This window comes from Streptomyces avicenniae, from assembly GCF_000719135.1.
Classification (GTDB): Bacteria; Actinomycetota; Actinomycetes; order Streptomycetales; family Streptomycetaceae; genus Streptomyces; species Streptomyces avicenniae.
Map to the genome: position 1 here is coordinate 55,253 of NZ_JOEK01000018.1, position 85,389 is coordinate 140,641.

General features: G+C 74.2%; 74 protein-coding genes, 2 tRNA genes and 1 riboswitch (1 of these 77 running past the window's edge). Of the genes, 37 read left to right on the forward strand and 39 right to left on the reverse strand.

All coding sequences use genetic code 11. The annotated features are described in order from the left end of the window. From IF27_RS26920 to IF27_RS26930, 3 genes are all read right to left on the reverse strand, one after another. Nucleotides 1–1,002 carry the 5' portion of an allantoate amidohydrolase gene (locus IF27_RS26920; RefSeq protein ID WP_110946290.1) on the reverse strand. The gene continues 189 nt to the left of window position 1, outside the view, so the window shows 1,002 of its 1,191 coding nt (coding positions 1–1,002); its start codon is at nucleotides 1,000–1,002; its stop codon lies beyond the left edge, outside the window. Nucleotides 1,003–1,043: 41 nt separating this feature from the next. Further along, nucleotides 1,044–2,705 carry a urocanate hydratase gene (hutU, locus tag IF27_RS26925; RefSeq protein ID WP_052852518.1) on the reverse strand — a complete coding sequence of 554 codons (1,662 nt, stop codon included), beginning with the start codon at nucleotides 2,703–2,705 and terminating at the stop codon, nucleotides 1,044–1,046. Nucleotides 2,706–2,858: 153 nt separating this feature from the next. Then, nucleotides 2,859–3,647 (reverse strand): alpha/beta fold hydrolase, encoded by a 789-nt coding sequence (locus tag IF27_RS26930; RefSeq protein WP_052852449.1) that lies wholly within the window; start codon nucleotides 3,645–3,647, stop codon nucleotides 2,859–2,861. A gap of 295 nt (nucleotides 3,648–3,942) precedes the next feature. On the opposite strand from IF27_RS26930, the gene IF27_RS26935 reads away from it, so the two are divergent. Both IF27_RS26935 and IF27_RS26940 read left to right on the forward strand, forming a co-directional pair. Further along, the gene (locus tag IF27_RS26935) at nucleotides 3,943–4,134 is read left to right on the forward strand and encodes a hypothetical protein (RefSeq protein WP_052852450.1); all 192 of its coding nucleotides are present in this window, start codon (nucleotides 3,943–3,945) and stop codon (nucleotides 4,132–4,134) included. Between the two features lie 107 nt (nucleotides 4,135–4,241). Next, nucleotides 4,242–4,661: a hypothetical protein gene (locus tag IF27_RS26940; RefSeq protein ID WP_420822058.1), complete on the forward strand. Its 420-nt coding sequence runs from the start codon at nucleotides 4,242–4,244 to the stop codon at nucleotides 4,659–4,661. 298 nt (nucleotides 4,662–4,959) lie between these two features. Here the strand turns inward: IF27_RS26940 and IF27_RS26945 are convergent, their stop codons facing one another. Continuing rightward, nucleotides 4,960–6,342, reverse strand: coding sequence for a cystathionine beta-synthase (locus IF27_RS26945; RefSeq protein ID WP_052852451.1), 1,383 nt, complete (start codon nucleotides 6,340–6,342; stop codon nucleotides 4,960–4,962). A 141-nt stretch (nucleotides 6,343–6,483) separates the two neighbouring features. Here IF27_RS26945 and IF27_RS26950 point away from each other — a divergent pair, with 141 nt between their 5' ends. The 4 genes from IF27_RS26950 (at nucleotide 6,484) to IF27_RS26965 (ending at nucleotide 10,343) form a co-directional block, all read left to right on the forward strand. Further along, a complete protein-coding gene (locus IF27_RS26950) occupies nucleotides 6,484–7,524 on the forward strand; it encodes an SGNH/GDSL hydrolase family protein (RefSeq protein WP_110946283.1) in 1,041 nt (346 codons plus the stop codon). Between the two features lie 79 nt (nucleotides 7,525–7,603). Beyond that, nucleotides 7,604–8,824, forward strand: coding sequence for an acetyl-CoA C-acetyltransferase (locus IF27_RS26955; RefSeq protein WP_052852453.1), 1,221 nt, complete (start codon nucleotides 7,604–7,606; stop codon nucleotides 8,822–8,824). Between the two features lie 265 nt (nucleotides 8,825–9,089). Beyond that, nucleotides 9,090–9,995, forward strand: a complete 906-nt coding sequence (locus IF27_RS26960; protein ID WP_052852454.1) for a hypothetical protein — start codon at nucleotides 9,090–9,092, stop codon at nucleotides 9,993–9,995. 15 nt (nucleotides 9,996–10,010) lie between these two features. Continuing rightward, nucleotides 10,011–10,343 (forward strand): hypothetical protein, encoded by a 333-nt coding sequence (locus tag IF27_RS26965; RefSeq protein WP_052852455.1) that lies wholly within the window; start codon nucleotides 10,011–10,013, stop codon nucleotides 10,341–10,343. A 92-nt stretch (nucleotides 10,344–10,435) separates the two neighbouring features. Here the strand turns inward: IF27_RS26965 and IF27_RS26970 are convergent, their stop codons facing one another. Together IF27_RS26970 and IF27_RS26975 are read right to left on the reverse strand one after the other, a co-directional pair. Next, nucleotides 10,436–11,320 (reverse strand): Bax inhibitor-1/YccA family protein, encoded by an 885-nt coding sequence (locus IF27_RS26970; protein WP_052852456.1) that lies wholly within the window; start codon nucleotides 11,318–11,320, stop codon nucleotides 10,436–10,438. 283 nt (nucleotides 11,321–11,603) lie between these two features. Next, nucleotides 11,604–12,851, reverse strand: coding sequence for an epoxide hydrolase family protein (locus IF27_RS26975; RefSeq protein ID WP_052852457.1), 1,248 nt, complete (start codon nucleotides 12,849–12,851; stop codon nucleotides 11,604–11,606). Nucleotides 12,852–12,913: 62 nt separating this feature from the next. Here IF27_RS26975 and IF27_RS26980 point away from each other — a divergent pair, with 62 nt between their 5' ends. Next, nucleotides 12,914–13,876 carry a helix-turn-helix transcriptional regulator gene (locus tag IF27_RS26980; protein ID WP_052852458.1) on the forward strand — a complete coding sequence of 321 codons (963 nt, stop codon included), beginning with the start codon at nucleotides 12,914–12,916 and terminating at the stop codon, nucleotides 13,874–13,876. Nucleotides 13,877–14,026: 150 nt separating this feature from the next. On the opposite strand, the gene IF27_RS26985 is transcribed toward IF27_RS26980, so the two are convergent. Continuing rightward, a tRNA-Leu gene (locus tag IF27_RS26985) sits at nucleotides 14,027–14,108 on the reverse strand. Nucleotides 14,109–14,488: 380 nt separating this feature from the next. Between IF27_RS26985 and IF27_RS26990 the strand changes: the two genes are divergently transcribed. Both IF27_RS26990 and IF27_RS26995 read left to right on the forward strand, forming a co-directional pair. Then, complete coding sequence (locus IF27_RS26990) at nucleotides 14,489–15,268, forward strand: ABC transporter ATP-binding protein (RefSeq protein WP_223291232.1); 780 nt, start codon at nucleotides 14,489–14,491, stop codon at nucleotides 15,266–15,268. 80 nt (nucleotides 15,269–15,348) lie between these two features. Next, entirely contained in the window at nucleotides 15,349–17,895 is a 2,547-nt protein-coding gene (locus IF27_RS26995; RefSeq protein WP_052852460.1) for an ABC transporter permease, read from the forward strand. Nucleotides 17,896–17,963: 68 nt separating this feature from the next. Here IF27_RS26995 and IF27_RS27000 read toward each other — a convergent pair whose 3' ends face one another. Both IF27_RS27000 and IF27_RS27005 read right to left on the reverse strand, forming a co-directional pair. Continuing rightward, nucleotides 17,964–19,253, reverse strand: a complete 1,290-nt coding sequence (locus tag IF27_RS27000; RefSeq protein ID WP_052852461.1) for an SAM-dependent methyltransferase — start codon at nucleotides 19,251–19,253, stop codon at nucleotides 17,964–17,966. A gap of 274 nt (nucleotides 19,254–19,527) precedes the next feature. Beyond that, on the reverse strand, nucleotides 19,528–20,940 hold the full coding sequence (locus tag IF27_RS27005; RefSeq protein ID WP_110946284.1) for an NAD(P)/FAD-dependent oxidoreductase: 1,413 nt from the start codon (nucleotides 20,938–20,940) through the stop codon (nucleotides 19,528–19,530). A 356-nt stretch (nucleotides 20,941–21,296) separates the two neighbouring features. Here IF27_RS27005 and IF27_RS27010 point away from each other — a divergent pair, with 356 nt between their 5' ends. Further along, the gene (locus tag IF27_RS27010) at nucleotides 21,297–21,557 is read left to right on the forward strand and encodes a hypothetical protein (protein ID WP_052852463.1); all 261 of its coding nucleotides are present in this window, start codon (nucleotides 21,297–21,299) and stop codon (nucleotides 21,555–21,557) included. 141 nt (nucleotides 21,558–21,698) lie between these two features. Here the strand turns inward: IF27_RS27010 and IF27_RS27015 are convergent, their stop codons facing one another. The 8 genes from IF27_RS27015 to IF27_RS27050 all read right to left on the reverse strand — a co-directional run bounded on the left by IF27_RS27015 (nucleotide 21,699) and on the right by IF27_RS27050 (nucleotide 29,725). Next, nucleotides 21,699–22,652: a Ppx/GppA phosphatase family protein gene (locus IF27_RS27015; protein WP_052852464.1), complete on the reverse strand. Its 954-nt coding sequence runs from the start codon at nucleotides 22,650–22,652 to the stop codon at nucleotides 21,699–21,701. Continuing rightward, the gene (locus IF27_RS27020) at nucleotides 22,649–23,233 is read right to left on the reverse strand and encodes a DUF501 domain-containing protein (RefSeq protein WP_052852465.1); all 585 of its coding nucleotides are present in this window, start codon (nucleotides 23,231–23,233) and stop codon (nucleotides 22,649–22,651) included. Before IF27_RS27020 ends, IF27_RS27015 begins: the two co-directional genes overlap by 4 nt. A 46-nt stretch (nucleotides 23,234–23,279) precedes the next feature. Continuing rightward, the gene (locus IF27_RS27025) at nucleotides 23,280–23,798 is read right to left on the reverse strand and encodes an FtsB family cell division protein (protein WP_052852466.1); all 519 of its coding nucleotides are present in this window, start codon (nucleotides 23,796–23,798) and stop codon (nucleotides 23,280–23,282) included. 139 nt (nucleotides 23,799–23,937) lie between these two features. Then, complete coding sequence (gene eno, locus IF27_RS27030) at nucleotides 23,938–25,218, reverse strand: phosphopyruvate hydratase (RefSeq protein WP_052852467.1); 1,281 nt, start codon at nucleotides 25,216–25,218, stop codon at nucleotides 23,938–23,940. Between the two features lie 262 nt (nucleotides 25,219–25,480). Then, nucleotides 25,481–26,185 (reverse strand): transglycosylase family protein, encoded by a 705-nt coding sequence (locus tag IF27_RS27035; RefSeq protein ID WP_052852468.1) that lies wholly within the window; start codon nucleotides 26,183–26,185, stop codon nucleotides 25,481–25,483. 3 nt (nucleotides 26,186–26,188) lie between these two features. Continuing rightward, a riboswitch (cyclic di-AMP (ydaO/yuaA leader) is annotated at nucleotides 26,189–26,322 on the reverse strand. Between the two features lie 354 nt (nucleotides 26,323–26,676). Next, entirely contained in the window at nucleotides 26,677–26,952 is a 276-nt protein-coding gene (locus IF27_RS27040; protein ID WP_052852469.1) for a hypothetical protein, read from the reverse strand. Nucleotides 26,953–27,126: 174 nt separating this feature from the next. After that, nucleotides 27,127–28,407 (reverse strand): cytochrome P450 family protein, encoded by a 1,281-nt coding sequence (locus tag IF27_RS27045; RefSeq protein ID WP_052852470.1) that lies wholly within the window; start codon nucleotides 28,405–28,407, stop codon nucleotides 27,127–27,129. Continuing rightward, complete coding sequence (locus tag IF27_RS27050) at nucleotides 28,400–29,725, reverse strand: sensor histidine kinase (protein ID WP_052852471.1); 1,326 nt, start codon at nucleotides 29,723–29,725, stop codon at nucleotides 28,400–28,402. Before IF27_RS27050 ends, IF27_RS27045 begins: the two co-directional genes overlap by 8 nt. Before the next feature lie 157 nt (nucleotides 29,726–29,882). Between IF27_RS27050 and IF27_RS27055 the strand changes: the two genes are divergently transcribed. Next, nucleotides 29,883–29,954: transfer RNA gene (locus IF27_RS27055), tRNA-Gln, on the forward strand. A gap of 2 nt (nucleotides 29,955–29,956) precedes the next feature. On the opposite strand, the gene IF27_RS27060 is transcribed toward IF27_RS27055, so the two are convergent. The 3 genes from IF27_RS27060 to IF27_RS27070 all read right to left on the reverse strand — a co-directional run bounded on the left by IF27_RS27060 (nucleotide 29,957) and on the right by IF27_RS27070 (nucleotide 33,704). Then, nucleotides 29,957–31,213: a serine/threonine-protein kinase gene (locus tag IF27_RS27060; RefSeq protein ID WP_052852472.1), complete on the reverse strand. Its 1,257-nt coding sequence runs from the start codon at nucleotides 31,211–31,213 to the stop codon at nucleotides 29,957–29,959. Beyond that, nucleotides 31,210–31,758 (reverse strand): hypothetical protein, encoded by a 549-nt coding sequence (locus IF27_RS27065; protein WP_052852473.1) that lies wholly within the window; start codon nucleotides 31,756–31,758, stop codon nucleotides 31,210–31,212. Before IF27_RS27065 ends, IF27_RS27060 begins: the two co-directional genes overlap by 4 nt. 83 nt (nucleotides 31,759–31,841) lie before the next feature. Continuing rightward, entirely contained in the window at nucleotides 31,842–33,704 is a 1,863-nt protein-coding gene (locus IF27_RS27070) for an N-6 DNA methylase (RefSeq protein ID WP_052852474.1), read from the reverse strand. Nucleotides 33,705–33,900: 196 nt separating this feature from the next. On the opposite strand from IF27_RS27070, the gene IF27_RS27075 reads away from it, so the two are divergent. Further along, entirely contained in the window at nucleotides 33,901–34,530 is a 630-nt protein-coding gene (locus IF27_RS27075) for a DUF4352 domain-containing protein (protein WP_052852475.1), read from the forward strand. Nucleotides 34,531–34,642: 112 nt separating this feature from the next. On the opposite strand, the gene IF27_RS27080 is transcribed toward IF27_RS27075, so the two are convergent. Genes IF27_RS27080 through IF27_RS27090 form a run of 3 tightly spaced genes read right to left on the reverse strand, consistent with a single transcriptional unit; the run spans nucleotide 34,643 to nucleotide 37,896 of the window. Continuing rightward, nucleotides 34,643–35,068: a hypothetical protein gene (locus IF27_RS27080; RefSeq protein WP_052852476.1), complete on the reverse strand. Its 426-nt coding sequence runs from the start codon at nucleotides 35,066–35,068 to the stop codon at nucleotides 34,643–34,645. After that, entirely contained in the window at nucleotides 35,061–36,452 is a 1,392-nt protein-coding gene (locus IF27_RS27085; RefSeq protein ID WP_052852477.1) for a carboxyl transferase domain-containing protein, read from the reverse strand. Before IF27_RS27085 ends, IF27_RS27080 begins: the two co-directional genes overlap by 8 nt. Continuing rightward, nucleotides 36,445–37,896, reverse strand: a complete 1,452-nt coding sequence (locus IF27_RS27090; protein ID WP_052852478.1) for an AMP-binding protein — start codon at nucleotides 37,894–37,896, stop codon at nucleotides 36,445–36,447. Before IF27_RS27090 ends, IF27_RS27085 begins: the two co-directional genes overlap by 8 nt. Before the next feature lie 152 nt (nucleotides 37,897–38,048). Between IF27_RS27090 and IF27_RS27095 the strand changes: the two genes are divergently transcribed. From IF27_RS27095 to IF27_RS27105, 3 genes are all read left to right on the forward strand, one after another. Continuing rightward, nucleotides 38,049–38,453: a YrdB family protein gene (locus IF27_RS27095; RefSeq protein ID WP_052852479.1), complete on the forward strand. Its 405-nt coding sequence runs from the start codon at nucleotides 38,049–38,051 to the stop codon at nucleotides 38,451–38,453. A 25-nt stretch (nucleotides 38,454–38,478) separates the two neighbouring features. Next, complete coding sequence (locus IF27_RS27100; RefSeq protein WP_052852480.1) at nucleotides 38,479–39,150, forward strand: phosphotransferase; 672 nt, start codon at nucleotides 38,479–38,481, stop codon at nucleotides 39,148–39,150. A gap of 74 nt (nucleotides 39,151–39,224) precedes the next feature. Further along, nucleotides 39,225–39,596 (forward strand): DUF4259 domain-containing protein, encoded by a 372-nt coding sequence (locus tag IF27_RS27105; protein ID WP_052852481.1) that lies wholly within the window; start codon nucleotides 39,225–39,227, stop codon nucleotides 39,594–39,596. Between the two features lie 480 nt (nucleotides 39,597–40,076). Here IF27_RS27105 and IF27_RS27110 read toward each other — a convergent pair whose 3' ends face one another. The 3 genes from IF27_RS27110 to IF27_RS27120 form a co-directional block, all read right to left on the reverse strand. Beyond that, a complete protein-coding gene (locus tag IF27_RS27110) occupies nucleotides 40,077–40,721 on the reverse strand; it encodes a LysE family translocator (protein ID WP_052852482.1) in 645 nt (214 codons plus the stop codon). Between the two features lie 73 nt (nucleotides 40,722–40,794). Continuing rightward, complete coding sequence (gene mfd / locus IF27_RS27115; protein ID WP_052852483.1) at nucleotides 40,795–44,400, reverse strand: transcription-repair coupling factor; 3,606 nt, start codon at nucleotides 44,398–44,400, stop codon at nucleotides 40,795–40,797. A gap of 134 nt (nucleotides 44,401–44,534) precedes the next feature. Next, on the reverse strand, nucleotides 44,535–45,164 hold the full coding sequence (locus IF27_RS27120; protein ID WP_052852484.1) for a TetR/AcrR family transcriptional regulator: 630 nt from the start codon (nucleotides 45,162–45,164) through the stop codon (nucleotides 44,535–44,537). Between the two features lie 90 nt (nucleotides 45,165–45,254). Here IF27_RS27120 and IF27_RS27125 point away from each other — a divergent pair, with 90 nt between their 5' ends. Both IF27_RS27125 and IF27_RS27130 read left to right on the forward strand, forming a co-directional pair. Then, complete coding sequence (locus tag IF27_RS27125; protein ID WP_052852485.1) at nucleotides 45,255–45,866, forward strand: peroxiredoxin-like family protein; 612 nt, start codon at nucleotides 45,255–45,257, stop codon at nucleotides 45,864–45,866. Next, nucleotides 45,863–46,666, forward strand: a complete 804-nt coding sequence (locus IF27_RS27130) for a class I SAM-dependent methyltransferase (RefSeq protein WP_052852486.1) — start codon at nucleotides 45,863–45,865, stop codon at nucleotides 46,664–46,666. The genes IF27_RS27125 and IF27_RS27130 overlap by 4 nt, the downstream gene beginning before the upstream one ends. On the opposite strand, the gene IF27_RS27135 is transcribed toward IF27_RS27130, so the two are convergent. Beyond that, a complete protein-coding gene (locus IF27_RS27135) occupies nucleotides 46,617–47,099 on the reverse strand; it encodes an OsmC family protein (protein WP_052852487.1) in 483 nt (160 codons plus the stop codon). The genes IF27_RS27130 and IF27_RS27135 overlap by 50 nt on opposite strands. Nucleotides 47,100–47,303: 204 nt before the next feature. Here IF27_RS27135 and IF27_RS27140 point away from each other — a divergent pair, with 204 nt between their 5' ends. After that, nucleotides 47,304–47,915: an HNH endonuclease family protein gene (locus tag IF27_RS27140; RefSeq protein WP_052852488.1), complete on the forward strand. Its 612-nt coding sequence runs from the start codon at nucleotides 47,304–47,306 to the stop codon at nucleotides 47,913–47,915. A gap of 150 nt (nucleotides 47,916–48,065) precedes the next feature. Here IF27_RS27140 and IF27_RS27145 read toward each other — a convergent pair whose 3' ends face one another. Together IF27_RS27145 and IF27_RS27150 are read right to left on the reverse strand one after the other, a co-directional pair. Further along, the gene (locus IF27_RS27145) at nucleotides 48,066–50,270 is read right to left on the reverse strand and encodes a glycosyl hydrolase family 28-related protein (protein ID WP_110946286.1); all 2,205 of its coding nucleotides are present in this window, start codon (nucleotides 50,268–50,270) and stop codon (nucleotides 48,066–48,068) included. Nucleotides 50,271–50,562: 292 nt separating this feature from the next. Beyond that, the gene (locus tag IF27_RS27150; protein ID WP_052852489.1) at nucleotides 50,563–51,306 is read right to left on the reverse strand and encodes an SDR family oxidoreductase; all 744 of its coding nucleotides are present in this window, start codon (nucleotides 51,304–51,306) and stop codon (nucleotides 50,563–50,565) included. An 83-nt stretch (nucleotides 51,307–51,389) separates the two neighbouring features. On the opposite strand from IF27_RS27150, the gene IF27_RS27155 reads away from it, so the two are divergent. Both IF27_RS27155 and IF27_RS27160 read left to right on the forward strand, forming a co-directional pair. Then, on the forward strand, nucleotides 51,390–51,869 hold the full coding sequence (locus IF27_RS27155; RefSeq protein ID WP_052852490.1) for an RrF2 family transcriptional regulator: 480 nt from the start codon (nucleotides 51,390–51,392) through the stop codon (nucleotides 51,867–51,869). Nucleotides 51,870–51,932: 63 nt separating this feature from the next. Beyond that, the gene (locus IF27_RS27160) at nucleotides 51,933–52,331 is read left to right on the forward strand and encodes a cupin domain-containing protein (protein ID WP_190233115.1); all 399 of its coding nucleotides are present in this window, start codon (nucleotides 51,933–51,935) and stop codon (nucleotides 52,329–52,331) included. Nucleotides 52,332–52,349: 18 nt separating this feature from the next. Here IF27_RS27160 and IF27_RS27165 read toward each other — a convergent pair whose 3' ends face one another. Beyond that, a complete protein-coding gene (locus IF27_RS27165) occupies nucleotides 52,350–53,318 on the reverse strand; it encodes a helix-turn-helix transcriptional regulator (RefSeq protein WP_052852492.1) in 969 nt (322 codons plus the stop codon). A gap of 60 nt (nucleotides 53,319–53,378) precedes the next feature. Between IF27_RS27165 and IF27_RS27170 the strand changes: the two genes are divergently transcribed. After that, on the forward strand, nucleotides 53,379–53,834 hold the full coding sequence (locus IF27_RS27170) for a VOC family protein (protein ID WP_190233116.1): 456 nt from the start codon (nucleotides 53,379–53,381) through the stop codon (nucleotides 53,832–53,834). 72 nt (nucleotides 53,835–53,906) lie between these two features. On the opposite strand, the gene IF27_RS27175 is transcribed toward IF27_RS27170, so the two are convergent. Continuing rightward, nucleotides 53,907–55,853 (reverse strand): glycoside hydrolase 5 family protein, encoded by a 1,947-nt coding sequence (locus IF27_RS27175; RefSeq protein WP_052852493.1) that lies wholly within the window; start codon nucleotides 55,851–55,853, stop codon nucleotides 53,907–53,909. Nucleotides 55,854–56,073: 220 nt separating this feature from the next. On the opposite strand from IF27_RS27175, the gene IF27_RS27180 reads away from it, so the two are divergent. Further along, nucleotides 56,074–57,150: a LacI family DNA-binding transcriptional regulator gene (locus IF27_RS27180; protein ID WP_052852494.1), complete on the forward strand. Its 1,077-nt coding sequence runs from the start codon at nucleotides 56,074–56,076 to the stop codon at nucleotides 57,148–57,150. 8 nt (nucleotides 57,151–57,158) lie between these two features. Next, nucleotides 57,159–57,815: a class I SAM-dependent methyltransferase gene (locus IF27_RS27185; protein ID WP_052852495.1), complete on the forward strand. Its 657-nt coding sequence runs from the start codon at nucleotides 57,159–57,161 to the stop codon at nucleotides 57,813–57,815. Between the two features lie 7 nt (nucleotides 57,816–57,822). Here IF27_RS27185 and IF27_RS27190 read toward each other — a convergent pair whose 3' ends face one another. After that, nucleotides 57,823–58,599, reverse strand: coding sequence for an SAM-dependent methyltransferase (locus IF27_RS27190; RefSeq protein ID WP_052852496.1), 777 nt, complete (start codon nucleotides 58,597–58,599; stop codon nucleotides 57,823–57,825). 318 nt (nucleotides 58,600–58,917) lie between these two features. Here IF27_RS27190 and IF27_RS31685 point away from each other — a divergent pair, with 318 nt between their 5' ends. The 3 genes from IF27_RS31685 (at nucleotide 58,918) to IF27_RS27205 (ending at nucleotide 61,262) form a co-directional block, all read left to right on the forward strand. After that, on the forward strand, nucleotides 58,918–60,201 hold the full coding sequence (locus IF27_RS31685) for a HEAT repeat domain-containing protein (RefSeq protein ID WP_052852497.1): 1,284 nt from the start codon (nucleotides 58,918–58,920) through the stop codon (nucleotides 60,199–60,201). Between the two features lie 192 nt (nucleotides 60,202–60,393). Further along, nucleotides 60,394–60,903, forward strand: a complete 510-nt coding sequence (gene crcB / locus IF27_RS27200; protein WP_052852498.1) for a fluoride efflux transporter CrcB — start codon at nucleotides 60,394–60,396, stop codon at nucleotides 60,901–60,903. After that, nucleotides 60,900–61,262 carry a fluoride efflux transporter FluC gene (locus tag IF27_RS27205; protein ID WP_052852499.1) on the forward strand — a complete coding sequence of 121 codons (363 nt, stop codon included), beginning with the start codon at nucleotides 60,900–60,902 and terminating at the stop codon, nucleotides 61,260–61,262. The genes crcB and IF27_RS27205 overlap by 4 nt, the downstream gene beginning before the upstream one ends. A 22-nt stretch (nucleotides 61,263–61,284) precedes the next feature. Here the strand turns inward: IF27_RS27205 and IF27_RS27210 are convergent, their stop codons facing one another. From IF27_RS27210 to IF27_RS27225, 5 genes are all read right to left on the reverse strand, one after another. Continuing rightward, nucleotides 61,285–62,289 (reverse strand): ParA family protein, encoded by a 1,005-nt coding sequence (locus IF27_RS27210; protein WP_052852500.1) that lies wholly within the window; start codon nucleotides 62,287–62,289, stop codon nucleotides 61,285–61,287. Further along, the gene (locus IF27_RS31690) at nucleotides 62,286–62,927 is read right to left on the reverse strand and encodes an ATP-binding protein (RefSeq protein WP_223291233.1); all 642 of its coding nucleotides are present in this window, start codon (nucleotides 62,925–62,927) and stop codon (nucleotides 62,286–62,288) included. The genes IF27_RS27210 and IF27_RS31690 overlap by 4 nt, the downstream gene beginning before the upstream one ends. Beyond that, entirely contained in the window at nucleotides 62,924–63,475 is a 552-nt protein-coding gene (locus IF27_RS31695) for an AlbA family DNA-binding domain-containing protein (protein WP_223291234.1), read from the reverse strand. Before IF27_RS31695 ends, IF27_RS31690 begins: the two co-directional genes overlap by 4 nt. A 120-nt stretch (nucleotides 63,476–63,595) precedes the next feature. Beyond that, nucleotides 63,596–66,022: an ABC transporter permease gene (locus IF27_RS27220; protein ID WP_052852501.1), complete on the reverse strand. Its 2,427-nt coding sequence runs from the start codon at nucleotides 66,020–66,022 to the stop codon at nucleotides 63,596–63,598. Beyond that, nucleotides 66,019–66,807, reverse strand: a complete 789-nt coding sequence (locus IF27_RS27225; RefSeq protein WP_052852502.1) for an ABC transporter ATP-binding protein — start codon at nucleotides 66,805–66,807, stop codon at nucleotides 66,019–66,021. The genes IF27_RS27220 and IF27_RS27225 overlap by 4 nt, the downstream gene beginning before the upstream one ends. A 449-nt stretch (nucleotides 66,808–67,256) precedes the next feature. Here IF27_RS27225 and IF27_RS27230 point away from each other — a divergent pair, with 449 nt between their 5' ends. From IF27_RS27230 to IF27_RS27245, 4 genes are all read left to right on the forward strand, one after another. Continuing rightward, nucleotides 67,257–68,387, forward strand: a complete 1,131-nt coding sequence (locus IF27_RS27230) for an acyltransferase family protein (RefSeq protein ID WP_052852503.1) — start codon at nucleotides 67,257–67,259, stop codon at nucleotides 68,385–68,387. Between the two features lie 70 nt (nucleotides 68,388–68,457). Then, a complete protein-coding gene (locus IF27_RS27235; RefSeq protein ID WP_052852504.1) occupies nucleotides 68,458–71,109 on the forward strand; it encodes a glycosyltransferase family 4 protein in 2,652 nt (883 codons plus the stop codon). Nucleotides 71,110–71,210: 101 nt separating this feature from the next. Further along, entirely contained in the window at nucleotides 71,211–71,888 is a 678-nt protein-coding gene (locus IF27_RS27240) for a SurA N-terminal domain-containing protein (RefSeq protein WP_052852505.1), read from the forward strand. A gap of 22 nt (nucleotides 71,889–71,910) precedes the next feature. Beyond that, nucleotides 71,911–72,888, forward strand: coding sequence for a nucleoside triphosphate pyrophosphohydrolase (locus IF27_RS27245; RefSeq protein WP_052852506.1), 978 nt, complete (start codon nucleotides 71,911–71,913; stop codon nucleotides 72,886–72,888). On the opposite strand, the gene IF27_RS27250 is transcribed toward IF27_RS27245, so the two are convergent. Both IF27_RS27250 and IF27_RS31295 read right to left on the reverse strand, forming a co-directional pair. Continuing rightward, nucleotides 72,885–74,861, reverse strand: coding sequence for a polysaccharide pyruvyl transferase family protein (locus IF27_RS27250; protein ID WP_052852507.1), 1,977 nt, complete (start codon nucleotides 74,859–74,861; stop codon nucleotides 72,885–72,887). The genes IF27_RS27245 and IF27_RS27250 overlap by 4 nt on opposite strands. Nucleotides 74,862–74,974: 113 nt before the next feature. Then, complete coding sequence (locus tag IF27_RS31295; protein WP_190233117.1) at nucleotides 74,975–75,931, reverse strand: SUKH-3 domain-containing protein; 957 nt, start codon at nucleotides 75,929–75,931, stop codon at nucleotides 74,975–74,977. 81 nt (nucleotides 75,932–76,012) lie between these two features. On the opposite strand from IF27_RS31295, the gene IF27_RS27260 reads away from it, so the two are divergent. The 7 genes from IF27_RS27260 to IF27_RS27290 form a co-directional block, all read left to right on the forward strand. Continuing rightward, nucleotides 76,013–76,987, forward strand: coding sequence for an HNH endonuclease (locus IF27_RS27260; RefSeq protein ID WP_052852508.1), 975 nt, complete (start codon nucleotides 76,013–76,015; stop codon nucleotides 76,985–76,987). Further along, a complete protein-coding gene (locus IF27_RS27265; RefSeq protein ID WP_110946287.1) occupies nucleotides 76,984–79,392 on the forward strand; it encodes an SUKH-4 family immunity protein in 2,409 nt (802 codons plus the stop codon). Before IF27_RS27260 ends, IF27_RS27265 begins: the two co-directional genes overlap by 4 nt. A gap of 16 nt (nucleotides 79,393–79,408) precedes the next feature. Then, nucleotides 79,409–80,299: a hypothetical protein gene (locus tag IF27_RS27270; protein WP_052852510.1), complete on the forward strand. Its 891-nt coding sequence runs from the start codon at nucleotides 79,409–79,411 to the stop codon at nucleotides 80,297–80,299. Nucleotides 80,300–80,408: 109 nt separating this feature from the next. Next, a complete protein-coding gene (gene glmU, locus IF27_RS27275; protein WP_052852511.1) occupies nucleotides 80,409–81,872 on the forward strand; it encodes a bifunctional UDP-N-acetylglucosamine diphosphorylase/glucosamine-1-phosphate N-acetyltransferase GlmU in 1,464 nt (487 codons plus the stop codon). Nucleotides 81,873–81,938: 66 nt separating this feature from the next. Beyond that, nucleotides 81,939–82,916, forward strand: coding sequence for a ribose-phosphate diphosphokinase (locus tag IF27_RS27280; RefSeq protein ID WP_052852512.1), 978 nt, complete (start codon nucleotides 81,939–81,941; stop codon nucleotides 82,914–82,916). A 185-nt stretch (nucleotides 82,917–83,101) separates the two neighbouring features. Further along, the gene (locus tag IF27_RS27285; RefSeq protein WP_052852513.1) at nucleotides 83,102–84,322 is read left to right on the forward strand and encodes a PP2C family protein-serine/threonine phosphatase; all 1,221 of its coding nucleotides are present in this window, start codon (nucleotides 83,102–83,104) and stop codon (nucleotides 84,320–84,322) included. A 143-nt stretch (nucleotides 84,323–84,465) separates the two neighbouring features. Then, on the forward strand, nucleotides 84,466–85,389 hold a 924-nt coding region (locus IF27_RS27290), incomplete at its 3' end, for a WXG100 family type VII secretion target (protein WP_223291235.1).

An 85,389-nucleotide genomic window follows, 5' to 3' on the forward strand; every position in this document is an offset into this window, starting at 1 on the left:
ATCGCCGCCGACGCGCGCGGCGACGAGGTCGCGGAGCGCGGCGTCGAAGTGGACGGCACCGGTGACGGATTCGCGGGTCACGTCCACCGTCACGCCGTCCCGCTCGCCGCGCTGGACGGCGCTGTCGGCGATCCCCGCGACAAGGCCGTCCAGGGTGTCCTGGTCGGGGGCGCGGCAGTCCAGCCAGCCGCGCACGCGGGACGGCACCGCGTTCACGCCACCCGGCTCGGCGTGGACCTTGCCGAAGGTGGCCAGGGCGTGCGCGAGCCGGGCCCGTTTGCGGGCGGCCAGGACGGTGTGGGCGTACGTGAGCATCGGGTCGCGGCGGTCCTCGACCCGGGTGGTGCCCGCGTGGTTCGCCTCGCCGCCGAAGTCGAGCCGCCAGCGGCCGTGCGGCCAGATACCGGAGCCGACGGCGACCGCGTGCGGCGTGTCGGCCAGGGCGCGGCCCTGCTCGATGTGCAGTTCGACGAAGGCGCCGATACGGGCGAGCCGTTCCGGGTCGGGCCCCAGCCCCTCCGGGTCGAGCCCCGCACCGGCCAGGGCGCGGTACAGCGGGACGCCGTCCGCGTCGCGCAGGGCGCGGGCCCGGCGGGGGTCCAGCTGTCCGGTGGCGAGCCGCGATCCGACGCAGGCCACGCCGAAGCGGGCGCCCTCCTCGTCGGCGAAGGCCACGACGCCGAGGGGGCGGCGGACCGGCCGTCCCCGGGCGCGCAGCCCGTCCAGCGCGGCGAACGCCGAGACGACGCCGAGCGGCCCGTCGAAGGCGCCGCCGTCCGGCACCGAGTCGAGGTGGGAGCCGGTGACGACGGCGTCCCCTGCGGCCGGGTCGCCCGCCCAGGCCCACTGGTTGCCGTTGCGGTCGGTCTCGTAGCGCAGGCCGCGCGTGTCCGCCTCGGTGCGGAACCAGGCACGCAGCTCGATGTCGGCGGCCGTCCAGGCGTGGCGCCGGTAGCCGCCGGTGGCCGGGGCGCGTCCGATGGGCAGCAGCCGTTCCCACATCGCGCGGAAGGAGGCGGCGGCGGCCGGATGCGGCGCGGTGGTCACGCGTCGGCCTCCCGCGCGGGGATGCGGACGCCGCGCTCGGCGGCGACGGCCTCGGCGCGCTCGTAGCCCGCGTCCACGTGCCGGATCACGCCGGTGCCCGGGTCGTTGGTGAGGACACGGCGGATCTTCTCGCCCGCGAGCGGGGTGCCGTCGGCGACCGTGACCTGCCCCGCGTGCAGGGAGCGGCCCATGCCGACCCCGCCGCCGTGATGGATCGAGACCCAGGAGGCGCCCGAGGCGACGTTCACCATCGCGTTCAGCAGCGGCCAGTCGGCGATGGCGTCCGAGCCGTCGCGCATGGCCTCGGTCTCCCGGTAGGGGGAGGCCACCGACCCGCAGTCCAGGTGGTCGCGTCCGATGACGAGGGGCGCGGCCAGGTCACCGGAGGCCACCATGTCGTTGAACCGCTCGCCCGCGCGGTCGCGTTCGCCGTAGCCGAGCCAGCAGATGCGGGCCGGGAGCCCCTGGAAGCGCACCCGCTCCCCCGCCAGCCGCAGCCAGCGGGCCAGCGACTCGTTCTCGGGGAAGAGGTCGAGCACGGCGCGGTCGGTGGCGGCGATGTCCTTCGGGTCCCCGCTGAGCGCCGCCCACCGGAACGGGCCCTTGCCCTCGCAGAACAGCGGCCGGATGTAGGCCGGGACGAAACCGGGGTAGTCGAAGGCGCGTCCGTAACCGGCGAGCCGTGCCTCGCCCCGCAGCGAGTTGCCGTAGTCGAACACCTCGGCGCCCGCGTCCTGGAAGCCGACCATGGCCGCGACGTGCAGGGCCATCGACTCGCGGGCCCTGCGGACGAAGTCCTCGGGGTGGTCGGCGGCGTAGGCGGCCATGTCGGCGTGCTCCACGCCGAGGGGCAGGTAGGCGAGCGGGTCGTGGGCGCTGGTCTGGTCGGTGACGACGTCGATGGGCGCGCCGCGCGCGAGGAGGGCGGGCACGACGTCGGCGGCGTTGCCCAGGACTCCGATGGACAGGGCCCGGCGGTCGCTGCGGGCGCGTTCTGCCAGGCGCAGGGCGTCGTCGAGGGAGTCCGCGGCCGTGTCGAGGTAGCCGTGCTCGACTCGGCGGGCGAGGGCGCGCGGGTCGCAGTCCACGCACAGGGCGACGCCGCCGTTCATCGTGACGGCGAGGGGCTGCGCGCCGCCCATGCCGCCGAGCCCGGCGGTGAGGGTGACGGTCCCCGCGAGCGTGCCCCCGAAGCGTTTGGCGGCGACGGCCGCGAAGGTCTCGTAGGTGCCCTGGAGGATGCCCTGCGTGCCGATGTAGATCCATGACCCGGCCGTCATCTGCCCGTACATGGTGAGGCCGAGGTGTTCGAGGCGCCGGAACTCGTCCCAGTTCGCCCAGTCGCCGACGAGGTTGGAGTTCGCGATGAGGACGCGGGGCGCCCACTCGTGGGTCGTCATGACGCCGACGGGACGGCCGGACTGGACGAGCATCGTCTCGTCGGGACCGAGGGTGCGCAGGGTGCGGACCATGGCGTCGAAGGAGTTCCAGTCGCGCGCCGCCTTGCCGCTGCCGCCGTAGACGACGAGCCGGTCGGGGTGCTCGGCGACGTCCGGGTCGAGGTTGTTCTGGAGCATCCGCAGCGCGGCCTCCTGGGGCCAGCCCCGGGCCGTCAGCGCGTCACCGCGCGGTGCCCGGACGGTCCGAGGTCCTGCCATGCGTGCCTCCCCGGTGAGGACGACGGTGCCCTGCGCGCGCACCGGCCTCTCCGACTGTAGGGGCTGAGCAAGGCGAGTCAACCACCCCGCTCCGCCCGCCACCTGGGCGGCCCGGCCGCCGCCGGAACCGGTTCCGGCGGGCATCGCCGCCGGTCAGGCGGTGGCCGGGGCGTCGAGGAAATCGAGCACCAGGGGGCTGGCGACCTCGCGGAACTCCTCGAAGTACGCGTGTCGCGCGCCTGGCAGGAGGTGGAGCCTGGCGCCGGGTATGCGCCCGGCGAGCAGCGGCGCGTTGGCGGCCGGGTTGAACGTGTCGTCGCTGCCGTGCACGACGAGGGTGGGCGCGCCGATGCCGGGCAGCGCGTCCCACGCGTCGTGCTGCTCGCTGGCGGCGAAGTGACGCCGCCGGGCGTACAGCGGCATGTCCGGGTCGCCGAGCGTCGTCCACAGCCCGTGGCGCCCCTCCAGCCAGGCGGGCGTGTACATCTGGCCGAGCAGGATGCGGGCGGCCTCGCGCGGCGTGGCGCCCGCAAGGGAACGCCCTATGGCCTCGTCGCGCGGGACGCTGTGCGGTCCGCCGGGTGTGGTGCAGCCGAGCACCAGGCGCCGCACACGGCCGGGGTGCAGGACCGCGACCCATTGGGCGACGCGTCCGCCCATGGAGGTGCCGTAGACGTCGGCCCGCTCCAGCCCGAGGTCGTCGAGGACGGCCACGACGTCGTCCGCGAACTGCCGGGTGCTGTACGCCTCGCGCGGCTTGTCGCTGTCGCCTGTGCCCCGGTAGTCGAGCGTGACGGTGCTGCGTGCGGGGTGGAAGTCGGCGCGGACGGGGTCCCACCAGTGGTGGGTGTTCGCCTGCCCGGACAGGAGGACGAGGGGAGCCCCCGTCCCCTCGACCTGGTAGGCGATGCGGGTGCCGTCCCCGGCGGTCGCGTGCGGCATGGTGGCGGGCCCCCTGCGGTGTGCGGTTCGCGGTTCGGCGGCGGGGCGTCCGGTCCCGCCGCCGAGGATGGTGGCACACGCCCCGGCCGCCCCCGGCGGGCGGGGCGGGCGACCGAAGGTGATCGCCGACGCCCTCTTCTCGGCTTACCGCTGCCCCTTTCCGACCACTAAGCGATCCGCTCGGACAGCAATCCGATCAGGACGTTCCCCATGACACGGCACGGGCCGCCAGCAGCGGGGTGGGCGGCCCGTTCGTCCTGAGGGATTGTCAGTGGGGCCCCCTACAGTCGGGCGCATGGACGAGACGCAGCAGATCGCCTGCCGACAGCAGGTTCAGGCGCCCAAGGGTGCGGAGGGGTGTGGCGCGGGCCACCGGACGGAGCGGCGGACCGGGATGCCGGTCGTCATGTCCCTGGCCGAGGCGTTCGGCCGACCCGGGACGGTCCGGCACCGGCCGATACCGGAGCGTGCCACTCCGGGGCACTGACCTCGGGCGGGGGCGGGACGGCGTCCCGGGCCGGGGTGGGGCGGTCGCAGGAAAAGGGGGGCTAGCCCTAATGCCGTGGCCCTGCGGCCCCCCGTAGCGTGGTGCGCATGATGAGTGGCAGTGACCGCGACCACGAGCGTGACGCGGAACTCCGGGCGGACCTGGACGCGGCGTTGCAGACGCGCAAGGAGCTCGGCCCGGCGTACGAGGCGGAGCTGGTCGATGGCTTCCTGGAGAAGGTCGAACGGCGCGTGGACACGGCGGTGGACAAGCGGGTGCGGCGGCAGCTCGCCGAGCAGCAGATGGTCGTCGCGCGGGGCGGCAGGGCCAGGGCGCCCGGGGAGGTCAGGGGCCCGGGAACCGAGTTCATCCTGGCGTCGATGTCGCTGGTGCTCGCCATCCCGCTGTCCGCGATCGCGGCGAACCTGGCGGACCTCGAAGGTCTGCTCGCCTGCTGGGCCGGGATCGTCGCCGTGAACGCCTGCTACGTGCTGCGGCGCGGCATCCCCCGCGGCGAGGGCGACTGAGCGCGCGTATCGGTGCCCCGGTGGAGCACCGGGGCACCGATACGCGGGAGGTCGGTTGGCGGGGACCGCCGCACCCCGGTGACGGATCACCAGGGGCGGGACGACGGCGGTCCCCGCGGGGACGCCGGCCGGGTCGGGGCCTGGCGTCCGGGCGACCAGGGAGGTCCGGGAGCCGCTCCGGAGGTCCTTGGTGCCGACAACCGCTACTCTGCCGGGCCGGTGTTAACGACGCGTTGCCCAGCCGTGACACTTCGGGATCTCTTGTCCGGCACGCCCGCGACGCTCCGCGGTCACGGGGTCAGCGTTCGCCCGCGAGATAGGCCAGCAGGTCCTGCCTGCTGACCACGCCCGTCGGCCTGCCGTCCACCAGGACGACCGCCGCGTCCGCGCCGCGCAGCACCTGCATGAGGTCCGCGACGGGCTCCCCCGAGCCGACGTGCGGCAGCGGCGGGCTGAGGTGGGGCTCCAGCCGGTCGGTGAGCGCGGCACGCTGCGCGTACAGCGCGTCGAGCAGGTCACGCTCCACGACGGAACCGATGATCTCGGCGGCCATCACGTCCGGGTGACCGGCGCCCGGCTTGACGACGGGCATCTGCGAGACGCCGTACTCGCGCAGCACCTCGACGGCCTGGCCCACCGTCTCGTCCGGGTGCATGTGGACGAGCGAGGGCATGTCGCCCTCCTTGGCCCGCAGCACGTCCGCGACGCGCACGTTGGGCTCGCCGCCCTCCAGGAAGCCGTAGTCGGCCATCCACTCGTCGTTGAAGATCTTGCTCAGGTAGCCGCGCCCGCCGTCCGGGAGCAGGACGACGACCACGTCGTCTGGCCCGAGGCGGCGCGCGACCTCCAGGGCGCCGACGACCGCCATGCCGCAGGAGCCGCCGACGAGCAGCCCCTCCTCCCGGGCGAGCCGCCGCGTCATCCGGAAGGAGTCCTTGTCCGAGACGGCCACGATCTCGTCGGCGACCTTCCGGTCGTAGGCGTCCGGCCAGAAGTCCTCGCCGACCCCCTCGACGAGGTAAGGCCGCCCGCTCCCGCCGGAGTAGACCGACCCCTCCGGGTCGGCGCCGACGACCCTGACCCGGCCGTCGCTGACCTCCTTGAGGTAGCGGCCTGTTCCCGAGATGGTGCCGCCGGTGCCGACACCGGCGACGAAGTGCGTGATGCGCCCGTCCGTCTGCCGCCACAGCTCGGGACCTGTCGTCTCGTAGTGGGACAGCGGGTTGTTGGGGTTGCTGTACTGGTCCGGCTTCCAGGCACCGGGCGTCTCACGGACGAGACGGTCCGAGACGTTGTAGTACGAGTCCGGGTGCTCGGGATCGACGGCCGTGGGGCAGACGACGACCTCGGCGCCGTACGCGCGCATCACGTTGATCTTGTCCGTGGAGACCTTGTCAGGGCAGACGAAGATGCAGCGGTAGCCCTTGCGCTGGGCGACGATGGCGAGGCCGACCCCGGTGTTGCCGGAGGTGGGCTCCACGATGACGCCGCCGGGCCGCAGTTCACCCGACTCCTCCGCCGCCTCGATCATGCGCAGCGCGATGCGGTCCTTGACCGAGCCGCCGGGGTTGAAGTACTCGACCTTCGCCAGCACCGTCGCCTGGATGCCGGCGGTCACCGTGGTGAGCCTCACCAGCGGGGTGTTGCCGACAAGGTCGATCATCGACTCGTGATACTGCACCTGGGTATCTCCACGTCCGGGCCGCGGGGGCAGGTTCTTCCGCCCCACCGGCAGCAGCCTATTGCGTTGCGGGGTGCGCCGCGCTGGGCACCACACAGGTGAGGAGACCGGACGGGACGGACGGGAGGCGTGAGGCTTGCCATGTCGTCAAGGGCGCGGGTGGCTCGGAGGATCGCGACCGCGGCGGCGCTGGGCGGCGGCGGCATCGGCGTGCTGGGGGGCGCGGCGGTCGGGCTGCTGCTGACCCAGGCCCGCTCCGCGCGCCGCAGACTGAGCGGCGGCGCGGACGACCGCGAGCCGCCGGTGGCGGACGGGCTGTACGGCCTCGCGTTCGCCGCCGCGCCGGGATCGCCGTGGCGGCTGGCGCTGCTGGGCGACTCGACGGCCGCCGGACAAGGCGTGCGGCGCGCGGGGCAGACGCCGGGCGCACTGCTCGCGTCGGGGCTCGCTGCGGTCTCCGAGCGCCCCGTCGAGCTGCACAACGTCGCGCTGTCGGGCGCCCGTTCCTCCGATCTCGAACGCCAGGTGTCGCTGCTGCTGACCGAGCCGGGCCGCGCGCCCGTGCCGGACGTGTGCGTGCTGATGATCGGCGCGAACGACATCACGGGCCGTCTCTCGCCCGCCCGTTCGGTGAAGTACCTGTCGGAGGCGGTGGCGCGGCTGCGCACCGCGGGCTGCGAGGTCGTGGTGGGGACCTGCCCCGACCTGGGGTCCGTCGAGCCGGTGGCGCAGCCGCTGCGCTGGCTGGCGCGGCGGCTGTGCCGACAGCTCGCCGCCGCGCAGACGATCGCGGTGGTCGAGCTGGGCGGCAGGACGGTGTCCCTCGGGGCGCTGCTCGGGCCGGAGTTCGCGGCCCATCCGCGCGAGCTGTTCGGCCCCGACCGCTACCACCCGTCGGCCGAGGGCTACGCCACGGCGGCCATGGCCCTGCTGCCGACACTGTGCGACACGGTCGGGGTCTGGCCGCGCGAGGAGCAGCCGCCACCGCCGCGCCGTGAGCAGGTGCTGCCGGTCGCGAAGGCCGCGGCGCGGGCCGTGTCCGAGGGCGGCTCCGAGGTCAGCGCGGCGGGCGGCCCCCCGGAGGCCGGGGGGCGGCGCGCGCCGCGGGCCCTGCTGCGGCTGCGGCGCAGGCGGCGGCTCCCCGACGAGGAGCGGGACCCGGTCCCGGGGAGTGGGACGTGACAGCCGATCCTACCTGTGGGTAACTTCGGGGTACGGTCCGCGGCCCAGGCCGCGGCATCCCCCGAGAGAGGCCAGGGACATGCCCGAAGCAGTGATCGTCTCCGCCGCCCGCTCCCCGATCGGCCGCGCCGTCAAGGGGTCCCTCCGGGACCTGCGGCCGGACGACCTGACCGCCACGATCGTCCGGGCCGCCCTGGACGCGGTGCCGCAGCTCGACCCCGCCGACATCGACGACCTGCTGCTCGGCTGCGGCATGCCGGGCGGCGAGCAGGGGCACAACCTCGGCCGGGTCGTCGCCGTGCAGCTCGGCCTCGACGGCCTCCCGGCCTGCACCGTGACGCGCTACTGCGCCTCGTCCCTCCAGACGACCCGGATGGCCTTCCACGCGATCAAGGCGGGCGAGGGCGACGTCTTCGTCTCCGCAGGGGTGGAGATGGTCTCGCGGCAGCGGTTCGGCTCGTCCGACGGGCAGCCGGGCACCCGCAACCCGCTGTTCGCCGCCGCCGGAGAACGCACGGCCGCACGCGCCGAGCACGGCGGCGAGGGCTGGCACGACCCCCGCGAGGACGGCGAACTGCCCGACGTCTACACAGCGATGGGGCAGACGGCGGAGAACCTGGCGCGCCTCAAGGGCGTGACGCGCGAGGAGATGGACGCGTTCGGCGTCCGCTCGCAGAACCTCGCCGAGCAGGCGATCGCGGACGGCTTCTGGGCGCGCGAGATCACGCCCGTCACGACGCCGGACGGCACGGTGGTCGCCGCGGACGACGGCCCGAGGCCCGGCGTCACACTCGACGGCGTGCGCGGCCTGAAGCCCGTCTTCCGCCCCGACGGCCTGGTCACGGCGGGCAACTGCTGCCCGCTCAACGACGGGGCCGCCGCCCTCGTCGTGATGTCCGACACCAGGGCGCGCGAGCTGGGCGTCACGCCGCTCGCCAGGATCGTCGCCACGGGGGTGTCCGCGCTGTCGCCCGAGATCATGGGCCTCGGCCCGGTCGAGGCGAGCCGCCGGGCGCTGGCCCGCGCGGGGCTCGGCATCGGCGACATCGACCTGGTCGAGATCAACGAGGCGTTCGCCGCGCAGGTCATCCCGTCCTACCGCGAGCTGGGCGTGGACCCGGAGCGGCTGAACGTGAACGGCGGCGCGATCGCGGTCGGCCACCCGTTCGGCATGACGGGGGCGCGCATCACCACTACGCTGATCAACGCGCTGCGTTGGCACGACAAGCAGTTCGGTCTGGAGACCATGTGCGTCGGCGGCGGCCAGGGCATGGCCCTGGTGCTGGAGCGCCTGAGCTAGACGGGACCGGCGGGGGCCCCGGCACTCGGCGGGACGGGGGGAGGTGCGGTGACATCCGTCACCCGGTATATGCGGGCGATACCGAAGCGGCCCCGGGATGTGATGCACGCCGGATCCGGAGGGAAAAGTCCAGCTCACAGCGGTGCCCCACGGGCACGCCGGACCAAGGGCCTGTCCGGTGGATGACGTTTTGCACTGCACGCCGTGGCCTCGCCCCGGAAACCTGGGATAAGAAGTCAGGGACGAAAACACTGGGAGCGAGTCCGTGAGCGCCATATCCGTCATCCTGCTGGTGACCGCAGGCACCGCCGCCGCCCTGGGCGCGGGAGCCCTGATCACCGCGCGCGGGCTGCGTGCCGACCTGGCCGCGCTGCGCGCGGACCTCGCCGGACACCGCGTCCCCGGCGCGCGGCCCGTGCCGCCCGAGGAGATCCGCAGGGCGGTCGCGGCGGCGCTCGCGGACGAGCGGGACCGTGAGCTGGCCGAGGCCCGCGCCTACTGGGCCGAGCAGGACGCGTCCGAGCACGGTGTCGCGGGCGGCCTGCTCTCGGGCCGCGGCTTCGGACACGACGTGACGGACGCGGACGAGGAGCTGCTCGACGCGCTCCTGGAGCGCTATCTCCTCAGCGACTCGGGGCTCCCCGGCCCCGGCCGCGACGGGGCACCGCTCATTCCGCGCCAATCGACGGAGGCGCTGGACGACGACGGGCCCGCGGCGGAGCAGGAGACGCCCGACGGCGGCGACTCCCCCGAACTGGCCGCGGCCCGCCGCCGCCACCCCTCGCACCCGGGCTACACCCTGTCGGGCGAGCCGGTGGACCGCGCCGCCACCGCAGAGCGCGCCGCCAGGGACGAGCACCGGCGCACGGCCGAGCGGCTCACCCGGCTCGCGGAGGCGCGGACACCGCTGGCCGACGTACGCCCCGGGCCGCTCGGCACGCTGGACGTCTTCCTGTTCGCCGACGGCACCACGCTCTGCCTCTCCCCCAGCCACCACGAGGCCGCCGCGCGGCTGGCCGAGGCGGTACGGTCGGGTCGGCCGCCGGTCCTGATGGGCGGCTCGGGGGTGTCGGGGGCGTACGCGCTCACGTTCTCCTGCGGCGAGGACAGCGTCTACCTGCTGGCCGACCGCGTGGTCGCCTCGTCCTACCTCAACGAGCCCAACGAGTGAGCGAGTAGCCGCGCCGTGCCCGACCAGACCCCCCGCCCCTCGCCCGACGTGCTGGACGCCGCCGTGGACCGGATCGCCGACCGCGTGCGCCCGCTGCCGGAGAGCGCCCTGCGGCGCGGGGTCGCCGCGCGCGGGCTGACGCTGGCCCGTGAACTCTCCCGGCGCGCGCAGCTGCTGGAGCGGCCCGACGCGCCGCCGCGTGAGCTGCCCGACGACGGGATGTACGTCGTCGGCGACCAGATCGCCGTCGCGGGCCACGACCTGGCGTACGCCCTGCGTGCCGCGCCGCCAGGACCGGGGACGGACCGCGAGCTGGCGGCGGCGCTGGAGCTGCTGCGGACCTTCTAGAGGCCGCGCCCCGCCGAGGACGGCACGAGGGCCCCGGCGGGAAGTCTCCCGCCGGGGCCCTCGTGCCACACGTCACATGCGTTCCGCCGGGGTCAGTCACCCTGGAGGATGGCGATGATCCGCAGGAACTCCATGTAGATCCAGACCAGCGTGAGGGTCAGGCCGAACGCGGCCAGCCAGGACTCGCGCTCGGGGGCACCGTAGGCGATGCCGTCCTCGACCATCTTGAAGTCCAGGGCGAGGAAGCAGGCACCGAGGACGATGCCGATCAGGCCGAAGACGATGCCGAGACCGCCGTCACGCAGGCCGAGGCCGTTGCCGTCACCGATGAGGGCGACCACCAGGTTGACCATGGACAGCAGGACGAAGCCCACCGCCGCGGCCAGCACGAACTGGGTGAAGCGCTGCGTGACCCGGATGATGCGCTGCTTGTACATGAACAGCACACCGGCGAAGACCGCCATGGTGCCGATCACGGCCTGCATCGCGGCACCGGGCGCCGCCTGGTTGATCGCGGCGCTGATCGTGCCGAGGAAGACACCCTCGAACACGGCGTAGGCCAGGATCAGCGCGGGCGACGCCTCGCGCTTGAACGACTGCACCATGGCCAGGGCGAAGGCGACCAGTGCGGCCACGATGCCGACGGCGAGCGGCAGGTCGCCGATCCACGCGGCGGCGGCGGCCACGACGACGGTGCCCAGGGTGATGGCGGTACGCGAGACGACCGCGTCCATCGTCATCACACCGGCGCGCGGCGGCGCGGCGGGGGGCACGAGGCCGCCCGCGGGCCCGGTCTGCGGCTGGGCGTACGGGTTCGCGGGCTGGGCGGCGTACGGGTTGCCCGGCTGCGCGTAGGGGGTGTTCTGGCCGCCCGCGTAAGGATTCCCGGTCTGCGGCTGCGGTCCGGCGTTGAAGCCGGCGTAACCACCGTCCCGACTGAACCCCCGACGCGTGAGGACCGGGTTGCTACTCCTCATCTCACTCCTCCATGGCCGCACGGCACGGCCTTGACTACCAGAGTAATGCGTTAGCAAAGAACGCACGGTAGTGCACTCCTGGAAACGAGCGGAAGGGCGGTTGTGTTCCCGTCCGGACTCGATCCCGGGTTCCGGCCGGACCGTGGCCCCTGTCGGTGCCTGTCCGTGGAGGTCCTGTGCCCCCGGAGGGCGGCGGTACACGCGGTCCGACCGGCCGGGCGGGGCGTCCCGGCAGGACGGACCGTCGTACACCCGATGGGATGAGCGGGGTGGCCCCCTCCGGTCAGCGCACCTGGCCGAAGAACGCGCGGATGTCGCCGACGAGCAGGTCGGGGGCCTCCTGGGCGAGGAAGTGGCCGCCACGGTCGAGCTCGGTCCAGCGCACGACGTGGTGGTCGCGCTCGGCCCAGCGGCGGATCGTCACGTCGTGGACGGAGACCAGCACGCCGGTGGGGACCGTGCCACGCGCCGCGGACGCCCAGTCACCGGCGTCCGCGTCGGAGGCATCGGAGGCGTCGGCGCTCCAGGTGTCCGCGTCGGAGGCGTCCGCGCTCCAGTCGCCGGACGCGGCGTCGCTCCAGGCGGCGGCGGAGATCTCCTCGTAGTAGACCTGGGCAGCCGAGGCCGCCGTGCCGGTCAGCCAGTACAGCGACACCCCGGTCAGGATGCGGTCACGGTCCACGCTGTCCTCGGGCAGCCCGTCCTCCGGGTCGGTCAGCTCCTTGTACTTCTCCACGATCCAGGCCAGTTGGCCGACCGGGGAGTCGGTGAGGGCGTAGCCGACCGTCTGGGGGCGCTTGGAGTTGCACTGGAGGTAGCCGTCGTTGAAGTCCTGCATGGACTGCCAGCGGCGCTGTTCGGTCTCGGTGAGCCCGTCCGTCTCGCCCTCCGCGCCGACCGGGAACGTGATCAGGGCGTTGACGTGGACACCGATGACCTGGTCAGGGGCCTGCTTGCCCATCTCGGGGGCGACCCACGAGCCCGTGTCGTAGCCCTGGACGCCGTAGCGCGTGTAGCCGAGGCGGGCCATCAGGCCGGTGAGCACCCCGGCCATGCGCGCCGCGCCCATGCCGGGCCCGGCCAGCGGCGTCGAGAAGCCGAAGCCGGGGAGCGAGGGGATGACGAGGTGGAAGGCGTCGGCCGGGTCGCCGCCGTGCGCGCGGGGGTCGGACAGCGGGCCGATGACGTCGAGGAAGTCGGCCACCGAGCCCGGCCAGCCGTGCAGCAGCACGAGCGGCGTGGCGTCGGGCTCGGGGGACCGTACGTGGAGGAAGTGGATCTTCTGGCCGTCCACGGTGGTCGTGAACTGGGGGTGCTCGTTGAGCGCGGCCTCGTGCTTGCGCCAGTCGTAGCCGGTGCGCCAGTGCTCGGCCAGGTCCCGCAGGTACGCCTGGGGGACGCCGCGGCTCCAGCCGACGCCGGGCAGCTCGCCGGGCCAGCGGGTGGCGGCGAGGCGGGCGTGGAGATCGTCCAGGAGGTCCTGGGGGATGTCGATGCGGAAGGGCACGATGGCGGGTGTCGCGTTCGTCATGATCAGGAACGTAGGTCCCGGTGCGGCCAGGCCCGGTCCTAAGTCTCCGGCAGGCTGGGGGCATGATGCGCACCTCGGGACGACTGCTGAGACTGCTCACGTTGCTCCAGACCCACCGTGACCGGACGGGTGCCGAGCTGGCCGCGCACCTCGGCGTCAGCCGGAGGACCCTGCGGCGTGACGTGGAGCGGCTGCGCGAGCTGGGGTACCCGGTGCACGCCGCCCGGGGCGTCGCCGGGTACCGGCTCGGTGTGGGGACGAGGCTGCCCCCGCTGCTGCTGGACGACGACGAGGCCATCGCCGTCGCGATCGGGCTGCGCACGGGGGCGGGCGGCTCGGTCGCCGGGATCGAGGAGGTCTCGCTGCGGGCGCTGACCAAGCTGGAGCAGGTGCTGCCGTCCCGGCTGCGGCGCCGGGTGAACACCCTGCACACGGCCACCGTCCGGGCCGGGGAGGTCCCGGCCCCGCAGGTGTCGGCCGACACGCTCATGGCGGTCGCGGAGGCGTGCCGCGGGCACGAGCTGCTGCGCTTCGACTACGTGGCCCCCGGCCGCGGGCCCGCGGTGCGCTCGGTGGAGCCGCACAGCCTGGTCAGCTTCGGGCACCACTGGTACCTCGTCGCCTGGGACACCGACCGCGCCGACTGGCGGACCTTCCGCGTGGACCGGCTGACCCCGCGCATCCCGACAGGACCGCGGTTCAGCCCGCGTGACCTGCCCGACGGCGACGTGGCCGCGTATCTCGCCCGTCAACTGTCGTCACGGGTCTGGGCGTTCCAGGCCACCGTCACGCTGCACGAGTCCGCGGCGGCGGTCGCCGACCGTGTCTGGCCCGGCATGGGCGTCGTCGAGCCGGTCGATGACGGGAGCTGTCTGCTGCACCTGGGCGCCGACTCGCCCCGTGACCTCGCCTGGATGATCACCTCGGTCGATGCCGACTTCACGCTCACCCACGCCCCGCCGGAACTGGCCGACGCGCTGCGGGCCCAGGGCACCCGGTGCCTGAACGCCGTGCGCGGGACGTAGGGCACGGGCGTGCGGTCGGCCGCGGACCGTCCCGGGCCGGTGGCGTCGGCGCCACCGGGCCCCCACGGGACCCCCCACGGTGTGTCCCCCCTTGGGCGGCGGTGCGCCGGATTCGGCTGTTCACGCAGGTCACAGGCGTGAGCCAAGGGATGCCCGGAGCCGGACTTGAACCGGCACGGCCCGAAGGCCAGCGAGTTTTAAGCTCGCCGTGTCTGCATTCCACCATCCGGGCACAGATCCCAAGCCGTACCGGGCACGTGCGCGCCAGGGCCTGAGCCGAGCTTATCCGGCCGATTCGGCTGAACACCGGTGCCCCAGGCCGATGTTGTCTGATTTTATGAGCCCCTGATGGCTCATCAGACGGGCACCGGGCGGCCACGTGCCGTTTTGACTCCGTCACCCGGTTGACGGGTGGGACCAGGATTGACGCAAATCAACCCTCCGCATCCTCTCGGGCACGCAGGGGTGACGTACTCCTCAAGGATGATCCGGGGGCGCGGCATGTACCTCTGAAGAGGACAGAGAACAAGCACGATGACGGATCGCGCCGGGGGCGCCGCGTCCCCGAGGATGAAGGGCACCGTAGGTCCCCGTCCTCCCAGGAGCGTCACCGTGTCCTCGTATGCCACCGCCTCACCGGCCACCTCCACCGCGCCGGTGGCCGCACGCGCCATCGACCTGTCGAAGGTCTACGGCTCGGGCGAGACACAGGTCGTCGCGCTCGACCACGTGTCCGTCGAGTTCCGGCAGGCCGAGTTCACCGCGATCATGGGCCCCTCCGGCTCCGGCAAGTCCACGCTGATGCACTGCATGGCGGGGCTCGACTCGGTCTCAGGCGGCTCGGCCCGGATAGGCGAGACGGAGATCACCGGGCTGAAGGACAAGAAGCTGACCCAGCTGCGCCGGGACCGGATCGGCTTCATCTTCCAGGCGTTCAACCTCCTGCCGACGCTCAACGGCCTGGAGAACATCACGCTGCCGATGGACATAGCCGGCCGCAAGCCCGACAAGGAGTGGCTGGACCGCGTGATAGCCACCGTCGGGCTGTCCGACCGGCTGAAGCACCGCCCGGCCCAGCTGTCCGGCGGCCAGCAGCAGCGGGTGGCCGTGGCCCGCGCGCTGGCGAGCCGGCCGGACATCATCTTCGGCGACGAGCCCACCGGCAACCTCGACTCCCGCGCGGGGGCGGAGGTGCTCGGCTTCCTGCGGGAGTCCGTGCGTGAGCTGGGCCAGACCGTGGTGATGGTCACCCACGACCCGGTCGCCGCCTCGTTCTCCGACCGCGTCGTCTTCCTCGCCGACGGCCGCATCGTGGACGACATGCCCGACCCGACCGCCGAGACGGTCCTGGAGCACATGAAGCGGTACGACGCCAAGGGCCGCACGAGCTGACACCGCCGGGTCCGCCGGAACCGGCCCCCGCGCACACCACACGCCCGCCCGTCACCTGTCACCACTCCCCGGGAAGCAGCATGCTCAGAACCGCCCTGCGCAACGTGTTCGCGCACAAGGCGCGCTTGTTCATGACGACCCTCGCCGTCCTGCTCGGCGTCGCGTTCGTCGCGGGCACCCTCGTGCTCACCTCCACCATCTCCGAGGCGTTCCAGCGCAGCGCGGAGGACGGACTCGCCGACGTGGACGTGGCCGTCCGGCCCGACGACGACGGCGACGCCGCCGAGGGGACACCGGGCGGCGCCGCCGATCTGCCCCAGGACCTGCTCGACACCGTGTCCGGCCTGCCGGGCGTCGCCTCCGTCCGCGGCGGCGTGACCGGTTTCGCGGCGCTCGCCGACCCGGACGGCGACCTCGTCGGCGACGGCTGGGACACCACGGGCACCAACTACTACGCGGGCACGGACGGTTCAGGCACCGACACGCGCTACCCCATGGCCGAGGGCCGCGCCCCGGAGAGCGCGGGCGAGATAGCCATCGACGCGGAGACGGCGGAGCGCACCGGCTACGCCGTGGGCGACACCGCCCGCCTCTCCGTGGACGGCCCCGTGCGGGAGGAGACCATCACCGGCGTCTTCACCACGGACGACGGGGCCGTGGCGGCGGGGGGCTCGCTCGTCCTCTTCGACACCGCCACCGCCCAGGAGCTGTACACCGCCCCCGGCGAGTACACCGAGTTCGCGCTGACGGCGGAGGACGGCACCAGCCAGGAGTCCCTGCGCGGCGCCGTCGAGCCCCTGCTGCCCGCGGACGCCGAGGCCGTCACGGGTGAGGAGGCCGCGCAGGAGCAGGCCGACAGCATCGAGGCCGCCACCAGCGGCATGCGCACCGCGCTGCTCGGCTTCGCCGGCATCTCCCTGTTCGTCGGCGTCTTCATCATCGCCAACACCTTCACCATGCTGGTCTCCCAGCGCACGCGGGAGCTGGCCCTGCTGCGCGCGGTCGGCGCGAGCAGGCGGCAGGTGACGCGCTCGGTGCTGGCCGAGGCGTTCGCCGTGGGCACCGTCGCCGGTGTGGCCGGGTTCGCGGCGGGCGTCGGCATCGCGGCCGGGCTGCGTGGCCTGATGTCGGCGACCGGGGTCACGGTCCCCGACGGGCCGCTGGTCATCAACGGCGCCGCCGTCGCCGCGCCGCTGCTGGTCGGCATCGTCATCACCGTGCTGGCCGCCTGGCTGCCCGCGCGGCGTGCCGCGCGGATCCCCCCGGTGGCGGCGATGAACAGCGTGCACGCCGCGCCGACGACGCGCGGGCTCGTGGTGCGCAACACCATCGGCGCCCTGTTCGCCGCCGTCGGCGGCGTGCTCGTCCTGGCCGGGATCGGGGCGGACGACAGCGGCCTGACGATGGGTCTGGGCGCCGCGGTCCTCGTGATCGGCGTCTTCGTCCTCACGCCGCTGCTGTCCCGGCCGGTGATCGCGCTCACGACGCCGCTGATGCGCCCGTTCGGGATCTCGGGCAAGCTGGCCCGGCTCAACGCCGTGCGCAACCCGCGCCGGACCGCCGCCACGGCCTCCGCGCTCATGATCGGCCTCACCCTGATCACCGGCATGACGGTGATCGCCGACTCCCTCTCCAAGGGCATCGACCGGATGGCGGCCGAGTCGATGACGTCCGACTACGTCGTCTCGATGGCCAACTTCGCGCCTCTCGCCCCCGAGGTGGGCACGGCACTGGCCGAGCAGCCGGGGGTGACGGCCATCAGCGGTCTGCGCAACGCCCCCGTGCTCATCGCGGGCGACCCGGACGTCCAGAACCTCACCGGTGTGGACGGGGAGTCCATACCCGAGCTGGTCAGCGTCGATTTCACCGCCGGGTCCTTCGACGGCCTGTCGGGGGCGAACGTGGTGGTGGACGACGGCACGGCCGAGGACTTCGGCTGGGCCCTGGGCGACACCTTCGAGGTCTCCTACGAGGACGGCGCCTCGGAGAGCCTCACCGTCTCCGGCGTCTACGAGGGCAACCAGCTGATCAGCGGCATCATCCTCGACAGCGCCACGCTCGACCCGCACCTGGACCGCCCGCGGGACTTCCAGGTCATGCTGAGCACCGAGGGCGGGCCGAGCGACGCGGCGAAGGACCGGCTGGAGAGCGCCCTCGGCGACAACCCGGCGATCCTCGTCCAGGACCAGGACGACATCTCCGAGGACATCGCCTACGTCTTCACGCTGATGCTCACCATCCTCTACGCGCTGCTCGGGATGGCCGTCGTCGTCGCCGTGCTCGGTGTCATCAACACGCTGGCCATGTCGGTCTTCGAGCGGCGCCAGGAGATCGGCATGCTCCGCGCGATCGGTCTCGACCGGCGCTCCACCAAGCGCATGGTGCGTCTCGAGTCGGTGACCATCGCGCTGTTCGGCGGGGTGCTGGGGCTGTCGCTCGGGGTGTTCTTCGGCTGGGCGGTCGGCCGCATGATCGGGGACGCGATGCCGACCTACGAACTCGTGCTGCCGTGGGGGCGGATGGCCGTCTTCCTGGCGCTCGCCGGGATCGTGGGCGTCCTGGCGGCGCTGTGGCCCGCCCGGCGCGCCGCGCGGCTCAACATGCTGGAGGCCATCAAGGCCGACTGACGCGCCCCGGCGGGAGCCGGGACGGCACGCGGCCCGGACAGGGATCCCCTGTCCGGGCCGCGCCCGTGTCAGGCCGTCCGCTCGACCCAGGCGCGGGGCCGCAGCGGGAGGACGGACGCCCCGTCGGCCGGAGGGCGCACGGCGAGGACCTGGTTGACGCCGATCCGGCCGCGCTCGAAGGCGAGCGCCGAGGCGGCCATGTACAGCCGCCAGACGCGGGCCCGCCCGGCGCTGCTCAGCCGGACGGCCTCGCCCCAGCCCGCCTCCAGGTTCCGCACCCACTCGCGCAGCGTCAGGGCGTAGTGCTCGCGCAGGGACTCCAGGTCCCGCACCTCGAAGCCCGCCCGTTCCAGCAGCCCGACCGTCCTGCCGACCGGGGCGAGCTCGCCGTCGGGGAAGACGTAGGCGTCGATGAACGGGTCGATGCGGTAGGCGCTCTCGTCCTTCCAGGGGCGGCGGGCGATCTGGTGGTTGAGGAGCCGTCCGCCCTCGCGCAGCAGCCCGTACAGGCGGGTGGCGTACTCCTGGTAGCGCGCGGCGCCGACGTGTTCCGCCATGCCGATGGAGGAGATGGCGTCGAAGGGCCCGTCCGCCGTCTCGCGGTAGTCCTGGACGCGGATCTCGACGCGGTCCTCAAGACCCTCCTTGACGACGCGCTCCCGTGCGTAGGCGGCCTGCTCGGCGGAGAGGGTGATGCCGACGACGGTGACGCCGTACTCCCGCGCCGCGTGGATCGCCATCGAGCCCCAGCCGCAGCCGACGTCCAGGAGCCGCTGGCCCTCCCGGAGCGCCAGCTTCCGGCAGATGAGGTCGAGCTTGGCGGCCTGGGCCTCGGCCAGCGTGGTGTCCTGCGTGCCGAAGACGGCGCACGAGTAGACCATCGAAGGGCCGAGGACGAGTTCGTAGAAGTCGTTGCCCACGTCGTAGTGGTGGCTGATGGCGGAGCGGTCGCGGCGCAGGGAGTGGAGGGCCCCGCTGCGGCGCGGCATCTCCTCGGGCGGGGCCGGGAGCGGGACGGGGACGACGGGCCCGATGAGGGCGAGGAGGTCACGGGCGGTCGCGAGGCGGGCGGCGGGCGGGGCGTCAGGGCGGCGCATGGCCAGCGTGGTCAGGCGGTCGAGGGCCTCGTAGAGGTCGCCCTCGACGTCCAACTCCCCGGCGACCCAGGCGCGGGCGAGCCCCAGCTCCCCCGGCCGGTAGAGGAGGCGGCGCAGGGCCCTGCGGTGCCGTACGACCAGTACCGGCCCTTCGGTGTCGGGCGGCCCGGCCTCGCTGCCGTCCCAGGCGCGCAGACGGACGGGCGACGGCCCGCCGAGTACCTGTTCGATGAGTGCGGCCAGCCGTTGGGCAGCGGGCATACGGACACACCTCCATAAAAGGGAACAGTCTGATTCTGTTCAGCCCGAGGAGTCAGGCGATCCAGAAACGCCCGGAGAGGCAGGTGCATTCCGCAGGTATTAACGCCCGAGGCGTAACGAAACGGCGCAAAAGGTGGCACAGGTATCGCGTAAAAAGTTGGAAAAGGGACACCGCCCGCCGGGGCACCGGCATGACGGAGGGGGCGGACGGCTCGTGCCGTCCGCCCCCTCCGGGGTCCTGCCCGCGTGCCCGCCGGGGCGGTGTGACGCCGGGTCAGCCCGCCTTGACGGTGGGCTTGGCGTCGGCGTTCGCCGGGGCGGCGGGGCGCTTCCGCTCGGCGGCTGCGGCCGTCACCGGCGCCGCGGCCTCGTAGAACTCCTCCCGCGGGCGCTCCATCGCCCCGAGGGAGACGACCTCGCGCTTGAGGAAGAGGCCGAGGGTCCAGTCCGCGAAGACCCGGATCTTGCGGTTCCAGGTCGGGACGGCCAGCCCGTGGTAGCCACGGTGCATGTACCAGCCGAGCCGTCCGCGGAACCGGAAGGTCAGCTTGCCGAGCTTGATCGCGGCGACGCCCTTGTGCAGGCCGAGACCGGCGACCGCGCCCATGCTCGCGTGCTTGTACTCCTTCTGCGGGAAGCCGCGCAGCCCGGAGATGACGTTGTCGCCGAGGACCTTGGCCTGCCGCAGCGCGTGCTGGGCGTTCGGCGGGCACCAGGCGTTCTCGACACCGGCGGCGCGGGCCGCGAGGTCGGGGACCTGCGCGTTGTCACCGGCCGACCAGATGTGGCCGACGCCCTTGACCTGGAGGGTCGGCTCGGTGTCCACGTGACCGCGCGGGCCGAGCGGCAGGCCGTAGCGGGCGAGCACCGGGTTCGGCTTGACGCCCGCCGTCCACACGATGGTGTCCGAGTCGGCGGTGACGCCGTTGCTCAGCTCGACGTGGCCGTCCACGCAGGAGGTGAGCGACGTCCCCAGGTGGATCTCGATGCCGCGCGCCGCGAGGTGTTCGCGGCCCCACTCGCCGAGCTTCGGGCCGACCTCGGGGAGGATCTTGTCGGCGACGTCCACGAGGAGGAAGCGCATGTCCTCACGGCTGATGCCGGGGTAGTACCTGGCGGCGTCGCGCGCCATGTCCTCGACCTCGCCGATGGTCTCCGCACCGGCGAAGCCGCCGCCGACGAAGACGAACGTCAGCGCCTTGCGGCGGATCTCGGGGTCGGTGGTGGAGTCGGCCTTGTCGAACTGCTCCAGGACGTGGTTGCGCAGGCCGATGGCCTCCTCCACGCCCTTCATGCCGATCCCCTGCTCCGCGAGCCCGGGGATGGGGAACGTACGGGAGACCGCGCCGAGCGCGACCACCAGGTAGTCGAACGGGATCTCGTACGGCCGGCCGACGAGCGGCGCCACGGAGGCGACCTTGCGGTCCTGGTCGATGGAGGTGACACGGCCGGTGAGGACCTCGGCCTTGGGGAGCACTCGGCGCAGCGGCACCACGACGTGACGCGGGGAGATGCTTCCGGCAGCCGCTTCGGGGAGGAAAGGCTGGTAGGTCATGTAGGAACGCGGATCGACGACGGTGACGGTCGCCTCGCCGTACCGCATCTTCTTCAAGATCCGGCGGGCTGCGTACAGACCGACGTACCCGCCGCCTACGACGAGAATTCGGGGACGCTCCGTGGTGCTCATGCCATCGAGTATCCACCCGCACCGGGGGGGTAGCTCGTGAGGGGCTTCACAAGCATGGCGGGCCGTTCTGCTACACTGCGCCCCTTTTTCCTCCCGTCGCCTCCGCCGGACGGGGGCGCGCGGCAGGTCCCGGGCCGGACGCGCGACCGCGCGGGGACGAACGTCGCAGTTCGCACGCGGTCCGACCCGTGCGCCACGACCCCGGCGGCGCCTCCGCCCGGGGGCGCACGGCGGGGCGGCGGACGGACGGAACAGGCCCGCCGGGCACCGCTTTCCGGCCGGTCGGGGCCGCCCACGGCCCGTTCACCACCCCTGCGGGGGCCATCCCATGTGAAAAACTTCACGAACCTTTTCGCGTGGCGGATCCCGGGCGCGTCGCGGGCGGTTCGTCCGGGGATGTACGGGGCCGCTCCCGGCCTCGCACGCCGGGCCTCGCACGCAACGGCGTACCGGTCGCCGCGATCGTGCCGATCGCCGACCTCGAAGCACGGGAGGACGCGGCCGACGTGATGCTGGCCCGCGAGGCGGAGGCGGTGCTGGCCGACGGCGGACCCACCGTCTCGACGGCCGAGCTGCTGGCGGACCTGTTCGGCGAGCGCGGTGAAGGCGCCGTATGACTGCGGCAGATCCGGGCCAGCGGCCGACCCGAAGCCATGCGCACCCTGATCGCGCCGGGCGACCGGCGGAACGTCCGCCGCACCCCGTAGCGCCCCCGGCGAACTCGCGCCGGAGACGCCGCCGTTGCCCGGCGCCGCGGCTCAGTGCGCCGCCGCGCGCTCCGCCACCCCGTAGGCGATGCCGTCCAGGATGTCGTGTTCGCTGACCACGACCTCGGCGGCCCCGGCGCGCTCCATGACGCGGCGCAGGATCAGCGCGCCCGCGCCGATGACGTCCACACGGCCCGGGTGCATGACGGGGATCGCGGCGCGCTCGGCGTGGGTCGCGGCGAGCAGCCGGTCGGTGGTCTCCCTGACCTGCTCGACGCCGATGCGCGCGTGGTGGATGGCGCCCGGGTCGTACGCGGGGAGGCCCAGCGCGATCGCGGCGACGGTGGTGACCGACCCCGCGAGGCCGACCAGCGTGCCCGCCTCGGCGAGCGGCACGCGCTCGCCCGCCAGGTCGAGCGCGGCGTCGATGTCGGCCGTCATGGCGGCGATCTGGGCGGCGGTCGGCGGGTTGGTGACGACGCCGCCGTCACCGGTGAGGTGCCGTTCGGTGAGCCGGACGCAGCCGATGTCCACGCTGCGCGCGGCCCGTACCGCGCCCGTGCCGAGCACGAACTCCGTCGAGCCGCCGCCGATGTCCGTCACGAGGTAGCTGTCGCCGGGGAGTTCACGGGTGGCGCCGGTGAACGACAGGGCGGCCTCCTCGTCGCCCGTGACGACCTCGGGCGTGACGCCGAGGATGTCGCGGACGCCGCGCGTGAAGTCGTCGCGGTTCTCGGCGTCCCGCGTCGCCGAGGTGGCGACGAAGCGGACGCGGGCGGGCGGCACGCCGTGCGCGCGGATCGCGTCGGCGTACGCGCGGCACGCGGTGAACGTCCGCTCCAGCGCCTGCGGCGCGAGCCGCCCGGTGCGGTCCACGCCCTGGCCGAGGCGGACGATCTCCATGCGCCGGTCGAGGTCGGTGAGGAGCCCGGTGTCCCGGTCGGTGCGGGCGACGAGGAGCCGGATCGAGTTGGTGCCGCAGTCGATGGCGGCGACGGTCGTCATGCGGAGAGGTCCTTTCCCGCGGCCGTGGCCGCCGTGCCGTCGGTGGCCGCGTCGGTGGCCGCCGTCCCGCGCGGGACGCACGGCCCCTTCGCCCACCAGTCGGGGAGCATCGCCAGCGCCTCGTCCCCGAGCGGGTTGACGCCGGGCCCGGCCGCCAGGGAGTGCGCGACCAGGACGTGCAGGCACTTGACCCGGTCGGGCATGCCCCCGGCGCTCGGGAAGCCGGCCAGGACCTCGATGGCGTCGCGGCGGGCGAGGTAGTCCTCGTGGGCCGCCCGGTAGGCGGCGGCGAGTTCCGGGTCGTCGGCGAGCCGGGCCGTCATGTCCTTCATCACGCCGTTCGCCTCCAGCGTGCCGATGGCGGACGCGGCGCGGGGGCACGTCAGGTAGTACGTGGTCGGGAAGGGGGTGCCGTCGGGCAGCCGGGGGGCGGTCTCGACGACGTCGGGGTTGCCGCACGGGCAGCGGTGGGCGACGCCCCGCAGCCCGCGCGGCGGGCGGTCGAGCTGGGCCTGCACGACGGCGGCGTCGTCGGGGGCGGGGGGTGTCGTCTCCACGGGGAAATCTCCGGTACGGCTCATCGCGGGCGGGGCAGGGACCCGCTGCCGCGCGCGCCGCGCACGGCGGTCACTGCGGCGTTCCCGCGCCGTCGGCGCGGTCGAGTCCTTCCCACATCTTCTCGTGCCACGGCCGGTCCCCTGCGGCGCCCCTGTTCTCCAGGCGCTCGTCGCCCTCGGCGTCCCCGTCGCCCTCGGCGCCGCCGTCGGGCTCCGGCACGATGTAGCCGATCTCGCCCGGCAGGACGTACAGGAGCCGTTCCCTGGCCTGCCGTTGGACGTACGCGTCGTCCTGCCAGCGTGCCTTCTCGTCCCGCAGCTCGGCGACGCGGTCGCGCGCCTCCTCGGCCTGGCGGCGCTGGTCGGCGATCTCGGAACGCTGCTGGATGTACTGCCGCAGCGGGTACGCGAGCGCGACGACGAGGGAGCAGATCACCAGCGCGAGGACGGCCGCGCGGCCGGTGAGGCGTACGCGCCGGGGCCGGGGGGTCAGTCGGCGGGTCTGCGCCTGGTACACGCGGGCGGCGGCCTGTTCGCCGAACGCCCGCAGTCTGGTGGCGGTGGAGAACCGGTCCCGCTCCGCGGCCACATCGCCTCCCGTCCCGGCCCTGCCGTGTCGCCGTCTCGTCCGTGCACCCGTCCCCGCCACCGTACGGGACGGACGGCGGGGAGGGGCGCTGGGGACGGGGGTGGCGGGCGGATGTCGCGCCCGCCGGATGCCGTACGGGTCAGCCGCGGAAGCGCGGGAACGCGGTGCGGCCCGCGTACACGGCGGCGTCGTCGAGGATCTCCTCGATGCGCATCAGCTGGTTGTACTTGGCGACGCGCTCGGAGCGGGCGGGGGCGCCGGTCTTGATCTGGCCGCAGTTGGTGGCGACGGCGAGGTCGGCGATGGTGACGTCCTCGGTCTCGCCCGAGCGGTGCGACATCATGCACTTGAAGCCGTTGCGCTGGGCCAGCTCGACCGCGTCCAGCGTCTCGGTGAGGGAACCGATCTGGTTCACCTTCACCAGCAGCGCGTTGGCGGAGCCCGCGTCGATGCCGCGCTGGAGGCGCTCGGGGTTGGTGACGAACAGGTCGTCGCCGACGATCTGGACCTTGTGGCCGAGGGTCGCGGTCAGGGCCTGCCAGCCCTCCCAGTCCTCCTCGCTCAGCGGGTCCTCGATGGAGACGAGCGGGTAGGCGTCCACCAGCTCGGCGTAGTAGGCGGTCAGCTCCTCGGCCGTGTACGCCTTGCCCTCGAAGGTGTAGACGCCGTCGGAGAAGAACTCGGTGGCGGCCACGTCCAGGGCGAGCGCGATGTCCTGGCCCGGCGTGTAACCGGCCTTCTGGATGGCCTCGACGATGAGGTCGAGGGCCTCCCGGTTGGAGCTGAGGCTCGGCGCGAAGCCGCCCTCGTCGCCCAGGCCGGTGGCCAGGCCGCGCTCCTTCAGGACCTTCTTCAGCGTGTGGTACGTCTCGGCGCCCCAGCGGACGGCCTCGGAGAACGACTCGGCGCCGATCGGGGCGATCATGAACTCCTGGATGTCCACGTTGGAGTCGGCGTGGGCACCGCCGTTCAGGATGTTCATCATCGGCACCGGCAGCTGGTGCGCGTTGGGGCCGCCGAGGTAGCGGAAGAGCGGCAGGTCGCGGGACTCGGACGCGGCGTGCGCGACGGCGAGGGAGACACCCAGGATGGCGTTGGCGCCGAGCGAGGACTTGTCGGCGGTGGCGTCGAGGTCGAACATCGCCTGGTCGATGAGGCGTTGTTCCGTGGCGTCGTAGCCGACCAGCTCGGGGCCGATCTGCTCGATGACGGCGAGGACGGCCTTCTCCACGCCCTTGCCGAGGTAACGGCTCTGGTCGCCGTCGCGCAGTTCGAGCGCCTCGAAGGCGCCGGTGGAGGCGCCGGAGGGCACCGCGGCGCGGCCGGTGCTGCCGTCGTCGAGGCCGACCTCGACCTCGACCGTGGGATTGCCGCGCGAGTCGAGGATCTCGCGGGCGACGACGACGTCGATGGACGGCACGGGGGTCTCCTTCTGTCACAGGGCCTGATCACAGGGACTGGGTACAGGGGCATCTTCGCGCCCAGCCACCTGAGCCTAACCGGCCCCGGCGCCGCCACCGCCCCCCAGCTCGCCCGAATCGGCTGAACATCGGACGAACTCGCAGCTCAGCAGTGGTACCAGCTTTTTGTTTATCCGGTGAAGAAAACCCGGTGCGCGGGGCCTCGCGGCCACCGCGCACCGGGTCAGGTGCCGTCCCGGGCCGCCAGGGGCCCGGGGGTGCTCACAGGACGAACTGCTGACCGGGGAAGATCAGGTTCGGGTCGTCGCCGATCACGGCCTGGTTGTCGGCGTAGATCTGACGCCAGGTCGTGTCGTGGGCGGCGGCGATGGCGGACAGGTTGTCGCCCGGCACGACCGTGTAGTCGCCGCCGGTCGGCGCCTGCGGCGCCTCCTCGACGGGCTGCGCGGCGGGCTCCTCCACCGGGGCCGACTGCTCCACCGGGGCGGACTGCTCCACGGGCGCGGGCTCCTCGACCGGGGCAGGCTGCTCGGCGGGGGCGGCCTCGGGGGCCGGGTCGCCGGTGTTCAGGTCGGGGGACTCGCCGCCCGCGCTCAGCCCGGCCTGGGGGCCGCAGACGGGCCAGGCGCCGGGGCCCTGCATGGCGAGCAGGTTCTCGGCGGTGGCTATCTGCTGCTCCTTGGTGGCCTGGTCGGCGCTGGAGGCGTACTGGGTGCCGCCCGCGGCGGCCCAGCTGGACGAGGAGAACTGGAGGCCGCCGTAGTAGCCGTTGCCGGTGTTGATCGACCAGTCCCCGCCCGACTCGCACTGGGCGACGGCGTCCCAGGTGTCCACCGAGGCGGCGTTGGCGCCGGTGGCGCCGATGAGCGGGACGGCGATGGCGGCGCCGGTGACACCGGCCGCGGCGGCGAACCGCGTGGGCCTGGACGGACGGCGGTGACGGCCCTTGCTGGAGGAGAAGCGCATGACGTTCCTTCTCACCGACGCCTGCGAGGTGAGCTGTCGGGTTCGGGCCAGGTGAGTGCCCGGTCCCCGGTGCCTCGCGGCCCCTGGGACTTCACCCCGAGCCGCTCCGTACGGTGTGGCTACGGCGCGGCGTCCGTGCCCCGGCCTCGACGGCCGCCGGGTCACGGGTCTGGGTCCCCCGCTCCTGCCCGCGGTGGTGCGGTGGTGGTCCCCCGGGCCGGGGCAGGATTCGGCGTGGTCGGTCCGGGCACCCGGTGATGAACCGGGCGCAGGACACTAAACACACGCGGAGCGACTGTTCAAGAAGGGTGAAGATCGTCCCTGATCACCCAAGATCGCCGCAATGCCGCGCGAGGGCGGTGAAAGTGCCGAATCCTCGCAGGTCATCCGGCAATCGGACAGGACGGACGAGCGGGACGGACCGGGACGTCGGGGAGATGAGGGTCACACCCGTGCCCCCTGGGGAGCACGGGGCGGCGGCGCGGCGGCGTTCAGGCCGCGGCGAACCCCAAGTACGGCCGACGGCACGGGGAGATGGCGGCGGTATCCGCCGTCATGTCCGTTTTGCGGGCGCGGAGGGAGGCGGCGCCCCGCGGCGCGCGGCGGCCGGACGCGTACGTCGGGACGACGGACTCCTCGGCGCCGCCGATCTCCTCCTCGGCCTGCGCCTCCTCCGCCTCCTCGGCCCAGTCCACGTCGTCGCCGTAGTCCTCGCGGTAGTCGGGCCACAGGCCCCGCCCGGCGCCCGCCGGCCCGGCTGTCGTCACCCCGGCACCGCCGTCACGGACCTGCCACGGACGACGCTGACGACCAGTCCCCGAGCGCATTTTGTTGGGCCTCCCTGTACGAACCTGTACGAACACTGTTGCGGCTGAGGGGAACCTAGCCCTCCCCACCACTCGATCACAAGCCGATCCCACCGAGATCACGCACGGATCACACTATTGACGCGAGGTCACCCGTTCCGGTGTGAACTCCACCGGAAGAGAGCGCAGTCCACGCATGATCAGCCCCCCACGCCAGCGCAGCCCCGACCAGTCGCCTGCGGGCCGCAGGCCGGGCAGCCTCGTGAGCAGGATCTCCAGCGCGGTGCGGGCCTCCAGGCGTGCCAGCGGGGCGCCGAGGCAGTAGTGGATGCCGTGCCCGTAGCCCAGATGCGGGTTGTCCGCGCGGCCGAGGTCGAGGCGGTCGGGGTCGGCGAAGCGCGCCGGGTCGCGGTCGGCGGCGGCGAGGACGACGAGCACGGGGTCGCCGCGGCCGACCCGTTGCCCGCCGAGCGTCAGCGGCTCGGCGGCGAACCGCCAGGTGGCCATCTCGACCGGCCCGTCGTAGCGCAGCAGTTCCTCCACGGCCCGCGCGGCACGGGCGCCGCCGTCGGCCGCGTCCGCCGCGAACAGGCCGCGCATGCGCTCCAGTTGCTCCGGCGCGCGCAGCAGCGTGTGCAGTCCGTTGCCGATGAGGTTGACGGTGGTCTCGAAACCGGCGAACAGCAGGATGAAGGCCATGGCCGCGGCCTCGTCCTCCGTCAACTGCTCGCCGTCGTCCGAGGCGCGGATGAGGCCGGAGATCAGGTCGTCGCCGAGGTCGGCGCGTTTGCGGTGGATCAGTTCGGTGAGGTACGCGCGCATCCGTCGCACCGCCCGGCCGACGCCGCCGCGCCGTCCGGTGGTGTGCAGCATCATCCCGGCCCAGTCGCGGAAGTCGTCGTGGTCCTCGGGCGGGACGCCCAGCAGGTCGCAGATGGCGAGGATGGGCAGCGGGAAGGCGAAGGCGTCGATCAGGTCGGCGCTGCCCCGCGCCGCGAACCCGTCGATCAGCCGGTGGGTCAGCTCCCGCACCCGTGGCTCGAACGCGGCGACGCGGCGGGGCGTGAACGCCGTGGAGACCAGCCGCCGCAGCCGCGTGTGGTCGGGCGGGTCGATGTTGAGCAGGTGGGTCATGACCCCGGCGCCGCGCTCGCCCGGGATGCCGACGAGGCCCCGCGCGTGGGCCTGCGCGTCGTGCGCGCCCGGGTTCTTGCTGAGCCGGGGATCGGCCAGCGCGCGGCGGGCGTCGGCGTAGCGCGTGACGAGCCACGCCTCGACGCCGCTCGGCAGGGTCGCCCGGTGCACGGGCGCGTGCTCGCGCAGCCAGGCGTACGCCGGGTAAGGGTCGGTCGCGAAGCCGGGGCCGAACGGCGCGGGCGCGTCCCCGCCCGCCGGGCAGCGTCCCTCGTCAGGCACCCGAGGGCTCCCGCCGGTCGGGGATCACCGCCGAGACGCGGAAGCCGCCGCCGTCCGTCGGCCCGGAGACGAAGCCGCCGCCGAGGGCCATGACGCGCTCGCGCATGCCGACAAGACCGTTGCCGCCGCTCGGCAGCCGCGCGCCGGGCACCGCGCCGCCCGCCGGGGCGTCGTTCTGCACCAGGACGGCCACCTCGCCCTCCCGGTGCGCGAGCCGGACGCGGGCGACGGCGCCCGCCGCGTGCTTGTGCACGTTGGTGAGCGCCTCCTGCACGACGCGGTAGGCCGTGGACTCGACCGGCTCCGCGTAGCCGCGCGGCTCGCCCTCGACGGCGAGGTCCACGGCCATGCCCGCCGCGCGCGACTGGTCGATGAGCGCGCCGAGCCCGTCGAGCGCGGGCCCCGCGGGGTCGTGGCGCGGTGGCGCCGACGCGGCCGTGGAGCCGACCGGCGGCGGGAAGGGGGCGGCGGGCGCGGGAGCGGCGAGCGGCACCTTGTCGGCCGCGCGCAGGACGCCGAGCATCGTGCGCAGTTCGGTGAGCGCCTGGCGTCCCATGTCGCCTATGAGGGTGGCGTTGCGCGCGGCCTGCTCCGGGTCCTTGGGCGCGACCGCCGCGACGGCCGCGGCGTGCACGACCATGAGGCTGACCCGGTGCGCGACGACGTCGTGCATCTCGCGGGCGATGCGCCGCCGCTCCTCGCCGCGGGCCCACTCGGCGCGCTCCTCGGCGCGCTCGGCGAGCAGGGCCAGCTCCCGTTCCAGCCCGCCCGCGCGGTCCCGCAGGGACTCGACGAGCCGCCGCCTGGCCCGTACGTACATGCCCAGCAGCACGGGCGGCGCGACGAGGACGACGGCGAAGATGCCCGCGACCAGCGGGCGGAACCAGGCGGGCATCGGCTGCGCTTCGAGCCCCGGGTCGCGCTCCAGCAGGAGGTGGGTCACGAGGAAGGAGCCGACCGCCTCCGTCGCGGCGAGCGCGCCGACGAGGCGGCGGGACGCCTCCGAGGTGGCCAGGGTGTAGAGGCCGACGACGGCGAGCACGTCGCCCATCGTCGTCGGCAGGATCGCGAGGGCGACCAGGATGACGGTGAGGGGCCGCTTGCGGCGGACGACCACCGTGCTCCCCGCCAGGACGCCGAGCAGGACGATCAGCGCGGGCGGCAGTCCCGTCCGTTCGGCGAAGCCGAGGCCCTGCGCGACGCATTCGGCGGCCGAGACGACCGCGAGCCCTATGTCGAGCGCCGCGCTGCGCCGCCGCGTCCACCACCACAGCCGGTACCCCCCACCGGCCGGGGCTTCCTCCCCCGAAGTGTTCATGCCGACCAGCCTACGGGCGGTCGTGGCGGGTTCAGGGGAGGGTGGGCGGGGATACGGCGGGCCCGGGGAACCGTCGCGTCGAGGGGCGGCGGGCTGGCATAGTGTGGGGTGTCCGGCGGAGGGTGGGCAGTTCGGCCCGCTCCGTCAGGGCCTGCCATCCCCTGTGGTGTAATCGGCAGCACTGCGATTTTTGGTGTCGTAAGTCCAGGTTCGAATCCTGGCGGGGGAGCCTCAGCGGCCGAGGTGCCGCAGGCAGAGCTGCTCGTCCGCCCGCAGCTGGAGCACGAGTGGGTCGTACGGGCCGCGTTCGGCCGTCAGGTCGTCGGCGAGGCGCTGGATCTCCGGCAGGGCGAGGTCGTACTGCGCCGTGTCCAGGAGCGTCGCGGCGTACTGCTTGCGCAGGGTCCGCACGACGGGTGACGTCTCCCCGAAGCGGAGCACGGCGACCGGCAGCGTGCGCCGCAGCAGAGCGGCGACCTCGGGGTAGCGGCCCTGGGCCAGCAGCTGCTTGATCTCCCCCAGGCTCGCCGCGAGGTCGGGTTCCGGCGCGCGCGAGGGCGGCCAGGGGTCGAGGGGGCGGAGCAGCGGGCGCGTCGGGTCGAGCGGGGTGTCGGCGACGGTGGCGGCGCCCGTGCGGGAGACGAGGGCGGCGAGCGGCGCGAAGAGTCCCGCGGCGCTCTGCGGGCGGGCGGCGGGGTCCTTGGCGAGCAGCCGGTGGATCAGGTCGGCGAGGCCCGCGGGGAGGTCGGGGCGCAGGCCCGCGAGGGGGGCGGGCTCCTCGTGCAGCTTCTTGTAGAGGAGTCCGGCCGCGCCTGGCGCGGTGAAGGGGACGCGGCCCGCGAGGAGTTCGTAGCCGATGGCGCCGAGGGCGTAGAGGTCGGCGGCGGGGCCGACCGGGCTGCCGCCGACGGCCTGCTCGGGCGCCATGTAGACGGGGGTGCCGAGGAGGGTGCCGGTCCTGGTGAGGCGCGCCTCGTCGGTCTCGTCGGTGACGGCGGCGATGCCCAGGTCGAGGACGGTGGTCCGTCCGTCGGGGCGGACCATGACGTTCCCCGGCTTGAGGTCGCGGTGCACGATGCCGACGGCGTGGACGGCGGCGAGCGCGGAGGCCAGTTGCGCGAGGACGGCGACGGCCCACTGCCAGGGGTAGGGGTCGTGTTCCGCGAGGTGGTCGGCGAGGTCGGAGCCCTCGACCAGCTGCATGACGAGGAAGAGTTCGGCGCCGTCCGCGCCCGCGTCGTGCACGACGACGAGGCCGGGGTGGTCCACGCGGGCGGTCGCGCGGCACTCGCGGAGGAAGCGGTGCCGCAGGCTCTCCGGGTCGCCCGAGCCCGAGGCGGCGGCGAGGCGGTCGGCGTGCAGGAGCTTGACGGCGACGCGGCGCCCGCCCAGGGCGGTGTCGCGCCCGGACCAGACCTCGCCCATGCCGCCCTTGCCGAGGGGTTCGGTCAGCTCGTAGCGGCCGACGAGGACGCGCGGGGCGGTCATCGGCCCTCCTCGCGGCGCAGGTACGCGTCGAGCTCGTCCAGTTCCGAGGCGACCTGGCGCATGCGGGGTGACGCGGGCGGCGGCGCGGACGCGTGCGGCTGCGGGGTGTGGGGCGGCGGGACGTGCGGCGGGGGCGGGGCGGCGTACGCGCCGGGGACGACGGGCGGCGGGTGGCCGTAGGGCGTGTAGGGCCCGGCGGGGCCGGGGTGGTGGGCGGCGTGGCCGCGGCGGGGCAGGTAGCCGGTGATGGCCGCGTGGCAGCAGGCACCGGCCATGAGGGCGATCACGTACCCCCCGGCGAACGCCGACAGGTCGGTCTCGGCGTCGGAGGGGATGTTCGCGAACATGATCGTCTCGATGACGGACAGCGTCACGTACAGGGCGACGAACCACCAGTCGGAGCGGCGCTTGCGCTGGGCAGCCACGTTGAGGAACGGCACCCAGGCGAGCAGCCCCAGCGACACCAGCGGGACGAGGGCGAGTACCCAGCGCAGGATCTCGGCCCGGACGTCCCGGCGGGGTGGTGGTATGGGCGGGCCGTACATCGCACCCCCGTCGGGTATCCGTTCGAGCGACGCGGCGTCGGGCGCCGCGGACCAGGATGATATCCGCCCACGCCCGGCGCCGTTCAGCCCGCGCCGTCCCCCGGGGGGAGGGTGCCTTCCGTCAGGCCGTCCACGGTGCCCTGCGCCAGGCGTCGGCCCAGTTCCGCGGCCTCGCCGAGGGCGGTCTCGAAGGCGGCCAGCTCGGCGAAGCGGCGGCCGTAGCGGCGCTGGAGGGCGAGGGGGAGTCTCGGGACCTTGAGGCGGCGCAGATCGACGCGTCCTGCGGCGGAGGCGTAGCTGCTGGCCTGTCTGGTGTTGGCGCTGCCGCGCAGGAATCCGGCGAGGAACCACGGGTCGAGGGCGGCGGGATCGGGGCGTAGGAGGCCGGTGTGGCGCTCAAGGGTGGCGCCCGCGTCGCTGTCGGCGACGACGCCGGGGGTGGTGGTGCCGTCGTGCAGCAGGGGGACCAGGACGTCGCCGGGGCGGGTGGGGGGTGGGTCGGTGGGGTGCAGTTCGAGGGCGCCGGCGCGGGCCAGTTCTCCGACGGTGACGGTCGGCCAGTGCGGGGCGCCTGCGGGAAGTTCGCCGCGCGGTTCGGGGACGGGCGCGAGGTCGAGCGTGCGGCGCAGCGTGTCCTGGAGGTCGCGCCGCACGCCCGTGAGGGCACCGGCGGCCGTGGTGTGGCCGGGTGGGGGCAGGTGGCGGGCGGGGGTGAGATCGACCTCGTCGTCCAGCAGGTCGATGACGGACAAGGCGCGGTGGATGCCCGGCAGTAAGGGCAGGTCGCCGTCGCGCCGGAAGGTGTCCCACGCGGTGAGGACGGTCTCGCGCAGCGCGGGCCAGTCCAGGCCGTCCCCGGCGCGGGTACCGGGGGTGCGTGAGGTGACGTTGCCCGTCTCGACGACCAGCAGGCGCGGTTCCGAGGCGGCGGGGGCCGCGGGGTCAGGCTTGCGCAGCACCCACAGGTGCAGGGGAAGGCTCTGGGGCGGCGCGGCGCCGGTGGGCAGGGCGATGACGGCGCGCAGCGTGCCGCGTCGGAGCAGGGCCGCGCGCAGACGGCGGCCGGTGCGGCGGGCGGCGACGGCGGGGGGCATCAGGACGACGGCGGTGCCGCCGGGGCGCAGGCGGGCCAGTGCGTGCTGGAGCCAGGCGAGTTCGGATTCGGCGCGGGCGGGGAGGCCGTACTCCCAGCGCGTGTCGTAGGACAGTTCGGCGTGGCCCCAGTGGCGTTCGTTGAACGGGGGGTGGCACAGGACGATGTCGGTGGTGAGCATGGGGAACGCGTCGGCGAGCAGGGTGTCGCCCGGGTGGACGTGGACGCTGTGGCTGCCGCGCAGGGCGAGGCGGAGCCCGCAGAGGCGGGTGAGGAGCGGGTCGGCGTCCTGGCCGTGGAGTTCGGGGGGTGGCGCGCCGTCGGCGGTGCGGGCGGCGGCGAGGAGGGTTCCCGGGCCGCAGGCGGGGTCGTAGACGGAGTCGGCGGGGCCTGCGAGGGCGGCCATGAGCGCGGCGACGTCGGGCGGGGTGAGCGTCAGCTGGCGTGCGGCGGCGTCGAGATGGCGGCCGAGCAGGAACTCGAAGGTCTCGGCCGGGCTCGTCGTGGCGGCCAGCGCCGCAGTGGCGTCGGCCTGTTCGCCGCCGCCCTCGGGGGCGCGGTCGCCGTGCTGGAGGAGCTGGTCGCCGAGGCGGGCGACGGTCTCGGCGACGCCGTCGTGGCCCGACTCGACGAGCTGCCAGAGGCGTTCGCGCAGCGGCACGTCGGCGAGCTTGCCGTGGGCGCGGAGCCAGCGTTCCACCTCGGGCAGGGCGAACGTCGGGCTGGTCTCCGTGCCGCCCACGGGCCGCGGGAAGTGGTCGTGGCGGCGGCGCCAGTTGCTGACGGCCGCCCGTCCGACACCGGCCAGCCGGGCGATACCGGCCGCGGTGACCTCGGAGTTGTGCCCCGGCACGTGACTGCCTCCTGTCGGCTGCGGTGGGACGACCTTACCCACAGTCCGGGGGTTTTCGATACACAGCGGCGCGAAGGAGGTTCGTCAGCTTGCCTGTTGACTCGATTCACAGGAGGTGTTCTCATTGACCCCGCCGACCCAGGGGGGCCGGTGGTGACGAGGGAGGGAACCTGACGTGGTCAGGACGAGGAAGCGCATGACGGCCGTGGCCGCGATCGCCGTGGCGGCACTCACGATGGGCGGCGCGCTGACCGCCTGCTCCGGCGAGGACGACGGCGGTTCGGGGGCGGAGACGACGGAGTCGGCGTCGGGCGGCGCCGAGGACACGGAAGCCGACGCGGAGCAGACCGAGGACACGGCCGAGGAGCCCCCGGCCGAGGAGGAGCCGCCCGCGGACGAGCCGCCCGCGGAGGACGACGCGGCGGGCGCGGGGACGCACGCGGCGGACGAGGGCGTACCGTTCGACGGCGACGTGACCATCACCGTCTCGGCGCCCGAGCCGTACACGCCGGACGAGTACGCCTACGGCCACACCGAGGGCAACACGGCCTACGCCGTGACCGTCACGGTGGAGAACGGCGGCGCGGAGGCGTACGACACGGACATGCTGTACGTCACCGCCCGCGCCGGTGACGACGGTGTCGAGGCCGAGGAGATCTTCGATGAGACCATGGGTTCGGGCTTCGGCGGGGCGCTCCCGCCCGGTCAGACGGCCACCGGGCAGCTCGCCTTCGACGCGCCCGCCGACGCGGCGACGCTGAACGTGCTGGTCGAGGACCTGGACGACTTCGAGAGCAACGGCGAGACCTGGACGCTCACCCTCTGAGCGGCCGGGCGCCGTGGCAGGGCCGTACCGGCGGACGCCGGGCGGGCGGGATCCCCGTGTCCCACCGCCCGGCGTCCGCCGTGCGCGCGGGCAGGCCCCGCACGCACGCCGCTCAGGCGGGCCTGTTGTCCTCGACGTGCACGACGCGCAACTCCCGCCCGTCCAGGTCGCGCAGGGAGCGGCCGTCGAGACCGACCGACAGGTCGGAGGGCCGCGCGGCGCCGCCCGGCTCCTCCGTCGGCGGCACGTAGGTGAGGACGTCCGGGTGATGGCCGACGACCACCCAGCCCCGCCCCTCGCCCAGACCTATGACCTCGAAGTCCCCCGACGGCGTGCCGACATGGACGGGACCGTACTCCCGCAGCACCTCGATGGCCTGCCGCGCCAGGTCGTCGCCCGGCTCCACCAGCACGACACAGGTGCCGTTCCCGAACAACGCCCACGACTTCTCCGGGGCGTCGAGGATCTCCCGCCAGACGCGGACGAGACCCTCCGTCCCCGCGACCGCCGCCCCGCCCGTACCGCTCACGTCACTCATGTCCCCCATCCTGGCGGACGGCACTGACAACGGGCCCTGACGTCCCGACCGTCCCGCGCGTGACGCCGAGTGCGGACAGGTCCTGCGGGCGCAGCCGCAACTGGTCGGCCGTGGCGGCGGCCTCCCCCGGCGCCCGCTTCAGGATGGCCGCCGCGCCCTCCGGGGCGATCACCGCGAAATAACTGTCCGGCACGGCCCAGGTGTTGCCCGGGGGGGCCAGGGCCAGCGCGCCGCCTGAGCCGCCCTCGCCGATCAAGAGCCCCGTGACCGGCACCGGCGAGGTCGCCACCGCCGCGAACACGTCGGCGACGGCCGGTCCCGTGCCCGCCCGTTCGTCCTCGGCTCCGGCCGCCGCCCCCGGCGTGTCGATCAGCGTCAGCACCGGCACCCCGAGCCGCCCCGCGAGCCGGACGAGGCGGGCGGCCGTGCGGTAACCGGCCGGGGTGGTCCGCGTGCCGGACTGGGCGGCGTAGGCGATCGTGCGGCCCGCGCGGCGTCCGAAGCCGCACAGCATGCCGGGGTCCACGCCGCCGCAGCGGTCGCCGCTGACGGGCTCGCGCGTCTCGAAGTACGCGTCCAGGTACGCGTCCGCGCGCGGACGGCCCGCCGCGCGGGCGCGGCACACGGCCTCCCAGCCGCCCTCGGGCAGCCCGCCCTCCACCGGCCCCGCGCCGGGCGGCTCGGCGGGGGCGAGCGGATGCGGCGGCGCCAGCAGGGCGACGTACCGGGCCAGCAGCGCGGGGAGTCCGCCGGGCGCCGCGACGGCGTCCACGTGCCCCGCCGCGTACTGGGCCTCCGCCGTGTACGCCGCCGGGTCGGCGCCCGGCGGCCGTACGCGTGAGCCCGCGAAGCCGATCTGCGCCCCCGCGACGGCGAGGACCACGTCGGCACCCGCGCCCAGCACGGCCCAGCCGCCGCCCGTCGTCGGGTCGCGGGCCACGGCGATCTGCGGCAGCCCGGCGGCCCGGGTGCGGGCCGATTCGGCGGTGAGGCGCTGGAGTTGCGTCAGGGCGCGCATGCCCTCCTGCATACGGCTGCCCCCGGTGGCGAGCAGCGAGACGAGCGGCAGGCGGCGCGCGCGTGCGGTGGCGTGCGCGGCGGCGAGCAGGTCGCCGGTGCGCTCCCCGAGCGAGCCGCCGAGGAAGCCGAACTCGAAGGAGACGAGGACGGCCTCGCGCCCGCCGATCCGCGCGGTGCCGCACACGACCGACTCGTGCTCGCCGGTGCGGCGGGTGGCGCGGGCGCGCGCCTCGTCGTAGCCGGTCCAGCCGATCGGGCCGTCGGCGGGGCCCGGCGGGGCGGGGGCGAGGGGCAGTTCGCGGAAGTCCTCCGCGACGGAGTCGGCGGCGGCGCGGGCGCTCGTCGCGTCGGGTCTGTCAGACATGGAGCGACCGCTTCAGCACCTTGCCCATGTCGTTGCGCGGCAGGGCGTTCAGGTAGTGGACGACGCGCGGGCGCTTGTGCGGCGCGAGCAGCGCGGCGACGTGCCCGGCGAGCGCGTCGGCGGGCGGCGGGGCGCCGGGGTCGGCGGGGACGATCCAGGCGACGATCCGCTCGCCGAGGTCGGGGTCGGGCTCGCCGGTGACGGCGGCCTCGCGGACCGCCGGGTGGTCGAGCAGGGCGTTCTCGATCTCGCCCGCGCCGATCTTGTAGCCGCCGCTCTTGATCAGGTCGGTGGCGCGGCGGCCGATGAGGCGGACGCGGCCCGCGCCGTCGCGCGTGGCCATGTCGCCCGTGCGGAACCAGCCGCCGGGCGCGAACGCGGCGGCGGTGGCGTCGGGGCGGTTCAGGTAGCCGGTGAAGAGGTTCGGGCCGCGCACCTGGACCTCGCCGACCGACTCGGGGTCGCCCGGCGGCAGTTCGGCCCCCGCGTCGTCCACGAGGCGCAGCTCGACCCCGGCCAGCGGCGTGCCGACCGTGCCGGGGGGCGCGGCGTCGTCGCCCGGGCGGACGGAGGTGTTCATCAGCGTCTCGGTCATGCCGTAGCGCTCGATGACGGGGCGGCCCGTGGCGCGGGTGATGCGGTCGCGGTCGGGCGCGGGGAGGGCGGCGGAGCCGGAGACGAGCAGGCGGGCGCCCGCGAGCGCGCGGACGAGCCCGGCGTCGCCGTCCAGCGCCTCGGCGATGCGGTGGTACATGGTCGGCACGCCGAACAGCATCGTCCCGCCGCCCGCCAGCGCGGCCCCGGCCGCCTCGGGCGAGAAGCGGCCGAGGTGGTGGAACGCCGCGCCGAGCCGCAGCGGGCCGAGGACGCCGAGGATCAGCCCGTGCACGTGGAAGAGGGGCAGGGCGTGCACGAGGACGTCGCGCCCGGTCCAGTCCCAGGCGTCGGCGAGGGCGTCGAGGTCGGCGCGGATCGCGCGGCGCGGGAGGACCGCTCCCTTGGGCGGCCCGGTGGTTCCGGAGGTGTACACGATCAACGCCGGGGCCTCGTCGGGCGGTTCGGGGGGCGGGGGGCCGGACGCGCGGGCGGCGAGGTCGATGTCCAGGCGCGCGAGGGCGGCTGCGGGCGCGGGCAGTTCCTCGCCAGGGGCGGCGAGGAGGACGGCGGGGGCGCTGTCGCCGAGGACGTGGGCCAGCTCGGCCGCGCCGGACCGCGGGTTGAGCGGCACGGCGGGCGCTCCTGCCAGCAGCGCGGCGGTGACCGCGACCACCGTCTCCGGCGTCGGCGTGGCCCATACGGCGACGGGGCGGCCGGGGACGAGACCGGCGGCCAGGGCGCGGGCGGCGGTGGCGAGCGCGGCATGGGTGAGCGTCAGCCGGCCGAAGCGGGCGGCCGGGCTGTCCGGTGGGACGGCGGCGCTGAGGGTGGGCAGCAGCGGGGACACGGTCGTTCCTCCCAGGGGCGCGAGGGGCGCGCGGCGGCTCGGTCCTTCCCATCATCGGCCGCGCGCGGGCCGGTCGCCCCCGTGCGTGCGCGCGGAGCGGCCTGCGACACTCGTTCGCGTACGGAGGGACCCACCGGTGATCGGACGGCACGATGCCCAGCGACGGACCCCGCGATCCCACGCCCCTGCTCGACGGGCCGTGGTACCTGACGGCGAACGAACTGCTGGCGTTCGCGCTGGAGGTGACGGCGCTCGCCTGCCTGGGCTGGTGGGGGTTCGGCGCTGATGAGGGCGTGTTGACGCGCACCGCGCTGGGCCTGGGCCTGCCGCTCGCGGGTGCCGTGCTGTGGGGGTTGTTCGCGGCGCCGCGGGCGCGGGTACGGCTGCCGCTGGCCGGGGTGCTCGTGGTCAAGGCGGCGGTGCTCGGGGGCGGGGCCTACGGCGTGCACGCGCGGGGGCACTCGACGGCCGCGCTGGTGCTGGCCGTCGTCATGGTGGCCGACACGGCCGTGGCCGAGACGGCGCGGCGCTCGGCGTCGCCGGCTCGGGCGGCGTGAGGGAGGGGAAGGGCGTGTGCGGCGCATGGAGTTGATCGCGTCCGGGCGGGACGCGGACGTGTACGCGTTGGACGGCCACCGCGTGCTACGGCGTTACCGGCACGGCGGGCCGACGGAGCGCGAGGCGCGGCTGATGGCGTACGTCGCGGAGCATGGGTACCCGGTGCCGCGCGTGCACGACGTGGACGGCGCGGACATGGTGATGGAGCGGCTCGCGGGGCCGACCATGGTCGAGGTGCTGGCGCGACGGCCGTGGCGCGTACGTCGGCTCGGGCGGCAACTGGGCGCGCTGCACGACCGGTTGCACGCGATACCGGCGCCCGGCTGGCTGCCGGTGGGCTTCGCGGGGACGGACGACGACCGCGTGCTGCACCTCGATCTGCACCCGGGCAACGTCGTGCTGACGGGGCGCGGTCCCGTCGTGATCGACTGGCGGAACGCGGCGGCGGGCGCTCCGGCGGCCGACCTCGCCATGACCCTGGTGACGGTGGGCACGGCCGACATCCCCTGGCCCGTGGTGCGGGCCGGGCGGGGGCTGTTGCTGCGGGGGTTGCGGGCCGGTTCGCGGGCGGATCCCGGGCCGTGGCTGCGGGCCGCCGTCGAGACCAGGAGGGGCGATCCGAACGTGACGGCGCGGGAGGCGGCCCGGCTGCGCGCCTTCGCGGAGGCCCCGGGGAAGGTCTCGGGGGACGGCTGACGGCGGCGGATCGGGGCGCGTTGTCAGTGGTGCCTGCTTCCATGGGGAGTGCTGGGACGTGGAGGAGGGGCGCGATGGGCACCTGGGGCAGTGGGAACTTCGACAACGACACGGCGGGCGAGTATCTGGCCGGAGTCGTGGGGCGGTTGGTGGACGAGGTCGCGGAGGCGATGGCGGGCGATCCGGTCGGGATCGAGCCCGACGAGTACTGGGGCGTCGTCGTCCCGTGCAACGTGGAGTTGCTGACCGCCCTGGCCGACGCCGGGCACGGCGCGGGGTCGTTGCCGACTCCGGCCGTCGTCGAGGAGTGGCGGCGGGCGTACATCGACGTGTGGGAGCGGACGATAGACGAGTTGGAGCCGACGCCGGGCCACCGCGCCGAGCGGCGCGCGATACTCGACCGCACCTTCGAGGGGCTGGCACGGGCCGCAGCCGCCGGGGGGTGAGTGCGCGCGGGAGCGTCCCGGCGGGTGTGCCGGGACGCGCATGATCCGGAGGTCCACACGTCCGACGCGGTACGTCGAGGACGAGCTGAGGGACGTCGGCCACGTCGCGGCCCACGGGAACGCCGCGGCGGAGCGGGACGCTGACGGGCTGACGGGCTGACGAACGTCCTTGTACCGCACGGCGGTCGTGGCCGACCCGGGTACGGGGCGGGTACGAGGCGGGGGCCTTCGCCCTGCTGCGCTGGGCGTTCCTCGGCCCCGATCCGCACGTCCGCCGGGTCGCGCTGGTCGCCGTGTCGGTCACCGGGTGGCGGGAGTTCGCGGGCGCCCTCCTGGAGGTGAGCGCGTCGGACCCCGTGGCGGGGATACGGGACCTGGCCGCGCGGGTGCGGGGCCTCGTCACCGCCGCCCCGCCACGTCCCCGTGAGCTGAGGGGGACGTCCCGGCCGGTCCCCCGTTGGGGGCGCGGGGTGCGGCGGGTCAGCCGCCGTCCGCCGCGAGGCGTACGCCGAACGCGGCGATGACGCTGCCCGTGATCCGGTCGAGCACGCGCCGGGCCCTGGGCGTGCGCAGGACCCCGCGCAGCCCCCGCGCGAAGGCCACCAGCACCGCCGACCATGCCAGGCCCAGCAGGATGTGCACGCAGGTCAGCAGCACGCCCGCCGTGAAGTGGGGCGCGCCCTGCGGGATGAACTGCGGCAGGACGGCGACGTAGAACACGCCCACCTTGGGGTTCAGCAGATTGGTCAGGGCGCCCTGCCGGAAGCCGCCGGTCAGGGTGTCGGACGATCCGGCCGCCGCGCCCTCCGCGCCGTCCTGTTCACCGGCGCCGCGGCGCCAGGTGGCGGCCAGCATCCGGACGCCCAGCCAGACGAGGTACGCCGCGCCCGCCCAGCGCAGGCACGTGTAGGCGAACTGGGAGGCGGTGAGCAGGGCCGTGACGCCGAGCGAGGTCAGGGCGCCCCACACGAACGTGCCGGTCTGGATGCCGAGGACGACACCCCAGGCACGCCTGCGGTGCCCGAGCCCGGCCGTGCGGAGGATCAGCGCGGTGTCGAGCCCGGGGGTGAGCGTCAGGAGTCCGACGACGAGGGCGAAGGACCACAGGGAGGTGGCGGTGTCCATGCGGGGCAGCGTACGGCCGCCGCCCGCCCGCCGGTACGGGCCGGGTCCGCGGGAGGACCCGGCCCGCCGCCGGTCAGGAGCCCGGAATGGTCGTCAGGAACTCGCCCGTCCAGGCGAGCAGGTCCCGCCCCGTCAGCGGCTTCCCGCCGATCCGCGCCGTCGTCGGCCGGGGCACCAGCACCTGCTGCGTGGACCGCTTGAGGACCGAGCCGGGGTAGACCCGGTTCAGCCGCAGTTCCTGCGACTCCCGCAGGTCCACCGGCGAGAAGCGGATACGGCTGCCCTGCAACGTGACGTCCGTGACGCCGCAGGAGCGGGCCAGCATCCGCAGCCCCGCGACCAGCAGCAGGTTCTCCGTCGCCTCGGGCAACGGGCCGTAGCGGTCGGTCAGTTCCTCCCGGACGGCCCGGATGTCGTCCTCGCTGTTCGCCGCCGCGATGGACCGGTACGCCTGGAGGCGCAGCCGCTCCCCCGGCGCGTAGTCGTGCGGCACATGGGCGTCCACCGGCAGCTCGATCTTCACTTCGAGGAGCGACTCGTCCGGCGCGCCGTCCCCGCCCGACTCCAGGGCCGCCCGGTAGTCCGCCACGGCCTCGCCCACCATGCGCACGTACAGGTCGAAGCCGACCCCGGCGATGTGCCCGGACTGCTCGCCGCCCAGGAGGTTGCCCGCGCCGCGGATCTCCAGGTCCTTCATGGCGACGTACATGCCCGCGCCCATCTCGGTGTGCTGCGCGATGGTGGCCAGCCGCTCGTGCGCCGTCTCGGTCAGCGGCTTCTCCGGCGGGTAGAGGAAGTACGCGTAGCCGCGCTCGCGTCCGCGCCCGACCCGGCCGCGCAGCTGGTGGAGCTGCGAGAGGCCGAACATGTCGCCGCGCTCGACGATGAGCGTGTTCGCGTTGGAGATGTCGATGCCCGACTCCACGATCGTCGTGGAGACCAGCACGTCGGAGCGCTTCTCCCAGAAGTCCACGACGACCCGCTCCAGCGTGCCCTCGCTCATCTGCCCGTGCGCCGTCGCGATGCGCGCCTCGGGGACGATCTGCCGCAGGCGCGCCGCGACCCGGTCGATCGACTCGACCCGGTTGTGGATGTAGAAGACCTGCCCCTCGCGCAGCAGTTCACGGCGGATCGCGGCGCCGATCTGCCGCTCCTCGTAGGGCCCGACGAACGTGAGGACCGGATGCCGCTCCTCGGGGGGCGTCGTGATGGTGGACATCTCGCGGATGCCGGTGACCGCCATCTCCAGCGTGCGCGGGATGGGCGTGGCCGACATCGTGAGGACGTCCACGTTGGCGCGCAGCTTCTTCAGCTGCTCCTTGTGCTCGACGCCGAAGCGCTGCTCCTCGTCCACGATGACGAGCCCGAGGTCCTTGAACTTCACCTCGGAGGAGAACAGCCGGTGGGTGCCGATGACGACGTCCACCGCGCCGTCGCGCAGCCCGTCGAGGGTCGCGCGCGTGTCGGCGTCGGACTGGAAGCGGGAGAGCGGGCGCACGGCGACCGGGAACTGGGCGTAGCGCTCGGAGAACGTCCCGAAGTGCTGCTGCACGAGCAGGGTCGTCGGCACGAGGACGGCGACCTGCTTGCCGTCCTGCACCGCCTTGAACGCCGCGCGCACGGCGATCTCCGTCTTGCCGTAGCCGACGTCGCCGCAGATCAGCCGGTCCATGGGGACGGACTTCTCCATGTCCTCCTTGACCTCGGCGATGGTGGTGAGCTGGTCGGGCGTCTCGGCCCAGGGGAACGCGTCCTCCAGCTCCCGCTGCCAGGGCGTGTCGGCGCCGAACGGGTGCCCGGGGGCGGCCATCCGCGCCGAGTAGAGCTTGATCAGGTCGGCCGCGATCTCCTTGACGGCCTTGCGGGCGCGGGCCTTGGTCTTCGTCCAGTCGGCGCCGCCGAGCCGGTGGAGCGTCGGGGCCTCGCCGCCCACGTACTTGGTGACGAGGTCGAGCTGGTCGGTCGGCACGAACAGCCGGTCGCCCGGCTGGCCGCGCTTCGCGGGCGCGTACTCCACGACGAGGTACTCGCGCGTGGCGCCCTGCACGGTCCGCTGGACCATCTCGACGTAGCGGCCCACGCCGTGCTGCTCGTGGACGATGAAGTCGCCCGCCTCCAGCGTGAGCGGGTCGAGCGTCTTGCGGCGGCGCGCGGGCATCCGGCCGCCCTCGCGGCCCGCGGCCTTCTGGCCGGTGAGGTCCGTCTCGGTGAGGACGGCGAGCCGCAGCGCCGGGGCGAGGAAGCCGTGCTCGACGGCGCCGCAGGCGACGTGGACGAGGGACGGGGCGAGGTCGGCGGGCAGCACCGGGTCGAGCCGCGCCGGGACGTTCTCGCCGCCGAGGATGTCCACGGTCCTGCTGGCCGGGCCCTGGGCCTCGGTGAGGTAGACGACGCGCCAGCCGTCGGCGAGCCAGCCCTTGGTGTCGGCGAGGGCGCGGGCGATGTCGCCCCGGTAGCTCTCGGCGGCGCGCAGGCCGAGGCGCAGGGTGTCGTCGGCGCCGTCCACGCCGCCCGCCACGTCGCCGGGCTCGGGCGGCAGGTCACCGGCGTCGCCCGCGTCCACGCTCTGCGAGAAGGGGGAGACCGACCACCACGGCATGCCGAGCGCGGCGGCGTGCTCGCGCACCTCGGCCAGGCCGCGCAGCGACGCGGCGCCGACGTCGATCGGGGCCTCGCCCGTGTCGCTCATCGAGGCGGCGGCCCAGGAGGCGTGCAGGAACTCCTGGCTGGTGGCGACGAGGTCGGCGGCCCGCGTGCGGACCCGCTCCGGGTCGAGGACGACCGTCAGGGAGCGGTCCGGGAGGACGTCGAGGAGCAGCTCCATGTCGTCCACGAGCACGGGCGCCAGGGACTCCATGCCCTCGACGGCGATGCCCTCGGCGATCTTGCCGAGCAGCTCGACCAGCTCGGGGTGGGCGACGGCCAGCTCGGCGGCGCGGCGGCGCACCTCGTCGGTGAGGAGCAGTTCGCGGCAGGGCGGGGCCCACAGCCCGTGCGGGGCGACTTCGAGGGACCGCTGGTCGGCGACCTTGAAGTAGCGGACCTCCTCGACGTCGTCGCCCCAGAACTCGACCCGCAGGGGGTGTTCCTCGGTCGGCGGGAACACGTCGAGGATGCCGCCGCGCACGGCGAACTCGCCGCGCTTCTCGACCAGCTCGACCCTGCTGTACGCGGCGGCGGCCAGCGCCTGCGTGACGGTGGACAGGTCGGCGCTCTCCCCGGCGCGCAGCGCGACGGGCACGAGGTCGCCGAGGCCCTTGACCTGCGGCTGGATGACGGAGCGGATCGGGGCGACGACGACGGAGACCGGTCCGGCGCCCGGGTCGTCGGACCGGGGGTGCGCCAGGCGGCGCAGGACGGCGAGGCGGCGGCCGACGGTGTCGGCGCGCGGCGAGAGGCGTTCGTGCGGCAGCGTCTCCCAGGCCGGGTACTCGGCGACCTCGTCGGGGGGCAGCAGGGAGCGCAGCGCGGCGGCCAGGTCCTCCGCCTCGCGGCCGGTCGCGGTCACGGCCAGGACGGTGCGGCCGGTGCCGCGCGCGAGCGCGGCGATGGCGAAGGGCCGCGCGGCGGGCGGGCCGACGAGATCGACATGACGGCGTGTGCCGTCGTCCGTGGCGGCGACGGCTTCGGCGAGCGTCGGCTCGTGCGAGACGGCGGCGAGCAGACCGGCGAGAGACATCAGTGGTTTTCCGTCCCCGGAAATGGACAACACGAAAGCCCGGCGGGAGCACCGACCGGGGGGTTCCCAGGGTACGCCGCCGGGCGGGTGACCGCGTGCGGGCTCGGCCCGCGGGGGGGGCGCCGGTCAGGTGTTCACCCGGGGGCGCCGTCCGCCTCGGCGCGCAGGCCGCCCAGCAGGAGGTCGAGGCCGCCGCGGAACTCGTCGTCCGCCGCGAGGCCACCGGCGTCGGCCGCCGTCGCGGCGAGCAGCGGGTGGTCGTCGGGGGGCAGCGCGGCCAGCGCCTCGGTGCCGGGCCCGGCGAGGGGGCCGAGGCGGTTGTTCTGGAGCGCGCCGATCAGGTAGGCGGTCAGCGCGCGCAGGGCGACGACGCGCCGGGTGCCGTCGAGTCCGGCCGCGGTCAGGGCGGTGAGGACCGCCTCCGACCAGCGCCACACGCCCGCCGCGCCGTGCCGGTGGGCCACCAGCAGCGGGACCGTGGCGGGGTGCTCGGCGACGGCGGCGCGTGCCCGTTCCATGAGCGCGGCGACCTGCCGGTCCCAGGGCGCGGGCGGCGGCGTGACGTCGATGTCGCGCAGCACCCGGTCCACGACGAGGCGTTCCAGCTCGGCGCGCCCGGCGACGTAGCGGTACAGCGCCATCGTGGACATGCCGAGCCGGTCGGCGACGGCGCGCATCGTGAGACCGGCGGGGCCGTCCTGGTCGAGGACGGCGAGCGCGGCGTCGGCGAGCTGCGCCGGGGTGAGGGAACGGGGTCGTGGCATCGCCTTGACAGCGTACCGGGTACGCTCATAGCGTCGGTAAGCGTACGGCGCACGCTTACGTGTCGCCACCGGCGAAGGGACCGATCCGCGATGGCCGCGCAACCCCACCCGTCACCCACCAGGTACCGCCCCGGATCCGTCGTCGCGGCCCGCCGCCTGACGGCGCTCGACGGGGAGCCGATCGCCGTCCCCGCCACCGACGGGAAGCTGGTGCATCTCCAGTTCCGCCGGTTCGCGGGCTGCCCGGTCTGCAACCTGCACCTGCGCTCGATCGCCGTGCGCCACGGCGAGATCACGGCCGCGGGCGTCCGCGAGGTCGTCGTCTTCCACTCCCCCGCGTCCGAGCTGCTGCCGCACGCGGACGGGCTGCCGTTCGCGCTGATCGCCGACGGGGAGCAGGCGCTGTACCGGGAGTTCGGCGTCGGACGCGGCAGCCGCTCCGTCCTCGACCCGCGCGCCTGGCCCGCGATGGCGTACGGGGTGCTGCGGGACCTCGGGCCCGTCCTGCTCCGCAGGCGGCGTCCGCCCGTGGCCCGCCCGGCGGGCGGACGGCTGGGGCTGCCCGCCGACTTCCTGATCGCCCCTGACGGCACGGTCGTGGCCGCCACGTACGGCGCGCACGCGAACGACCAGTGGTCCGTGGACGAACTCCTCGCCCACGCCGCCACCGCGCGCCGCGCCGGGACGGGGGACGGCGCGTGACCTTCGACCGGACCGCGGACGCCGCCCGCTACGAGGTCGTCGGCGCGGGCAGCGACGCGGCGCTGTTCGCCGCCGCCGCGCTCGAACCCGCCGACCGCGTCCTCGACATCGGCTGCGGCTACGGCCGCACCACCCTGCGCGCCGCCGCCCAGGCACCGGACGGCGAGGCCGTGGGCATCGACATCGCCGCGCCGCTCCTGGCCGAGGCCCGGGCGACGGCGGCGAGGACCGGCGTGCGGAACGTGTCGTTCGTGCACGCGGACGCGCAGACGCACCGCTTCCCCGAGGCCGCGTTCGACGTCGCGCTCAGCCGCAACGGCGTCATGTTCTTCGCCGACCACACGGCCGCCTTCTCGCACATCGGCCACGCCCTGCGCCCCGGCGGCAGGCTGGCGTTCACCGTGCCGGGCGACCCGGCGTCGAACGAGCTGCCCCAGGTGCTCGGCGCCGCGCTGCGCGGACTGCTGCCGTCCGGCATGACGAGGAGCGGCGCGCCCGGCGTCTCCTCGCTCGCGGACCCCGGCAGGATCAGGGACGTGCTGACCGGCGCGGGCTACGAGCGGATCACCGTCACCGGCCTGGGGACGACGCTCCGGCTCGGCGCGACGGTGCACGAGGCCGCCGCGTTCCTGCGCGACTGGGGCGCCGTCCGCGACGCCCTGCCCGACCCGGAGTCCCCCGCCGTCACGGAGGCCCTGGCCGCGGCGCTCGCGCCCTTCGGCCCGTCGCTGCGCGCCACGGCCTGGCTGGTCAGCGCGCGGCGACCCGTACGGTCGGCTCGTGACGGACGGGGAAGTTGACGGACGCCGCGATGAAGCAGCTGTCGGACGCGGGGCCGTGCAGCGCGGTGGCGGCCTCGACCATGCCCGCCTCGGCCACGGTCACGACCGGCCGCAGCAGGACCTCCGTGAACGCGCCCGCGCCGCCCGTCTCCTCCATCGTGCCGCTCGCGGCGTCCTCGTAGCCGGTGACGACGATCTTCCGCAGGGAACACAGGGCCAGGTAGCTGAGCATGTGGCACTGGGAGAGGGAGGCGACGAGCAGTTCCTCGGGGTTCCAGCGCGTGGCGTCGCCGAGGAACGCGGGGTCGGCGCTGCCCGGCAGGGCGACCGTCTTGCCCTCGGCCGCCGCCTCGGTGTCGCGCGCGTAGGTCTTGTATGCGGTGGTGCCGCCCGAGGCCGCGCCCGTCCAGCGGACGGTGACCTCGTAGCCGTGCTGCCGTGTCCTGCTCACGCTGCCGCTCCTTCACATGACGAGTACCGATCCCCCCATGATCGCGCACCCAATCTGACGTGAGCATGCCCCTAATCTGTTACCTGCAGCTCGCGGTGCAGAAACGTTCCGCCGCCACGATGGCAAGTGAGCCAGGCCCCTGTCCGCCCCCACAGCGAGGGACTTCGCGTGAACCCCCACTTCTACGCGCGTCACCGAATAGCCATGGCCGCCGCCCTCACCGGCGTCGCCACCGTGGCCTCCCTGCTCAGCGCCCCCGCCGCCCAGGCCGCGTTGCCGACACCGGTCAGCGCCGCGACCGCCCGTTCCTACCTCGCCGCCCTGCCGGTCGCCACCGAGGACCGCTCGGGCTACAACCGCGACCTCTTCCCGCACTGGATCACCCAGAGCGGGAGCTGCGACACCCGCGAGGTCGTCCTCCAGCGCGACGGCACCAACGTCGTGACGAACGGCAGCTGCGCCGCGACCAGCGGCAGTTGGTACTCCCCCTACGACGGCGCCACCTGGTCGGCCGCGTCCGACGTGGACATCGACCACGTCGTGCCGCTGGCCGAGGCGTGGGACTCGGGCGCCGACGCGTGGACGACGTCCCGCAGGCAGGCGTTCGCCAACGACCTGAGCCGTCCGCAGCTCGTCGCCGTCACGGACAACGTCAACCAGTCCAAGGGCGACCGCGACCCCGCCGAGTGGATGCCCTCACGCGGCGCGTACCACTGCACGTACGCCCGCGCCTGGGTGCAGGTGAAGTACTACTACGGGCTCTCGGTGGACTCCGCCGAGAAGAGCCGGCTCACCAGCGTCCTCAACGGCTGCTGAGCCCCGCCCCCTCCACCGCACCACCGCGTCACCGCCTCCTCGGGCGGCCCGGCACGCCCCGGGCCGCCGCACGGACCACCCCCCTCCCCCGCCCCGTCGTGCTCACAACCGCAGGGCGGCGGAGGGGGGTTCACGCGTGCGGGCCGCCGCCTACACCGTGATCATGTCGAACCGCTCCCACGGCCCGATGGCGTCGCGGTTCGCGATCAGCGGCGCCGTGCCCGCGTTCGCCGCCGACACGTACCGCCCGTTGGCCTGCGCCCGGAGGCTGACGCTGCCGTCGGCGTTGCGGATCAGCTGGAACGTCTCCCAGGGCCCGGCCGTGGCCCGGTTCGCGATCAGCGGCGCGGCCCCCGCGTTCTCCGCCGAGACGTACAGGCCGTTGACCTGCGCGCGCAGCCCGATCATGCCGCCCGGCAGGGTGACCACGTCGAACCGCTCCCAGGCGCCGATGCTCGCCCGGTCGGCGATCAGGGGCGCCGCGCCCGCGTTCGCCGCGGTCACGATCTGCCCGTCGGCATGGGCGCGGAACCCGGCGGTGGAGGCCACCGGCGGCTGGGCGGGGATGCGGAACGTCGAGGGCGAGTCGTTGCGGACCGCGACCTGGCCCGCGCGGAGGTTCGTCACCGTGGTGCCGGAGAAGTTCCCCGTGCCGGTGACGCCCGGCTGGACCCAGATCCCGTGCAGGGCAGGGCCGTCGATCGTGTTGTTCGTCAAGGTGGCGTTGACACGCTCCCGTTCGACGGACAGCCCCGCGCCGAGCGAGCCGCGGAACACGTTGTTGGTCAGCGTGACGTTCGTGTAGGCGTCGGGGAACTGCGAGGTGGCGGGCGGCGAACCGATCCGCGCGCCGTGCCGGACACCGTTCCAGCCACCGCCGCCGATGAGGACGTTGCCGGTCACGAGCGCGGACTCCAGGGGGCGCCCCGAGTCGCCGAAGATGCCGATGTCCAAGGTGCTGTTGGACGACACGCTGTTGACGAGGTTGTTGCGCATCTCGATGTCGGTGCCCCCCGCGATCCGCAGGCCGTTGGCCCACCACGGCGCGATCGCCGTGTTGTTGAGGACCCGCGCGCCGCTGAGCCCGGGGTTGTCGCCCGCGGCCCCGGCGTCGGAGTAGACGGCGAAGGAGTCGTCGCCCGTGCCGCGGGCGAAGTTGTTCTGGACGGTGATGTCGTTGCCGCGCTTGTCCGGGTGCGGGGTGTTGCTGTTGTTGATGTTGTAGCCGTCGCCGTAGCTGTCGGCGGTGCGGCTGTCCCGGATCGTGCCGCCGGTGCCGGAGAGCCAGTTGGCGTCGGTGTGCCGCGTCCAGATGCGCTCGACGAGCCAGCCGTCGGCGCCGCTGGCGTTGATCCCGTAGTCGGAGCCGCCGGTGCCGCGGACCTCGCGCCAGATCGCGTTGGCGTCGATCTGGAGGTCGGAGAGCATGGTGCCCGAGCCCACCAGGATCTGGGAGCGCCACGAGACGGTGGGCAGCGGGACCTTGCGGTACAGCGTGGTGTGCCACATACCGGCGCCCCTGACCGTCACGCCGGTGAAGTCGAGCGGGACGGGGGCCAGGCTGTTCGTCAGGTAGGTGCCCGGCGGTATCCAGACGGACTTCCCCTGCTGGCGGGCGGCGTTGACGGTGTTCTGGATGGCGACCGTCGAGTCGGTGCCGAAGGTCGGGTCGGCGCCGTAGCTGACGACGGAGAGTGAGTCGGCGGGCTGGGTCCTGGCCGGGCCGACGTTCTCCAGATCGACGGAGTCGAGGGCGTAGAACGCGGCGGTGTTGGCGGCGTCCTTCCGGAGCGTGATGGTGCTGCCCGGGGCGATGGCGGCGCCGGTGATCCGCACCGGGAATTCGTTGTAGAAGCGGTAAGGCATTCCTCCGGCGTTGGGGTCGTCGGGATTGGTCGTGGCGCCCCGGTAGTTCCACGCCTGGCGGGAGCTGAGCGTGATGGCTTGGCGGAACGTGCCGTTCACGTAGACGTTCAGCGTCGCCGTGATGCCGCCGCCCGCGGGGGCGTCGGGTATCGAGGCGCGGACGACGAGGGAATTGGCGTTCGCGCCGCTGCTGTTGGGGATCGTGACGGAATCGCCGGTGGCCCGCAGCTCGGCGAGCGCGTAGCCCGACGCCTCGGTCTCCAGCGTGGCCGCCGTCGGACGCGGCGCTCCGGGGACGAGGGAGCGGACGCGGGCGCCGCCGCCGAGCGTCCCGGTCTCGGCCTCGACCGTCACGAACGGGGTGGTGGCCCCGGCCGCGGCGATCACGTCGGCCTCGGACGGCCCGGCGGCGGGGACGGCGGGCGCGGCGTCCGCGTGCCCCTCCTGCGCGGGAAGAACAATCAGGGCGCCCGTGGCGGCCAACGCCATACCGCACAGGCTGGAAAAGATTTTTCTGTACACGAATTCACCTCTCGGTGGGGGGAACTACTGGACGGACCGGTAGACCACGAGCAGGCATGCCTCGAAGTACTCACGTAGCGCGGGGAAGTGAGCAGTGGGCATTCTGGTATGGAGAAATGAATTGCACAATGAATTCGTCACCGTCGGCCGGACAATCGGCGGGCGGACGCCGGGTGTTCGGGGTGCGGGCCGTGCGGGAAGCCCGCCACGGGGCCGGGCTTCCGCGACGCACCGTGACGGGCGGTTCCGGCGCGTCGGCCTACCGCTGGGTGGCGAGCCAGCTCTCGAAGGACGTCGGCGCGATGCGGGCGCCGTCGCCCGGGAGCAGGACGTCCCCGGCCATGTCGGCGCCGAACAACCCGGACCAGCTCGGGACCAGCCGCACCGCGTGGCCGCGCGCGTCGAACGTGCGGCGGGCCATGTCCACCAGGTCCTGCCGGTCGGGCCCCGCGACGTCGCGGTAGCGGCCCTGCGGGGCGCCCGCCGCGATCTCGGCGAGGACGTCGGCCACGTCGGCGGGCGCGATCGGCTGCACGAGCAGCGGCGGGACGGTGGCGGCGCCGTCCCGCTCGGTCCAGCCCGCGACCATCGCCGCGAAGTCGGTGAACTGGGTGGCCGGGACGATCGTCCACGGCACGGGCCCTGCCGCGACCAGGCGTTCCTGCTCGCGCTTGCCCGCGTAGTGCGCGTTGCCCTCCACGCGGTCGATCCCGACGATCGAGAGCAGCACGTGGTGCCCGACGCGCGCCCGCCGCCCGGCGGCCAGCAGGTTCCGGGTGGTGGCGCCGAAGTACGCGACGGCCTGCGCCGGGTCTGTCGCCGTGCTGTTCGTCGCGTCGATGACGGCGTCGGCGCCGGTGAGGGCGTCGTCCAGGCCCTCGCCCGTGGTCAGGTCCACGCCGAGCGAGCGGCTGACGCGCACGACGTCGTGCCCGTCCCGCTCCAGCGCGGCGGTGGTCAGGGCCCCGATGTTCCCGGTGGCCCCGGCGACGGCGATCCTCATCCGTTGACTCCTTCGTCTCGCACAGGCTCGGAACTCTATCTCGGACTTCATGCATCCACAATCTCCGAGATAGGATCGAGGGCATGAAGCTGCCCGTGAGTACCGAATGGTTGTTGCACTGCGCCACGACGCTGGCGCAGCTCGACGAACGGTCCACGACGTCGGCGGCGCAGCTCGCGCGCTACTACGACCTGCCGCCGGCCTCCCTGGCCAAGCAGCTGCAATCCCTCGTCAGGGCAGGCGTGTTGACGGCGACGACCGGGCCGCGCGGCGGCTTCAGGCTCGCGCGGCCCGCCGCGGGGATCACGCTCCTCCAGGTCGTGGAGGCGGTGGACGGCCCGTCGTCGCCCTACGAGTGCCGCGAGATCAGGCAGCAAGGACGGGGCGCGCTGCCCGCCGAGGACTGCCGGGACACGTGCGTCCTGGCGCGGAGGATGGCCGAGGCGCACGAGGCGTGGCGGCGCAGCCTGGCCGCCACGACGCTCGCCGACATCGTCGCCGAGCTTCCCGCGACGGCCCCGGCCCGCACCCGGCGGCGCATGGCGGACACGGCGGGGGGCTGAACCTGCGACCGGCAGGTGGTCGGGGGCGGGTTGTCCCGGCGCGGGGCGGGGATGACCGGGCGCATGGAGATCTTCACGTTCGACCGCGCGGAGCGGGTCGTGGGACGTTTCGGCAGCGTCGGCACGCGCGCGACCCGCGTCGCGGCGGGTGACGGCGGCGCGGTGTCCTTGACCTGCCTGACGCTCGCGCCCGGCGGGACGATCGGCGCGCACCGGGCGCCCGTGCCGCAGCTCTTCCTCGTCGTCGCGGGGGACGGCTGGGTGGCGGGGGCCGACGGCCGCCGGACCCCGGTCACGGCCGGTACGGGGGTGCGCTGGGACGCGGACGAGACGCACGCGTCGGGCAGCGAGGCGGGGCTCACGGCGCTCGCGCTCGAAGGCGCGGGCCTGCGCGTCTTCCCGCCCGACCCGCCCGACCCGCCCGACCCGCCGGGCTCGGGCGACGGGGGACGGCTCGTCTGAGGCACCGGGGGCGCGGGCTCACGCCGGGTCCGGCGGCTCGTTGAGCGCGGACAGTTCGCGGGCACGCCGCACCAGTGCCTCCCGCACGGCGTCGGGGGCCAGGACGCGCAGCGGCGTGCCGAGCGTGAGCAGGTAGCGGGCGAGGCCGTCGGCGTCCATGCCGCCGACCTCCACGACCGTCGCGTCGGGGCCGTCCTCCCGGTGCGTGCCGACCGACGGGGGGACGATCCGCAGCGCCGCCTCCATCGGCAGGGGCAGCCGCACGGTGGCCGTGCACGGGTAGCCGCGCAGGGCGGTGTTGCGGCTGACGAGCCCGGCCGGGTCGGGCGGGTCGCCGCCGTACTCGGCCCGCGCGCCGGTGCCCGTCGTCGTGACGACGCGGTCGGCGCGGAACGTGCGCCAGGCGCCGCGCGTCACGTCGCGGGCGACGAGGTACCAGCGCCGCCCGGTGTGGACGAGACGGTACGGGTCGATCTCGCGGACGGTCGTGCGGCCCGCGCCGTCGCGGTAGGTGAGGCGGACCCGTTCCGCGGCCCGGCAGGCGGTGGCCAGATCGAACAGGACACGGGCGCCGACCTGCCGTTCCGCGTTCCCCGGGAGGCGGACGAACGCCGTGTCCATCTCGCCGAGCCGGTCCGCGATGCGCCGGGGCAGCACCTGCCGCAGCTTGAGCAGCGCGGACAGCGCCGCCTGGTCGCCGCCCAGGGCGCCGCCGAACGCGGCCTCCCGCAGCCCGACGGCGACGGCGAGCGCCTCCTCGTCGTCCAGGCTGATCGGCGGGAGGCGCGTGCCGTGGCCGAGGCGGTAGCCGCCCCAGGGGCCCGGCTCGGACTCCACGCCGTAGCCGAGGTCGCGCAGGCGCGCGATGTCGCGGCGGACGGTGCGCTCCGTGACCTCCATGCGCCCGGCGAGCTCGCCCGCCGTCCAGCTGGGGCGGGCGGACAGGAGGGAGACGAGCCGCAGCAGGCGGGTGGAGGTACTCATCACACCGCCCAGTCTCGCCGACCAGGACAGAAGCCGTCCTGGTCACGTCCTAGCGTGCTCGGCATGACCACGGACACCACTGGCACCACCGACAGCAACGACAGCAACGACAGCAACGACACGAGGCCCACGACCGACGAGACCCCGGCGGGCGCGCCGCGCGCGACCTGGGCCGGTGTCTCCTTCGACTGCGCGGACCCTGCGGCGCTCAGCCGCTTCTGGGGCGAGGCCCTCTCCCTGTCCGCGCTGCACACGAGCGACGACTTCATCCTGCTGGGGAGCGCGGGCTCGCCCGGCCTGGGGTTCTGCCGGATCGACGGGTACGAGCCCCCGACCTGGCCGACGCCCGAGCGGGAGAAGCAGGCGCACCTCGAGATCGGCGTCGAGGACCTGGACGCCGGGCAGGCCAGGATGCTGGCGCTCGGCGCGACGGAGCCGCCGTCGCAGCCGTCGCCCGACCGGTGGCGGGTGCTGCTCGACCCGGCGGGGCACCCGTTCTGCCTGTTCGTGCAGGCATGACCCGGCGGTGTGCCGCCCCGTCCCGTCCCCACGCCGGAGCGGGGCGCGGGCGGGGCGGCACACGGCCCCGGGTCAGGCGTGCGTGAGTTCCGCGACGACGACGCCGAAGGGCGGCAGCGTGACGGCGTCGAGCGGCGCGCCGCCGTCGAGGGTGCGCAGGGCACCGGCGGACGGGGCGACGACCGGCGTGACGGTCACGGCCTCCGCGTGCTGGCTCACGAACCAGACGAACGAACGTCCGTTCTCGTGCTCCATGCGGCCCACCATGACCTGCGCGTCCGGCACCGTCACCTCGGGCGTCACGCCCGCCTCGGCGGCCAGGGCCGCGTAGAGGCGGTGCGTCGGCTCGGGGTTGACGCGCGGGGTGAGCGCGGCCATGTGCTCGATCGGGTAGGTGCACAGCACCATCCGGCCGCTGCCGACGGCGTACGACAGCAGAGCGGGACGGCCCTGCGCGTCGGTGGCGACGACCTCGGCCCCGTCCGGCTCGACCGGCAGGCGGCTGCGCGAGTTCTCCGTGCCCGCGACGGCGAAGCACAGCTCCTCACCGGCGCGGATCGCGCCGAAGTCCCGCTGGAAGACGAGCCGCACCTCGTTCTCCGTGATCGGGTCGGTGAGCCCGTACCGCAGGCTCTTCTTCACGCCGAACGTCTCGTCCAGCCTCGGCCACCACGGGCCGCGCTGCACCCCGTGCTCGCCGACGAAGTACGACGCGTACACCGTCGCGCCCGCCTCGGCGCGCGCCCGCAGCTGCCGCCAGCCGGGGGCGGTCAGCTGCTTGGCCGACGGCAGCAGGTAGAGCGCGCAGTCGTCCGGCAGGCCGTCGGCCTCGCGCGCGACGCCCACGGGCAGGTCGGCCTCACGGGCGGCGACGTACGCCTGCCGGGTGTGGGCGAAGACGCTGGACGCGTCCTCCGGCTGGGTGAAGGGGTAGCGCTTCTCCAGGAACGAGGAGACGACGAGCGCGATCCGCGTCGGGGCGCGGTGGAGGCGGGCGACGTCCACGGCGGCCAGCACCTCGGTGAAACGTTTGACCTCCCGCAGCTGCTCCTTCGGGCGGCCCTGGTCGTCGGTGAGCCCGAAGTGCATCTCGAACGGGTGGTGGGAGTAGGGCTCCTGGTTCCACAGCGCGTCGTAGTCGGTGTTGTTCCACGGGATCCAGCCGGTGGCACCGGCCAGCAGCGTGTTGTGCAGGATCTGCCGGTAGTAGTGGGCGGCGTTCTCCTCGGACACGTAGTCGGAGGTCAGGCCGAACTCCTCCATGATCACCGGCTTGCCGTCGATGTCGAGGAGTTCGCAGATGAACGCGGCGCCGAGGTGCTGGCGCACCTCGTCCGTCTCCATGCGGTAGACGTGCGGGCCGTGGAAGTCGATCAGCGGGGCGAGGTCGCGGACGCGGAAACCGTTGTCCGCGCCGGTGACCTCGACGCCCCAGGCGCCGTCGCCGACCGAGACGGGCTGCCGCGCCCCGGCGGCGCGTACGGCGTCGATGAGGGTCCGCGCCCAGGCGGTGACGGCGTCGGCGTCCACCGTGCCGATGCCGCGTGACTGCCAGTGGGCGTAGATCGGGATCTCGTTGGTGAGCAGCCAGCCCGCGACCGCCGGGTGGTCCTTCCAGCGGGCGGCCAGCTCGCGGACGTACCACTCCTGCTGGGCGACGAAGGAGGCGTCGGAGAAGAGGTCGCGGCCCGCGCGCCAGGCGGGGTCCCAGTTCTGGCCGGACATGTGGCCGACGAGGAAGGTGGGGATCGTCGTCATGCCGAGCGCGTGGTGCCGGTCGAGGAAGTCGTCGTAGTGGGCGAGGAGTTGCTCGTCCAGGGTGTTCTCCGCCGGCATGAAGTCCGGCCAGTAGAAGAAGGACCGCGTGAGCGTGATGCCGTGGTCCCGCATCACGCGCAGCTCCTCGTCGATGACGGCGGGCCGGTAGTCGCGCCACATCAGGGGGCCGCCGGTGCGTGACCAGTAGTTGACACCCACCCACACCGATCCGTCGGGGAGTTTCGCCGCGTTGCGCCTCATCGGTGGACCCGCTCTCTTCCGTGCCGTTCCGTTGTCGTCCACCGACAGGTATATCGTTATACCAAGGCCGCTGTCGATACCCCGGCCCACGTGGACCGATCTCCGAGGTACAACGTTTTCCTCTCCGGTCACGGGCCACGGCCGCCACGCCGCTGGTACGGTGTGGGCACTCCTCCCGGGCCCTGCGGCGGCCCGGCGGGCGGAACGAAGGGGTTCTCGGGTGGCGGGACGCAAGGGAGCGGCGAAGCCGACGATCGCCGACGTGGCGGCGCTGGCCGGTGTGTCCGTGTCGGCCGTCTCCAAGGTGGTCAACGGGCGCGGCAGCATCTCCGCGCCGACGAGGCAGCGCGTCCTGGACGCCGCGGAGAAGCTCCGCTGGTCGCCCTCCGCCACCGCCGTCGCCCTGCGCGGCGCACGCACCAAGGCCATCGCCATGGTCGCGAGCCGCGCCCCCGACGTCCTCGCCGCCGACCCGCACTTCACCGTCCTCATCGCGGGCATAGAGCGCGAGCTGGCCCCGGCCGACCACGGCCTCCTGCTGCACATCGTCGGCGAGGAGCCGGACGCCGAGGAGCGCGCCTACCGCCGCCTCGCCGGGGAACGCCGCGTGGACGGCGTGATCCTCACCGAGAGCCGGGTGAACGACCCGCGCTTCCAGCTCCTGCGCGACCTCCGCCTGCCCGCCGTCCTCGTCGGCGAGCCCTGGCCCGACGACCCCGTCACCACCGTGCGGGCCCCCGCCCAGGACGCGGGCATGGCCGAGGCCGTCGCCCACCTGCTCGACCTCGGACACCGGCACTTCGCCTACGTCTCGGGCCCCGAGGACCGGGTGCACACCGTGTTCAGGCGCCGCGTCTTCGAGTCGGCACTCGCCGCCGCGGGGCTGCGCCCCGGCTGGATGATGACCACCGACTTCACCCCGCAGGACGCCGCCATGGCGACGACCGCCCTCCTCTCCCCGAAGAACGCGAGCCGCCCCACCGCCGTCCTGTACGCCAACGACACCATGGCCATCGCCGGGATGTACGCGGCCCGCCGCCTCGGCTACGACGTGCCGGGCGACGTGTCGGTCGTCGGCTACGACGACCTGCCGCTCGGCGGCGTCGTCTTCCCCGGCCTGACCACCATCGGCCAGGACCTCACCGAGATCGGGCGCGCGGCGGCGGCCGAGATGTTCCGCCTCCTCGACGTCGCGCGCACGGACGAGACGCCGCTGCCCGCGCTCGCCGCGCCGCGCCTCGTGGTCCGCGAGTCCACCGGCCCGGCCCGCCCCGGCCCGGGGCACTCCCCCCGTTAGGCCGCCGCGTGCCACCGCTGGCCGCGCGCGCCCTCGGCGCGCTGCACCGTTTCAACGCCACGCACCCGTGGGACCACAACGCCCACCACCACCGGTGGATCACGCGGCGGCTCCCCCGCCGTCCCGCCAGCGCCCTGGACGTCGGCTGCGGCAGCGGCGACCTCGCCCGGCTCCTGGCCCGGCGCGCCACGACCGTGCACGCCCTCGACGCCGACCCGGCCGTCCTCGCCCTCGCACGCGGTCTGACCCCGCCCGCCGCGCCCGTCACGTACGCGCTCGGCGACGCCGTGACCGATCTGCCGCCGGGGCCGCACGACGTGATCACCTGCGTCGCCGTCCTGCACCATCTCCCGTTCGCCGAGGCCCTGACCGCCTTCCGCGAACGGCTCGCCCCCGGCGGCACCCTGCTCGTCGTCGGCCTCTACCGGCGGCACACACGCCGCGACGCCCTCACGGACGCCGTCGCGATCCCCGCCAACGCGGCGATGGGCTGGCTCAGGAACAGGGGCCGCCGCGCACCCCTTCCCGTCGCGATGACGGCGCCCACGCGCCCGGCGGGGATGACGCTTGAGGAGATCACGCGCGAGGCGCGCCGCCTCCTGCCGGGCGCCCGGCTGCGGCGCAGGCTGTTCTGGCGCTACACCCTGGAGTGGCGAAGGCCTTGAACGCGCGTCAGGTGCGGCGCGCCGTGAGCATCGCGAACGTCAGGTACTCCCCGGCGTCCTTCAGGAGCATGTCGATGACGGGCTGCTGCGCCGCGCCGTCGGAGCCGTGGGCGGCGCAGGCGCGGGTCCACAGGAGCCAGTCGCGCCATCCGTCGGGCTGCGCGCGCGCCGACGTGACGGTGACGAGGCCGGTCGTCTCCCACAGGAAGCGCCACCACTCCGGCGTGTGCCAGGCCATGGCCTCCCAGCCGACGACCTCCCGCACATGCGGCGGCACGCCCCCCATGTCCCGTGCCTCACGGGTCATCGCGGGCGTGGCGACGCCGAGTTGGCCGCCGGGCCGCAGGAAGCGCACGAGGTAGGGCAGGTAGGAGTCCGCCGTGCCGAAGTACTCGAAGGCGTCGATCGACACGATCGCGTCGAAGCTCTCCCCGTCGAACGGCAGGGTGTGCGCCTCGGCCCGCACCGCCTCCACGCGGTCCGCGACGCCCGCCGCCGCGAAGACGGCCGCCGCCTCCTCCGCCGGTATCCACCAGTCGGCCGCCACCACGTGGACGCCGAACTCCCTTGCCAGGAAGACGGATGTCGCGCCGCGCCCCGAGCCGAGGTCGAGCACGCGCATGCCGGGCCGCAGGTCGAGGTCGCGGGCCAGGTCCTCCAGCAGCCACAGCGGATGCGGGCCCATGTCGAGGTCGAGCAGCCACTCGGGGTCGTACGCGGCGGAGCGGGGGTAGCGGTCCTGGCGCACCAGGTCGGCGGGGCGGACGGGCTCCTCTGCGCTCATGGGCGCACCACCTGACGCCGGTGGACCCGCGACACGACGAGTGCGGCGGCGCAGGCTCCCCAGAACCCCCAGAAGGGCACGCCGGCGTCAACCGACGCGAGGCTTATGCCCGTTCCCGCCATTCCGACGACGTCGCAGTACTCCAGGTATCTCACCCGAATCCGCCCTCCCCAGGCATAGGTGCCGTCCACCCTCCCGCAGGAACCCGCCCCGCGCCACCGGTTTCCCTGGCGGGCGACGGCCGTTGTCAGACCCCTGCGTCATGATCTCCTCCGGGGCGTCGCGGAGGCGCGCCGGGGAAGCCGGAGGGGGCCGACCATGGACATCGGGCGTCTGGTGCGCGAGCTGGAGTCGCGTGAGACCTCGCGCGCCGCCTCGGACGCGCTGGTCGCGCACGGACCGGCCGCCGTGGGGCCGGTGCTTCGGGAGCTGACGGACGAGTCGTCGCCCGTGGAGTGGTCCACGTCCGCGTGGGTGCTGCGGCGCATGGGCGAGGTCAGCTTCGACCCGCTGGTCGAGGCGATGGCGGTGGCGACCACGCCCGAGGTGCGGCGGCGCCTCGGCTGGGCGTTCCAGGGGTACGGGGCGGCGCTGCTCGACCGGTACGTCGCCGCGCTGGCGCACCCGGCGGCAGCCGTCAGGGAACAGGCGGCCATCGGCGTCCAGTTCTGCGGCGCGGACGGCATGCCCGCGGCCCCGGCCCTGCTGGAACTGCTGGGCGATCCGGAGAAGGACGTCGCGGGCCGTGCGATGTTCGTCCTCTCCCAGCTCGGTCCGGCGCTGATACCGGCGCTGCGCCGCATACGGGCCGAGGGGCCGGGACGGCGGCGGGCCGGGGCGCTCACGGTCCTCGCGGCGCTCGGCGGCGAGGCGGCGCTGTCGGAACGGGACCGCGCCGCCGTGGAACGGCTGATACGCGTCAAGCTCCTGGACGACAGCCCACAGGCGCCTGAGACCTGCTGGCTGCACTGGATGGCCGTGCCGACCGGCGACCAGGCGGGGGTCATGGCGGAGCTGGGCCTGTCGGAGCCGCGCGCGGTGACGTTCGCGCTGGGCAACGACGTGGTGGACACGGACGGCCATGACGGCGGCGGGTTCGGCCGGGTCTTCGTGACGCCCGAGCTGAACGGCTGGACGTTCGTCGTCGGCCGCTGGTGCGACCCGGCGGGGGCGGAGCGGCGGGAGGAGGTGCGCGGCCTGTGCGCCGCGCTGAGCAAGCGGTACGGGCAGGCGCAGGCGTACTACCTCGGCGAGCAGGGCGACGGCTCGGGGTGGCTCGTCGCGCGGGACGGCACGGTCGTCCGTCACTGGTGGACGGCGGCCGAGGACGAGGAGGACGACGACGCGGCGCGCGGCGTGATCGGCGCTCCCCTGCCGTACGAGGTGGCGCGCCGCGCCGCGCTGGAGACGGAGGAGGACCCGGAGGACGTCGAGGACGCGTGGGAGTGGGCCACGGCGGAGATGGCCCCCGAGGTGGCCGGCTCCGAGGGCTTCAACCTGCTGGCGGTGGGGCCCGGGACCCCGGTGCGCGGGACGGGTGTGGTGGCGCTGACCCCGCAGGGCGCCGCCGAGGGGCACCCACCGGGGGCCCACCGCATCTGACGGCGGCGCGCTGCGCCGGGCTCCGCGCCGCTCCGGCGCGCTCCTGGGTACCCTGGAGCGCGCGGCCGACGCACGTCCGGCCGCACGGCGGTGGGGCCCGCCGTACCCGAACCGCGGCGCCGTCGCCGACAACGGTCCCTGCCTGGTCCGTCCGCGCGCTCCCGCGCGCCCAGCAGGCAGGAGAACGACCGCATGACCGACGAGCACGGCGAGCGCCCCGAGGGCGGAATCCCGCCCGTCGAACCCCCCGTCGAACCGCCCATCGACCCGGACGCGGCACCCACCCCGGGCGAGAGCGAGGCCCACGTCCTCGCGGCGATCGCCCTGGGCGGCGCGCTCGGCGCCTGCGCCCGCTACGGCGCCGGGCTGCTGTGGCCGGTGGCCCAGGACGCGTTCCCCTGGACGACGTTCGCGGTCAACGTCACGGGCTGCGCCGCGATGGGCGTCCTCATGGTGCTGGTCACCGAACGGTTCACGGCGCACCGGCTCGTCCGTCCGTTCCTCGGGACCGGCGTGCTGGGCGGCTACACGACGTTCTCGACGTACGCCACCGACGCCCGGCACCTCCTCACCGGCGGCCACGTCCCGACGGCGATCCTCTACCTGACCGCCACCGTGGCCTGCGCCGTCGCGGCGGTCACGCTCGCCGCCCGCCTGACCCGCCGCCTCACCGGCGCGCCGACCGGACGGGGGCGGGCGTGAACTGGCTGCTGGTCATCGCGGGCGCACTGGCCGGCGCGCCCCTGCGCTACCTGACCGACCGCGCCGTGCAGGCCAGGCTCGGCACCCTCTTCCCCTGGGGCACGTTCCTCGTGAACGCCCTGGCCTGCGCCGCCCTCGGCTTCCTCGGCGCGGCGGCGTTCCCCGCGAACGTGGAGCACCTGCTCGGGCCCGGCCTGTGCGCGACGTACAGCACGTACTCGACGTTCTCCTGGGAGACGCTGCGGCTGGCCGAGGCGGGCGCCCCCCTCCGCGCGACGGCCAACGCGCTCGCCTCCCCCGCCGTCGGCCTGGCCACGGCCTTCCTCGGCGCGGCACTGGCCGACACCCTGGGCCTGTGACCTCGCCGGGCACGCGCGCCGCTCAGTGCGCCGCGATGACCTGCTCGGCCCGCCGGACCACGCTGTCGGCCAGTTCCTTGAACTCCCGGTAGCAGGTCTGGACGTACTTCTGCGTGCTGCCGAGGGCGCCGTCCGCCGTCTTGAGGTCGAACATGGGCTTGCGCGCGTCGTGGGCGAGTTGCAGGAGGGTCCGGTAGTTGCGCAGGACGGCGATCCGGTACGGATCGTCGTCCCCTGCGGCGGGCGGCTGCTGCCCCAGCAGACGGTCGGCGTACGCCCCGGGGAGACGATCGAGCCACCGCCCGTACGCCCCGGCCCGGCTGTCCAGCCGCGGCTCGGGTCTCCTCACCACGTAGCCCAGGGGGGTCATCACCTCGCGGGGCACGGGGATACCCAGGACGTCGAGATCCGGAGGGATGTGGGGCAGGACGCGCTGCTGCCAGTCGCGGCGCCACCCGGCCAGGGTGGGCCCCAGGCTGTCCAGCCCGCGGAGGGAGAAGAGGTCGGGCGTGAGCGGGGTGAGGACGGTCCTGGCCCCGAGGAGGGCGGCGCGGTTGACGGCCGTCAGGTGCCGTCCGACGTCCAGGAGGACGACGTCGGCGCCGACGGAGTTCGCCGCGCGCGCGATGGTCCGCTGGAAGGCCGTGGTCGCGCGGACGGCGGCCGGGTCCCCGCCCAGGGAGGCGGGCCAGGCGTCGGCCAGCAGCCCTTCGAGGCCGCCGAGGTCGGGGCTGCCCGGGAGGAGCCACAGTCCCGGCCGTACGGAGACCGGCCGGACGCGGGCGGCGTCGGCGGCATCGGCGGGTCCCCGCAGTGCGGGACGCACGGTGTCGGCAAGGCCCGGGGCGCTCCCCCACGCGACCTCGATCTGTTCCTCGTCCATGCACAGGGCCGTGAGATCGGCCTGGGGGTCGAGATCCACGGCCAGGACGCCGACACGGCGTCTGCTGAGCATGTGCGCCAGATGGTGGACGAGCGTCGTCGTCCCCACGTCCCCCCTGCTGTTGAACAGGGCGATCGAGATCATGCGGGTCTCCGGACGGTCACGGCCCAGGACACGTCGTCGATCCGGAACCGGGCGGGCGGGCTCCCGTTGCGCTCCAGCACCGCTTGGATGCGCCCGATGCCACGGCCGAAGCGGTTGACGTAGCCGAGCCCCTTGAGGGCGGCGGCGAGGGAGGGGTTGCGGTAGTCGTTGACCCGGTCGAAGTTGTCGTCGCGCACCTGCCCGAACGGGCCGCCGGGGTTGGTGATCTCGATGCGGTCCTCGAACCAGGCGATGCGCGTCGGGGCGTAGGACGTCTCGTAGTTGCGGTGCATGAGGGCGTTCATGCAGATCTCCCGCAGGGCCTCGATCGGATAGTCGGGCCGGGGGCTCTCGCGGAAGCCGTCCGCGGTCAGACGGGTGCGGATGTTGCCGAGCAGCAGGACCTCCAGCCGGGCGGCGGCGCCGATGACGTTCTGGCGGAGTTCCTGCTCGTCCACGACCGGGGCACCGAGATCCGTGCCGTCGTAGCGCACGAACTGGAGGTAAGCGCCCGGGATGTACGCGGACGGGTCGAGGCCGACGGTCAGCAGCCCGAGGATCGTCGGGTCGCCCTCCGGCGTCGCGAGGTGCAGCGAGGAGAGCTGGACGGACAGCGGGCGTCCGTTCTCCTCGATCACCACGGGATCGACCAGCGAGGCAGGTAGGAGGACCGGAAGAGGTCGAGGTCGAGGTCGTCCGCACAGGCACGGGGAACGGCCGTGGTGTCGAAGGGCCCGTCGTTGGCGCGCCGCCGCTCGGCGAGAACCCGCTCGTCCTCCCGGCTCGCCCGGCGTGTCGTCGGTCCGGGGCGGACCCAGATGACGCCCTCGAAGCGGACGGGCGGCGTGCCGGATGCCTCGACGTGCAACCGGATGACGGGACGGCCACGGAAACGGGCGGCCTCGACGGTGAACGAGGGTCGGTCGAGGATGCGCCCGTCGTCCCGCAGATCGGTGAGGGCGAGCAGCGCGCGGTCGCCGACGTCCACGCCCTCGACGGGCTCCCCGGTGTCGTCCACCCCGATGAGGATGTCGCCGCCGCCCTTGCCCGCGAGGTCGTTGGCCATCGCGCACACGGCCTGTCCGACGACGTCCCCGCGCTTCCCCTCGCGCTCGGCCGTGCGCTTGAACTCCAGGGTCGTCGTCTCGACGGTCCCCAGCACGTCCGCCAGGTCGTGGTCACTCACGCGGCACATTGTCGCAGCCCGCGTCGGGGCGGGCGTGCGGCCGGGGAGGACGGGCGAGCCGCCCCCGGGGTGGGGGCGGCTCGCGGTGGGGTGGGTGGCCGGTACGGCCGGTTGGGGCGGTCAGTCGGTCGCGATCGCGTTGAGGACGTTCATGCGGCCCGCCCGGATCGCCGGGAAGAGGGCGGCCAGCAGGCCGACCAGGGCGGAGCCGAGGAAGACCACCACGACGGTCAGCCACGGGATCTCCAGGACCTCCATGCCCTCCAGGGCCATCAGCTGTTGGCCCGTCACGCCCCAGGCCATGCCGAGGCCGAGGCCGAGCAGCGCGCCGAAGAGGGCGATGGCGACCGATTCGAGACGGATCATGCGGCGCAGCTGGCGGCGTGAGAGGCCGATGGCCCGCATGAGGCCGATCTCGCGGGTCCGCTCGACCACCGAGAGGGCCAGGGTGTTCACGACGCCGAGGACCGCGACGATGATCGCGAGCCCCAGCAGCCCGTAGACCATGTTGAGCAGGCCGCCGATCTGGCTCTCCAGCATCTCCTTGAACTCGGCCTGGTCCATGACCTCCATCTGCGGGTACGGGTCGAGCGCCGCCTCCAGGGCCGCCGCGGCGGCGTCCTCCTGGCCGTCCTCCGCGGTGGCGAAGAAGAAGAACGGCAGCGGCAGGGCGTCCGCCGGGACGTACTCGGTGACCGTGTCGAGCGAGATGTACCAGGCGCCCAGGAGCGCGCTGTCCGGCGCGACGATCGCCTGGATCGTCAGGGCGGCGGGGGCGCCGCCCTCGGCGAAGGTGACGTCCAGGGTGTCGCCGATGCCCAGGCCCTCCTCGGTGGCGAAGTCGCTGTCCACCGAGACGCCGCCGGGACCGAGCACGTCGTCCATGGAGCCCTCGACGACGTCGAGCGCGACGTCGTCGGCCCAGGTGCCGGGGACGCCGCCGACGGTGACCTCCTCCTCGCCGCCGTCGGGCGTCGTCACCTCGATGTCGATGTCGCGGTAGGGCGTGACGCGGGTGAGGCCGTCCACGTCCTCGACGGCCCGCTGGATCTCCTCGGTGACCGGCGCCATGACCGTGGGCTGCACGACGAAGTCGGCGCCGAGCGACCGGTCGATCTCGTCCGAGGCCGAGGCGACCATCGAGGTGCTGACGACCGACAGGCCCACGACCAGCGCGAGGCCGATCATCAGGGCGGACGCGGTGGCGCCCGTGCGGCGCGGGTTGCGCAGCGCGTTGCGTTCGGCGAGACGGCCGACCGGCCCGAAGATCCGCAGCAGGATCGTCGCGATGAACCGCACGACGAGGCCGACCAGGGCGGGCCCGACGAGGATGAGGCCGACGAGGCTCAGCAGCACGCCGAGGCCCAGCAGCCCACCGCCCGCCGACGCCTCGTCCTGCGCCGACGCGGCGGCGAGCGCGGCGAGGCCGCCGACGCTCAGGAGGCCGCCGATCGTCGCCCGGACGCGGCCCGCGCGGACGTCGCCCGGCATCCCGGCGTCCCGCAGCGCGGCCATCGGGCTGATCTTGGCCGCGCGCCTGGCCGGGATGTAGGCGGCGAGCAGCGTGACGACGACGCCGAGCACGACGCCGATGATCGGGACGCTCGGGTCGATCGTCAGGTCGTCGGTGCTCAGTTCGAGGCCGACCGCGCTCAGGAGGGCCATGAGCCCGATCGCGATGCCGACGCCCGCGCCGAAGCCGACGACCGAGCCGATGACGCCGAGGAGGAGTGCTTCGGTGAGGACGGAGCGGTTGATCTGGCGTCGGCTGGAGCCGAGGGCGCGCAGGAGGCCGATCTCGCGGGTGCGTTGGGCGACCATGTCCGCGACCGCGGCCTTGAGCTGCGCGTCGGTGACCTCGCCCGTCGAGTCCACGTACAGCTGGGTGTACGCGTCCTGGCCGCCGAGCAGCAGGTCGCGCGCGGTGTCGAGGTCGAGGTAGAGCAGCGAGGCGCCGGGGTTGGTGACCGTGAAGTCGGCGATGCCGCTGATGGTGAAGTCCTGGTCGCCGCCGACCGTGACCAGCCGGAGGGGGTCGCCGACGCGCAGGTTCTTGTTGTCGGCGGTGTCGCCGTCGATCATGATGTCGCCCGGGCCCTGGGGCGGGCTGCCGTCGGCGATCTCCATGGACCGCAGCTCGATGTCGGACCAGGTGGAGACGATGGTCGGCGCGCCGGTGGTCGGGCCGATGTTCTCGTTGTCCTGGTCCACCGCGACCGCGCTGGTGGAGACCACGACACCGGTGACACGGTCCACGCCGTCGATCCCGGCGATCTCGTCGGCGGCCGAGGCGGGCACCGTGTCGGGGACGCCGTTGGCGGGCCCCTCGTCGTCGAACATGCCGCCCTCGCCCTCCTCCGCGGGCGGGGCGACCATGACGTTCGAGGCGGTGTCGGCGAACAGCTTGTCGAACGTCGTGTTCATCGTCGCGGTGAAGACGAGGGTGCCGCAGACGAAGGCGACGGAGAGGACGACCGCCATACCGGACAGGGCCATGCGGCCTTTGTGGGCGAAGAAGTTGCGTAGGGAGGTCTTGAGGACGGTCATGAGGTGCGTCCCTTGGCGTCGAAGTGGCGCATGCGGTCGAGGACGCGGTCGGCGGTGGGGTGGTGCATCTCGTCCACGATGCGGCCGTCGGCGAGGAAGACGATGCGGTCGGCGTGGGCGGCGGCTGCGGGGTCGTGGGTGACCATGACGATGGTCTGGCCCAGGTCGTCCACGGAGCGGCGCAGGAAGGCGAGGACCTCGGCCCCGGCGCGGGAGTCGAGGTTGCCGGTGGGCTCGTCGCCGAAGATGATGTCGGGCCGCGCGGCGAGGGCACGGGCGACGGCGACGCGTTGCTGCTGGCCGCCGGAGAGTTGTGCGGGGCGGTGCTTGAGGCGGTCGGCGAGGCCGACCGTCTCGATCACCCGGGCGAGCCATTCCTTGTCGGGTTTACGCCCGGCTATGTCCATGGGGAGGGTGATGTTCTCCGCCGCGTTCAGGGTCGGAAGAAGGTTGAACGCCTGGAAGATGAACCCGATCCGGTCCCTCCGCAGCCGGGTCAGGTGCTTGTCCTTCAGGCCGGTGATCTCCGTGTCGCCCAGCCAGATACGGCCGGAGGAGACGGTGTCCAACCCGGCCAGGCAGTGCATCAACGTGGACTTGCCAGAGCCGGACGGCCCCATGATCGCCGTGAACCGCCCCCGCTCCACGGACACACTCACATGATCGAGCGCCGTCACACGGGTCTCACCCGATCCGTACGCCTTCACGACGTCGTCCGCCCGCGCCGCCTCGGCCGCGTGCCGCCCGTCTCCCCCGGTCGCCGGGTCCACCACAGCCGTAGCCACGGTCTGTCTCCTTCTTTCGGTTGACCGCCCTGGCGAGCGATCGTTCGTTTTTGTCGGTGCCACAACAGGCTAAGAACCCCGGGCACCCGCCCTCGTCGCCCCCCGGGATGAACGGACCCCCTGACCCCCTCGGGGATGTCCCAGGGAGTCCCCTGGGGGCGATCCCTGAGACCGCGCCCCGGCCGCCGCGCGGCCCGGGTCACGCCGCCGCCCGCCGTCCCCACCGTCCCCGTGGCGGCACTTCGGCGCCCGTCCGGCGACCACGTCACGCACCCGTCATAAATTCACCGCCAGTTCACTCTGGCGCTGCGCCGGGGCCACTCTTTCTGCGCACTATTGAGCGGTCCGGAATAAGCGACGATCCCCGTTCATGACCCACGCTCATCGGCTGTGCTCATCGGCAAGGCCCAACCCGGTCGTATGGAGTTGAGCACGGTGGAAGGCACAAGGTGCTGAGGCAGCGACACAAGACCGCCGGCCCGACCGGTACGCCCCGAGATCCACTGTGGGAGAACGTACGGTACATATCGGCCACGGTCGTTCTCGTCGGGCACGCCATCACCCCGCTGCGCGACGACTTCGCCGCCATGCACTGGCTGTACAACGCGACATGGCAGCTGGGAGTGCCCGCGTTCGCCCTGATCTCCGGCCGTTTCAGCACGGCGCTGCCGCTCACCGGACGGACGGCGGGACGCCTTCTCACCGGAATCGGGCTGCCCTATCTGGCCATTTCGCTGCTGACCTCGCTCCAGATCTGGCTGCTCGGCGGCGAATGGAATTTCTTCGTCGCGGAACCGGTCGCGACCCTGTGGTTCCTGCTGTCGCTGATCTTCTGGAAAGCGGCACTCCCCTATGTGGTCGTCCTGCGCCATCCGCTGCTCCTTTCCGTGGCGGCGGCACTGCTCGTCGGATTCGCCGAGGACATCGGTTTCGCCTTTTCCGCGTCGCAGACGATCACGTTCTTCCCGTTCTTCTTCCTCGGCCATCTCCTCCGCGACCGGGACGGCCGCCTCGCGACGGCCGTCGCCGCCGTGCCCCGTGGGGCCGCCGCCGTGGTCAGCGCGGCGCTCGCGGGCGGCGCCTGGCTGGTGAACGACCGGCTCGAACCCGTGTGGCTGGCGATGAAGCGCCCCTACAGCGAGGAGAGCTTCGCGCTGGTGTGGGGCGTGCCGGTGCGGGCCGCCGTCCTGCTGTGGGGCGCGGTCGCGGCCCTCGCGCTGCTGCGGCTCGTGCCACGCCGCCACGTCCCGCTGATGACGTCGCTCGGCACGGCGGGGATGTTCATCTACGTCCTGCACCCGCTCGTCCTGCGGCAGCTCTACCACGTGGACTTCTTCGCGCGCATCGACACCGGCGCGGAGGCGGCGGCCGTCCTCGCGGCGGCGCTCGCGGCGACCGTCGTGCTCGGCTCACGCCCGGTGCAGGCGCTCACCCGGCCGTTCGTCCAGCCACGGGGCCGCTGGCTCCTGCGCCCCCCGGAGGAACCGGACGGGCGGGACGCGCCGCCAGGCAGCCGCACCGGCGACGCGGCGCCGCACGCCCGCGAACCGGCCGCGCCGCCCGCCGCACGCTCCGGCTGACCCCGCACCGCACCACCGCGGCACCCGTACGACCCGGCACCACCACCGGACCAGGAGAACTGGGAAGAAGATGCACATCGCTGTCTTTGTCGAGAACCGTAACGGCGTGGACCTCACGCGGCGCCTCATGGCCGCGCCGCGGTCCGCCGGGCACACGTTCTCGGTGTTCACCGCCGATGTGAACGGAGAGGTGGCCCGCTGGATCCTGGAGGAGGCGGCGCAGCGTCTCGGGGGCGTCGCGGTGCGCAACCTCTTCGACGTCGGCGAGTCGATGGGCGACGACGAGTTCGCGCAGGCCGTCAAGGTCCGCACGGTCGCCTACGCGCGGGAACGCGGCATCGACCGCGTCGTCCTCTTCAACGACCAGTCGCGGCGCGGCCGGAAGGTGACCGAGGCGCTGACGGAGCAGCTGCCGGTCGTCCTCGTCCAGGACGGGCACCTCGACTTCCACTACAAGCAGCTCACCTCGGGCCGCCGCGACCAGAACTGGTACTACGGCGCCTCACGCCCCGCCGCCGTCTGCGTATGGGGCCCGGCGACGGCCCAGCACATCGGCTTCCGCACGGCCGAGCCAGGCCCGCCCGTCCACATCACCGGGGCGCTCGGCCACAGCGACGACCCCGCGCTGCTGACCGCCGCCCGCACCGGCGTGCACCGCACGACGCGCGAGCCCGACGCGCCGCTGCGGATCATCGTGCTCGACCAACCCCTCGGCGACCAGGGCAAGATGCCCCGCCCCGCGCACCGCGAGGAGCTGACGCGGATGGTCGCGGCGCTCGGCGAGCACGGCAGCGTGGACGTGAAGCCGCACCCCTCGACGCAGGCAGCGCACCTGACGTGGATGGCGGACGGCAAGCTGGAGGGCGTGACCGTGCTGGACGCGGACAGCCTGCTGGAGGCGGACGCGCTGGCCTCCTACGACCTGGCGGTCACGTTCTTCTCGACGACCTACCTCCAGACGCTGCGCGCGGGCGTGCCGCTCGTGCTGTACAACCCGCAGTCGCTGAACATCGTCTTCCCCACCGTCCACCACCCGCTGCTGCGCAACGCGGGCACGACGGAGGAACTGGCGGCCGTCGCGTCGCGGCTGCGGCGCTCGCGCAAGTTCCTCGCCAACCAGCACGGTTCGCCGATCGAGCACTTCCTCTCGTTCCGCGACGACGTGGCCGAGCAGATCATGACGGTGGTCGAGGAGGCCGTGCCGCCGCGCCCCGCGGACGAGGGCGGCGGCGCGCCCGCGCCCGACACGCGGGCGCCCGCCGGGCTGTCGCTGGCGGAGCGGGCGCTGCGCGAGGTCGAGCGCCGCGCCAACCGCCCCTCGACGCTGGCCGTCGTCGGCGTCAGCTTCTCGTACGTGACGGGCGTGGCCGTGCCGGTCCTCACCTACACGCAGGCGCTCATCGCGCAGTCGCCGGTGGACGTGCACTACTTCGACCTGGCCGCGTTCCCGCAGCCGGAGCACGCGGCGGACGCGCTCGCCGACGCCGAGATCGTGCTGATCAACAGCCTGGCGCCGTTCTGGCGTTCGCCGATCGCCAACGGCCTGGTCGAGGGCCTGCTCGACGCGGGCCGCACGGTGATGCTGTACGCGCACGAGACGGAGTACGTCTTCAACTACGAGGCGGAACGGTCCGCCGAGCGCCACGTGGAGATGCTGAAGCTGCTGCCGCGGATGACGGTGCTGTGCGTGTCGAAGGCGCAGGCCGACATGTTCAGGCAGCTCGGCGTGACCGACCCGATCGTCATCTACAACACGGTGCCGCGCGACATCCACCGCACGCAGGCGTCGCGGACGGTGTCCGAGCGCCCCCGGATGGTGATGGTCGGCACGGTGCAGGACCGCAAGGGCGTCGATCTGTTCTCACGCGTCGCCGAACTGGCGCACGCGCGCGGGCTGCCGTGGCGCTTCAGCTGGGTCGGCTGGAAGACGCCGAGGATCGCGCGCCGCACGCTGCTGTCCGACCGCGTCGAGTGGATGGGCGCCCTCTCGCGGGACCGCGTCCGGGAGGAACTGGCCGCGTCCGACGTGTTCTTCCTCTCCAGCGTGGACGACCCGATGCCGCTGTCCGTCGTGGAGGCGGTGCAGCACCGGCTGCGGATCGCGACGTTCCACCGCGTCGGGTCGCGCGAGGTCCTGGAGGGCGTCAGCGGCTACCGCGCGTACACCGAGTACACGCCGGAGGCGGCGCTCGACGCGCTGGCGGCCGTGCTGGGCGAGGACGTGGACGAGGAGCGCTACCGGGAGGTCGAGGAGCTGTTCGACATCCCGGCGTTCAGCGCCCGCATGTCGGCGGCCCTGTCGCTGCCCGCGCCCGGCGCCACGACGGCGCACGACGAGGAGGCGGCGCGGCACCGGTTCTCGGTGGCGATCGGGCAGAACGTGGCGTTCCGCACCGACGAGTTCCGCGACCACCTGCGGGCCGGGCGGGACGACAACGCGTTCCGCATCGGCAAGGAGATCCTGCGCCGCTCCACCCAGTCCACGGACGTCCTGGTCGGCATGGCCGAGCTGCACGCGCGGGCGGGCCGTACGCAGGACGCGCTGGCCATGCTGGGCGGCGCGGCCTGCGTCGGCGGGCGGCGGTCGCGCGTCTGGATGGAGATCGCGCGGGTCGCCGAGATGCTGGGCGCGGAGGGTCGCTCGCTGCAACGCTTCGCGCGCCGAGAGGCGTTGCGCGTGAAGGTACGGAACCGCGCGTCCCGGCTCGGGGGCGCCGAATGACGCGGCCTGCCGCGCGACGCTCCCTGGCCATCGCCGCCCGTGCTGCATAAGATCGACCGACTCGACCCACGTACACAGGTTTCCGCACACGGGAGTGCAAGGTGAAGCGTCGCGCGTCCCTCCTGTCCGTCACCGCAGCCGCAGCGGCCGTTGCGCTCCTGAGCGGCTGCTCCACGGGCGGCCATCCGGGGGCGGCGGCCGTGATCGGCGACGAGAGCATCTCGCTGGCCAGCGTGCAGGCGAGCGTGGAGACCGTACGGGACGCGCAGCGGGAGCAGCCGAACGCGGACGAGCTGATCGCCTCAAGCGGCTCCCTGCCGCGGCAGACGGTGGACTTCCTGGTCTACCTGGAGGTGCTGGAGGCCGCGGCCGAGGCGGAGGGCGTGGAGGTCAGCCGCCACGACGTGCAGGAGGCCCGTGCCCTCGCCGAGGAGAACGTGGGCGGCGCCGAGGAGCTGGCACAGGTGGCGCTGATGCCGCAGTCGGGGCCGCCGCTGGCAGGTGACGAGCAGATCGACCTCGTCTTCCGCAGCAACCTGCTGCTCCAGGGCGTCGCGCAGCGCATCGGCGCGACGAACACCCTGGAGGGCCAGCAGGCGGTGAGCGACCTGCTGCGCACCACGGCGGAGGACGTCGGCGTCGAGGTGAACCCGCGCTACGGCCGCTGGGACGCGGAGCAGCTGACCCTCACCGAGGCCGACCAGCCGTGGCTGCGCGCGGAGACCCCGGAGGGCGCCCCCGGCGAGATTCCGGCGGAGGTCCAGGCGCCTCCGGCGTGACGCGCCCGGCTACCCTCGACGGGTGACCGAGACAGACCGGACGGGACAGGGCCGGATCGTTCTGCTGACCACGACGCACCGGGTCGCGCCCGGTCTGTTGTCCTGGGCGGCCTGGCGGACGCTGCGGGACGCCGATCTGGTGCTGTGCCGTGACGCCGCGCATCCGCAGCTGCCCTACCTGGCGGACGCCGGAGTGGCCGTGGAGCACGGGGTGCCCGGCGCCGCCGAGGTCGTCGCCGCGTGCGCGGGCGGCCGTACGGTCGTGGTGCTGGCGGGCGCGGAGGGCGAGCGGGCGCTGACGGACGGCCTGGCCGCCCTGGCGGGCTCGGGCCGCGCGGGCGGGCTGCCCGACCTGGAGCTGCTGCCCGGCTCGTACGACCTGCCGGGGGCGCGGCTGCTCGACCTGGTCGAGGTGATGGACCGCATCCGCGCCGTCTGCCCCTGGGCGTCGGAGCGGACGAGCACGGAGCTGGCGAAGTACGGCGTCGAGGAGATGTACGAGCTGGTCGAGGCCGTCGAGACCGGCGACCGCGCCGGGGTGCGCGAGGAGCTGGGGGACGTGCTGCTCCAGGTCGTCTTCCACGCGCGGATCGCGCAGGACGACCCGGACGAGCCGTTCGGCATCGACGACGTGGCGGCCGGGATCGTGGACAAGCTGGTACGGCGGCATCCGCACGTGTTCGGCGACGAGACGGCGGAGACGGCCGCGGACGTCAAGGCGCTGTGGCTGCGGACGAAGGCGGCCGAGAAGGGCCGCGCCTCGGTGACGGACGGGGTGCCGCTCGGGCAGCCCGCGCTGGCGCTCGCGGCGCAGCTGTCGGGGCGCGCGGAAGGCATCGCCGTGCCGCTGCCGCAGGCGGCGCCAGGGGCGGAGGGCGCCTTCGGCTACCGGCTGCTGGCGCTGGCCGCCGAGGCGGGCGCGGCGGGCGTGGACCCGGAGACGGCCCTGCGGGCGGCGGCGCGGACGTACCGCGACGCGATCAGGGCCGCGGAGCGTTAGGGCGTCGGCAGGCCGAAGAGGTCCGCGAGGGACGCCGCGTTCTCCCGGGTGACGCGCAGCAGTTCGCGCTGGCGTCCGTGGATGTCGGCGACGGCCGCCTCGTGGTCGGTGAGCAGGCCGACGGCCCGCTCGGTGAGGTCGGCCCCGAGGTCGGGCGCGTGGATGGACACGCCCCACTGAGGCCGGTCGATGTCGGCGAGGAAGTACGCCAGTTTCGGGTGGGAGATCAGGCTGAGGGCCGGGGTGCCGCAGCCGAAGGGCAGCATCGTGGCGTGCCCGCGCATGCCGATGACGAGGCGGGTGCGGCGGTAGACGTCGAGCAGCCCCTCGTTCGGCAGGTCGTGGAGGCGGGTCACCGGCAGCGTCAGGCCGTGCTCGCGGCGCAGGTCGTGGACGAACGCCTCGTCGGCCGGGGTGTGGGCCGCGTAGCGGACCTCGGCGTGACCGCGCAGGCCGCGGATGGCGCGGGCCATCTGGTCGAGGAAGTGGCCGTAGTCGTGGCCGAAGCGCAGACCGGCGCGGTCGTAGGCGCAGTTGAGCAGCACGGTGTCGGCGCGGTCGGCCGGGGACGGGTCGGTCCAGCCGGGGACGAGGTGCCGCAGCACGGTCGTGGGGCACGGCTGGTGGCGTACGCGGTCGCGCAGTTCGGCGGGGAGCAGCTCGCGTACGCGCTCCACCGACCCGCGGTTGCGCAGGCCGACGAACGCGGCCCGTTCGACCAGCGTGCGCAGGCTGCCCGCGAGGCGTCCCGGGGCGAGGTGCTGGCCGTCGAACAGGTTGAAGCCGACGCCGAAGACGGCCAACGGCGCGGTGATGCGGCGCAGTTGCTCGTCGGGGACGTTCCACTGCCAGCCGCTGTTGCCGTTCGGCCAGGTGTCGGGGAGGAACAGGCCGCCGCCGCCGACGATCACGCCGCGCCTGGCGTTGAGTTCGGCGAGGACGCGGTCGTCCACCAGCCGGTGCACGGGGACGGGGTGCCAGCGCGTGGCGTCGGTCGTGGGGCCGAAGCAGCGGCGTACGGCCTCGGGCAGGATCTTGTCGCCCGCGTTCTCCTGCCCCTCCGCGTACAGGGCGACGTGCGCGACCTGTTCCGCGGCGGGCACGGGCGGCGGCGGGGTGGCGCCGGGGCGGGTGCGGGCGTGCAGGGCGCGGCAGCCGGGGTCGGTCGGGTCGGCGTCGAGGCCCTGGCGGGCGTAGCGGTGGGCGTCCTGGTCGCGGCCGTGCAGCCAGGCGAGCCGGGCGAGTTGGGCGAAGGCGCGCGGCGCGACGACGGGGTGCGCACCGGCGACGTGCAGGTGCGTCTCGGCCTCGGAGTAGCGCGACAGCGCCATCAGCGCGCTGCCCAGCGCCTCGTGGTTACGGGCGCGGCGCGGGTCGCCCGCCGCCGGGGCCAGCACCTCGACGGCCTCCTCGTAGCGGCCCTGCTGGTGCAGCGCGGAGCCGACGACGCGTGCGAGACCCGCCGGATCGACGCGCTTGCCCGCCGGGGTGACGATCGGGCCGCCCGCGCGCAGCAGCGGCAGGGCGCAGTGCAGCAGCAGGTCGGGGGCCTTGCGGCCGGGCAGGGAGCAGTACTCGGCGTAGAACTGTGCCGGTGTGGGTTCGGTGTGCGCGGGGGTGTCGGCCGCTGAGCCGTCGTCGGGCCCGTGGTCCCCCAAGGGCTCGTACGGCACGACGGGCTGACGGGTGCGCAGCAGCGGCGCGAGGTCGTCGCGGACGAGGGTCCGCGCGGGCAGCGTGACGACCGTGTCGTAGTCGCCGTACCCCTCGCTCTCCTGCCGGGGCACGAGCCGGGGGTGGAAGCGGCGGGCCGTGGCGAAGTCGCCGTCTTTCAGGCCGGGATGGAGGACGACGACGTCCTCGCAGAGCGCCGGAGAGGCCAGCGCGAGACTCCGCAGCAGCGCGGGCAGCCCGGGGAGCCGCTCCGCGTCCACCCTCGCCGCGAACGCGATGCGGCGCTTCCGGTGTTCCATGATCCTCCTCGGCGTGCGCTGACCGACTCTGCCAAACCGCCGGAGAGGTGACGGTGTTGTGCGGGGACACAACGGGTGAACTTCCCATGGCCGGGGGGCGTCCCCGGCCAGGGTCACGCACTGTCGGCGAGCGCGAGGCGGTGCGGCGGCGAGCCGGTGAGCAGGGTGGTGAGACCGGCGAGCACGTCGTGCCCGAGGAACCAGTCGCCCGTGTGATCGATCGCGTAGAGCCGTCCTTCCCTGTCCACGGCGAGCAGCGCCGTGCCGCCGCTCTCCTCGCCCAGCGGGCACAGCTGGGTGTCCAGCGCGTGGCCCAGCTCCCCGAGCGTCCTCGTCCAGTGCAGGCCGCGCAGCGGGTCGATGACGACGCCGCTGGGCGCGTACGCCGCCCCGGGGCCCGCCGGGTGCAGCGCGAGCGGGCCCAGTTCGGCCCACGTCTCGAACGCGGCGGGGAACAGCGCGTGCGTCCGCCCGTGGGGCGAGCGGTGCCCGCTGAGCGCGTCGGCCCACTGCTCGGCCTGCGCCGCGTGCTGACGGCCGGGGCGCCAGCCCGCCTCGGCCAGCGCCTGGTGGACCGTCCCCACGGCCCAGGGCGCGCCCGCCGCGGGCCCCGCGCGGTCGGGCCCGGGGCTGGAGGCGGCGCTGACGCTGTGGACGCCGAGGCGGGCGTTCAGCATCGTGCACGTCCGGCAGTGCGGCGCGTACGTGCCGTGCTGCGGGTCGCCGTCCTCCCGGATGTGCCGTGTGGTGAGGCCCGCGCCGGACAGCGCGTGACGTGCCTGGTCGAGGTCGGCGGCGCCCGCGTCGCTGAGCACGCGGGACAGCAGGGCGACCTCGGGGCAGCGGCCGAAGTGGCGTTCGCGCTGCGCGGTGCCGAGGTCGCCCAGTATCCCCGCGACGACGGGGTGGAGGGCGGGCACCGTGGCGCTGCGGATCGCCGTCGCGGTGAAGGCGCCGCGCTCCGGCAGGGACAGCGCGGCGGCGGTCGTCGGGAGGATGCCGTCCCGGCGGCGCAGAAGCTCAGGAGGCGCCGGCCGGACCGGCGGCTGCCCGTAGGTATCCGTTATCACGCACACGATCGTGCCACTGAACACGCGACCCCTTACGCTGTGCCGGAACAGCGTGCGGAAAGCAGCAGGGGGCGTAACGCCATGACGACAGGTCGGCTCGGACAGCAGGCCGCGCCACCGAACAGGGCCTATGCCGGTCAGGTGGTGCAATTCCCGGACCCCGTACGGGCGGCTCGCTTCCCGCTCGGAATACGGGTGGACGCGCAGGGCTATCCGGATTTCTCGCCGTACGCCAGGGCGGCGGCGGAGATCGCGGAGCCCCCGGACGGCTTCGGCGTGGACGAACTGCGGCTGACCGACTACGTGTCGGCCAACGCGGCGCTGCACGCCACCCGGCACGAGCTGTGGGCCGACCTCTCCCCGGTCGCCACCCCGCACGGCTGGACGTGGCACCACGTGGCGGGCTCGCGGCGTCTCGAACTGATCCCCGTCGAGGTCAAGGCGCTCCTGCGCCACCACGGCGGGCTGGCCACCACCGCCGTTGACCAGCACAAACGGGGCACGAGGCCGCTCGCCGAGACGCGGCCCGTGCACTTCGCCGTGCCGCACGGGGTGGCCGTGCCCGAGGACCGGGTGCGGGCCGCCGAGCAGAAGCTCGGCTACCGGCTGCCCGCCGCGTACCGCTCGTTCCTCAAGGCGGGCGGGGGCTGCGCGCCCCGGGGTGTGGCGCTGGACGCGGAGCTGGGGCTCCTGATCGACCAGCCGTTCTTCACCTTGCGCGAGGAGGCGGCGGTCAACGACGTCGTCTACGTCAACAAGTGCCTGCGCGATCACCTCACGAAGGACTACCTGGGTGTGGCGTTCGTGCAGGGCGGCATCATCGCGGTGAAGGTGCGCGGCGACGACGCGGGGTCCGTCTGGGTCTGCCCGTACGACGACGCGCGTGACCGGGACGGGCTGACGGTCGAGCAGCGCGTCGCCGACCTGCTGCTGCCCTGCGGCGGCGACTTCGACGAATTCCTGCTGCGGCTGGCGGGCAATCCGCCGGAACTCGCCTCCGTGGCCGAGCTGATGGTGGACGGCGGGTTCGCGCAGGCCGTCCCGGTGGAGGGATGAGCGCGGTGGTCACGTTCGCACAGGCGCAGGAGCGCGCGCAGCGGTGGGTGAACGGCGCCCCCGAGGACGGTCCGCAGCACGAGGTGAAGGTGCGGGAGTTCGACCTCGGGTTCGTCGTGTGGGCCGAGGACGCCGCGGGCGGCCAGGTCGGCGGCGGGCGGCTCGTCATCGCCAGGGACAGCGGCGACACGACGCTGTGGCCCGCGCTGCCGGTCGCCGAGGTGATCCGGCGGTACGAGGAGGAGTACGGCCCGGCCGCGGCCGGGCAGGCCGCTCCCGCGCCCGCCCCGCAGGCGGGGGCGGAGGCGACGTCGTTCGTGCTCGTGCCGCCCGAGGTGCTGAACGCGCGGCCGGGTGGCGCGGCGGCGGCCGAGCCGCGCGTACCGGCGGAGCCGGTCGGCCGGACGCCCGCGGCGGCCACGCCCACACCTCCGCCCGCCGCGCAACAGCCGCCCGCCGCCCAGCAGCCGCCCGCGCGGCCCGGCGAGGGCGAGCAGCCCGCGCCGCCGCCCGCGGGCGCCCCCTGGGCCCCTCCCACGCCGTCCCTGGCGGCCGTCTCGCCGCCTCCGCCGCCCCCCGGGGCCTCCGTCGCCCCGCCGCCCTCGCCGTGGGCGGACGTGGACGCCACGCCCGCGCGGTCCGTGCCGCCGCCGTCGTCGCCGTGGGCCGGGACCGACACGTCCGAGTCCGGCACCGACGCGGAGTCCGTCGCGCCGCCCGCGACGGTGTTCTCCGCGCCGGTGACGACGGAGGAGGACGGCTCCGACGGGACCGACGGCGGGGGCGCCGTGAAGCCCCCGCAGGGCCCCACCGGGATGACGTCCGAGTCCAGGACGGCGGTCATGCCGCAGGGCAGCGGGCTCCCGCCGACCACCGTGCACCCGACCGCGCCCCGCACCCCGGGGAAGCCCGCGGGCGACGGCGCTCCCGCGAGCGCGGCCACACCGGGCACGCCTCCGCCGCCCGCGGCGGAGAAGGGCCCCGGCCCGATCCCCGGCCCGCCGGGTACGCCCGTGGGCGCGCCGCCCGGCCCGGCCGCGAAGGCGCCCGACGCGGCGGCCAACGCGTACGTCCCCACGCAGGCCGTCTCGCCCGAGATGATCGCCGAGCTGAAGGCGGCCACCGGCCGCCCCGCCGCGCCGGGCGCCGACGACCTCGCGCCCCGGCCGCCCGGCAACCCGCTGGCCGAGACGGCGTTCGCCCGCCGCCCCACGGCGGAGAGCCGCGTGCCAGGCCCGCCGCCCCCGCCAGGCGCCGTGCAGGGCACGCCTCCCCCACCGAGCGGGTGGGGCACGACAAGTCCCCCACCGGCCCCGCAGCCCCCGCAGTTCCAGGGCGCCACGACGCCCCCGCCGCACGGCGTCGGCACCCCACCGCCGCCCCCCGGCCCCGGCCCCGGCGCGGGCTACGGCTACCCGCACGCGGGCCAGCCCACCGTGGGCTCCGGTTACATGGCGGTGCTCCGCTACCGCGCCCCCGACGGCTCCGAGCAGCAGCTCATCCGCCGCTCGGCCCCCGGCATGCCGCACCCGGAGTGGCAGCTGCTGTACGAGCTGCGTTCCATGAACGTGCCGCCGCAGCAGGTCATCGAGCTGCACACCGAGCTACAGTCCTGCGAACTGCCCGGCGCCTACTGCGCGCGCATGATCCGCGAGACGTGGCCCCAGGTGCGCGTCACCCACACGGCCGCGTACGGACGTGACTTCGCGTCGCGCCAGGCGGGCGTGCGGCATCTCGTGGAGCACCAGGACGAGCTGAAGCAGTTCGCCGACGGCCCGCCCCGCTCCGCGCCCGTACGGGCCCCGCTGCCGCAGCAGCAGGCCGCCCCCGCCGTGCCGCTCGAAGCCATCGGGCAGGAGCTGGTGCAGGCGTTCGGGCCGCAGGGTGTCTTCCGCTACCAGCCGCAGGCCGTGTCGCGGCAGGGCGTGCCGGAGATCGTGGCGCAGAGCCTGGTGTGGTCGGGCGTGCCGATCGAGATCAACCCGTTCTTCTGGGCCCAGGCCCAGGCGGGGCGGCCCATCCCGACGCTGGGCGAGCTGGCGGCGGAGCGCGGCGTGCAGCCGGGCCCCGACGCGGGCTCGTACCTGGTCATCGGTTCCGACTTCGGGCGGCAGCTGTGCGTGCAGTACGGGACGGCGCACATCGTCGCGGTACCGCTGGAGGCGGCGCCGGGCGGGCAGCCGTCGCCGCCGCAGTTCGTGAACTCGTCGCTGCCGCAGTTCGCGCGCTGCATGGCGCTCCTGGGCCGCATGTGGCGCCTGCGCTACGGGCTGAACACCGAGCAGGCCGGGCGCTGGACGACCGATTTCCAGGCCCAGCTCGGCGCCCTCGACCCGCAGGCGCTGGCCGACCCGGAGAGCTGGTGGGCGGTTCTGCTGGAACAGATGTGGGACGGGCTGCTGTAACGGGGATCATGGCCTCATGACGGCTTTCCCGAGCGCACGAGGACGTGGCTACCGGCCGGACCAGGTCGATCAGGCCATGGCCGGGCTCGCCCGTGAGCGTGACGAGGCATGGCGCAGGCTCGGCACGCTCGGCGCCCGCGTGGACGCGCTGACGGCGGAGGCCGCGCGGCTCGGCGCGCTCGCGGCGTCCCTCCCGCCGCCCGCCTACGAGTCCCTGGGCGAGCGGGCGGTGCTGCTGCTGGCCGAGGTGGAGGCCGAGGCCGAGGCGCTGCGCGCGGCGTCCGACGAGGAGGCGCGCGGGCTGATCGGCACGGCGTCGGCCGAGGCCCGCGCCCTGCGCGACCGGGCGCGGGCGGAGTCGGCCGAGCGGCGCGCGGCGGCCGACGCGGAGGCGGACGGCGTCGTCGGCCGGGCCACGGCGCAGGCCGGGGCGCTGATGACCGAGGCGCGGCGGCACGCGGCCTCGCTGCGCGACCAGGCGGCCGAGGCGCTGGCCGAGGTGACGCGGCGCTGCCGCGCCATCGCCGCCGAGCAGCGCGCCCGGCACACGGCGACGTCCCGCGCGCTGGACGAGCAGCTCGCCGCCCGGCAGGCGGAGACCGACGCGCGCGTGGACGAGCTGACGTCCCGTGGCGAGGCGCTGCTGGCGCGGGCGCGGGAGGAGCTGGCGTCGGCCGAGGCGACCGCGCGGCACCGGGAGGAGTCGGCGGACGCGCGGCGCGCCGAGATGCTGGCGCGGGCGCGCGAGCGGCGCCTCGCCATCGAGCGCGAGTCGGACGAGCTGGCCCGTGACCAGGGCGAACGGGCCGACGAGGTGCGCGCCCATCTGACGCATATCCGCGCCACCCTGGCGGCGCTCACGGGCCGCCAGCCGCGCCGGGCGGCGCCCTGGGAGCGCGAGAGCTGAACGGCGGCCGTCGCGCCCGGGGGTCGTACGTCTGACCGGGTGCGGGGGGAGGTACCCCGGTATCCTGCGGGAATCCCCCCGTTCCCGAATCACCGAAGGACGCGATTCCGTGAGCTTCATCAGCCCGGCAGCCATCATCGTTCTCTCCGCGGGCGCGGGGACCCGCATGAAGTCGTCCACGCCCAAGGTGCTGCACGAGATCTGCGGCCGGTCCCTGCTGGGCCATGTGGTGACGGCCGCGCGGGGCCTGGACCCGGACGAGCTGGTCGTGGTCGTGGGCCATGGCAGGGACCGGGTGACGGCGCATCTGGCGGACATCGACGCGGACGCGCGGCCTGTCGTGCAGGAGGAGCAGCTGGGCACGGCGCACGCGGTGGACGTGGCGCTGGCCGGGCTCGCGGCGCAGGGGGTCGAACCGGCGGGCACGGTCATCGTGACCTGCGGCGACGTCCCGATGCAGACGGCGGAGACGCTGCGCTCGCTGGCCGAGACGCACGCGGCCGAGGGCAACGCGGCGACGATGCTCACGATGGAGGTGCCCGACCCGACGGGCTACGGGCGCGTCGTCCGGGGCGCGGACGGCTCGGTCGTGGCGGTCGTGGAGCACCGGGACGCGACGGAGGAGCAGCGGGCCCTGCGGGAGGCGAACTCGGGGATCTTCGCCTTCGACGGGCGGCTGCTGGCCGGGGCGCTGGCGCGGGTGGGCAGCGACAACGACCAGGGGGAGCGGTACCTGCCGGACGTGCTGGCCATCCTGCGGGAGGACGGGCACCGGGTGGGCGCGTGCGTGGTGGCCGACCACCGTGAGGTGGGGGGGATCAACGACCGGGTGCAGCTCGCGCGGGCGCGGCGGCTGCTGAACGACCGGCTGCTGGAGGAGGCGATGCTCGCGGGCGTGACGATCGTGGACCCGGCGACGACGTGGCTGGACGTCACGGTGACGTACGAGCCGGACGCCGTGGTCCACCCGGGGACGCAGCTGCTGGGCGCCACCCATGTGGCGGCGGACGCGGAGGTCGGTCCGGGGACGCGGCTGCGGGACACGGTGGTGGGCCCGGGGGCCGTGGTCGTCAACACCGTCGCGGACGGGGCGCACGTGGGCGCGGGGGCGAGCGTCGGGCCGTACGCGTACCTGCGCCCGGGGACGGTGCTGGGGCAGGGGTCGAAGGCGGGGACCTTCGTCGAAATGAAGAACTCGACCGTGGGTGAGGGCACGAAGGTGCCGCATCTCTCGTATGTCGGTGACGCCACGATCGGTGACCACACGAACATCGGCGCGGCCAGTGTGTTCGTGAACTACGACGGCGAGGAGAAGCACCGCTCGACGGTCGGTTCGTACTGCAGTATCGGCGCCGACAATATGTTTGTGGCACCGGTCACGATCGGGGACGGGTCCTATACCGCCGCGGGCTCCGTCATCACCCGCGACGTCCCCCCGGGATCACTCGGTGTAGCCCGTGGCCAGCAGCGGAACGTGGAGGGCTGGGTGGGGAGGAAGCGCCCCGAGTCGGACGCCGCGCGGGCGGCCGAGGCGGCTCTAGCTGCGATGGAGCGGAAGCCCGGCGAAGCCTGACAGGTACGGTAGAGCATGCCCCCATAAGGGTGAACGAGCGCCGACGCGGCTACAAGGAGACACAACGTGACCGGGATCAAGACCACCGGCGAGAAGAAACTCATGCTCTTCACCGGCCGCGCCCACCCCGAACTCGCGGCGGAGGTCGCCTCGGAATTGGGTGTGGGGCTGGTCCCGACCAAAGCGGTGGACTTCGCGAACGGCGAGATCTACGTGCGTTTCCAGGAGTCGGTGCGCGGCGCCGACTGTTTCCTGATGCAGAGCCACACCGCGCCGATCAACAAATGGATCATGGAACAGCTCATCATGATCGACGCGTTGAAGCGGGCGTCCGCGCGCAGCATCTCCGTGATCATCCCGTTCTACGGCTATGCCAGGCAGGACAAGAAGCACCGCGGCCGTGAGCCGATCTCCGCCCGGCTGATGGCCGACCTGCTGAAGACGGCGGGGGCCGACCGGATCATCACCATGGACCTGCACGCCGACCAGGTGCAGGGGTATTTCGACGGGCCGGTTGACCACCTCTTCGCGCTGCCCGCGCTGACCGGCTACATCGGCAGCCGCGTGGACCGCGACCGGCTGACCGTCGTCTCGCCCGACGCCGGACGCGTACGGGTCGCGGACCGCTGGGCCGACCGGCTGGGCGCGCCGCTGGCCATCGTCCACAAGCGGCGTGACCCGGACGTCGCGAACCAGGTGACGGTGCACGAGGTCGTCGGCGTGGTGAAGGACCGCGTGTGCGTGCTGGTGGACGACATGATCGACACGGGCGGCACGATCTGCGCGGCGGCGGACGCGCTGTTCGCCAACGGCGCGGCGGACGTCATCGTGGCGGCGACGCACGGCGTCCTGTCGGGCCCGGCGGCCGACCGGCTGAAGAACTCGCGGGTCAGCGAGTTCATCTTCACCAACTCGCTGCCGACGCCGAGCGAGGTGGACCTCGACAAGATCACCGTCCTGTCCATGGCGCCCACCATCGCGCGCGCGGTCCGCGAGGTCTTCGAGGACGGCTCGGTCACCAGCCTCTTCGAGGGCGACGCCTGACCCCCGGCCCTCCCCCCGCCTCCGCGGTCACCCGACCCCCTCCGCCCGGCCCCGGAACGGAGGGGGCCGCGCTGTCGGCAGACCCCCGGGCGGCGAGCCGCCCGGGGCATCGTCGCGATCCGGGGTAGGCAGAACTCTGGGCGAGGAGCGGTTGTCCTCCCCGCCAGGAGCGAGGAGGCACCGCCATGACGGATCCCGGCCAGGTCGCCGGCATGCTCGGCGGCCTGATGCAGACCAGTCAGACCGCCACGCTGGAACAGCTCCCCGCTCTCGTGGCGGAGCACGCCGCGGAGGCGGGCCTGCGCCAGGTGGTCCTGTTCGTGGCGGACCTCCAGGACGTGGTGCTGCGACAGTTGACCGGCCGCGGACCGAACGCCGGGGAGGGCGGAACGGAACTGCCGGTCGAGGGCACGCTGCCGGGCCGTGCCTTCCAGCGGGGCGAACTGCTCCGTGAGGCCGGCGGGAACAGCGACGACGAGCCGAACCGGTGGTGGCTGCCCGTCACCGACGGGGTCGAGCGTCTCGGCGTGATGCGGGCCGACAGCGCCGCGGACGACGGGCCGACCCGCGACGCGATGCGTGCCCTGGCCTCCCTGGTGGCGCTGCTGCTGCTGAGCAAGCGCTCGTTCAGCGACTCCTACGCCCGGCTGACGCGCACGGCGCCGATGAACGTGGCGGCGGAGTTGCAGTGGAACCTGATGCCGCCGCCCGCCTACACAGGACACCAGGTCACGGTGGGCGCCGTGCTCGAACCCGCCTACTCGGTGGGCGGCGACGCCTTCGACTACGCGGTGGCGGGGAGCATGCTGCACCTGTCGATCTTCGACGCCATGGGGCACGACGCCACCGCCGGGCTCACCGCCAACCTCGCGGTGGCCGCCGCCCGCAACGCCCGCCGCCACGGCACGCCGCTGTCGCACATCAGCCAGGCCGTCGAGGACATCCTCGTCGGTCAGTTCGGCACCAGCCGCTACGCCACCGGGATCTTCGCCGACCTGGACATGACCACAGGTGAGCTGAGCTGGGTCAACCGCGGCCACCACCCGCCGCTCCTCATCCGCGGCGGCCGGTGGACCCTCCCGCTGTCCTGTCCCCCGGCCGGTCCGATGGGTGCCATGCTCGGCCTGCCGGTGCAGGTGTGCCGCGAGCAACTGGAGCCGGGCGACGGCCTCCTGCTGTACACCGACGGCATCGTCGAGGCACGTGATGCGAACGGCGACGAGTTCGGCACGGACCGCTTCGCCGACGCCGTCCTGCGCCACCACTCGGGACAGCACACCCTCCACGAGACCCTGCGCCGCCTGATGCGCGCGGTCCTCGACCACCACCGAGGCACGTTGGCCGACGACGCCACCGTCCTGCTCGCCGAATGGCGCGGCGGCCCCGAGGACGTCCCGGCCCCCTGACGCGTCGCCGTGCCCCGACGGGGCGACACCCCCTGGGGACGTCAGCCGTGGATGTCCTGTGACAGAACGGTCATTGATCCCCCTGGACGGGGTCCCTACGGTGACTGCATCGCACGACGCCTACGGGGCATGGGGGTTCAGCCGTGGCACGTCCTACTGACTGGTCGCCGGTAGGGATGGAGTCGGACCCGACGCCGGGTGATCCGGAGGAGGTCCGTGAACTCGCCGACGCCTTGCGGACGTTCTCGGACGACGTGGGGGAAGCGCTGGGGCGGGTGCGGGGGTTGGCGTCGGACCGTGCGGTGCAGGACTGGGCGGGTCTGTCGGCCGAGGCGTTCCGCGACGAGTTCGACGGCGTGCCCGGCAACCTCACCAAACTGCGGGATTCCTATGACCTGTGCGCGCAGGCGTTGCACACGTACTGGCCCAAGCTCCAGACCGCGCAGGGCCAGGCCGATCGCGCCCTCGACCGTGCGATAGCCGCGCAGGCCGATCTCACCTCCGCGCAGGGCTCGTTGGGCGACGCGCAGAGCTGGGTCTCACGGGCCGGTGACGAGTCGGACCGACTCCAGCGCGAAGGCGAACGCGACAACGCCCCGCCCCCGGACGAGGCGGAGGTCCGCGCCGCCACCCGCGACCGCCAGGCCGCCGACGCAGCCCGCGACGCGGCGCAGTCCCGCGTCGATACCGCGCAGGACAGCCTCGACGCCGCGCGTGAACTCGCCCGGCAGGCCCGGGAGATGCGGGAAGAAGCCGCACGCGAGGCCGCACGCGACATCGACGAAGCCTCAGACGCCGGGATCCAGAACCGCAAATGGTGGCAGAAGGCCGTCCACTGGGTCACCGAAAACTGGGACACGATAGTTGACGTCTGCAAGGTGATCGTCGCCGTCCTCGGCGTCGTCGTGATGATCATCGGCGGACCCCTCGCACTCATCGTCCTCGCCGCAGCGCTGGTCGTTCTCGCGGACACCCTCATCAAATACGCGCGCGGCGAAGCATCCCTCTGGGACGTCGCCTTCGCCGCCCTCGACTGCATCCCCGGCATGAAAGGCCTCACCACCCTC

What these genes read in the sequence shown, in the direction of transcription:
- IF27_RS26950 (WP_110946283.1), top strand. Translation starts at nt 6,484, where the DNA reads ATGTCGTCAAGGGCGCGGGTGGCTCGGAGGATCGCGACCGCGGCGGCG.
- IF27_RS27265 (WP_110946287.1), top strand. Translation starts at nt 76,984, where the DNA reads ATGAGCGCGGTGGTCACGTTCGCACAGGCGCAGGAGCGCGCGCAGCGG.
- IF27_RS27285 (WP_052852513.1), top strand. Translation starts at nt 83,102, where the DNA reads ATGACGGATCCCGGCCAGGTCGCCGGCATGCTCGGCGGCCTGATGCAG.
- IF27_RS26955 (WP_052852453.1), top strand. Translation starts at nt 7,604, where the DNA reads ATGCCCGAAGCAGTGATCGTCTCCGCCGCCCGCTCCCCGATCGGCCGC.
- IF27_RS27260 (WP_052852508.1), top strand. Translation starts at nt 76,013, where the DNA reads ATGACGACAGGTCGGCTCGGACAGCAGGCCGCGCCACCGAACAGGGCC.
- IF27_RS27100 (WP_052852480.1), top strand. Translation starts at nt 38,479, where the DNA reads ATGGAGTTGATCGCGTCCGGGCGGGACGCGGACGTGTACGCGTTGGAC.
- IF27_RS27005 (WP_110946284.1), bottom strand. Translation starts at nt 20,940, where the DNA reads ATGAGCACCACGGAGCGTCCCCGAATTCTCGTCGTAGGCGGCGGGTAC.
- IF27_RS31685 (WP_052852497.1), top strand. Translation starts at nt 58,918, where the DNA reads ATGGACATCGGGCGTCTGGTGCGCGAGCTGGAGTCGCGTGAGACCTCG.
- IF27_RS27140 (WP_052852488.1), top strand. Translation starts at nt 47,304, where the DNA reads ATGGCCGCCGCCCTCACCGGCGTCGCCACCGTGGCCTCCCTGCTCAGC.
- IF27_RS27210 (WP_052852500.1), bottom strand. Translation starts at nt 62,289, where the DNA reads ATGATCTCGATCGCCCTGTTCAACAGCAGGGGGGACGTGGGGACGACG.
- IF27_RS27235 (WP_052852504.1), top strand. Translation starts at nt 68,458, where the DNA reads ATGCACATCGCTGTCTTTGTCGAGAACCGTAACGGCGTGGACCTCACG.
- mfd (WP_052852483.1), bottom strand. Translation starts at nt 44,400, where the DNA reads ATGTCTCTCGCCGGTCTGCTCGCCGCCGTCTCGCACGAGCCGACGCTC.
- IF27_RS27065 (WP_052852473.1), bottom strand. Translation starts at nt 31,758, where the DNA reads ATGTACGGCCCGCCCATACCACCACCCCGCCGGGACGTCCGGGCCGAG.
- IF27_RS27270 (WP_052852510.1), top strand. Translation starts at nt 79,409, where the DNA reads ATGACGGCTTTCCCGAGCGCACGAGGACGTGGCTACCGGCCGGACCAG.
- IF27_RS27110 (WP_052852482.1), bottom strand. Translation starts at nt 40,721, where the DNA reads ATGGACACCGCCACCTCCCTGTGGTCCTTCGCCCTCGTCGTCGGACTC.
- IF27_RS26970 (WP_052852456.1), bottom strand. Translation starts at nt 11,320, where the DNA reads ATGAGGAGTAGCAACCCGGTCCTCACGCGTCGGGGGTTCAGTCGGGAC.
- IF27_RS26930 (WP_052852449.1), bottom strand. Translation starts at nt 3,647, where the DNA reads ATGCCGCACGCGACCGCCGGGGACGGCACCCGCATCGCCTACCAGGTC.
- IF27_RS27105 (WP_052852481.1), top strand. Translation starts at nt 39,225, where the DNA reads ATGGGCACCTGGGGCAGTGGGAACTTCGACAACGACACGGCGGGCGAG.
- IF27_RS27250 (WP_052852507.1), bottom strand. Translation starts at nt 74,861, where the DNA reads ATGGAACACCGGAAGCGCCGCATCGCGTTCGCGGCGAGGGTGGACGCG.
- IF27_RS27035 (WP_052852468.1), bottom strand. Translation starts at nt 26,185, where the DNA reads ATGCGCTTCTCCTCCAGCAAGGGCCGTCACCGCCGTCCGTCCAGGCCC.
- IF27_RS27175 (WP_052852493.1), bottom strand. Translation starts at nt 55,853, where the DNA reads ATGAGGCGCAACGCGGCGAAACTCCCCGACGGATCGGTGTGGGTGGGT.
- IF27_RS27085 (WP_052852477.1), bottom strand. Translation starts at nt 36,452, where the DNA reads ATGTCTGACAGACCCGACGCGACGAGCGCCCGCGCCGCCGCCGACTCC.
- IF27_RS27060 (WP_052852472.1), bottom strand. Translation starts at nt 31,213, where the DNA reads ATGACCGCCCCGCGCGTCCTCGTCGGCCGCTACGAGCTGACCGAACCC.
- IF27_RS27160 (WP_190233115.1), top strand. Translation starts at nt 51,933, where the DNA reads ATGGAGATCTTCACGTTCGACCGCGCGGAGCGGGTCGTGGGACGTTTC.
- IF27_RS27020 (WP_052852465.1), bottom strand. Translation starts at nt 23,233, where the DNA reads ATGAGCCGTACCGGAGATTTCCCCGTGGAGACGACACCCCCCGCCCCC.
- IF27_RS27095 (WP_052852479.1), top strand. Translation starts at nt 38,049, where the DNA reads ATGCCCAGCGACGGACCCCGCGATCCCACGCCCCTGCTCGACGGGCCG.
- IF27_RS27220 (WP_052852501.1), bottom strand. Translation starts at nt 66,022, where the DNA reads ATGACCGTCCTCAAGACCTCCCTACGCAACTTCTTCGCCCACAAAGGC.
- IF27_RS27125 (WP_052852485.1), top strand. Translation starts at nt 45,255, where the DNA reads ATGGCCGCGCAACCCCACCCGTCACCCACCAGGTACCGCCCCGGATCC.
- IF27_RS26935 (WP_052852450.1), top strand. Translation starts at nt 3,943, where the DNA reads ATGGACGAGACGCAGCAGATCGCCTGCCGACAGCAGGTTCAGGCGCCC.
- IF27_RS26940 (WP_420822058.1), top strand. Translation starts at nt 4,242, where the DNA reads ATGATGAGTGGCAGTGACCGCGACCACGAGCGTGACGCGGAACTCCGG.
- IF27_RS27150 (WP_052852489.1), bottom strand. Translation starts at nt 51,306, where the DNA reads ATGAGGATCGCCGTCGCCGGGGCCACCGGGAACATCGGGGCCCTGACC.
- IF27_RS27075 (WP_052852475.1), top strand. Translation starts at nt 33,901, where the DNA reads ATGACGGCCGTGGCCGCGATCGCCGTGGCGGCACTCACGATGGGCGGC.
- IF27_RS27080 (WP_052852476.1), bottom strand. Translation starts at nt 35,068, where the DNA reads ATGAGTGACGTGAGCGGTACGGGCGGGGCGGCGGTCGCGGGGACGGAG.
- IF27_RS27190 (WP_052852496.1), bottom strand. Translation starts at nt 58,599, where the DNA reads ATGAGCGCAGAGGAGCCCGTCCGCCCCGCCGACCTGGTGCGCCAGGAC.
- IF27_RS26975 (WP_052852457.1), bottom strand. Translation starts at nt 12,851, where the DNA reads ATGACGAACGCGACACCCGCCATCGTGCCCTTCCGCATCGACATCCCC.
- IF27_RS27170 (WP_190233116.1), top strand. Translation starts at nt 53,379, where the DNA reads ATGACCACGGACACCACTGGCACCACCGACAGCAACGACAGCAACGAC.
- IF27_RS27145 (WP_110946286.1), bottom strand. Translation starts at nt 50,270, where the DNA reads ATGGCGTTGGCCGCCACGGGCGCCCTGATTGTTCTTCCCGCGCAGGAG.
- IF27_RS27155 (WP_052852490.1), top strand. Translation starts at nt 51,390, where the DNA reads ATGAAGCTGCCCGTGAGTACCGAATGGTTGTTGCACTGCGCCACGACG.
- IF27_RS27015 (WP_052852464.1), bottom strand. Translation starts at nt 22,652, where the DNA reads ATGACGACCGTCGCCGCCATCGACTGCGGCACCAACTCGATCCGGCTC.
- IF27_RS26995 (WP_052852460.1), top strand. Translation starts at nt 15,349, where the DNA reads ATGCTCAGAACCGCCCTGCGCAACGTGTTCGCGCACAAGGCGCGCTTG.
- IF27_RS26980 (WP_052852458.1), top strand. Translation starts at nt 12,914, where the DNA reads ATGATGCGCACCTCGGGACGACTGCTGAGACTGCTCACGTTGCTCCAG.
- hutU (WP_052852518.1), bottom strand. Translation starts at nt 2,705, where the DNA reads ATGGCAGGACCTCGGACCGTCCGGGCACCGCGCGGTGACGCGCTGACG.
- IF27_RS27050 (WP_052852471.1), bottom strand. Translation starts at nt 29,725, where the DNA reads ATGAACACTTCGGGGGAGGAAGCCCCGGCCGGTGGGGGGTACCGGCTG.
- IF27_RS27000 (WP_052852461.1), bottom strand. Translation starts at nt 19,253, where the DNA reads ATGCCCGCTGCCCAACGGCTGGCCGCACTCATCGAACAGGTACTCGGC.
- crcB (WP_052852498.1), top strand. Translation starts at nt 60,394, where the DNA reads ATGACCGACGAGCACGGCGAGCGCCCCGAGGGCGGAATCCCGCCCGTC.
- IF27_RS27120 (WP_052852484.1), bottom strand. Translation starts at nt 45,164, where the DNA reads ATGCCACGACCCCGTTCCCTCACCCCGGCGCAGCTCGCCGACGCCGCG.